The following is an 84,201-nucleotide window of genomic DNA, read 5'->3' on the forward strand; positions in this document are numbered from 1 at the left end:
TCTGGTGTGATTTCTCGTATCTCGTAATTGACAAGCTACACAATACATTTTACAGATTTCAGTATACTGCTTACTGGTATCGAGGTTGTCACAATTCTGTCATTTCGAAGTATGAGAAATCACATCCAATATTCCGTACAGTGCGTGCTCTGCTTGTGTGATTTCTCGACTTCGCTCGAAATGACAATATTGAGGAACATGGGGATAAAAAGAGTCGATAAAATGTAATGTTACATTCTTTGAATTCGTTCTTTTTAAAGCACACAATCATTGATAATCAAGCAATTAAATACTTAAATTTCTCGAATCAACTAATAATCTAACAATCAAACCGTTATTTTAACGTACCTTTGCACAAAATTTAATGTAAATGAGCACTTTCGAACAATTCAATCTTCCAAAATCACTTCAAAAAGCAATAGACGAATTAGGTTTTGTTAAACCTACTCCTATTCAGGAAAAAACTTTTTCTGTGATTATGTCAGGTCGCGATATGATGGGAATTGCCCAAACTGGTACGGGTAAAACATTTGCCTATTTGTTGCCACTTTTAAAATTATACAAATTTACACCAACCAATACACCTAAAATTGTAGTGCTGGTTCCAACACGTGAATTAGTTGTTCAGGTGGTAGAAGAAATCGAGAAATTAACCAAATACATGTCGGTTAAAACTCTTGGAATCTTTGGTGGTGTAAACATCAATACACAGAAAAAAGCTGTTTACGAAGGAATCGACATTTTAGTCGGGACTCCGGGAAGAACCATGGATTTAGCTTTGGACGCGGTGGTTCGTTTTGATGAAACTCAGAAATTAGTTATCGATGAGTTTGATGAAATGCTGAACTTAGGGTTCCGTACGCAATTGACGGCTCTTTTGGCAATGATGAAAACCAAACGTCAAAACATTTTATTCTCTGCAACAATGACCGATGAAGTTGATGCTGTTTTGAATGACTTTTTTGATTTTCCGGAAGAGGTTACACTTGCCGCTTCAGGAACTCCGCTTGAAAAAATCACACAGATTACCTATAATGTTCCGAACTTTAACACCAAAGTTAACTTACTGAAACATTTATTAGAAACAAACGAAAGCATGGAACGTGTTTTGGTTTTTGTGAATAATAAAAAGATTTCGGATATGCTTCATACCCGAATCGAAGAGGATTTTGAAGGTCAGTTTGGGGTAATTCACTCGAACAAGTCTCAAAATTACCGTTTGAGCACAATGGCAGAATTTCAAGAAGGAAACCTACGCGGATTGATCACAACCGATATTATGGCCAGAGGTTTGGATATTTCGAACATCTCGCACGTTATCAACTTTGAGCTTCCGGAATTTCCTGAATTGTACATGCACAGAATTGGTCGTACCGGTCGTGCTGATGCAACGGGAACTGCAATTAGTTTCATCACTCCTCGTGAAGAAGAATTTAAAGTTGAAGTTGAAGTATTGATGAATCAGGAACTTGAAATCGCTGATTTCCCTGAAGAAGTTGAAATTTCCTTAAAATTAATCGAGCCGGAAAAAGACCGTCAACCCATTAAGTTCTTAACGAAAAAACCAAAACTTACCGGAGATGGTGCTTTTCATGAAAAAGATAAAAAGAATAAAAAAGTCAATCTTGGAGGTCCTTCAAAAACCAAAAAGAAAACGCATGGTTCTGTTAATAGAAATATGTTGAAGACTAGGGATAAGAAGAGGAAAGATAAGAATAAATAGATTTTTCTTTGAGTTTCTAAGTTACTGAGGTACTGAGTTTCTAAGTTTTAAGATATTAAAAAAGCTTCAAATACAAGTTTAATCATTTAAACCTGTATTTGAAGCTTTTTAAGTTCCGATTCTTAGCCACTTAGAAACTCAGCACCTCAGAAACTCAAAAAAAACTAAATCTTCGTAAAAACCAACCCAACCGGCGAGCACAATTCGATTTTCTTGCCTGTATCGGTCAGTTTTCCTGTTGTTTTATCTCTTTTAAAAATGACTATATTGTTTGTGTATTGATGCCCTACTAAAAGGTAATTTCCAGTTGGATCGATAGCAAAATCTCTTGGGCCTTTTCCTAAGGTACTTACCTGCTCTACTTTTTCAAGACCTCCGTTTTTAAGGATTTTATATACGGAAATGGCGTTAACATCTACACGATCGGACACGTATAAAAACTTTCCGTCAGGCGAAATTTTTATGGCTGCTGCTCCCGTTCCTCCTTTAAAATCTTTTTCAAGAATGCTTGTTTCTGCGATAACTTTCAGACTTCCATTTTTATCAAAAGAAAAAGTAGTTAGTGTTCCGTCTAATTCCTGAACCAAGTACACAAACTTGCCATCTTTGCTAAAAGTTAAATGTCTTGGGCCACTTCCCGCTTTCACAGCAACACTTTCTTTTAATGTCAATATTTCGTTTTTAGAATCGGGGTTGTATTTGTAGACAAAAACTTTATCTAAGCCTAAATCATTAGACAAAACATATTTTTTATCGGGAGAAAAACAAACCATATGTACGTGTGCCTTTTCCTGACGTGCAGGATTAACTCCTTTTCCTTCATGTTGAACTAATTGCTGTCCTGTTGTAATACTTCCGTCAGGATTCTTTTTGAATACAGCTATGTTTCCATCAGAGTAATTCGCAATAATTACATTTTTATCGTCATTAATCAGATGACAGGGATCGGCTCCTAGAGCATCATTTTTATTCAGAAAATTAAGTTTCCCGCTTGCTGAATCATAACCAAAAGCGCTTACTGTACTTTGAGTTCCGTTTTCGTTTACTGCATAAACAAATTTGTTATCCGCTGAAACCGACAAATAACTTGGGCTCAAAACATTTTCTGAAGAACTCTTTAACTTGAAATCTCCTGAATTTGAATCAAATTCGTAAACGTAAATTCCGTCACTTTGACAAGTATTGGTATAAGTCCCAACCAACAAATTAAATTTGCTCTGAGCCTGTGAAGCCGAAAAAGCCAACACAGAAAAAAGCAACATATAGACTCTTTTCATATTTTTTATTTTTTTGAATCTGGCTAAAATACTTAATATTCTAATTAGGGCATCTAATTTTTATTACAAATAAATTCGCAAAAGTTATATTTCTTTTTAAACCATATAAGTTATGTAAGTTCATTTTACTTTTGCGTATAGTCCCCATTTTGTCTTAATGTTTTGGAATGAACTCGCACAAGTTGTATTTCTCTTAAACCATATAAGTTATGTAAGTTCATTTTACTTTTGCGCATAGTCCTTAAAGTTGCTTATTTTATTAAACTACGTAAGCGCTAAGAATTCACTTCACTTTTGCGTACAGCTTTAATGAACTTACATAACTTATATGGTTAAAATTACATTGAAAAATAAATTAAATCCGTTTAATCCGTGTCTTCGTGATAACGAATCTGTTCAATCCGCGTGTGAAATTAAGTTTCAACATCAGTACGTGAAGATTGTGATGAATTTAGACGCAGATTATACCGATTTGCAATAGCAAAAACGCGGACAAAAACGGATTTTTTTATTGGAATGCAATTTTTAACACATAGAAACATAGTTTTAAAATGGATTGTTTTAAGTGGTTTTAAGAAAATCGTGATTTATTCGCACAGGTATCTGTGATTTATTTTAAATCAAATGACTTATTAAGATTTCTACAAGCTATGTTTCTATGTGTTAAAGAACTTTTACAGCATTACAGCCGCCACCTTAGATTAATTTAAGTTTAGCCCGCTTGATTTTCAATGCACTGTATTTACATGAACTTATATAACTTATATGGTTAAAATAAAAAAACAAATTTGTATTTTTGACCAGCATCTTCATGAAAAATCAAACGTAGTGAAGTAAATCGAAGCCAGAATGCATTTTAAACACCCTGAAATTCTATACTTTCTGTTTCTGTTGATTGTTCCAATTTTGGTACATTTATTTCAATTACGCCGCTTTAAAATCTCTTATTTTACTAATGTCCGTTTCCTGAAAGAACTTTCGATACAAACCCGAAAAAGTTCGAAAATTAAAAAACGATTGCTACTGGCAACCCGTTTATTGCTGTTGGCCTTTGCTATTATTGCCTTTGCCCAGCCTTTCTTCGAAGCAAAAGACAGTAAAAATGCCTCAAACGAAATGTATATCGTTTTGGACAATTCGTTTAGTATGCAGGCCAAAGGAAAAAAAGGCGAATTACTAAAACGTGCCGTTCAGGAATTGCTTGAAAATACGCCCGAAACAGCACAATTCTCGCTACTTACCAATACCGAAAACTTTTGGAATACGGATATCAAATCATCCAAAAGTGCTTTGCAAAATCTAAATTACAGTGCCACTCCGTTTGAACTTTCGGCTATACTGGCAAAAATAAAAGCGCATAAATCGGCTCACAAAAAAGACATCGTCATTATTACAGATGCCGTAGGTCTGGCCGAAAAAGAGTTAAAAAACATTGATTTTGAAGAAAAACCGTATTTCATAATTCCCGAGGCCGAACAAAAAAACAATGTGGCCATTGATAGCGTTTTTATCAATCAGACTTTAGAGAATTTTTACGAAATCACTGTCAATTTAGCTGCTTACGGTGAAGATTTCAAGCCTGTATCGATGGCTTTATACAATCAGGAGAAACTAATTGCCAAAACCATTATCAATTTTGACAGTAAGGAAAAGAAAATCAATTTTACAATTCCAAAAGAAGCTTTTCATGGTTACGTAACGATCGAAGATCATGGTTTGACTTACGATAACAAGCTTTATTTTAGCATTTCTAAAACTAAAAAAACGAATATAATTAGTATCGGAGAACCGGAAAAAAGCAACTTTTTATCGCGAATCTATACGCCAACCGAATTCAATTACAACAATTATTCAATCAGTAGTCTGGACTATAATAATTTAGACAAACAAAATACTATTATTTTAAATGAATTAGAAGAAGTACCACAGGCCTTGCAAACGACCTTAAAAGCATTTGTAGCAAAAGGCGGTAATCTGGTAATCATTCCATCTGAAAAAACTTCGGTTACGAATCTAAATTCTTTTTTAGGCAATTTTGGAAAAATTCAATTCAAAAACCTTCAAAATACCAGTAAACTAATTACCAAAATCAACTTTGATCATCCTTTGTTTTCGGGTGTTTTTGAAAATAAAATCACTAATTTTCAATATCCGAAAACGTCTAAGTCATTTGATATTTCGAGCCCTTATCCGGCGGTTTTATCTTATGAGGACCAAAGTGTGTTCTTGACCATGGTTCAAAATCCGGTTTCGGGAGTCTCTGTTTTTTCGGCACCTATTAATGCTGTGAATTCAAACTTTCAGCAGTCTCCGTTAATTGTTCCTCTTTTTTACAAAATGGGACAGAACAATCAAAAAACAGGAGTTAACGCTTTAACCATTGGCAATAATCAGCCTTATTTTGTTGATGTTCTTTTGACGAAAGATGCGATTTTGGAAGTAAAAGGAAATGATGATTCTTTTATTCCGATTCAGCAAATATTGAACAATAAAGTAAAATTAGTTTTCAATGATTTCCCTGAAACAGCCGGAAATTATAGTGTATTTGACAAAAAAAACTGGGTAGAAAATCTGAGTTTCAACTACAAACGAAGCGAAAGCGATTTAAGCCAGGTCAATACAAATGTGGTTTCAGATTTCAAAACTGCCGATACCGTTTCTACTATTTTTAACACCCTACAAACTGAGCGAACTGACAGCCAACTTTGGAAATGGTTTATTATCTTTGCACTGTTATTTTTAGCATTAGAAATGGCAATCATCAAATTTGTAAAGTAATTCAGTCGTCATTTCATCGAAAGAAAAAACACAAGCACTGAGAATACACTACATGGAATATTGAATGCGATTTCTCCTTCGTCAAAATGACAAATAGAATGGTTAAAAAACGATTTCAGTACAAAATAAATTTATCTACATATGAAAATAATCATCAGAAGCGCCAAAATTATCGACTCCAAAAGTCCGTTTCACAACCAGACCGTTGATCTTTTAATTGCAGATGGTATTATAGAAAAAATAGGAGCTTCACTTCCTGAATCTACAGAGGCTAAAGAAGTAAAATTTGATAACCTGCACCTTTCACAAGGCTGGTTTGACAGCAGTGTTTCTTTTGGAGAACCTGGTTACGAAGACAGAGAAACCATTGCAAACGGATTAACTGTTGCTGCCAAAAGTGGTTTTACGGGTGTAGCCTTACAACCAAACTCCTTCCCAATTATTGACAATCAATCGCAAATTAATTTTGTAAAAAGTAAAGCCCATGGTTTTGCTACAGCACTTTTTCCTATCGGTGCTTTAACCAAAGCCAGCGAAGGAAAAGATATGGCAGAATTGTTTGACATGAAAAAATCGGGTGCCGTGGCTTTTGGAGATTATAACAAAAGCTTAGACAATGCCAATTTGCTTAAAATCGCTTTACAATATGTACAGGATTTTGATGGTTTGGTAGTAGCGTATTCGCAAGATGTTAACTTAAAAGGGACTGGTGTTGTAAATGAAGGAATCATTTCTACCAAATTAGGATTGAAAGGAATTCCGAATTTAGCCGAAGAATTACAAATTTCAAGAAATCTGTTTTTACTGGAATATACCGGTGGAAAATTACATATTCCAACTGTTTCTACAGCAAAATCGGCTGCACTGATTAAAGAAGCCAAAGCTAAAGGTCTTAACGTGACTTGCAGCGCTTCTGTGCATCATTTGGTTTTAAACGATGAAAAACTGGAAGGTTTTGACACCCGTTATAAAGTTACGCCACCCTTGAGAACTGAAAGCGACAGAGCTGCTCTTGTAAATGCTGTTCTTGACGGAACTATTGACATGATTACTTCTGACCATAATCCGATTGATATTGAATTTAAGAAAATGGAGTTTGATACAGCTAAAAATGGTACTATTGGACTTGAAAGTGCTTTTGGAGCTTTGCTTACTGTTCTGCCTTTGGAAACTGTTATCGAGAAACTAACTCTTGGAAAAGCTGTTTTTGGAATCGAAAATAATTCGATTGTGGAAGGTTCTAAAGCTAATTTCACCTTCTTCTCACCTGAAGGCAACTCAACTTTCACAAAAGAAAACATCCTTTCAAAATCAAAAAATTCCGCCTTCTTAGGAACTGAAACAAAAGGTACTGTTTATGGCATTTTAAATCAAAATCAACTCGTTATCACAAAATAATTACAATGAATAATTCAATCGAAGAGGGAAAAACGGCCGCAATTACCAGCTATATTTTAATCGTTGGTGTACTAATTGCCATGTCTATGAACTCGGAAAATAAAAATAGTTTTGCTTCTTTTCATATTCGTCAGGCTTTGGGATTGTCTTTAGCTTTTATTTCGTTTGGAGCGATTATCAGCAACTTTGACAGCTTTTTCATCACTTTCCCAATGTGGATTTGTATTTCTGTTCTATGGTCTTATGGCATTTTCAGTGCTATCCAGGGACATACAAAACCAATTCCTTTGGTTGGTGAGCTTTTCCAGAAATGGTTTAAAAGCATTTCTTAAGTTTAAATTCCAAACTTTTTAAATTCCAAATTCCAATTGCAATGGTTATTGCAAAATACAACTCTTACCGGGCTCACTGAAAACTGAGACTGAAAACTTATACAAAATGAATCTATCTTTAGAATATAAAATACAAGAACCAAAAGTTATTTTAGATAAAAATCCTGTTTTACTTTTATTACATGGTTATGGCAGCAACGAAGCGGATTTATTTTCGTTTGCAACCGAATTACCGGATCACTATTACATTATTTCGGCCAGAGCACCTTATGACATACAATATGGCGCTTATGCTTGGTACGCTATAAATTTTGATGCGGATCAAAACAAATTTTCAGATAACGAACAGGCGAAAACCTCTCGTGATTTGATTGCTACTTTTGTTGATGAATTGGTAGCTACATATCCTATTGACGCTAATAATGTTACTTTAATTGGTTTCAGTCAGGGTTCGATTTTAAGTTATGCTGTGGCGCTTTCATATCCGGAAAAGATTCAGAAAGTAGTTGCGATGAGTGGTTATTTTAATGACGAAATTATTAAAGAAGGTTTTGAACAAAACGACTTTAAAAACCTTAAAATATTTGCTTCTCACGGAACCGTAGACCAGGTCATCCCAATCGATTGGGCGAGAAAAACTCCTGCCATTTTAGAAAAATTACATATTCCTGCTGTTTATAAAGAATATCCTGTTGGTCACGGTGTGGCTCCTCAGAATTTCTTTGATTTTAAGAATTGGTTGGCGGAGTAGTTTACAGTCTCGGTCGCAGTTTACAATAACAATAAAATTCTATATATGAGTAATTATAAAATTATTAATGCCAAAAATGTTTTTATAATTACTCTTATTATTATTCCTTTAACAATTATATCTGTTTGGATTATTGGGTTACAAAATCAAAGGTCAATATTTGAAAACTCATTATTATCTACAACAATTCTATCTTTAGCCTTCTTTCTTTTTATTCCAATTGGTTTGTATAATGGAAAAAAAATGAAAGACAATCTCGGTGAATTAGAACAGGATAATATTTTTTTTCAAAAAAATACCGCTCTTGACAGTAATGGAGATATTCCCGACATAGGAGAAGGAATAATGGGCATTATAGTCAGCATAATTTTATGGTTCATTATATCCATAATTGCAAGTTATCTTCTTTGGGTTTTTGAAACCATTTTCTGGATTACAATCTTAAATTTTATCGGTATATTATATTGGATTTTTTTCAGCGCATTAAAACTCGTTTTTAAAAAATCAGTAATTTGTAAAGGAAGTTATTCAAAAAGCATCTTCTATGGACTTAGCTTCACATTTCTTTATAATTTCTGGATTTACACCATTCTATTTATGACAATGTATTTGTACTAATTTATAATTGACACCACAAACAAACCCAACTGAAATTAAAACTTCAAAATATGAGTAACACAAAACTTAATAACCCGGCATTAATTTTAATTGATATTCAGAAAGGATTCAATGATATTACTTATTGGGGAGGAGACCGAAATAATGTAACTGCAGAACAAAAAGCCGGCGAACTTTTAGGAATCTGGAGAGCTAAAAACTTACCGATTTTTCACGTACAACATTGTTCCTCTAATCCAAATTCAATTTTGAATGAGACAAGTCCGGGAAATGAATTTCAGGATGTTGTAAAACCACTTGAAGGCGAAACCGTCATCAAAAAGAATGTAAACAGCGCTTTTATCGGAACTAACTTAAAAGAGTTAATCGATACTGCAAAAATAGAAAACCTTGTTATTGTAGGTCTAACAACCGATCATTGTGTTTCTACAACAACGAGAATGGCCGGAAACTTCGGTTATTCCGTTTATTTAGTTTCGGACGCAACGGCAACATTCAATAAAAAAGGTATTAACGGAGAAGATTTCTCCGCAGAAATAATTCATCAAACCGCATTAGCAAGTTTAAACGAAGAGTTTGCACAAGTGGTAACAAGTGCTTTTATCAAACAAATCGTTTAGATTTATGTGAAATGTGAAGTTTGATGCACCTAATAAAAAAGTGAGATATAATTTGGCATTCACCATCTTACATCTCACTTTTTACAAATTTGGAATTTGGAATTTCAAAAATTTGGAATTTCCAAACCTATATTCCTGTATAAATAATTTTACCTGCTTTTTTCAGAACATATCCTTTCCATGGAATTAGCTCATAATCGCCTTTTGTCCAGGAATCACCTTCTGATTTTCTTTCTAAGATAATGGTTTCGTTTTCTGTATTGTCCAGAAAAAGCTCTGCTTTATTTCCTTCAAAAATTACGTAGGCAACTGTCGAATATGTTTTTCCGTCTTCGGCGTGTGCCAGCTGTGTTCCGACTTCAAAAAGACGTACACATTCTTTCTTAACAATTGACCAGGTATAACCGGCAGAGCCTTTACATCCATGAGCGTCACTATCGCCACCAACCACTCTTGATTTTGGTTCTTCTTGTACTGGTTTGGCTTCCTGAGCAACTTTCTTATTGCAAGAAAAAGAAAGTGTGATAATAACTGCGAATAAAAATAGTTTTTTCATAATTTCATTGTTTTAAATTACTACATATCAAAGTATTATCATTCTTTATTTTTGATACAACAAAGATTGATTTACTTCAAATGTAATACTTTCGTCAGTATTAACAAAGTACTTTAATAAGACTTCTCCCCATAATTCACCATTACTGTAATCCGCGATAATCCATCTGTGGTTCAGGATTTTAATTTTATTGATGATAAACTTTTTACCTTCAATTTTATCCTGTCCGGTATATGGATTCCCATTTGGATTCGAATTCAGGTCTAATAATTTTTCAGTCACAACCGGAATCAATTTTTCATATTGAATAATTTTTCCGCCTGTAGCACTGTTATCAAAGTAGTTTTGGGCATTTTCATTACGCTCTAAAGAAAAATAATCTGATTCAGATAGTTTTGTCGAAACCAAACTGATACTGTCTCTGAGCTTTTTAGTAGTCTTCTCGTATCTTTCCTGCTCAAATTTCACTTCGCGACTATAAAACATATAAGTAAAAACATTCATTAATATCGCCAGGATAAAAAGATAAAGCATTAAGGATTTTTTCATTTTGTAATATAATTAAATTGTAATTTCTAAATTATCGTAAGCCAGAAAAACGTTTTTAGGCAGTAGTTTTTGCACTTCTTCGTGAAAACCTAAAACATGACTGATATGCGTCAAATAAGCCACTTCAGGTTTTACTAAATCAATAAAATCTAAAGCTTCCTGCAAGTTAAAATGGGTGTCATGCGGTTCAACGCGCAAAGCATTCACCACCAAAACTTTCAGATTTTTAAGTTTCTGTATTTCAACATCTTCTATCGTCTTTACATCGGTCAGATAAGCAAAATCATCGATTCGATAGCCAAAAACCTGTAAATCACCGTGCATTACATTTACCGGAATTGCCATTTTATCCCCAATAGCAAAAGGTTCATTGTTTTTTACTTCAATGGTTCTAACACTTGGAGCGCCGGGATATTTGTTTACGGTTTCAAAAACGTACTCAAAACGACGTCTTAAATTGTCTATAACACGCTGATGCGCATAAACCGGAATTTCGCCTTGCCTGAAATTAAACGGACGAATGTCGTCTAATCCCGCAGTGTGATCTGCATGTTCGTGCGTAAATAGGATTGCATCGAGTTTTCTGCACCCGCAAGTAAGCATTTGTTGCCTGAAATCAGGTCCGCAATCTACCACATACGAATGTTCGCCCCAAGTGATCCAAATGGACACTCGAAGTCTTTTATCCTTAGCATCAGTGCTTTTACAAACAGGATGATCAACCCCAATAATTGGGATGCCTTGAGAAGTGCCGGTACCTAAAAAATTGATCTTCAATTGAACTTATTTTTTTTACAAAAATAGGATTATTTCTCTTTCATTAGAAGCCTAATTTGCTAACTTTGTAACAAATCTATTTAAAATAAAATGGGTACAGAAATAAAACTCAAAGGTGACAAGGTCATCGAACAGATTCCTTCTATAAAAGACAAAGCTTTACGCATTAATTTAAACGAGAATATTTACGGGACATTTGCTGAAATCGGTGCTGGACAAGAAACCGTTAGACACTTTTTCAGATCCGGAGGTTCATCGGGAACAATTGCAAAAGCAATGTCTGCCTATGACAAAGATTTTAGTGATGCGGTTTACGGAATTGAAAGTGATGGAAGATATGTGACGGAAAACCGTCTGAAAAAAATGCTGACTTTTGAAGGGGAGCTTATTGAAGAGCGTTTGAGCCGTGAAAAACATCCAAACAAACTTTTCTTTAGTTATGCGAATACCGTTGCAACTATTGATTTTGCAAAACAATTTAAAGGTCATGGTTGGGTTGGAATCCGCTATCAAATTGAGCCGGACGAAGCTTACAACGAAATTATTCTACACATTCGTTTTAAAGAAACCGATGCCAGACTACAACAGGAAACACTTGGTATTTTAGGGGTAAACTTAATCTACGGTGCTTTTTACAAATACAATGATCCAAAACGATTACTTCGTTATTTATACGATCACTTAGACAAAGATCAATTAGAAATTGACACGATTAACTTCTCAGGACCTCGTTTTGCTGATGTTGACAATCGTTTGATGAGTTTACAATTGGTTAAAAACGGAATGACTGATGCGGTAATGTTCAATCCTGAAGGAAAAAACATCTTACCTGCTGCTATTTTATACAAAAAGAACCTTTTAGCTTTAAGAGGAAGTTTTCGTCCCGTTACAAAAGTTAACATGGACATGTATGAGAAGTCATTAAAAATGTTTCTCGAAGAAAACAAAGTTGACAAAGACAACACTTTGGTGGTTTTTGAAATCACACTTTCGAATTTACGTTCAGATGGTGAAATTGACGAACGTGACTTTATGGACAGAGCCGAATTACTTTGTTCGCTAGGTCAGACAGTTATGATTTCGAATTTTCAGGAATATTATAAGGTTGTTGAATATTTTGCGAACTATACCAAAGCACGTATGGGATTGGCAATGGGTGTTAACAATTTAGTTGATATTTTTGATGAGAAATATTACCGTCATTTAAGTGGTGGAATCCTTGAAGCTTTCGGAAAATTATTCTACCGAGATATGAAAGTATTCTTATATCCGATGTTAGATGAAAATGGAACTCTAATGAATTCAACGAACTTAAAAGTACATCCAAGAATGAAAGAATTGTACAAATTCTTTAAATTCAACGGAAAAGTGGTTGATGTCGTTGGTTACGATCCACATAATTTGGAAGTTTTCTCTCGCGAGGTTCTAAAAATGATCAATCAGGGAAAAACCGGCTGGGAACATATGTTACCTCCAGGTATCGCCGAAATCATAAAAGAACACCATCTTTTTGGTTACCATCCGGAGAAAGAGCTGAATCAGACGAATTAAAAAAAAATCCCCTTAGAAGAAATTCATTCTTTTTAAGGGGATTTTTTTTTAGTATTCAGTCGCAGTACTCAGTTTTCAGTCGCAGTTTTCAGTCTCAGTTTTATACTGAACGCTGAGACTGAGACTGAATACTGAGACTGGGTACTTATTTCAAAATCTGCGCTGCGTGTTCTTTTGTTTTTACTTTTTCGATTACCTCGTCGATGATACCGTTTTCGTCTATTACAAAAGTAGTTCTGTGAATTCCGTCATACTCTCTTCCCATGAATTTTTTAGGTCCCCAAACACCAAAAGCATTGATTACAGATTTATCTTCGTCGGCAATTAGCGGGAAAGGAAATTCATATTTATCTTTAAATTTCCCTTGTGCTTTCTGACTGTCGGCACTCACCCCTAAAAGCTCATAATTATTGGCTTTAAAACGCTCGAAATTATCTCTTAAATCACAAGCTTCTGCCGTACAACCTGGTGTACTAGCTTTGGGATAAAAGAAAACCACTAATTTCTTACCCGCATAATCCGCCAATTTATGCACTTTTCCATCCTGATCTGCTCCCGAAAATTGCGGCGCTTTATCTCCTTTTTGTAGTGTTGTCATATCTTGTTTATTGTTTACTATCGTTCTGTGAAAATGTGAAATGTCAAATATTTGATGTGAAATATGTTTGTAAGATCTGAAATTTTCAATTTTATTAATTTTAACTTCTCAGAATACGCATTTTACATTTCACTATACACATTTCACTAATAAAATTATGCTATTTTTACGGGACTAAAATTACGGAAATGAATAAAGAAGCTCGCGTACAATTTGTTATAAATACGTTAAAAGAACTCTATCCTACTATACCAATTCCTCTTGATCACAAAGATCCTTATACTTTATTGATTGCTGTTTTACTGTCAGCGCAATGTACAGATGTGCGGGTGAATCAAATTACGCCTTTACTTTTTGCAAAAGCGGATAATCCGTATGACATGATTAAAATGTCGGTGGAAGAAATCAAAGAAATCATCCGTCCTTGTGGATTATCGCCAATGAAATCGAAAGGAATTCATGGTTTATCACATATATTAATTGACAAACATGACGGAAAAGTTCCTCAAAGTTTTGAAGCACTTGAAGAATTACCGGCTGTTGGTCATAAAACAGCAAGTGTTGTCATGTCACAGGCTTTTGGAGTTCCGGCATTTCCGGTTGACACACACATACACCGATTGATGTACAGATGGAATCTTACTAATGGAAAAAATGTAGTGCAAACTGAAAAAGATGCCAAAAGATTATTTCCAAGAGAAATATGGAATGATCTGCATCTTCAGATTATTTGGTACGGACGTGAGTACTCCCCTGCACGTGGCTGGAGTTTAGAAAAAGATATTATCACCAGAACCATTGGGAAAAAGTCTATTATTGAGGAGATGAATAAAAAATTACAAGTTTAACCGCTAAGTTCGCGAGGGTTTCGCAAGGTTCGCAAAGTTTAATTATAGTATTACGACTCCTTTCTAATTTTATACCTAATTTTTTTTCACGCAGATTTAGCAGATTGCGCAGATTTTTTTCAAGAGTTAAAGAAGATCGGCCTAATCTGCTAAATCTGCGTGCAAAAGAAAATCTTTGCGAGCCTTGCATTTAATTTTTAAAGTAAAGGTTTTAAAATAAACATGGATTTTGCTGTTTGGAGTTTAATCCCTTTATAACAAATACCGATACCTATTTTAAAACCTTTGCCTTTTTGTACCTCTGAACCTTCAAACCTATTCCTCTCTACATCCCTCCTTTCAAAGAATTATACTCATTGGTCATATCAAGTGATTTATAAACTCCCAAAAGCGTTTTTGTAACGGACGTATTTTTAGGTTCAATAAGAAGTGCTTTTTTAAGATAAGGTATGGCACTTCTGGTTATATCATCTTTTTTAGCATTTAGTTTGTCATACTTTTGCATTTCAGCTGCGCTGGTACCTAAAGTCGCAATCTCGTCTGCCAATACCTTTTTCAATTCCAATTTCAAATATGCCAGATTGATATACGCATCTATATTGTTAGGATCTAACTCCAATACATTATTATAAATTACTTCAGCTTTGGCGAAATCCTTTTTTTCCAGATAGGCATAAGCCAAGTTCTTATTGACTTCTGTTTTCTTGGATGGAATAGACTCCGTTCTTGGTTTTTCGTAAAGTCCGGCCTGAATAGCTGATTCTCTTGCTTTCGGTGAAATAAAAGTATCTTCTTCTTTTGTCTTTTTGTTTGTAGCGAAATAGAGAATCCCTTTTCCTGAAAACTTAATCTTTTTTAACTGTTCGTAATATTTTATGGCTAAGTCATAATCTTCTCCGTTTATAGAAGCTGCGGCCGCATTATATAAGTTCAAAGTATCTTTTTTATCAAACAAATAAACCTCGTAACTCTTTTTTGCACTTTCTTTGAAATTACCAGTTTTAAAATCATTCATCGCGCCATTAACGAGATTAGATTTCATTTGTTTTAGTGCGGCATTCGCTTTTATACTGGATTTGTATTTACCGGATTCGTTTTCATATAACAAAACATCCTGATAGGCTTGCGAGGCCAGAGTGAAGTTATTGGCTGCATCTATATTTTTGGTCGCTAAATCCTTTAATACATTTCCTTTTAAAAAGTAAAAATCAGATTTGTCTTCATCAGATGCATTAAGAATAAGATATTCTGTTTTATTCAAAATCGTAATCGCATCTTGGGAATTACCTTTTTCAAAAATAGATTGGGCTTCTTTTATTTGTGCATTTTGTGCATACGCACCAACATTTACCAGTAGTATGGATACTATTATAAATTTTATTTTCATGGAGATTAAGTTTGATTTTTAAAATAGATTTTGGGCCTAATTTTGCGACCAATTTTTAGCAGTAAGCCAGCTTAAAAAATTACCATCAGAATATTTTAAACAAAATATCCTTTATGATTCCAGACAAAACGAAGGTTTCTCAATGTCCGGTGGCTTTCTTTTAAGCAAAATTGTGTCTTTCTTTTAATATCCTCTCGTGGATTCAAAAGTGTATCAAACTAAAAAATTAAAAAGGGTAGTTTTTTATCATACTGAGCATTTTACAGGTTAAACATATCGCATTACTTCTTTATCATAATTATAGAAAAAATATCATTTTAACAATATTTAAGCTATAAATATTTTTTAATCAATAAATTATTAAAAAGAATTTATTTTTAACTAAAATAAAATTAAAAACTGAATGCACAAATAAAATACGGGCAATTTTTTAACTAAAATATAACATTTTAGGTAAAATAAGTAATAACTTATGATTCACTACACATAAGAAAGTATTTTACTATAATAATAGTATTGAATTATATTTTTGATCCTATTTGAACATTTTGCTCTTTTTAAAAAGACAAATGGATCAAACTTTAAAATTGTGGAGTTTATGGGAGCTCTTCGGCTTTGCTCAGAGTGCTCTTCGACTTCGCTCAGAGTGACAGGCTTATTGGTTTTAACAGACTCTTAAATTTTCTTTGTGGGGAATGATAAAATTATTGAATAGAAATAATAAAACTATTCAGTCTGTGGCTTGTTTATATTTTGCCACAGATTAAAAGATTAAAATGATTAAATAATCAGTGCGAATCATTTTAATCTGTGGCAAAAAAACAATTCATGACAATTGCTGTAATTCGTAGCAAAAAGATCACCCACTAATCGGCTTATTCATTCTACAGGTAAAACTAATTCAAGTTTTGCGGTTTCCAAAAACTTGAAACCTGAAACCTTAAACTTAAAACCTGAAACAAACAGAAAAACTCACTAGCTGTACTTACATACCTATAGTGAGCTTTCAACCAAACGACCAGTTGGTTTTTCTTTTTAAAATATATCCCGTTAAAAGTACCGGGCAGTTTAATTCGCTATTATCTCAAAACTTTTGCCTTCCACTTTCACAACAGAAAGTGCTTGTGAATAGCTTAATAAAAAAGAAACAACTTCTTTTCTAGGTTTTAGGTCTTTAGAAGCTAACGCTTTTTTAGAGTAAATTTTCGCCATACTATTAAAATGATTTGTTTTATAGTATAACGAACTAATACTCAAAATAGTATTAGTTGGTTAAAATAATTTGATGTTTGTCAATTATTTTTCTCAAATTCATTAATGCATAACGCATTCTTCCTAATGCGGTATTGATACTTACCCCTGTAAGTTCTGAGATTTCTTTAAAACTCATGTCTTGATACATGCGCATTACCAAAACCTCTTTTTGATCTTCAGGAAGCTCCTCGATTATCTTTTTCAAATCTACCTCAACCTGATCAAAGATCATTTTATTTTCGATTGTCAAAGAGTTGTCCGACATTACAGAGAAGATAGAAAACTCTTCTGTTTCTCTGTACATGGGCATTTTTTTGGTTTTACGAAAATGATCTACAATTAGGTTATGCGAAATACGCATTACCCAAGGCAGAAATTTTCCTTCTTCATTATAGGAATTACTTTTAAGGGTTTTGATTACCTTAATAAAAGTATCTTGAAAAATATCATTTGAAATATCTCTATCAGCGATCTTCGAATATATAAAACCATATATCTTAGATTCGTGTCTTTTTATTAGTGTCGCCAAGGCAGTTTCGTTGCCTTCGATATAATTTTTTACTAATAGAGCGTCTGGAATATGCAGATCAACCATAATACTACTTTTTTAGTTTCTGTTTAAAATTTGGAGTAATTTTTTCTAAAAAGTAATTTTATGTAATAGGCGGATCTTTTTTTGTGAGTTATGTTAATATTCTGTTCAAATTTAACAAATTATTATTCTAAAAAGCAAATTAGAGCGACAATTAATTAATAATAAAAAGGGCACTATTGCAAATTAAAAGTAATTTTTAGGTGCAAAGTGCTTAAAATCACCAAATAACAGCGACTTCTTTAACAATTTAAAATGAAGAATAACAAGTTAAAACATTCAGTACAAACAAGTTATCCTTCATTTTTTTGTACTATTTATAGTACTTATATTACTATTGATAAACACGGATATAATCGATATAGTACTTTTGAGGCAATATACTATCATCAACCTCAGGCCCTCCAAAGTTACCTCCGATCGCTAAATTGACAATTATATAAAAGGGCTTATCAAAAGGCCAGGTATTTTCATCTTTCACCTTAGGATCAAAAGTATAAACTAAAGTAGTGTCTACAAAAAAATCAATTTTATCTTTAGACCATTCTATTGCGTATACATGGAACCCTTCTTCAATATTAGGAAATTCTGTTCTTTTGGTATTGATTGTATTCCCGTGACTGTCTTGTGTATGCAGGGTTGTATACACCATATGAGGATCTCTTCCGATGTATTCTAAAATATCAATTTCTCCCGTTTTTGGCCATTTTACCTCATCAATATTAGCGCCCAACATCCAAAATGCCGGCCATAAACCGTGACCTACAGGCAATTTTGCTCTCGCTTCTATCCTGCCATATTTAAATTCTTTTTTCCTTTTGGTTGTAATTTTAGTGGATGTATACTTATTTCCTTCTTTTCTAGCTTCAATAATCAGATTTCCATCTTTTATTTCGTGGTTTGTCTTGGTATAAATCTGTCTTTCATTATTACCATATCCACACAAATCCGGACAGCCGTCTCCCAGTTCAAAATTCCAAAAGGTCTCGTTTATTTTCTTTTTGTTAAAATTTTCTTCCCAGATGAGCTTTCTGTCTGTCTGCTGTGCAAAACAAAAGCTGCTCATTAATACCAACACGATTATTTTCTTCATACGTACGTTTTAAATTTCTACAATTAAGAAGGTCAGCCTGCAACTGACCTTCTTCTTTTATTCTTACTACTCAACTCGTTGTTGTTATTTTAAATCACATCCAACGAATTACTTTATTGCTACTCTATTGATACACTCTCACATAATCAATCTCCATAGCCGACTGTGAAAAGGCAGAATCAATCGCACCTCCGAAAGTTCCTCCCATCGCAACATTCAAAATCAGAAAGAAATCCTTATTGAATGGCAAAGTGGCATCATTCGGAACGGAGTGAATCAACTCTGTGTCAACGTAAATTTTTACCGATGCAGGTGACCAAATCGCTTTATATACATGGAACTCTGTGGATACATTAGGAATGGTTTTAGAACCTGTATTCGCATTTCCTCCGGAACGTCCCGGATAATGGAGTGTTCCGTGTATCAGGTTTTGACTGTTTCCAACATGTTCCATAATATCTATCTCACCACATGCCGGCCATGCATTAGTAGCATAATTGGCACCCAGCATCCAGATGGCGGGCCAGGTTCCTCCTCCTATTGGAAGTTTGGCGCGAACCTCAACTTTACCATACGTAAAATCAAATTTCCCTTCTGATTTTAAACGTGCAGAGGAATAATTGAATCCACCTGAGGCTTCTTTTTTAGCTGTGATTTTTAAGTTCCCTCCTTGTACTACTACATTTGATGCGGCATTGGTATAATTTTGTTTTTCGCTATTTCCCCATCCGTTATCACCATTTCCTAAGTCATAAACCCATTTGGAAGGATCCGGTGCTCCATCCGTATTAAACTCATCAAACCAAACTAAATTGGTGTAATCTGTAGTTGGATTTTGATTGGGCGGTGTTGTGGTAAAGGTATGATACCAGGCCAATGCTGTGTTGCCTCCCATTACGGCTCTAACCGTCATTCTGTTTTCGGTTATTGATAAAATCTCGTAAGAACTTTGTCCGATATAGTACCCCATAAAACCTCCATCAGAGAAATTCAGCATCGTTCCTCTGGTTTGCTCGGCATGTTTTGGGTTTTTCATCACTACTGATTCTGAAGGACCTAGTAAAACCGATTTAATTCCGCTCGCATCGTACGCCAAACAAGCATCAGAACCGGAACTTCCGCCACCGATAGCTTCAAAAGCAGCGTTAAAGAATGTAGCTCCGCCATTGTCTAACTGATATTTTAGCTGTCCATCTACTAAAGAGAAAGTCAATACGTTTTCATATAAACAGCTGCTCGTTGGCGAGCCTGCTTTTTCAAAAGGAGTGGCTTTGTAGTAATCCGGAATCCAGTTTTTATCTACATTGTCATCATTTGGACCTACACCCAAATGCCCTACTTCTGCTGCGGCCCAATACCATTTTTTAGAAGTTCCTGCTGTTAAGAACTGTACGGCTTGCTCGTCTTTAAAATCACTAAAAACCTCAACCTCCATTGTTATATTGGTTGCGACACCACCTCTTCCATAAGCAATAACAGTAACCGTGTATTTATTAATTCCGGTGGTGTTGAATCTCTTTTCAGAAATTCCATTCGGTGCATTTTCCGAGCCACCATCGCTAAATACGTATTTATACGAAATAACCTTATCTGCAGTGGCTTTAAAATTAACTTTTCCTGATCCGTCACCATAAGGCATCTCGGCCGTCTTACCTACTATCTCAGCGGTTATCTTAAGATTTGTTGGCGTGTCTATTGCCCCAAACGCATAATCTTCTTTTTGACAACTCATTGCCAGTAGTGCAAAAAGGAACACGAAGTATTTAATATATTTTTTCATTTCGATTTTTTTATAAAATGTAAATTCACTTTAAATGAATCAATAAGACTTACTTTCTATTTATGAAAATAAACGTTATCAATATAAACAGTATGACTTCCAGCAGGCTTTCCTGAATAGATCAACTGTGCAATATGTCCTCGGGTAGTTAATCCTGTAAAGTCACTGAGAGGAATATCCAGACTCACCCAGCCTCCCTGTATGGGTGCCGTAAACTTAATTTCGTGTTCAACATCATCACTTCCTGCTCCGTTATAAACGCCATTTGCTCCAAAATCGACTAGTTTTATTCTAAATTCTGTAAAATCAGAAGACCATACATCTACGTGAAAATGTGTCATTGCAGTGGCATCAATTGGTGCAACAGGTTCAACACCTACGAAATCTAAATCTGCGTATTTTTTTACTGCATTTCCACTAATGGCGGTCTCTTCCAATACAGCACTTGACCATGAAGTTCTCCAAGTACTCATTGGTATATTGGTATACGCATCACTAAACAATGAAATAACGTCTCCGGCTGCTTTTGTTGGTGTTGGAGCGGGGGTTAAACTCGTACCTTCTTTATAAAAATAAATATTATCTATAAAAACCGTTCCTTGTGCCCAAGGTGTTCCAACCAATTTCAATTGGAAAATATTGGTCACGATGAATCCATCTTGACTTGTAAAGGCCGAAATCGGAATGTCTATACTAGTCCATTGATTTGCAGTAAGATTTTTTACAACCGGTCTTTCTTTACTTGCTGTATTAATTAAAGAAGTTTCAATTTTCTCTACATCGGCTGTCCAAACATCCATGTGAATGTAATCCATACCGGAAACATCTATAGAAGTCCCCTCTGCTAATGCAATCCCTTGGTAACTCAGCTTGATATAATTCAGCATTTTATCGCCATTCAGATCAAACTCACTCCAACTACTGCCTTGGCTTGCTTGTCCCCAATCCGGGAAATAATTGACTCCGGCAAGGTTAGTATATTTAGACCCATAAATCGAAATTACATCTCCGGCTTGTCTGTTTGGAGGCGTTGGCGCTGATGCGGTCGGATTTAGAATAAGGATGGCTTCAAACTGCTGTGTTTTTTCTGTCGTCTGAATTGCAGCACTTTTTGAAACAACTCGTATCGTATAAACTCCAGCTTGCTGATAGGTATAGGAAACTGGATCTCCATTGTTTGCTGAAACGGGGTCCGGTTTTCCTGCTTCTCCAAAATAAACATCATAGAACAAAGCAAAATCGGCTGTTGCCTTAACGGTTACTTTTTTAGAGATAGCGATATCATTTGTAATAAGAACCACTAAATTTTCGGGAGCTCTGAAAGAAACCACCACTTCTTTGTCTACTGTGGTGATTTTTCCGTTAATTCCCATTGCAGTGATTTTAGCTTGATACACGCCTTCGGCATAGGTATGTACGATTCCTTCTCCGGGAGCTACATAAGCCGATTCGGCGCTACCATCCCCAAAATTGATTTTGTATTGCGTTGCACCTTCGCCTTTAGGAACAAAAGTTACTTTACCGGTATTATCCTGTGTTACGGTCGTCAAAGCCGAAATATTTGCCGGCGCGCTAACTCCATCTAAATCAATCGTACCACCGTCATCGTTTGCACAGCCTATAAGTGTGGCTAAAACGAAAAGACTTATAATAAAATGTATTTTTTTCATAATTACTTTTTTTTAATAACCCTGATTTTGAGGCCAGTTTCCATTAGCAAATTGGATTTCTTCAATCGGCAGCGGAAATAATTCGTTTTTATTTGCTTTAAAACCAGGTATGGTTCCAGCAGCTTTTCCGGTTCTTACTAAATCAAAGAAACGGTGTCCTTCTCCGAAAAGTTCTACTCTTCTTTCATTCAAAATCACATCCGTCAAAGAAGCTCCTGTAAGATTTACATCATGATTGTTGTCTCCAAAAGCGCGTCTTCTGACCTGATTCAGGTATTCTTTTGCTTTGCCATCGTCGATTGCGCCTCTGTTGTAGGCTTCTGCTGCCATTAATAAAACATCTGCATAACGAATGGCTCTGTAATTATTTGGATTTGTCAGGTTCAAATCTCCCTGAGAATTGGTACTTCTTTTTCTTGGAATGTATTTTCTGTTAAAGAAACCGGTGTCTTCATTCCCTTTTCCGAATTTAATTCCGTTGCCACCATCATAACTTGCATTTGCCAAAGCCCAGGCATTAATATCCAGAATGGCAACCTCTTTGCGTTTGTCACCTGCTGCAAATGCATTTGCACTTTCCTGTGTTGGAAGATTAAAACTAAAACCTGATGTGTAAAGCGGTCCGTCATAACCTCTTACTCCGCTAAAACCTACGGCAACGTTTCCTTCACTACATTGTAAACAGGTAAAAGCTGCTCCTTCAACATCGGTATATTGAACTTCAAAAACAGATTCATTTCCGTTTTCTTGCTCTGCTTCAAATATTTCATTGTAATTAGGCAGTAACGAATAACCTCCTGTATTGATTACAGTTTGTAAAATATTCGCAGCGGGAACAAATTTATTTTGGTACAAATACACTTTACCAAGCAATGCCTGAGCAGCACCTTTTGTAACTCTTCCTTTTTGTGAAGGTATTGGAGATAAATTAGCTGCCGCGAAAGTCAAATCCGCTTCAATAGCAGCATAAACTTCTGCTACTGATGAACGTGGTATCTTAGTTTCATCTCCAATTTTAAACCTCGCGTCGCCTTTCATCGGAATACCACCAAACCATTTCACTAATTCAAATTGGTAGTAGGCTCTAAGAAAACGGGTCTCCGCTATAAGTTGTGTTTTACCTTCAAAATCTATTTTATTTTGAAATTCAAGTATATAATTAGCTCTTTGAACACCTGCAAACATCCAGTCCCATACATCTTTAAGGTTACTGTTTGTCGGTGTATGAATCATATCATCTATTTGCTGAAAACCAATTACATCTGTTGGGCTTTCTCCTCCACAAAGTGTATTGTCTGACGCTATTTCACCCAATAAAACATTTACATATGTGGCTTGAAGTAAATCGTAAGCTCCGATCAAAGCCTGATCGTAATCGGCCTTTGAATTGAAATAATTCTCAGAATCGATGGAATATGGCGGAGTGGGATCAACAAAATCATCCGAACAGGAAATCGTTACGGCTGAAAACAGTGTTACCATTACTATTGTTGTAAAAAAATATTTTTTCATTTTAATAAAAATTAAAAATTAATGTTTAAGCCTAACAAATAGGTTCTTGGAACGGGATAGAATCCATAATCGATTCCGGCACCAATAGGAGATTGTGATACTCCGTCTCTATTTTGAGGTCCAAAAGAAGCTCCGGGATCAAAACCTTTGTACTTTGTAAAAGTGTACAGATTATTTACTCCTGCATACAGTCTTAGTTTTGTTATTCCTGCCTTGAGCGTTACTTTCGGGTCAAGTGAATATCCTATCTGTATGTTTTGAATTCTCAGATAAGAAGCATCTTCAACAAAATAATCGGAGAAAACATTGTTTGCGGTAGCTCCTGTTGTAACTCTTGGTGTCGAATTACTGGTCCCTTCTCCGGTCCAACGATCTAAAACATAATTTAAACGATTGGCGTTTGTAACGGTTCTTTCGTAGTTTCTTACCATGTCATTTCCAACAGAGGCAAAAGTAAAGAGCGCAAAATCTACGTTTTTATAATTCAGTTGTAAATTGAATCCCATTGTCGCTTCCGGAATCGGGTCTCCAATATTTGTTTTATCCTGAGTATCAATTTTTCCATCACCGTTAACATCAACAAAACGAAGATCTCCCGGCGCCGCATTGGCCCCCAACGCTAATTGAGAAGGGTGCGCTGCAACTTCTGCCTGATTCTGAAAAATCCCATCGGTTTTATAGCCATAAAAATAACCAATTGGTTTACCTACTTCCATACGGGAAGGCGCCAATTGCCCTACTCCAAAAGCTCCTCCGGGAATAAATCCGGTACCATTGTTTACTTCCAGCACTTCGTTTTTCAAAAACGTCACGTTGTATCCCACACTTAATGAAAAGGAATTAGAAAACTTTTCTTTATAATCTATTGAAAATTCAAACCCGGAATTTCTAACGGTACCTGCATTCACTGTTGGCGGACTTGCACCAGGTGCTCCGGTACCATTAATTCCTGAAACAGGAACATTGGGAATCAACAAATCTTTTCTCGTATCAATAAAGTAATCGGCAACGATCGAAACTTTGTCATTAAAGAGTTTTAAATCTAAACCTGCATCAAATTTTTTCGCCTCTTCCCATTTTAAATCAGGATTTGGCACTTGTCCTGTTGCCTGGCCACTGGCCAAAGAACCTCCAAACACATAGGTCGCTTCACCATTTAACAGAGAGATATAGCCGTAATTTGGAATCTGATCATTCCCCAGCGTACCATAACTGGCTCTGAACTTTAAAAAATTAAATGTTTCAGATTTGCCAAAGAAATTTTCGTCAGAGATCACCCACCCTGCGGTAAGAGAGGGAAAATAACCTACTTTGTTCCCAGGACCAAACTTAGTAGAGGCGTCACGTCTGATCATAGCCGAAAACAAGTATTTTCCTTTGTAGTCGTATTGCACTCTTCCAAAATAAGAAAGCCTTCTTTGATCGTACACATATCCGGCTGTATTGACCGCGACCGGCACTCCTCTTGTCAAACTAATGTCGGCATACTCCCAGGAATTGTTCGGAACATCAAAACCGGTAGCATTAAAACTGTTTCCCCATTGTTTGTAGATGGTATTACCTATTGTAGCGACAATATTATGATGCTCTGCAATTTTAGTCGTATAAGTTCCAAAAAGGTCAAATGAATAGTCATTGTCATTCGTTGCACCCTGATTAACCGAACTTCTCAATACGTCAAATACTTTATCACTAGGATTAATCCAGTACAAAAGTTTTTTCGCAAAAGTTTTTGATTCACTGTTAGAGGTATTAAAACCTATAGAAGACGATAACGTAAATCCTTTAAAAATTTTATAATCCAAGCCAAAATTTCCATTGATTTTTTTATAATTATAGTCATTATAAGTATTTTCAATTTGTGCTAGTGGATTTATAATTTCGTTTCCAAATCCGGCTATAGGTACTTTGGTAAGTTCACCATTAGCATCATAAGGAGTCATTGTTGCAGGCACGTTTAAGGCATTAAACAAAACCGATCCTAATCCATTTTCATTTAATGTTTTTCTGGTGAAATACGTATAAATAACATTGGTTCTTAATTTGAATTTTTCGCTTAAATCAGCACTAAGGGCTATCCTGGCTGTGTTTCTTAAAAAACCTGATTTATCACCGCCCACTATACCTTCCTGATCTAAGTGAGAACCACTTACCGAATACGTGATTTTTTCTGAACCTCCCGAAATAGTCAAATCGCTATTGAGAATAGGCACTCCTGTTTTAAAAACCTCATCCTGCCAATTGGTTCCTTTGCCTAAACCGCTTACGTTCGGGTAAAGAACCGGTTTTCCCCCATTGGTATAACTTTCGTTTAACAATAAAGCATATTCTGTGGCATTCAACATTTGTATTTTTCTGGATGTTTCCTGAAATCCGGTGTAACTGTTGAAAGAAACTTTGGTTTTAGAATTTTTCTTCCCCATTTTGGTCGTTACTAAAATAATTCCGTTTGCTCCAATCGTCCCGTAAATGGCGGCCTGAGCATCTTTTAAAACAGTAATAGTCTCAATATCGTTTGGGTTTAAAATTCCTAAATCGCCGACATAACCGTCAATAATTACTGTAGGTGAATTTTGTCCATTAGTGGCAATACCACGAATACGGATATCCAACGGAGCTCCCGGCGAACCTGATTGTGTGGTCACATTTACTCCCGAAATAGTTCCTTGTAAAGCTTGTTCAATTCTTGCTGGTTTTAAAATATCAAGTGTTTTGCTGTCCAGAACCGCTACTGCTCCCGTTACTTCTCTCTTTTTCTGGCTACCATAACCAATCACAACAACTTCGTCCAGTGATCTGGCATCCTCACTCAATTTCACGGTTATTTTAGGTCCCGCAACCGCTACTTCCTGCGTCCGAAAACCAATATAACTTAAAACAATTATAGTCCCTTTTGGAACACCTGAGAGCTTAAAAGATCCATCAAAGTCTGTGGTTGTACTTTGTGATGAACTTTTAACTTTTACATTCACACCAGGTAATGATAAACCTGATCCATCCAGTACTGTTCCGGTTACATCAAAAGTCTGCGAGAATGCAAAAGATGTAAACAGTAACAATACCATTAGTAATAATTTAGATTTCATAATTAGTTAGTTTTTATTGAAAGTTAAATTTATCGCATCCTTTTAACAATAACCCAAAATTAACCTCAACAAAAAACATACATCATAAAAAAATAAGACTAATTTTTAAGATATCATAAAACAAACCCTTATTTAACTGTAAATTACAAATGTTAATTTTTTTAACATTTACATCGAAAATGCACAACAAAACGTTAATGTTGTGGTGATGTATAGGTGTTTTGGGGCGCTCTTGGGTTTCCTATACAGCCAGAATGTACTCTACTAAGCCATTTTCGTGCTGTAAATCCATTTTTTTACGTAAACGATATCTTTTTATCTCCACACTCCGAACGGAGATATTAAACAAGGGAGCAATTTCTTTTGAAGAAAGATTCAATCGTAAATAAGCACAAAGGCGCAAATCGTTGGGTGTTAATAAGGGATGTAAAAGCTTAATTCGTTTTAGAAAATCTTTGTCGGCACTATCAAATGCTTCTTTAAAAACCTTCCACGAATCTTCTTCGGTAATGTTATCGTTTATAGTTCTGATTACCGATTTAATGTTTTTAGTATCGTCCTGAGCCGTTTTCTTTAAATCTTCTTTGATAAAAGCCAAAAGTTCATTTTTACTATTCAGACTCATAGTCGAAACGGCCAGCTCTCTGTTTTTAGTATCGACATCTTGCGACAGCTGTTCGTTTCTTAACTTCATGAGTTGCTGCTCGTTTTCCAGTTCTTTTATCTCCAGCAAAAGATTGTTTTCTTCGATTAACTTCTCTTCTTGCTTTCGGTAAAAATTACGATAGGTTTTGTTTACAAAGTAGGCCAGAATAAGAATTAGCAGGAAATAAATAAAGTAAGCCAGATAGGTTAAATACCAAGGTTTTAAAACCACAAAAGTATAAACCGCTGTATTTTGCAGGATCGTATTGGCGTATTTAGCTTTTAATTTGAATGTATATTTGCCCGGTGCCAGATTTTTAAAATTAACCGACGATTTTGTACTCCATTCACTCCAATCGTTTTGAAATCCTTCTAGTAAATATTGATATTCTGTGTTGATGTATTTGTTGTACTCGGGAACGGTGTAGTTTAAGGTAATGTTATTTTCATTCGATTTAAAACGTCCTTCTTCATTGAGCACAACATCCTTCAGCGTTTGATTTTGCTTATTTATTGAAATTTCTGAGATCAGGACGGTATAGTTTTTAAAACTTAAATCATCAATATCCAGCATATAATAACCATCGGTAGTTCCGATTAAATAAGTTGATTTTGAAATTTGTGTAATATTCTCGAAACCTAACATCGAATTGGTCAGAGAGGACGGAATCGGAATTATGTTTTGTTTTAACTGATTGCTAAGTTTGCTGGCAGAGAAGTAATGAATGTAGTTTTTAGAGAAAAGCCATATTCTGTTGGAATTATCTACAATTAATTTACCGGAAGTATATTCGTCTTTTTCAAAAATAGAACTTAGTACTTTCTCTTTTTCAAATTGTTTTGTGGCAGGATTTAGTTTAAAAATCCCTCCTTTGTAAGCATAATAAATCGAATTATTGAATTTTATTAAACTTGCATTTTTTCCTTTTTTCGGGGCTGAATAGGCATAGAATTCTTTTGCTTTTAAAAGGTTTTTATCCAGTTTAAATCTAAAAATCCCTTTGTATTCGTGGCTAACATAAACCTCCAGATTATTTGTTATTTCGAAATAACGGGAAGAATAATCAAATCCCTGAACCTTATTTCTAAACTGCCATTGATTCCCTACTTTTTCTAAAACCGAAATCCCATAATAATTCCCTTGTATTAACTGGTTTTTCGCATTCGGAACGGATTCAAATTTCCAGGTTCCTGAACCGGAGAAAATAGTTCTTGCTGAGGTATTCGCCACGATAAAAGTCCCGGAATCGTGCCCACAAAAAAGCGTATTATCATAAACAAACAGCGACCAAACTTGTCCTTTTGTTCCGCTTATAAACTGAAAATCTCCATTGCTTTGGTATTTTTTACAAAACAATCCCTGATTGGTTCCTACATACAACATTCCATTATAAGTAATCGATGCGTATACGGTTCCCAAAACTCCGGTGTCGTCTGTAAAATTATGTACCGGTGTTTGCAGATTGATACAATTAATTCCATTATCAAGACCCACCCATACATTTTGATCTTTATCTTCAAACAAAGACAGGGCGGTATTGTTGCTCAAACCTTTACTTTGCGAAATATGGTATCTTAATTGCCCTTCTTTTGACAGAATATAAATCCCATTTGAAACGGTCCCTAAAGCATATCCTCCATCCTGCAAACGCTGACTGCTGTACACAAAACTTGATTTTAAATCTGCATCTACAGCGGTTTTAAATGGTGTTAATGCAGTTCCGGTTAACTTATAAAATCCGTCTAATTGGGTTTGAACTAATAAACCATCGTCAAGTGTAAAAACATTAACAATAGTATATTTTTTAAAAACGGGATGATCTGAAATTAGTTTTCCTTTTCCGGCTTCAATTTCAAAAAGACCTTCGTTTGCGGTTTGATAATAAATCGAATTTTTGGTACTAAACGATTTTATAACCCCTTTTTCGGGCGAAATGATTTTGAAGTTTTTTGTTTTTGTATCATAAATATAAATTCTATTTAAAGACTGAAACAAAATCCATTGATCGTATTTTAGAATGTTCCAAAACTGTTCGTCGTCCAGAATTTTTGATTTAATGGTATCACTTAGCGATGTATACGTCAATTTTCCGTTTGGCTGTCTTGTCCAATAGCCAAAATTCATATAACAACCTGTGTAGATCTTATTGTCGATTACTTTTACCGAACGCATTATGGTTTCGTTTGGCGTCGGATATAATTTCCAATTGGTACCATTAAACTCCAGAAGCCCCTCGTTGTTGGCAAAATACAGGTAATTTTGCTCGTTCTGAGAGATCATCCAACTTTGATTTCCGGCACCATAAACGATGGGCGGATATTTTACAATTGGCGGCAGCTCTTGCGAAAACACCGTAAAGCTGACCAAAACAAATAGCAGATGTAATTTTGATTTCAAACTGGAATGGTATTAATTTACTATAAAAACTGCTCTAAAATAGCTTATTTTATACTGATACAATAACTTTTTAATAAAAAAACCAATATTAAAAAATGAGAAACCAAGCTGTAAATTGTTAAGATTTGGATCAATCTCATTAACTAAACTCAAGTCAAAATTGATTACTTTTGTAGAAATTGACTTTTTTTATGCAAATCGACCTTTCTACACTCGACCCAAAACATAATATTATCATTAAAGGCGCACAAGTACATAACTTAAAAAATGTAGATGTAGCTATTCCCAGAAACAAACTCGTGGTTATTACAGGACTTTCAGGTTCCGGAAAATCGAGTTTAGCCTTTGATACCTTGTATGCCGAAGGGCAGCGTCGTTATGTGGAGAGTTTGTCTTCTTATGCACGTCAGTTTTTAGGTCGTTTAGACAAACCAAAAGTTGAATATATCAAAGGGATTGCTCCGGCAATTGCGATTGAGCAAAAGGTAAATACTACCAATGCCCGATCTACTGTAGGAACATCGACTGAGATTTACGATTATATGAAACTGCTGTATGCCCGAATTGGTCGTACGTACTCTCCGGTTTCAGGTCAGGAAGTAAAGAAAAATACCGTTACCGATGTTGTTTCAGATGTAAAAACATTGGAATTAGACAGCAAATGGCTTTTATTGGCTCCGATCCATCTGGAAGAAGGAAGACAATTGGAAGACAAACTAAAAGTACTGCTTCAACAAGGTTTTGCCCGTATTCTTGTGAATAATGAAATGGTTCGTCTGGATGAATTTGCTGAGGCAGAGTTACATCAATTTGACAATAAAGACATACTGCTTATTATCGACCGAATCGTTGTAAAAGAAGAAGAAGAATTCTATAATCGTTTGGCAGATGCGATACAGACTGCTTTTTTTGAAGGAAAAGGGATTTGTTATCTACAGGAATTAAACTCCGAACGAAGATTTTCTTATTCTAATAATTTTGAATTGGATGGCATTACGTTTTTAGAACCAAATGTTCATTTATTCAGTTTCAATAACCCCTACGGTGCTTGTCCGGTTTGTGAAGGTTATGGAAACATTATCGGAATAGATGCCGATCTGGTGGTTCCGAATACTTCTTTATCTATTTTCGAAAGCGCCATCTATCCCTGGAGAGGTGATAGCATGAGCTGGTACAAAGATGAATTGGTTAAACATGCTTATAAATTTGATCTTCCTATTCATAAACCCTATTTTGAACTGTCAGAAGAACAAAAAGAGCTGATCTGGAGTGGAAATCAATATTTTCAAGGGCTAAATGATTTCTTCAAAGAATTAGAAGAAAAAAATTATAAAATCCAAAACAGGGTAATGTTATCCCGTTACCGTGGAAAAACAAAATGCCATGTGTGTCGTGGTAAGCGCCTACGCGAAGAAGCGTCCTATGTAAAAATCAATGGAAAAACGGTTTCTGACTTAGTCGATTTACCGATTAAACATCTGGTTACTTTTTTCAAAAATATAGAACTAAACGTTTACGAACATCAAATCGCAAAACGTCTGATGATCGAAATCAATAATCGTTTGTCATTCCTAACCGAAGTAGGTTTAGACTACCTTACTTTAAACAGAAACTCAGCAACGCTTTCAGGAGGAGAATCACAACGAATTAATCTGGCTACCTCTCTCGGGAGTAGTTTGGTTGGGTCTATGTATATTTTAGATGAGCCAAGTATTGGTTTGCATCCAAAAGATTCAGAACGTTTAATAAAAGTTTTACTCTCTCTGCGTGATTTAGGCAATACCGTTATTGTTGTAGAGCACGACGAAGATATCATGAAGGCAGCCGATATGATTATCGATATTGGTCCAGAAGCCGGTACTTTTGGTGGACATCTAGTGGCGCAAGGTACTTATCCTGAAATCCTGCAATCAGAATCTCTGACTGCAAAGTACTTAAATGGAGATCTGGAAATTACGGTTCCGAAAAAAAGACGAAAATTCAAAAATCATATTGACATCGTTGGCGCCAGAGAAAACAACTTAAAAAATATCAATGTTACTTTTCCGCTGGACGTTTTAACAGTCGTTACCGGTGTATCGGGAAGTGGAAAAAGTACCCTTATAAAGAAAATTTTATTTCCGGCCATGCAAAAAATGCTGGAAAGTGCCTCTGAAAAAGCGGGGCAGTTTAGTGAAATAAAAGGCTCTTTTTCGCAAATAAAACATATTGAGTATGTCGATCAGAATCCGATTGGAAGAAGTTCGAGATCTAATCCTGTTACATATATCAAAGCCTATGATGATATTCGTGATTTGTACTCCAAAGAAAAACTATCAAAAATAAGAGGGTATCAGGCGAAACATTTTTCTTTTAATGTTGATGGAGGCCGATGTGAAACCTGCAAAGGAGAAGGTTCTATTAATGTTGAAATGGTCTTCATGGCCGATGTACAGCTACCTTGCGAAACTTGTGGAGGCAAACGCTTTAAAAAAGAAGTCTTAGAAATTACTTTCGATGATAAAAACATCAACGATATTCTTACGATGACGATCGATGATGCCATTGCTTTCTTCGAAAAAAACAAACAAACTAAGATCACTCAAAAACTACAACCACTTCAGGATGTAGGTTTAGGCTATGTACAATTAGGACAATCTTCTTCTACTCTTTCAGGTGGTGAAGCGCAACGTATTAAACTGGCTTCCTTCTTGGTAAAAGGAGCTACAAAAGACAAAGCTTTGTTTGTATTTGATGAACCTACTACCGGTTTGCATTTTCACGATATCAAAAAATTACTTGCTTCGTTTGAAGCGTTAATAGATAAAGGTCATTCAATAATTGTTATTGAACACAATCTGGATCTCATCAAATGTGCCGACTGGATTATTGATTTAGGCCCGGAAGGTGGAGAAAACGGAGGTCATTTACTAGCGGTAGGAACTCCGGAAGACATTGTAAAAGTAAAAGAGTCCGTAACCGGAGTATATTTAAAAGACAAACTGTAGGTTTTGCACAAAGCTTTACGAATACTATTTCGTTTAGTCAGTGCAAGAATGACAAAATAGTAAAAAGAGAAATCAAAAACCTTAGATCAAATCCTTTTAATTAGTGTAATTCGTGGCCAGCTTTTCTTTGTATTGCTATCACTCTGAACCAGCGTACTTATTTTTGTACCACAGATTTCGAGAAAGTACATTTTTGGGATAGGAAATACAAAAGTAGAATAGCACGCAGATTTTGCAGATTTAACAGATTTTTTCAAAAAACAATGAAAAAAAATCTGCAAAATCTGCGTGAAAAAAAATAAATAAATTGCGTTTAATACATAACTAAATAACTCAAAAAATAAAACGGCCAGAAATCCTATTTCTGGCCGTTTTACTTACTGTTAGCTGTTACTTTTAAGCTACTAAACATTTCTCTTCAAAAGGAAACCCGTCTTCATCTATTGCGACTAATATTTTTTTCTGTTTAGACGCTTCCAGAGTAAGATAAAGCCATGCAAATGACCATAACCCCAAAGTCAGACAAAAAATTGTAAAATTCAAACTGTGATTGACCACTTTTCCCCCTTTTGAAAGAACTGCAAAAAGCAATTCATCATTTCTCTCTTCCAGTGTAAATCCATTATGAACTTTATTCGATATCATATTAGAAAATACTTGTAAGCTTTGTTCCTGACTAAGTTGATTGTGCTTCATAATTACCAAATTAAATTAATCCCAATACTTCCACTCTCATTGTTAATTTTTCTTAATTACTATCAATTATTTCAATCTACTAAAACACCATTACTTTATATTTATTGCATTTTATTAGATTTTTTTAATCATACTAATTAAACTGCTATTAAATTCTCACCTAAAGTTAGTTTTTATTAAGCGAACAACAAAATAAAAAACTGTTAAAATTTCAATACTTATATCTGCCTATCAGCGACTTAACTCTTGTTCTTTACATTAAAAGTTGGTGCTTCATAGTCTGTTTTTAAATAATTTTCAGGAATTGTTGTTGTGTTTCCGTCCCTTAACGCTTTATAGTGTGGAGACATGATCTCGATACCGGCAGCATTAAAAGAGTCCTGAATATTTTGATGCAACGAAGAATAAATCCTCGGTTGTTTTGTAGGTTCTTTAGTATAAACATTTACCTGATAAGAAACGTAAAAATCATCCAGGCTCGTTTGCAATACAAAAGGAGCCGGAGTTTGTTCTATCATGTCTGTTTTTAGTGCTGCTTCAATCAAAGCTTTATGAATATCTTTCCACGGAACATCGTATCCAATTGTCACCGTAGTGTGGATTAACAAGCCATTTGAGGCATTTTTTGTATTCGCCGAGAAGTTCGTCGATGTACTAGATAATACGGTCGCATTTGGAATCGTAATGTCTTCAAACTTCGGAGTTCTTACCCGGGTTACTAAAGCTGTTTTTTCGATCACTTCCCCGCTTACATCACCAATCTTTATAAAATCACCAATCTTAAAAGGACGCATATAAGTAATAACTAATCCCGCCACCATATTGGCAATGGCATTTGAAGAACCCAATGAAAACAAAACCCCCACAAATACGGAAACTCCTTTGAAAATCGGAGAATCGGAACCTGGCAGATACGGGAAAATAATAACCAGCATAAAGGCCATCATTAAAAATCGAATAATATTAAAGGTCGGCATTGCCCAATCGCTGTAAAAACCATCGATTTTTATGTTCTCCTTTTTTATCTCATCAAAAAAGAATTTGATAATTTTCAGTGCGTATTTGAATATTACAATGATGACTATAATAGCAAATAAACTTGGCAGAAAACCAACAAATCCTAAAAAAGCAAGTTTTGCCGGAGAAAGTACCCAGCGAAGTAATGTTGTGGTGTAATCTTCTGTAGCCGGAAAAATACTAAACAATAAAGGCAAAGAGAAATAAACGATCAAAATCAGCGCAATAATCTTGATGAATCCGTATAAACGCATCACGACAAATTGCTGTCTTTGCGGCGAAAGCATTGTAATATTATTATAAACAAACCCTTTAAAGTGTTTGTCGCTGTTCTTTAAAATGTAAAGTTTAACTCTATTAAAAATCTTGCCGACAAAAAACAGTATAAAACCAACAATCAGAATAAGCAGAACCGTATAACCCAATCTTTTTGGAAGCTGGGAATGATTTTCGTTCTGATTAACAATTGCTTTCTTAATCAGGTTTAAATTGCGTTTTGCAAGATAAGCTGCGGACTGTTTTTCGACCTTGGCATCAATCTCTAAAATTGACATAATGACAAAATCGCCTTTGTACATGATATCCTGAGTAATATCTGAAGGAACAATTCGGATTGAATCGGCATCAAAAAAAGCTTCTTCGTATAGTTTTTTGATTTTTTCTGTAATAGCATTCGCCCTATTCTCGGCAGAAAAAGAGCCTACTTTATTATAAACGTAAAAAAGTGTGTCTTTAAAAGGGCTTACAGGATAACCTTTTAACTTAACTGAATCTATAGCTTTTGCTGGCTCTTGCGGCTCTTTTTTCTGAGCAAAACTGACAGAAGAAGACAGTGCAATAAAGAGCACTAAAAAACAAACTAATCTTTTTTTCATAAGCTATTAGAAATAAATTAATTATCCTTTCTAACAAATATAAAAACAATTAAGTTTCCTTTTAACATTTCTTTTTATTTTCTGTAAAATCTTATTAAATGCTAATTCCGATTCTTTTTAAAAGATTCTTAATAACCTGATTGATTTCGGGTGAGATATTGAACTTATAATTGAAATAAACATAAAAAACAGTTACTATAGCGGATTTTAATGCAATGCTAATCAATTGATAAAAAGGAAATTCCCAAAAATAAAACACTAAAAACAAAGCAGCTGTTATTAAAATCGAATGTACCGTCTGTTTTGTAAACGGATACAGATGCAGTCTCTTAACCACAAATTGCAATTTAGCTAAACTGTATAAAGTAATAGACAATAAAGTCGCAAATGCAGAACCGAATATTCCCCAATACGGAATAAAGATCATGTTTAAAACAAAAGTTAAAAACACCAGCAGTAATCCTAAATACAGCACCATTCGGTAGTATTTGGTATTAAAAATAATGGCATTATTATTTCCTAAAATCAAATCGAAGTACTTCGACAATCCAATCATAAACACTACAGGAATCCCCCCGCTGTATTCTTTAGGAACCAATTCGTACAACTGGTTGATGTTTACAAAAATACACAGCATCACAAAACCACCCACGAATTGGAGGTTTATTGAGGTTTTTTTATACAAAACATTCAGTTCATCATGTTTATTTTCGTGCATCAATTTTGCTGTAATTGGATATACAATCTGATGCATCGCCCGACTTGGAACCGAAATTACCAACGCAATATAGGTCGCAACAGAGTAATAGGCAATATTCTCAATTTTCATGTATTGATTCAGCATCAGTTTATCTCCGTCCAAAAGTAAATTTGCTACACTTCCTGATAGAATAATAAAGAAAGTATATTCCATTACACTTTTTACATTCGCCGGAATTGTAATCTGAAAATTGGGTCTTTTTATGTAAAAGGCATAAAACATGGTTACCAGAAAGCCAATAAAATAAATTACTGCCGTCACGTAAACAAATTGCACCAAAGTGATCCAATGAAAATACAAACCAACTAATGCAAACGAAGAAAACAATCTCAATCCTACTTCTTTAATGAAATTTCCAAAAACCGAATGCATATGTACTCTTGCCCAAGCATAAAAAATTTCAAAATAAGCCATACAAATTCCGATAAAAGGAATCAGAAGCATAAATTCCTTTACAACAGGATTTTCTTTAGAGACAAAGGCCGTAATATCGTCAAAGAATAGCAAACCAATAATCCCTAACGGAATACACATTATAATAGGAAACAATGCCGTAAACGACAGAAACTGCTCTCTTTCTTTTTCTGTTTTATACTGGGAATAAAATTTAACCAGTGTGTTTTGCATTCCGATGGCAAACAATGGCATGATTACATTGGCCGCAGAAAGAACATAATTGGTTAAAGCATAATAGGTAGCACCTAAAAAAACCGGATACAAATAAAGGGTATTGATGGCTCCGATTCCGAAGCCTATATAAGTAATTATGGTATTTTTGAAAGACTGATTTAAGACAATGCCCATTTGTAATTTTAGATTGTAGTGTTCTGATCGTTTATTCGCTAATCAACTGTGCTAACTGTTTGGTTAAGTTTTTTCTCGAATATTGTTGTAAACCAACGCCATTCGCTTGTAATTTCCCTTCCAAATATTGATTATAAAAGTCCAAAATTACACTTTTTAGTTTCGCTTTTTCAGAATAATCAAAAAATACACCTGTATTTGTTTCCTTTATAATATCCGCGAAATCAGAACCTTGTGGTCCAATTGCAATTATAGGTCTGTTTGACACCATATATTCAAACAATTTACCCGGAATAATACTTCTGGTATCTTCTGAATTAATTTCGATCAGCAGCAAAACCTGTGATTTTTTCTGATGCGCAATAGCTTCATGATGCGAAACATAACCCAATAGATTTAAATACTCCTCCAGATTAAACTCCTTGATAGCATCTAATACTTCCTGACTTACGGCACCAATTAATTTTATTTCTAAATGCGTCTTAAAATCCGGAACTTCCTGAAGTAATTCGATCAGACTTTCCCATAAAAAACGCGGGTTGCGATCTGAAAGAAAGGATCCGATATGAGCCAAAGTAAACTTGGCATCTAAAGTTTGTTTTTCAACATTTTCAATATCATAACCGTTTGTAATTACCGAAATTGGTTTACTGGTGATCGCCTGAAACTCCGTTTTCGTCGTTTTACTGGTTACAATAATCGCATCTGCCGAATTAAGCACTTTATGTTCTAATTTTTTATGTTTTTTCGCAGCGTAAGCAGATAAACGCAATGCTTTATGATAGCCAATTGTAGTCCACGGATCGCGGAAATCAGCAAACCATTTTACATTTAGTTTCTCTTTTAATTCTAATCCGATTAAATGCAAACTGTGCGGTGGACCGGAAGTTACAATCGTATCTATATTGTTTTCTTTGATGTATTTTTCCAGATAAGAAACAGAAGGTTTTACCCATAAAACACGGGCATCCGGAATAAAAAGATTCCCTCTGACCCAAAGAAAAAGTTTATCCAGAAACGTTTGCTTTTTCTTTTGTGGAAAGATTCCCGAACTGATTTTCTTTGTTTTATTTTTAGAAAAAAGAGCCGCCAGTTGGTAAGGCTCCATAATTTTATTTTTAAGAACAATTACCTGATCTGATACTTCGTTAACCAAAGCTTCATCAACGATTGGATAAGTTGGGTTTTCAGGAACATAAACGATAGGCTGAACATTAAAGTCAGGTAAGTACTTTACAAATTTCAACCAACGTTGTACACCAGGCCCTCCGGCAGGTGGGAAATAATAGGTAATGATTAAGAGCTTTTTTTGTTCCAAGAAAAATTGGTTTAAAGTTTTAAAAATGCAAATTTAAAAGTTATTAGAATCATTTATGCCTTTTTAAAATCAATTTCTTATATAAATTAAATAAAAAACACAATAACAGAATACCGTTTAAGATAAGCCAGAAATTACTAAAGACATAAACTACTTTATATTTCATTTCCATGCTTGAAAAACTAAAATACTCTCCTTGACTTTCATCATAAAAATCATCGTATCCCATCATAAAAAGACCACAGAAAATATAAACTGAAAGATCTAAAATCAGCAGACCAATAATTGAAAAAACGTTCAAAAATAACTTACTCAAAATCAACCATTTCTAATTAAACTAGCTTTTATATATATCTTTAAAAGTGTACTTTTTTGCCTTTCTCAACATATAAGACAACTCTATCAGAGCCATTAATTTTTCTAATCTTTCCACATAAGAAAGCGCTTTTTAGATTCTGCTTTCCATTTATTTTTTATTCAATTTATTCAATTCTTCAATATCCAACTGATCTTTTAATCTATTAGTCGCTTTTTTTGCAATCATTAAATTATCGTAATCAATAAAATAGACTGGTGTTTTTTGTAAATAAACAATAGTAGCTTTTTGATGTAATTCATCAAATTTCACATTCTCTAGACCTTTAATCGAAGTCATTACATCTAATCTCAAATCATAAGATATAGTAAAATCAGTATATCCTGCTACAAATTGCATCGTTTCAATTTGTGGAAAATCACCTAATCCTATTTTTTTAAAAGCAGCCCGAAGGTTTAATCTATTTTCAACAGAATCCTCAATCAATATATCAATATCTCCTGTATTTCTTACATACCCATAGATATTAACAGCCAAACCTCCAATAGTAATGTAACGAACATTCTCTTCATTAAAAATTTTCCAAATATTTAGAATTTCCAGAAGCATTATTTACTCTGAATAATTTTAGGAGAATGTTTTAAGGCATATGAAAGTTCCACTAAAGCCATAAAACGCTCTATCCTTTCAACGTATAACTGCTGCAATTCCGAATTAACGGAAGTATCATTCACTTGAGGTTTCTGATTTTTTTTTGCAGTAGTAGTTTTCATGAAAATTTACTCTTTATGTAAAATTACTCTTTTCCTTTCAAAATAAATCCCACCAATCAACAATAATAACATTCCGATTGAACTTATCAAGGTAATCGTACTTCCGGTTTTTACAACCTGAGGTTCAAATTTAAACTCAATAGTGTGTTGACCACCCGGAATCTCCATCGCTCTTAAGACATAATCTACAGGGAAATGATCTGTCAATTGTCCATCGATATAGGCATTCCAACCATTTTTATAATACATTTCAGAGAAAACCGCTAAACCGTCTTTCTTATTGTCTGATTCGTATTTAATATAATTTGGTTTGTATACTACCGTTTTGATTGTTCCGGTTGTATCCCATTGTTTTTTCAAACGCGCATTTCTGAATTTGCCTTCGTGTTCACGCACATTAAAAACAGCGACCCTTTTAGTATCGATATTGTCTAATGCTTTCATCACATCATCCGGTTTGTTTACCAGTCTAACCGAACTTACAAACCAGGCATTACCATTGGTATTCGGGTTTACGGTCGGGAATTCTTTTCCTTCTTTATCGGTCTGGATAATATATTTTACATTCAACATGTCCAACACTTCCATATTGTTTTTTGCAATTTGGTAATCAAACAACTGTTGAATTCTTCTTGGTTTTGCTGCGTGGTATCCTCCCAATGAATGATGAAAATAAGAAGCACGCGCACTCGACATATTTCCGTTTACTTCAAAAACTCTGTAATGTGTGGTATCTTTTAAAATCTGAGCATCGGATGGCGTTTCCTGAAATGGAGCTGCAATTTGCACCGGACTAACGAAATCTTTGGCTGAAACGTATTTTTTATCTACAAAGAACAAATCAAAAATCATTAAAACACCAACAATGACTAAAGTTGTACTTTGCGAAAATTTGTTTTTAATGAACAACCACAGAATTCCAAAAGTCACTACAATAAAAAAGCCTGATCGCAATAAATCTGCCGAATACAAACTCATTCTGTCTTCTTTTAAAGCGTCAACAAAATCAGGTCCGTAACTTTCTAAGTAATAACTATCGCTGCTTCCTGAAAAATGAAACATGCTTTTGGTAATTACTAAAATCAATAAAATTCCAAGACCAAAAACTCCGGTTTGCACCAATGCTTTCTGTTGTAATTTTGGTTCTTCTTTCGCTTTAAAAAACGATTGTAAGCCCATAACAGCCAAAACAGGGAAACACAATTCAAGTATCACCTGAATAGAGGAAACAGCTCTGAATTTATCGTACATTGGTACGTAATCGATAAAAAAGTCTGTTAACAGAGAGAAGTTTTTCCCCCATGAGAGTATAAGTGAAACTAATGCTCCCGAAAGAAAAACGTATTTTATTTTTCTATCATCAATAAACAATGCCAAAACAGCTAAAAAGAAAACTACAACCCCAATATAAGCCGGAGCCGCAACAATAGGCTGGTCTCCCCAATAAGTAGGCATCCCGGATACAAAATCTTGTGCTTGTTCTGATGGAACTCCTTTTTCGATCATGAAAGAATACATGCGACTGTCTGTGCCTACATTTTCATGATTTGAACCTCCAAAAAGTCTTGGCGCAATTAGATTCAAACTCTCTGCAATTCCATAACTGTATTCTGTGATATATTCACGGCTTAGCGCATTCTCGTTTGTCTTTTTTGTTCCGTCCGGATTAAAAGTCAATTCGCTATTGCTTCGTGTACTAAATTTAGCATATTCGCTGGTGGCCAATAAATTAGTTGCATTGGCTCCAATCGCCAAAATTCCTGCGGCTACCAAAACACCAAACGAAATTAAAAGTGGCTTGTATTCTTTATCTTTAATGAAATTGAAAGCATAATAACCCGAAAGTATCAGCAGAAAAATCAATAAATAATAGGTCATCTGGAAGTGGTTGGCATTAACCTCTAAAGCCACCGCAAACATGGTGAGCAAACCTCCCCAAATGTATTTTTTCTGAAAAACCAGTATAAATCCGGCAATAACCAATGGCATATAAGCAATCGCATGTGCTTTTGCATTGTGCCCTACTCCCAAGATAATAATTAAGTAGGTTGAAAAACCAAATGCCAATGCGCCAATAAAAGCTTTTAAAGGATCTGTTTTTAAAACCAATAATAAACCGTAGAAACCTAAAAAGTATAAAAATAAGTAATCAGCCGGGCGAGGTAAAAAACGCAATGCATCGTCTAATTTCCCAACATAATCGTTAGGGTAATTGGCACCAAGCTGGTATGTCGGCATCCCTCCAAAAGCAGAATTTGTCCAATAAGGCTCGGCATGTTCTGTAGCTCTAAAATCATTTTGTTCCTTTGCCATTCCGGTATATTGAGCAATATCAGACTGGAAAATTTGTTTTCCCTGCAAAACCGGGTAAAAATAAATTAGGGAAACGAGAATAAAGCCCAAAACTACTAGGGCGTGCGGATAGAACTTATTTACTATTTTCAATTTAGGCAAGTTTGGTTAAATGATGAATCCTGTTTTTTCAGGACACAAACTTAATCTATTTCTTCGTAATCAACATAATCTCCCACTTTTTTGGTTTCACGGGGATTTTTCGCATTCGCAGTATCGATAATTATCTCATCTTTATTACGTTGCGTATTTTGCCATGAGTTACCCTGGCTATATTGTTGTTGTCTCTGAAAATTCTCTCCTGCTTTTTCTACAGCCTTTTTAACCAACACAGGCAAAAAGATTCTAGCTAAAAATTTAAAAATATAATAAAAAGCCAAGATGTAAAAAATAGCTTTTATTAAACCTGAAAAAGATGCTTCTTGCATAATTGTATATTTTTTTTTCAAAATTAAGAAATCTGTTGTTTAAAATTAAAATATCAATCTTAAATAAATAATAAAATATGTACATTTGAAATGCGTTATTACTTTTTAATCAAAAATTACGTTTATGTTAAAAGTTAAAAACTTATTTATTGCTACTCTCTTTTTTACACCACAATTCTTTTTCGCACAATACACTGATATCATTAATTCTAACCGTCCGGGGGAGACAATGTCTGCCTTTGCTGTTGGAAAAACTGTTATTCAGGCCGAAATTGGTATCTATGGAATAAAGGAAAAACATGATTTATTAAATTATGATGCGAATGGTTTTGGTACCGATTTAACATTCCGTTATGGTGCATTTTTAGAAAAACTTGAATTTGTACTTGATTTGCAATATCAAATGGAAGCTTTTAATACACCCTACAACAATTCTAAGAGAAATAATTTCAGACAAACCGTTTTGGGAGCGAAATATTTAATCTACGATCCTTTTAAAAACTACGAAAAAACAAAAAACATATACAGTTACAAAGCCAATCATAGTTTTGACTGGCATCAGTTAATACCTGCTGTATCTCTTTTTGCAGGAGCCAATTTTGTTGGCGCAGACAATCCGTACTCTTTTTCTCCGAAGTCCAGTATTTCGCCAAAAGTAGTATTGATTACACAAAATCAGTTTGGTGGCGGGAAATGGGTATTTGTAACTAATATTATTGCCGATTATATCACAACAGATTACCCAAGTTATGGTTATGTATTAACTTTAACGCACGGTTTCAACAACAAATGGTCCGGTTTTGTTGAAAATCAGGGTTATAAAAGTGATTTTTACAGCGATGGCATCGTGCGCGGTGGAGCAGCCTATCTGATTAACCCAAACTTACAAGTTGATGCTTCCATAAGCACCAATTTTAAAAACACACCGTCTATATTATACGGAGGAGTTGGAGTTTCATGGCGTTATGACGGAAAATACAAAGAAAAACAAATAGAATCCAAAAGGCAGTCCCGAAAAGACAAAAACAATCCTAAAGATGCTAAATCTAAGAAGGAAACAGATTATCAGGCACAGGAGAGAAAACGTAAATCTAAATACGAATAAAAATTTAATAACCTAAATCTCAAAACAAAGAGATATTTCACAATACGATCTTAATGATTACAATTAAAGAAGCCAAAAGCAAAAAAGAATTAACAGATTATATCAAATTCCCGTTTTCACTATACAAAGACAACCCGTATTGGGTTCCGCCTATAATTGCTGACGAACTGGAGTCTTTTGATAAAACCAAAAACCCTGCTTTTGAGAACGCCGAAGCTTATTTTTATCTGGCTTACAAAAATGATGAAATTGTTGGTAGAATAACGGCCATCATCAACTGGTCGGAAGTAAACAATCAGCACAAAAAGAAAGTTCGTTTTGGCTGGTTTGATGTTATTGATGATATTGAAGTGACCAAAGCTTTATTAGAAAAAGTATACGAATTAGGAAAACAAAACAATCTGGAACATGTTGAAGGTCCAATGGGCTTCTCTAATTTGGATAAAGTTGGAGTACTTACAGAAGGATACGATCAGATGGGGACTATGATTACCTGGTACAACAATCCTTATTATGTAACCCATTTTGAACAATTAGGTTTTCAAGTTGAGAAAGAATATCTCGAAAGCATTTTCCCATTTTCTAACGTAAAACCTGAATTTTTCCTGAAAGCACAGGAATTAATCAAAAAAAGATACGGTTTAAGATCGCTTACCTTTACCAAAACAAAAGACATTATGCCGCACGTGGATAAAATGTTTGATTTGTTTAATGATTCTTATGCAAACCTGGCTTCCTTTGTTGCCATTTCTGATGTGCAGAAAGAATATTTCAAAAAGAAATACATCAGTTTTATCAATCCGGAATACATCAAATTTGTAGTTGACAAGGAGGATAATTTAGTAGCGTTTAGTATTGTAATGCCTAGTTTCTCTGAAGCTTTACAAAAAGCAAAAGGAAAACTTTTCCCATTTGGTTTTTACCATCTGTTAAAAGCCAGAAAACACAGTAAAGATGTTGTTTTCTATTTAATTGGCGTACATCCCGACTATCAAAACAAAGGAGTTACAGCGATTATCTTTGACGAATATTTTAAAACTTTTTCTGAAAAAGGAATCGTAAACTGCATTAGAACTCCCGAATTAGCCGAAAATACGGCCATTCATTTACTTTGGAAAAATTTCGACCCAAAAGTACACTGCCGAAGAAAAACGTATAAAAAGGATCTTTAAAACAAACTAAACCCGACAGGTTTCAAAAACCTGTCGGGTTTGATTTTATTCTACCTTACAATCAACCTTAGTCAACGCATTTTTCTGATCAAACTTCAGTTTTGTTTTATCCTTAAAGGTTGCTTTATCATTTACCTCGACAATATCTCCATATCCTTCAATAAATGCACCGTCTTTTTGAAGAAAAACAACTTCTCTGACAGACGAAAGTCCTTCCGACATAAAGGTATAATCTGCAATCAGCGTATCTCCCTTCATATTTCCGATAATCGTTCCGTCATTCTTATCCTTTCCCGATAAAGCATAACTCAATTTCCCGTTAACTTCCTGATGTGAGTTTACATTAAAACTAAGTTGCACAATACTGTTATTCGCAATCGAAGCATAACATTGATCTCCGGAAGGCTCTACAATCTCTGCCTCTTTTGGCGGATTTGGCGCAATCTCTACCGGCTCAGGTGCTTTTTTACAGGATGTTAAAACAGCCAAAGTGACTATCGTTAGTGCGAGTATTTTTTTCATAATAATATTTTTTATGTTTTACTATTATAAATTTAGCTGAAATAAAAAAAAATCCATTCTTATGCAGAATGGATTTTTTTACATAATTCCCACTATTTGAGGAATCTATCATTTTTAGCAATTAAGCATCTAAATCAACCTTTGTTTTACTTGCTATTTCTTTGTAGGTACCGTTTTCTAATTTCTCACGAATTGCTTCAAAAGCAACTAACGTTTCATCGATATCAGCTAAAGTATGTGAAGTTGTTGGAATCATTCTCAACAAAATAATTCCTTTTGGAATTACCGGATAGATTACAATAGACAAGAAAATACCGTAGTTTTCTCTTAAATCATTCACCATAACCATTGCTTCAGGAACACTTCCTTCTAAATAAACCGGTGTTACACAAGTATTAGTATCTCCAATATTGAAATTTTTTGAACGTAATCCGTTTTGTAATGCATTTACGTTTTCCCAAAGTTTATCCTTCAATTCCGGGTGGTTACGCAACAATTCCAAACGTTTCAAAGATCCAATAGTCTGAATCATTGGTAACGCCTTAGCGAACATCTGAGAACGTAAATTGTATTTTAAATAATCGATAATATCTTTATCTGCAGCTAAAAAAGCTCCAATATTAGCCATTGATTTTGCAAAAGTAGAAAAGTAAACATCGATACCGTCCTGAACTCCTTGCTCCTCACCTGCTCCGGCTCCTGTTTTACCAAGAGTTCCAAAACCGTGTGCATCATCAACTAATAATCTGAAGTTGTATTGCTCTTTAAGTGCAACAATTTCTTTCAATTTTCCTTGTTGGCCACGCATTCCAAAAACACCTTCTGTAATAAGTAAGATTCCACCACCAGTCTCTAATGCCATTTTAGTAGCACGCTGCAGGTTTTTCTCTATACTTTCAAGATCATTGTGTTTGTAAGTAAAACGTTTCCCCATGTGCAAACGAACTCCGTCAATGATACAAGCATGAGAATCTACATCATACACAATAATATCATTTTTAGTAACCAAAGCATCAATAGTAGATACCATTCCCTGATAACCAAAGTTCAATAAATAAGCCGATTCTTTCATTACGAAAGCAGCCAATTCATTTTCTAATTGTTCGTGGTATTTAGTGTGACCAGACATCATACGTGCTCCCATAGGATAAGCAGCACCATATTCTGCAGCAGCATCAATATCTGCCTGACGTACTTCAGGATGATTTGCCAAACCTAAATAGTCGTTTATACTCCAGTTCAAAATATTTTTCCCACCAAATTGCATTCTTGGACCAAGTTCTCCTTCTAATTTAGGGAATACAAAATACCCTTCAGCTTGTGAAGCCCATTTTCCTAACGGCCCTTTATTGTTTTGAATTCTTTCGAATAAATCTTTTACCATAATATAATGAAGTAATATTTTTAATTTTAAACGCGAGCAAAAATAAATATTTATTCTATGTTATCATAATAATTTAAAAATGAATCGGATTCAAGGCAATACTTTAATATACTTTAAGAGTAAAAACCTTTTTATTTGTAGTGTTTTTCCTTTAAAAAAATACAACCAACACTAAAAACCGTAATTTATACCTGTTATAAATTCCGCATAAACGAACGAATTTGTTTTATTTTTTATTAATTTTAAAAGCATTTTACAAAATGAACATTATAAATTCTAATATCTAAATAATGGCTTTAAGCACCTCAAAAGATTTAAAACTAGCCGTTCTTATTGATGCCGACAACGTTCCTTATAGTAATGTAAAGGGTATGATGGAAGAGATAACAAAATTTGGAACACCAACCACAAAACGTATTTATGCCGACTGGACCAAACCAAACGCTAACGGATGGAAAGGGGTTTTACTCGAGCATGCCATCACTCCCATACAACAATACAGTTATACGGTCGGTAAAAACTCCTCCGATTCAGCACTTATAATCGATGCCATGGACTTGCTCTACTCCGGTAAATTGGATGGTTTTTGCATTGTTTCCAGCGATAGCGATTTCACACGTTTAGCAATTCGTCTGCGGGAATCCGGCATGAAAGTGATTGGTATTGGGGAAAAGAAAACACCAAACTCTTTTATTGTCGCCTGTGATCGATTTATTTATATTGAAGTTTTAGACGGCGCCATTCAGAAAAAGAAAACAAAAACCGCCGTAGCCGATATTAAAAAACCAGTCGAAAAACCCGCCGAAAAAGCCCTTCACAAAATCGACAAGCAAACTATCGAACTTATCGAAGCCACAATTGAAGACATCGAAGACGATGACGGCTGGGCATTCCTTGGTGATGTCGGAAATCTGATTGTAAAGAAAAAACCCGAATTTGACCCTAGAAACTACGGTTTCTCAAAACTTACGCCCATGTTGAAATCCTTAACTGATATTCTTGAAATTGACGAAAGAGAATCAGACAAAAAAGGCATTAAACACGTTTACGTTCGTTTACGCTTCAACTAATTACCAAACTATTCCATTTTAATTTCAAAAAAACATGAGAAAAAAATTCTTTATTTACGGATTCTTATTGTTTCTAATTGTTGCTGCAATCTATTATTATACAGATCGTGGTTTTTTACTCGTTATCATTCTGCCGATTCTATTGGTTGTCGGAATCTATAACGCTGTTCAAACCAAACATGCCATTCTGAGAAACTTTCCGGTTTTAGGCTATTTCAGGTATTTATTTGAAATGATCGCTCCGGAAATTCAACAATATTTTATCGAAAGATCTACAGACGGAAAACCTTTTTCCAGAAATCAACGCTCTTTAGTCTATCAAAGAGCCAAAAATATTGATTCAAATACTCCTTTCGGAACACAACTCAATTTAAATCAGGACAGCTACGAAGGAATCAAACATTCTATTTTCCCTGCAAAAGTAAATGACGAACTACCACGTGTATTAGTTGGAGGAAAAGACTGCAAACAACCTTATTCTGCCTCTCTCTTTAATGTTTCAGCCATGAGTTTTGGTTCTCTAAGCGAAAATGCTGTTCGCGCATTAAACATTGGCGCACAAAAAGGAAAATTTTATCAAAATACCGGTGAAGGAGGATTAACAGAATTTCACCTTGCCGGCGGCGGAGATATTACCTGGCAAATTGGAACCGGTTATTTTGGCTGTCGTGATGCTGAAGGAAATTTTAGTTCGGAAAACTTTAAAGAAAAAGCCAATCATCCAAATGTAAAAATGATTGAGATTAAACTTTCGCAGGGTGCAAAACCAGGTCATGGTGGTGTTCTTCCGGCAGCAAAAAACACCGTTCAAATTGCAAAAATAAGAGGAGTTGTTCCACATACACTGATCCTCTCCCCTCCCAGCCACAGTGCTTTTTCTGATGCAAAAGGCTTAGTTCATTTTATAGCACACTTACGTGAATTGTCGAACGGAAAACCAATCGGTTTTAAATTATGTATCGGAAACACTGCCGAATTCGAAGCCATTTGCCACGAAATGATCGCAGAAAACATCTTCCCTGATTTCATTACAGTAGACGGAGCAGAAGGTGGTACCGGAGCAGCACCTCTGGAGTTTTCTGATGGTGTCGGAATGCCTTTTGAACCTGCTTTGATCTTTGTAAACAAAACATTGGTAGGTTTAAATATTCGTGACAAAATACGCATTATTGGCAGCGGAAAAATTATTTCGGGTTACTCTATCCTACATGCCGTTGCTTTGGGCGCCGACATGTGCAATAGTGCCCGTGGATTTATGTTTTCTCTAGGTTGTATCCAGGCATTACGTTGTCACAATAACGAATGTCCTACCGGAGTAGCAACTCAAAACAAAATGCTTATGAAAGGTTTGGTAGTAACCGATAAATCAGATCGTGTCTATCATTTTCATAAAAACACTTTACATGCCGCAAATGAACTTCTAGCCGCAGCCGGCAAAAAAAGCTTCGCCGATGTAGACATTAATATATTCATGCGTGGTGATGAATTCAGCAATTTATCAGACAGTTATTTCCCTGACAACCTAACGAATGTCACCAAACATTAAAACAACAAAAGCTACTTTGCGGTTATATTCAACCGAAAAGTAGCTTTTATTTTTAGTTTTCAGTCTCAGTTTACAGTCTCAGTCACAACTTGAAACCTGAAACTTGAAACAGTCTCAGTTTACAGTCTCAGTCCCAACCTGAAACTTGAAACCTAAAACAGTCTCAGTTTACAGTCTCAATCTCAACTTGAAACCTGAAACCTGAAACTAAAAAAAACTTCTCACCCCTCTAGCCTCCTTTGATAAAATTATTTTTTCAACAAAACAGCAACAACTTCCTTATCCAGAATTTCTTTTACCAGAACCGTATTATCATTGGCCAAAAAATATACATCAAATCGCACTCCTTCTTCGATTAGCTCTTTGGGAATTTGATTTTTATGGATCATTTCTTTCAATAATTTAGGAAACGATTCAGTGGCAGCCACTTTATTAGGTTCGTTTTGTTCTAAGTTGGTCTCAAATCGCAGTTCAATCTTATCATCGTTTATATATCCTCTTGCGGTAGTTAATGTTACGTTTTCTGCTTTAAAACTTTTAGCCGTATTGTTATATTCAACCACATACTCCTGAAGTTTTTGTTTAGTGTTTTTACAACTTACCAATAGCACTATGATACTAACTGCAAATAAAATCCGACTTATTTTCTTCCTCATAATTTTTAGAATTTTTACATTAATCGCTTTACTCTTAAAAGTGTCTCAAGATAATAATAATCCGTCTAATATATAAAGACAAAAAAGAAACCTAGTCTGTTGCCTTTTTTTTAAACACACTAAAATCACACTACTTTACGCCCCTTTTTATATCTTTGTTTAACTAAAAGACTACCAAGACCTAAATTAATACAGAAATTGAAAAAATCAAAAATCTACTATACTCTCGTATTTCTTTTGGTAATCTGTCTTGGAATACTCTCCAGAAAAATCACACTAATTCCGCTATGTTTTGGAGATGTATTATACGCCATAATGATGTATACTTTAGTTAGAATTGTATTCATTAATAAAAAAGCATACTTTATTATACTAATTTCTTTATTGATTTGTTATAGTATTGAAATTTTTCAACTCTGTCAGCAAGAATGGATTATCGCTCTGAGAAAAACGCTCTTCGGAAGGTATGTTTTAGGACAGGGATTTTTATGGAGTGATCTCCTAGCTTATACTTTTGGAATTGCAATTGCCTATACAATAGAAAAACTTACCTTAAACTATACTACTTATGAATCTCGTTTTCGCTTCAAACAACAAAAATAAAATCAAAGAAATACAAAGCATCCTTCCGGATTCTATCAAAATATTAAGTCTTGAAGAAATTGGCTGTCACGAAGACATTGCCGAAACTGCCGATACCATAGAAGGAAATGCAATTTTAAAAGCCGATTATGTAACTAAAAACTATGGTTACGATTGTTTTGCAGATGATACAGGTCTTGAAATTACTGCTTTGAATGGCGTTCCAGGTGTATATTCTGCCCGTTATGCAGGCGAACACCGCGACGCTAACGATAACATGGACAAACTTTTAGGTGCACTATCGGATCAATCAGATCGCAGCGCCCAGTTCAAGACCGTTATAACATTAAACTTAAAAGGAGAACAACATCTTTTTACGGGAATCGTAAAAGGAACTATCACACTTACCAAAGCAGGAAATGAGGGTTTTGGATACGATCCGATTTTTCAACCCGAAAACTATACGGAAACTTTTGCGCAACTGCCTTTAGAGATCAAAAATAAAATCGGTCATCGCGGAAAAGCAACACAGCAACTAATTGATTTTCTGAATTCAGCAAAATAATCGTTTAAAATACAACATTTTAAACTCAAAAAATTATATTTCACGACGTATTTTTTTTCTTTTTTAACGATTTCTTACTCAAAATGATTTTACAATATTTATAACTTTTTGATAATCAAATCATAACAAATCCATAATTCTTAAATAAGCATTAGTTTATCTGAATAATTAACAGTAATTTTGCACCCTATTTTAAAAATACATATGAATAAATTTGAACAATTAGGATTGAATGAATCGTTACTGAAGGCGATTTTAGATCTAGGATTTGAAAATCCGTCAGAGGTACAGGAAAAGGCGATTCCCCTATTATTGGAAAAAGACACAGATATGGTTGCGTTGGCTCAGACAGGGACAGGGAAAACGGCAGCTTTCGGTTTTCCGCTAATTCAAAAAATTGATGCTGACAACAGAAATACACAAGCATTAGTTTTATCGCCAACACGAGAACTTTGTTTACAGATTACCAACGAACTTAAAAACTACTCAAAATACGAAAAAGGTATTAATGTGGTAGCAGTTTACGGCGGGGCTAGTATTACAGAGCAAGCCAGAGAAATTAAAAGAGGAGCTCAGATCATTGTAGCTACTCCGGGGAGAATGCAAGACATGATCAACAGAGGTTTAGTTAACATTAAAAATATAGATTACTGTATTCTTGATGAGGCTGACGAAATGTTGAACATGGGATTTTATGAAGATATCGTATCTATTTTATCCGATACTCCAGACGAAAAAAGTACATGGTTGTTCTCTGCAACTATGCCACAAGAGGTAGCCAGAATTGCAAAACAATTCATGAGCGAGCCTGTAGAAATTACAGTAGGTGCTAAGAACTCAGGTTCTGCAACTGTTTCTCACGAATTTTACTTAGTAAATGCACGTGACCGTTACGAAGCTTTAAAACGTATCGCCGATGCTAATCCGGACATTTTCTCAGTAGTTTTCTGTAGAACAAAACGTGATACACAAGCGGTAGCTGAAAAATTAATCGAAGATGGATACAGCGCTGCTGCATTGCACGGAGATTTATCTCAAGCGCAACGTGATGGTGTAATGAAATCTTTCCGTGGAAGACAAATTCAGATGCTTGTTGCTACTGACGTTGCTGCACGTGGAATTGACGTTGATAATATTACTCACGTAGTAAACTATCAATTACCTGACGAGATTGAAACTTACAATCACCGTTCAGGACGTACAGGTAGAGCTGGAAGATTAGGAACTTCTATCGTAATTGTTACTAAAAGTGAATTGCGTAAGATTTCTTCTATCGAAAGAATTATCAAACAAAAATTCGAAGAGAAAGTTATTCCATCCGGAATCGAAATCTGCGAAATTCAATTATTACACTTAGCTAATAAAATTAAAGATACTGAGGTAGATCACGAAATTGACAACTACCTACCGGCTATCAACAACGTTCTTGAAGAGTTATCTAAAGAAGAGTTGATCAAAAAAATGGTATCTGTAGAATTTAATCGTTTTATCGCTTACTACAAAAAGAACAGAGATATTTCATCTCAAGCTGGAGAAAGACGCGAAAGAAGTGATTCTGAACCAAGAGAATTCAACAATAACGGAGCAGTTCGTTATTTCGTAAACATCGGTTCAAGAGACAACTTCGATTGGATGTCACTTAAAGATTATTTGAAAGAAACATTAGACTTAGGTCGTGATGACGTTTTCAAAGTAGATGTAAAAGAAGGTTTCTCTTTCTTCAACACTGATCCTGAGCACACAGAAAAAGTAATGGAAGTATTAAACAACGTACAATTAGAAGGACGTCGTATTAATGTTGAAATTTCTAAAAATGACGGTGGCGGAAGACGTGATCACAACGGACGTTCTGGTGGCGGAAGAAGCTCTGGAGGACCAAGAAGAGAAGGAAGTTTTGCTCCAAGACGTGAAGGTTCTGGTGGTGGTGGATTCAGAAGCGATAGAAACTCTGCTCCTAGAGAAGGTGGTTTCAGAAGCGACAGAAATTCATCTGCTCCAAAAAGAGAAGGTGGTTTCAGAAGTTCAACTCCAAGAACTGAAGGTGGTTCTGACAGAGCCCCAAGACGTTCTGAAAGCTTTGGTGATTCGCCAAGACCAAGAAGACCAAGAAGAGATTAATTCTCTTTGTTAATTTTCTGATAATTATATTTGGATACTGCGAAATATTTAATCTTGATTCACTACTTTTAGTGCTTTAAATCAGGATATGAAATATTTCGCAGTTTTCTTTTTTACATTACTATCTACTATTGCTTTTGCACAAGACACCCCGTCTACAATACCACAAAGAGTTTCGGGCTACATTATTAATGACAACAGCAAACAACCTCTTTCAGGAGTTAACATCATCAACACCAACAAGGTTAGAGGTGCAAAATCTGATGAAAAAGGATATTTCGAAATCGACGTACAAGTCAATGATACCCTTCATTTTTCGATTTTAGGATTTCAATCGCTGCGTATCAGAGTAACCAATGACTGGATAAAAAATAAAGTAACCAGAATTCAGCTTACTGAAAAAGCAATTGCGCTTGAAGAAGTTATTATTGCTCCCTTTAGCTTAACGGGTTACCTTGAAGTTGATTCTAAATTAATTCCGACTAAAGAAAACTATCGTTATAGCATTTCAGGCCTTACACAAGGGTACGAAGCCGGTGAATATTCTCCAAATGCCTTTGGAAAAGTATTAGGTTCGATCTTTAATCCTGCAGATATGCTTTATAATTTCTTCGGAAAAAATGGTAAAGAACTCAAGAAACTTAAAGAGATGAAGAAAGACGATACGGTTCGAAATCTTTTAGAGTCCAAATACGACCGCGAAACAGTTTCTGTATTATTAGGTATCAGTAAAGATGAAATTCCGGAGATTATGCACCGTTGTAACTATTCTGATTCTTTTATTCAGACTGCAAACGATCTGCAAATCATGGATGCCATAAGCGCTTGTTATGAACAATATAAAGTATTAAAACGAAATTAATTGCTACATTATAAAAATCAATCCTCAATTGTCTAATTGGGGATTTTTTTATTTACGGCATTATTCTTTCAAAATAATGGTATTTCAACAAATAATTGATTAAATTAGTCATTATACATCTCTTAAAATCGTCATCGATTTTAAAAATCAATTTAAAATGATAAACATAACCGATAAGATTCTAAATTTTATAGATCTGCATAAAGGGGAAGAAGACAAAAAAACAGTAATACAAAACATTAGCAGCACGGTATCTTTTAGAGGATCAAATCTCTGGATCTTAGTATGCGCTATCATCATTGCATCTGTAGGACTAAATGTCAACTCTACTGCTGTGATAATTGGCGCCATGCTTATCTCTCCTTTAATGGGGCCAATCGTTGGCGCAGGATTTGGCTTAGGAATGTATGATTTTGAATTACTAAAAAAATCCATTAAGAATCTATTAATTGCAACAATCGCAAGTTTAGCAACTTCTACCATTTACTTTTACATTAGCCCTTTTAAAGAAGCACAATCTGAATTACTAGCCAGAACGTCTCCAAATATCTACGACATCTTAATTGCCTTTTTTGGAGGTTTGGTTGGTGTGATAGCCGTAACCAGAGTCGAAAAAGGAAATCCAATTCCGGGTGTTGCTATTGCAACGGCTTTAATGCCTCCTTTATGTACCGCGGGTTATGGCCTTGCTTTAGGTAATTTTAAGTTTTTCTTAGGTGCCATGTACTTATATACCATCAATTGCGTTTTTATCTGTATCGCTACTTTTGTAATTGTCAACTACCTGAAATACCCTATAACCAGACAACTTGATACTGTACATCAAAAACGTGTTAAATACATTATTACGATTCTGATTTTATTTTTAATAGTTCCCAGCATCTATTTTGCTTACCAATTATTCATTCAAAAAAATTATACCTTTAAAACAGAAACTTTTATCCGAAAAGAATTTCTGGATAACGATTATCCTATTATCTACAAAAACATCGAATACAATACTAATCCAAAAAGAATAGAACTTGCATTTTTAACAAAGAAATTTAACGATGCCGAGATTATCAATTTAAATAAAAAATTAACGGAATACGATCTGAAAAATACCCGATTGATTATTAAACAAGATACTTTTAATCTGTCAAAAGACATCATGAATAAAATCAACAGCAGCAAAAACTTAGTCGATCAAAAAGATGTCCTGATTAACGATTTAAGAAATCAATTGTCACAATATCAATTCAAAAACCTTCAGATTGGAAGCGAAGCCAAAATTCTGTTTCCATTTGTAACCTCACTGTCTATTGGAAATTATTCATCTGAACACAAAGACAGTAAAACCAAAATTATCCCGATAATCCTTTTTCAAAGTAAAAAAGACATCACTTCAGAAACCAAAGAAAAACTAAAGTCCTGGCTAAAAGTGAGACTTCAAAAAGACTCTATAGAAGTATATAGACAAAGTGTACCCGAAATAAAAACCCTAAAAAAATAAATATTATGTCAAAAAGTCAAGATGCAAAAAAAACGGTAAAAAAAGAACCGTTAAAAACGGCTAAAGAAAAGAAAGAAGAAAAGAGAGAGAAGAAAAACAATCCTAAACGAGATTGATAGTAGTATTCAGTCGCAGTCGCAGTTTTCAGTTATTACCGAAAACTGTGACTGCAAACTGAGACTAATTACTTATTTAACCGGAATATTTGATAGAATTTCTAATACAAATTTCCAATATTTCTTAGCAGAAGAGATACTTGCTCTTTCGTCCGGAGAGTGTGCTCCGTGAATGGTTGGTCCAAAAGAAATCATATCCATATCCGGATAATTTGTTCCTAAAATTCCACATTCCAAACCAGCATGACAAGCCACTACTTTTGGTTTCTCGTTATTTTGTTTTTCGTAAATCTCTTTTAATACTTCTAGTATTTCTGAGTTTACATTTGGTGTCCAACCTGGGTAAGAACCTGAAAGTTCTACTTCGCAACCTACTAATTCAAAAGCAGAACGCAATGCATTTGCCAAATCAAATTTTGAAGTTTCTACAGAAGAACGTGTCAAACATCCAATTGTGATTTCACCGTCCTTTACTATTACTCTGGCAATATTATTTGAGGTTTCCACTAAATCCTCCATATCAGCACTCATTCTGTAAACACCATTATGAGCTGCATAAATAGCACGAATAATACCTTCCTGAACACCTAAATCCATTACTTTTTCCGGTAAATCACATTTCACGATTTCAATAGAAAGATTAGGTTCAGTCGTTTTATACTCCGCTTTAATATCGTTGATAATTTCCTGCATATCAAAAATGTAAGCTTCATCAAACATTTCAGAAATGATTACTTTAGCAACACTTTCTCTTGGAATTGCATTTCGTAAACTTCCTCCGTTTATTTCAACCACTTGTAAACCAAAGTTTTCAAAGGCATCAAATAACAAACGGTTCATAATTTTATTAGCATTCCCTAGACCTTTATGGATATCCATTCCTGAATGACCTCCCTTAAGCCCTTTTACGGTAATAATATGTCCAACAGAACCTTCTGGAACTTCTTCTTCATGATAGCTTCTTGTAGCCGTTACATCAATTCCTCCGGCACAACCGATATCAATTTCATCATCTTCTTCAGTATCTAAATTTAATAAAATCTGCCCCTGAAGAATTCCTCCTTTTAGGTTTAAAGCTCCTGTCATTCCGGTTTCCTCATCAATTGTAAACAAAGCTTCAATCGCAGGATGCGGAATATCTTTACTTTCTAAAATAGCCATAATAGTAGCTACCCCTAACCCGTTATCTGCACCAAGTGTAGTACCACGCGCACGAACCCAGTCACCATCAACATACATATCAATTCCCTGCGTATCGAAATCAAAAACAGTGTCTGCATTTTTTTGGTGCACCATATCAAGATGCCCTTGCATTACAATCGCCTTACGATTTTCCATTCCAGCAGTTGCCGGTTTTCTAATTATAACGTTGCGGATATCGTCTTCAAAAGTTTCTAAACCTAAGCTATTTCCAAAGTTCTTCATGAACTCGATCACTCGTTCTTCTTTCTTCGACGGACGTGGAACGGCATTCAGATCAGCGAATTTGTTCCATAGCGCCTTAGGTTCCAGATTTCTTATTTCCTGACTCATTATTTTGTGTTTGAAGTTTAACAATTAAGAGCATCAAAGTTAAGAAAGTATTACCTCTTAAAAAAAAGTATCTACCATTCAATCAACAAATAAAATGAATCGTTGGATATTACTTCCAATTAACAAATAAGGAAGGTTATAAAAAGTAAAAATTTATTTAAAATTATAAAATTTTTCTTACTTTTAGTTATTGTTTTAATTTTTAAACTAAAAATCATTTTATGGAATCTCTCCTTTCAGAATTTACAGTTTCCACTCTATTCTTCAATATTATTTGCAGCTTCTTTGCTTCGTTCTTTTTTATCTTTACTCTTTTGATTTTTTTCAAACCCAAATTTGAAATAGTACCCTTAATAGCAAAAAACAATAGTCCATTTGATAATATTGACCAAATTTGTTATTCGTTCAAAATTATAAACAAATCACTCTTTGGTGCTTATAACATTGAAGCCAGAACCAATTATTATTACATCATACAAGGCGAAAATGGCATTATTAATAAGATCTTTTCCAGAATTGAACTTAAAACAGATACAATCAATTACATACCCGGTTATATTCCTTTCAAAAAGAATTACGGTCATAACTGTATTCAGTTTTTCACTTATGAAGATTTACCTAAAAAAATGCAATATTCCCCTACACACATACAATTTCAAATTACCGCCCGCCATAGCTTAACAGGGCTAAACAACATATTTACTCATGAATTTGTCAATAAAGCCGCAATCCGTGAAGGAAAATTTAAAGAAGGAAACTTCAAAGAAATCTTACAATGTTAATTAACTTTTTATATCAATAATAAATACATACATTTACAATATTAAACTTAAAACAAAACAGTTATGAAAAATGATATCATTGCAATGTAAGCTCATCAAAAAAAATAACACTTAAAAAATACAACCAAAAACCGAAGTCTCTTCGGTTTTTCTGTTTTTAAATACTTCGTATCGTCATAAATACATCTCTCCCATTTACGATCTGCCAGAATATCAAGAATGTCTTATAAAAAATTAATAATTGTATTTATATTTACGTAACCAAAATTTACATTGTGAAACGAAAATACATTCTACCTTTATTACTTCTCCTGCAGATTATTCTTTTAAAGGTTCTTCCCTTTTTTCCGGAATTCATCGAACGCTTTTATAGCAATGGAATCTATTTGAAAATCTCTCATTTCTCGAGAATTATTCTAGGCTGGATTCCGTTTTCGATAGGCGATTGTGTATACTCGGTTTTAATACTCCTTTTAATTCGTTGGTTTTGGAAAAACCGTAAGACCTGGAAATCAAATTGGAAAGACCATCTTTTAAGAACACTAAGCGTAATTTCTATATTTTACTTTTTCTTTCATCTGCTTTGGGCTCTTAATTATTATCGTGAACCTCTTTTTGAAAAAATGAAGATTAAAAGAGAATACACGGATGCCGAACTATTGGTTTTTACTAAAAAACTAATAGCAAAAACGAATGAAATTCAATTTCAAATAACAAAAAAAGACAGTTCAAAAGTCGTTTTCCCGTATTCGCAAGAGCAAGCTTTTCAGATGAATTTAAACGGGTATCAAAATCTTGCAAAAGAACATTCCTATTTTGCTTATCAAAATCTAAGCATCAAAAAATCGCTATTCAGCCTGCCATTAACTTATATGGGATTTGGAGGTTACCTGAATCCGTTTACCAATGAAGCGCAAGTAAATGACTTATTGCCTATGTATAATTTTCCTGCAACGAGTTGTCACGAAATGGCACATCAGATCGGGTTTGCTAGCGAAAGTGAATGTAATTTTATTGGCGTTTTGGCAACCGTTAAAAACGATAATTTATATTACCAATATTCCGGTTATAGTTTTGCTTTGCGTTATTGTCTTGGCATTTGGCAGGCAAAAAACGAACCCCTTTTTAATCAATTAAAGAAAACGGTTCATGTTGGGATTTTAAAAAACTATCAGGAAAGCCAGGACTTTTGGAAACAGTATGAAACCCCGATCGAAACCGGTTTTCATATTTTTTATGATAATTTCTTAAAAATAAACCAGCAAAAAGACGGCATGGAGAGTTACAGCAAATTTGTCGATTTGATGGTGAATTATTATAAAGGAAAAGAATTTTAATTGAAGTGTAACAAAAATTAAAACAGTACTACTAATAGATTATGAGCGAAAATTTAGAACAGTCATTTGTTGTGCAATTGCAGGCAAATCAGAATATAATCCACAAGATTTGTAGATTATATACTGCTGGCGAAGACGCTCATAAAGACTTGTTTCAGGAAATTACTATTCAATTATGGAAAGCTTATCCTAAATTTAGAGGCGACAGTAAATTTTCGACCTGGACGTATCGCGTTGCTTTAAATACCGCCATTACCTTATATCGAAAAACCAAAAGAACCATATCTACTGTAGATTATGAAAGTCATCAGCATTTTGTAAAAGACGTTGATTACAACTATGAAGAGGAGGAACAAATTAAACTGATGTACAAAGCCGTTTATCAGCTTAATGACATCGAAAAAGCATTAGTTTTTATGTATTTAGAAGACAAAGATTATCAAGAAATAGCAGAGACCTTAGGAATCAGCGAAGTGAATGCACGTGTGAAAATGAACAGAATAAAAGGGAAACTTAAAAAAATATTAAATCCTTAAAAATTATTATGAAAGAACTGGATTTATTAAAAAAAGACTGGAAAAAGAATGCCGATTCTTTTGAGCAAATTTCAGAAAATGAAATCTACAAAATGATACACAAAAAATCTTCTTCGATCGTGAAGTGGATTTTGATTATCAGTATTTTGGAAATTTTATTCTGGACCGTTTCAAATTTATTTTTCAGTACTGATGAAATGTTAATTAAGATAAAACATCCTGAAATGATTTTTTATCTTGCTGTTTTAACCTACTTCAACTATGTAGTTGTGCTTATTTTTGTCTATTTTTTCTATAAAAATTACAAAACAATATCGACTACAGGGTCAACTAAACTACTAATGAGTAGTATTTTGAAAACCCGAAGAACTGTTCAATATTATGTGTGGTATAATTTGGGAATGGCCGTAATCAGTTCGATAATAAGTTTCTTTATTGCCTTTGTATACAATCCGGACATGAGCTTTTTAAGAGATAAATTAGCCACAAACGGTAAAGCAATGTTTGTTACCGGTGGGATTTTACTTTTGGTTACATTAGCTTTCTTAGGGATATTCTGGTGCTTTTACAGATTGTTGTACGGAACACTTTTACGCAGATTGTACGCTAACTATAAGGAGTTGAAGAAGATTGATCTGTAGTTTTAAAAAAGGTTCTGAGGTGCTGAGTTGCTAAGCTTCTGAGTTTTTTTCTTAGGCGCAAAGGTTTAGAGTTGCAAAGGTTTCTTTGAGTTACAATGCCTATTGTGGTACTAAATCTAAACAATAGACCAACAAACTTTAGAATACCGGGTCTGCTGTCCGCAAACCAAAAAAACTTAAAAATTTTCAATCAAAAATCTACACTCCAAAATCTAAAATCAAAAATCTAAAATCAAAAATTTACACTCTAAAATCAGAAATCTAAAATTCTAATACCCCCATCTTCTCATTTGGTTCAGTTCTTCCTGCACTTTTAATTCTTCTGCGGGAATAACTTTTAAGAATGACGGGTGTTGTTCGATTGCGTATTCTACCTTTTCTACGATTTCGTCGATCGTATCGTTTTCATAATCAATATCAAGAGGTTCTTTGATTATAAAGGACTGTAGAATCCCTTTCTTTTTCATTCGCAATCCTTTTTTATCAAATGAACGACGAAAACCGTCAATTACAATTGGAATTACAACAGGTTTATGCTGTTTTATAATATGAGCAGTTCCTTTTCGAACGGGTTTAAACGATTTTGTAGTTCCTTGCGGGAATGTGATTACCCAGCCGTCTTCCAGCGCTATTCTAATATTTTCGGTATCATTAGGATTCACGTCTCTTTTTTCGGTAACATCAACCCCTTTTGCACGCCAGGTTCTTTCTACTGTAATTGCACCAACGTAAGCCAAAATTCTTGGCAACAGACCGGCTTGCATCGTTTCTTTGGCAGCAACATAATACAGGTTCATTTTAGGCTGCCACAGATAACCAATATTCTTGATCGTATCTTGACGACCTGATAAACTTGCATTAAAAACATGAAACATAGCTACAACGTCAGCAAAATAAGTCTGGTGATTGGATATAAACAAAACATTAGTATCCGGTAAGTTTTTTATGATTTCAGATCCTTCAATCTGTAATTCATTAAAACCTCTATATCTTCGGTGCGTCATGGCACCCAAAACACGGATTAACCATTTCTTGATGAATAATATATGTCCGAAAGGATTTCGTTTAAACAATCCCATAGCTGTGTATTGTATTTTTTAGTTAAGTTCGCAAACATACAAAAATTATTCTTTTACCTATAGTATTAAGCAATTTCTAAGACAAATGCTTATCGTAATGAATATCAAATTGTTAATTTATTGTTTTTACGAATTTTCTGCAAAAGTCAATTTTAGCACATCTCTTAATTCACTTAATATCATCGCAGTTGCTCCCCAAACGATATGATTTTGAATATTAAATGCCGGAACCAGAATATTTGATCCGTAAGAAGTTGACAATGTGGCCTCGATTATAATTTCGTCATTCAAAAAAACAGAAAGAGGTAATTCTATAATGTCCGCAACTTCTCTGACATCCGGATAAAAAGAAAGCTCTTCTGAAGAAACTCCCAAAAAAGGATGCACCATAAAATTACTCGGCGGTATAAACATGGGCGTAAATTCCTTAATTACCTTTATTTTCTCCGGTAAAATCCCTACTTCTTCATGTGTCTCTCTTAAAGCGGTTGCTGCAAATCCGGCATCAGTCGTTTCGTATTTTCCGCCCGGAAAAGCAATTTGCGAAGAATGAACTCCATTATAGGCATTTCGGACTATTAAAACCAAATGTGTTTTTCCCTTTTTAGGATAAAACAACATCATAACAGCTGCTATTCTGGGATTTATCGCTTCTGCATTTAAGTTCTTTAATGCCTCTGCCCGCTCTTTTGGAGCCATTTTCAAATGAGCCAGTATAGCCGGCAACTCTACCGGAATTATATTAGGAACATAATGCAAGAAATCTTTAAAATCCATATTATAGGTTGCGAATACTTTTAAATAATATCTAAAGATAGTTTAGAATTCATCGCCCCACAAATTTTAATGCAAACTACTTCTGAAAATCTTAATGCGTAAATAAAAAGTGTACTTTTATAAAAGGCAATTTTTTAAACGAATAATAAAGTCACAAAAAACTAATTTATGATTAAGAAAACCTTACTCCTCTTTTCTTTTCTGTTTATTTTACTTATTTCCAGCCAAAGGATTAACGCTCAAAATCAAATCGTTAAAGACACTTTGATTTTAAAAAACAGGCTCACCTCAAAAGGCAATATGTACAGTGGGATAACTTTTAATTTCTCAACAAAAGATACCGATGTCAAGCAAGGCTTGCTTGTAGACGTCAGTGATCAATCACGAAATCAGTTTAAAATGAGTGTTGATGCGGGTTATTTTATCAAAGATAATTTTGCTTTAGGAGCCTTAATTAGTTTCGAAAATGATCGTCATAATCAAACCGAAACGGATCAACAAGGCACAAAAACAGCAGTGCAATATGCCAAGGATTCTTATGGAATTTATGGCGGAATGAAAAATTTCATTCCACTTGATTCAAAAAGACGCTTTTATTTGTACAATTTGGTTCTTTTGGGAACCAGTTTTAAACATATAATTGAAGAACGAACTACAAACGATTTGCTAAAAAGAAGTTATACCAAAGATGTCGCTCTTGAATTGCAGATTAATCCGGGAATTATGGTCAATGTTGTAAAGGGGTTTTCTATTGAAGTAGGCGCTCAAATTGCCGGTTTTAGCTCAACTTGGTCAAAGACTACACTCAATAATGAAGTTACAGAGAAATCACATGCAACCGATGCCGATTTCAGTATCAATTTATTACGGTTGAATATTGGTTTTTATTATTATTTCCCCATTAAAAAACACTCAAAATGAAAAATATAATCTTTAAAATTTTCAGCTTTTGTTTGTTTCTGCTTACCGCTGCTTGCGTAAACGATACTTATTTTGGTAAATCCGACAAAAACGCTATTCGCTATTTTACAGTCGCAGGACAGTCGGGTTTTTCTACCATCAACATCGCAACAAAAACGATTCAGATCACGGTGAATTCTGAAGCTGATATCACAAAACTAACAATCGATTCACTTGCTTTATCAACTTTTGCTACAATTTCACCAGTTAAAGAAACGATACGAGATTTTACCACTCCTCAGACTTATATAGTAACCGCCGAAAATGGAGATCAGGCAGCCTACCTTGTTACTATTACGCAAGAAGATGCTAACCCGCAATTAGACAACAGCACTTTTGATGCCTGGTATCAACCTTCGGGAAAATCATACAAACAACCCGGAATCAATGATAATACCATTTGGGCTACCGCCAATGACGGAACCACCACTACCAGCAGCGCCAATGTAACCACTTATCCTTATCTGAATACGGGAACTGATTATGTAGCTCAAATTATTACCAAAGATTTGGGCAGTGTCTCCGGAATTGTGGGGCAACGTATGGGATCTGGTACTTTATTTACCGGGAAATTTGTTTTGAATGTTGCAAATCCGCCTGCTTCGGCGCAATTTGGAATTCCGTTTACCGCCAAACCCAAAAGTTTTTCTGCCGAAATTAAGTACACAGCCGGAACACCTTATCAGGATGGCAAAGGCAGTGCTTTAGATAAAACCGACCAAGCTGATATTTATGTTATTCTTGAAAACAGAGAGGATCCTAATGCGATCAAACGTATTGCAACCGGTTGGTACAGAACCGGGACAACAACAGGTGTGAATCTTCAAAATATTAATGTAGCTTTGACCTACGGAACGTTAAACGCAACATTCCCTGATTATCAGAAGCCTGGCAACGGAATTTATGGAAACTCTAATGATAAACCAACACACATCATCGTTGTTTTTGCCTCCAGTGCCGACGGAATCTTGTATGAGGGAGGTGTAAACAGTACGTTATTCGTAAATAATTTTGAACTTAAATATTAAAATAGTTCCGACTATACCAATTTTTAAAAATGTACAGTAAAGAAGAATCACAGCGAATAAAAAGAGAATTTTGGGTGGCTTTCGCCGAAAAATACCCGCGTAAATGGGTACTTTATGACACCAAAATTAAAGACTTCTCTTTTAAGTTTTATGTAGACAACAAAAAAGCACAGGTTTTAATTGATATCGAGCAACGAAACGATGAGAAACGAATTGCTTATTTTGAAAAACTGGAAGCGCTAAAAAACATTCTGGAAGAAGAATTCATCAAAGATTTGGTTTTCGAAAAGGAATATACCCTTGAAAGCGGCAAAACCATAAGCCGAATCTGGGTAGAAATAACAGGTGTTGGTTTTAGCAATCGTACTAATTGGGGTGCTATTTTTGATTTTTTCAACGAAAAAATGCACGCTCTTGAAATGTTCTATCTTGAGTATGATGAATTTATTAAGGATATTGAGTAGGTTTTTTTTAAGATTCTAAGGCTCTGAGTTTATAAGTCGCTAAGTTTTTTAGCCTTTTTAGATGCAAAGTTGCAAAGTAACAAAGTTGCAAAGGTTTAAAAAAATAAACCCGATAGGTTTTAGAAACCTGTTGGGTTTATTTTTTTGTCTTATACCGTAACAATATTATAAACAATAATCTGGTTATCGTAATTAATATAAAGCTGCTTGCGATAGTCTTGTTTTTTCCGTGTAATTATAGAAAGTTTACAATCGTTTCCATTATTATCTTTACATAAAAATGAATACACTATGTCGGTGTCGTTTTCTTCGCGTTCGATATAATTGGTGATCGTGTACAACTGAATTTCCTGAGAATACACCACGATTCGGTGTTTATCAGTATCCAGAATTACAGAAAGATTGACCAGATCAAGCGTGGACCACTCTCCCCATTTTCCTCTTTCATTTTTTTCTAACACACTAAATCCGGATGTTTTAAAACGATAAGACTGACTATAGGACTGCTGCAAACCAAGTCCAAGGAAAAGGAATAATATGTAGGTACGTAAAGTATTCATGATGTAATTTAGGGCTATTAAAACTCAAATTTAGCTTTTTCCTTGCTTGCAATTTCAAAATCGGCCATCATTTGTTGAATAATTTTTTCTACAGGCAAAATTTCATGAATAATTCCGGCAATTTGACCTATTTCAAGTTCTCCTTCTTCTAAATCTCCCTCAAACATTCCTTTTTTAGCTCGTGCTCTGCCTAAAAGCTGTACCAATTCTTCTTTTGACGGACATCTTTCATATAAGTCCTGAACATCCTGGTAGAATTTATTTTTAATCAATCGTACCGGTGCCAATTCTTTTAATGTTAGTTGGGTATCCCCTTCTTTCACATTCAAAATAGTCTGTTTGAAATTATCATGAGAAGAAGATTCTACAGAAGCTGCAAAACGGCTTCCAACCTGAACACCATCGGCACCTAAAACCATAGCGGCCAGCATTCCTCTTCCGGTTGCAATACCTCCGGCAGCGATAAGCGGAATCTGAACTTTTTCTTTCACCATAGGAATCAACGTCAGCGTTGTGGTTTCATCTCTCCCGTTGTGTCCACCGGCTTCAAAACCTTCCGCCACAATAGCATCTACACCTGCTTGTTCCGCTTTTAAGGCAAAAACACTACTACTGACCACATGCACTACTGTAATACCTTTTTCTTTCAAAAAAGAAGCCCATGTTTTAGGATTTCCTGCTGAAGTAAAAACGATCTTCACGCCTTCTTCTACAACAATATTCATAATTTCTTCAATGTTGGGATACAACATTGGTATATTGACTCCAAAAGGTTTGTCCGTAGCTTTTTTACATTTCTGAATGTGTTCGCGTAATACTTCCGGATACATAGAGCCGGCACCAATAAGTCCTAAACCTCCCGCATTACTAACTGCACTTGCTAATTTATATCCGCTGTTCCAAATCATTCCTCCTTGAATTATTGGATATTTTATTTTAAAAAGTTGTGTGATTTTATTCATTCAAAAATGCTGTTATTGTTTGATAATCTTTCCTGTTTTATGTAAACCTTCGGCATCAAAAGTATAAAAATAGAGACCGCTTTTTAAGGTTTGTAAAGAAAGAGTTGAATTTTCATTTGTAATTTGTTTCTCCAAAACTTTTTGTCCCAAAACAGAATAAATCGTTATGGAAGCTGTGTTTTGATCTGAAAGGGCAAATGTAACTGTGGCCTGAGTCGGATTTGGATATACCGAAAAAGAAGAGATCTGAAAATCATCAACACCTAAAGTCGACCCGAAATTAGGGATTCCGTAACCGTAATCATTATTTGGAACGGTATATCGATCTGAAGATTTCAGAATCATTTGTCTAATTTCCTGATTCGTTTTGGAAGGGAAAGCCTGCCACAAACAAGCGACCATTCCCGCCATAATAGGACACGAAAATGAAGTCCCATCAATCGTAGTAATAGTACCGGCAGGACTTGAAACAACTGCTGAACTTCCCTGTGCCATAACTTCGGGCTTAATTCGACTATCAAAACTTGGCCCTATTGAACTAAAACTTGATCTAACCTTTGAAGCGGTAACGGAACCCACTGCTATAACGGAAACAGCATCTGCCGGCCCACCAATATGTCGTTCTGTTGTATTTCCTTCATTTCCTGCTGAAGCAAGCACCACAATACCTTTGCTAAACGCCATTTCGGCACCACGGGAAATAAAATTCGTCGTTCCATTCATATCACTATAGGTATGACTGTAATTCGCATTATCAAAACCAAAATATCCCAATGAAGTCGTAATGATATCAACTCCAAACTCATCTGCTTTTTCTGCCGCTTCAACCCAAAGTGATTCTTCCACCGGATTTTCTGTAGCATCAATTTCTGTAATGAACAAATAATAAGAAGCATCCGGAGCTGTTCCTACTAAAGAATTCTCTTTGTAACCACCCATTGTTGAAAGCACCATCGTACCATGCTCGTCTCCGGCATAAAAATTGGCATTACGGGTTGTAAAATCATAACCGCCTAAAATTTGGTTATTATTTATCAGTCTTTGAAAAGGTTGTGCCACGTCTACTCCCGGAAAACCGGCATCTAAAACAGCAATTATTTTTCCCGATCCGGTATAGTTCTGCTGGTGCAAAACCTGACCATTCAACATCTGAATTTGATTTGCGGAAGCTCCGTAAGCATAGTTAACGGTAGCTTTAAACTTATCCTTTGTTTTCGCTATTTTATTCTCCGTATCCTTTTTTGAAGTCGTATTTAAAATCTTATTGGCAAAAACTACTTTATCAACGAAAGTAAAGTTTTTTAAAGCATTAATATCGGCCTGACTCCCCCTGATATGAAGTGCGTTTAACCACTTGGATTGTGCCATTACCGTAATTCCGGTGCTTTGTTTTACTTGGGTAACAAAGGTAGTTTCTACAGGAACGTCAGTACTGCTTAAGGCAATATTCTGATTGGTTCGTCGATCTAATGCTCGTTGTGAAAGCATTTGCAGTGGGTTATCCAGATAGAACTGTGCATTGGGCTTTGCATTAAAATACACCCACGCATCTTCTTGCGCAAACAGGGCAGAAGAAAATAACAATAGAAAAAATAGGTAGTTGTTTTTCATAGTATACTTTTTTAAAGGCAAAACCTTCTTAAAAAGTATAAAGCTAAGAAATTACTCCCGAACCAACTAATTCATTCTCAAAATACCAAGCTGTAAATTGACCTTCTGTTATAGCAGATTGAGGTTCTTCAAAAGAAACATACATCCCCTCTTCAAATTGATGTAAAGTTGCTTTTTGTAAAGGTTGACGGTAACGAATTCTAGCCATTACTTCCATCGTTTCTCCGACTTTTAAAGCCAAATCAGTACGAATCCAATGTACCTCAGACTTTTCGATAAACAAAGCTTTCTTAAACAATCCCGGATGCTGACTTGTTAATCCTGTATAAATAGTATTGGTTTCAACATTCGTAGCAATAATAAATAACGGATCAGTTGTTCCGCCTACATTAAGGCCTTTTCTTTGTCCGATTGTAAAATAATGTGCGCCTTGATGTTTACCCACTACTTTCCCCATTGTAGGAAGGTAATTTCGTTTCTGAGACTCTAATTTTAATTCTTCTTCTATAGATAAACCAGTTGGTTTTTCGATTGTATAAATCGGATCGTTTTTATCAATCTTTACAATTTTACCCTCTTTTGGTTGTAGTTTTTGTTGTAAAAACTCCGGTAAACGCACTTTTCCGATAAAACATAATCCTTGGGAATCTTTTTTCTCTGCTGTTATCAAATCCATTTCGGCAGCAATTTCGCGAACCTCCGGTTTGGTTAAAGCCCCAATTGGAAACAATGATTTAGCTAATTGCTCTTGTGACAACTGGCATAAAAAGTAAGATTGGTCTTTGTTCGTATCTGCACCTGCTATTAATTGATACACCGGTTTTCCATCTACTTCAATTTCACTTTTTTGACAGTAATGTCCTGTGGCCACAAAATCAGCCCCAAGACTTAAAGCAATTTTCATAAAAACATCAAATTTGATCTCACGGTTACAAAGTACATCCGGATTTGGTGTTCTTCCTTTTTCGTATTCGTTGAACATATAGTCAACGATTTTTTCTTTGTACTCTTCGCTTAAATCCACAGTTTGAAACGGTATTCCAAGTTTTTCGGCTACCAATAAAGCATCATTACTATCTTCCAACCAAGGACATTCGTTAGAAATAGTAACCGAATCATCGTGCCAGTTTTTCATAAAAAGGCCAATAACTTCGTACCCTTGTTTTTGCAACAAATAAGCCGCAACACTAGAATCAACACCACCGGAAAGTCCAACAACTACACGTTTCATTTTAACTCGTTTATATTTTTACAAGGGTGCAAAGGTAAGCCAAATTATAGATAATTGTAATTCTTTTGATTACTTTATATAATGCTGTGGTAGATAAAACTTATTGTATTTTTTGTTTGCCTGCAAAAATCACCAAAGTCAATGCAAGGCACCTATTTTTTTTCTTAAAGAATGTGAAGTTCTTTCTATTTCTTCAGGAATTTCTCTAAGTCGTTTTTTGGATAAAACTTAAATACGCTCACCACTATTCAAACTTTACTACTAAAGATGAAATTATACTTTTTATTTTTCTGTCTAAAAAATTTTGGGATGTATTTTTTTCTGAATCAAAATCATTACACCTGATTTTACCAAACCATTCAGGTCTTACTACAGGCAAAAATCAGGTATAATGACAGACAAAAAGATATTTTCTAAATACTAGTTTTTCACAAATTTATGAGTGATTAATTTTCCTTCCCTTATTTCACAAATAAAATAAATACCATTAGCTAAATTTTCGACATTTACTATTTTATCTACCTCTGCGACTACTTTAAATGTTTTAATGATTCCTCCCAATGAGTTAATAAGATTTAAATCCGCATCATGGTCTGACTTGATCGTTATAATTTTATTACTTGGGTTTGGATGTAACATAAACTTTACAGCTTTATCGAACGATACTGTACTAAGATTGTTAAAGTTTATACAATCGGAAGAAACAGTACAACCATTTAAAGTCATTACAACTTTATAGGAGCCATCTATCTTTGGTTCAAAGAATTGACCTGTTTCTCCATCGATTGATGATATAGGACATTCGTACCATTGGTAAGTCGCACCGGATTGATCTGCAATTAAAACTTCAGTTCCAACCGTTACATTTGAATTTAAAGCCGGAGGTTCTGTTATATTAAAGGTTCTCGTTTTACTTCCCCCTTTATCATCCTTAACTATTAGACTATAAATACCTGCTTTTAAATCGGATGCGGTGGCAGTTGTCCCTCCGAAAGGCGTCCAAGCATAAGTGTAATTACCGGATCCTCCCACAACGCTTGCACGAACAACTCCGTCAGCTTCCCCATAACAACTTACGTTTGTTTGTACTCCGGAAATAAAGATATCCGAAACAGGGGTGTCCGAGATCGAAATAAACCCTGAAATAGAATACCCCCCAACCGAACCGTATGCAGAATAACCGCCATATAAAATATCGCCAGCTCCAATTCCACTCACGCTGATAAAATATTTACCTGCCGGCAGGTCTATACTCATTGACGCATTGAGCGAATAAGGGTTCGGATTCCAAAATTTTTCTATTTCAGCACCAGTCGAATTATGCAACGTAATTGCAACATGGAGATTCCCTTTACCAGATCCGTTTATTGCATTAGCGTTGATTATTACATTTCCTCCTTTGGTGGTAAATGCAAAGAAATCACGATCACTTTCTTTTTCGATTACGCCCTCTTTTTTAATAATCAATCCTGTATCATCGTGAGTTAAACTAAGTGCTGAAGATACATCATTACCATAATCATCCATTCTGTACCCCACTCCATATTCCCGTCCGGAAATAACATCAACATCACTCTCTTTATTATTTGCGCTATTGTATTCTCCCTTGCTCCATTGCGTAACTGGTCTGTAATAACTAAACCCCATAATTGGTGCCCAGGAAGTATTGTCTAATCCGTAAAAATATTCTTCCGTCGGCAAAGTACGTCCATCATGTTCTAACCCAAAAGTATGCCCTATTTCATGAGAACAGGTATCTCCAGCATCCTTACCATTATTAAGATTAAAACACCAGGCCGGAACATCATTATCCCAGCCAAAGGACCCCATATAAGCTACTCCACCCGCTTTTGGACTTGCAGTTTTTGTTGTGGTCAGCACTATACGCATCCTTTTCGATTTAGGATACTTATTAAAAACGGCTTCATTTGTTGTTATATTCAGATTAAATGGTCTGAAATCTTCTGCAACAATTTCAAAAAGTTCCATTATATAAGCGCTTCTCAATCCAGCCGGAGCTGCATTAATTGCTTTCCCTTCATTCCAATAATTTCCAGCAAGCATATTGTAACCGTCAAAATCCAACAGTACACAACCTTTTCCGCCTGGCAAGCTTTCTAAACTAAATATGTTAGCACTCAACTCTGCAACATTATACTTTGTAGTTGTGGTCTTTTTTTGTGGCAGTTTACTATATTCCACACAAATCAAAGAATTTATGTCTACTTTTGAAACATAAGCATTTCCATGAGCATCAGAAGAATACTTATATGCTTCTTTTGTTTTTCTTAAAATAATATGCCCTTCCAATGACTGCCCAATTACTTTAATATAAAAAGAAGACTCTGAAATATCTTTAATTTCTCCAATCAAAAATTCACTCGAAGGAGTTGATTCCTTGTAATTTATTTTTCCATTAAACTTTTTTGAATCGACAGTCTGAAGTAAAACACTTTTCACGTCCCTTTTTCCCTTTGAAACAATAAACTCCTTCTTTAAGCTATTCATAAAGCTTGTACATGTCCCTAGAGAAGTTTGAGAGATAGCGACATTATTAAAAAAAAACATTACTAATAAAATCAATAAAAAATGGTAGTTTTTCCTCATATATATTCCTTTTTTTTCATACAAAAAGAAGTCTAATAAAACACTTCTTTAATTAAAATGCAAAATTGCGATTAAGCGGCGAATATAGATATTTACTTACCAAAAAAGAACATCACTCCATTTTTTTATTAAAAATTAAAAAAAATACTATCAAAAAAACTCCACATATAAACAACTCAATCTAGACAAAACAGAATATAAAGTAATTTTCATTGAGTCGAGCTATAATCCGAAATCACAGTTACAAATTACCAACCAAAAAATCCTTAGCATCTATTTTATTTTAGTCCGAAATAGAAGCCTAAAAATTTTGGCATAAAAAAAGCCTCAAATTTGAACTGCCACCAAAAAGTTCTATTCCATTTTAGGTTTTGAGTCGGACTGATAATTACTTTTCGGGTCACTCATATTCACTTCTTTCGTTAGTTTTCCTTTTAAGTAAAACTTCCACATTCCGGCTTTTTTTCCTTTCAAAAATTTTCCTTCAGAAGCCACTACTCCATCAGAATCATAGAAAACAGCATCTCCGTTATATTCGTCATTCTTATAAGTACTTTTCTCCAGAATAATTCCGTTCTGTCCGTACTTTTCGTAGATCCCTTCTTTCTGACCATTCACATAAGTCATTTTTTCTGCGACTTTAGCATTTGGATAAAAAACGGTCCTTGCACCTTCCAATTTCCCATTTTTATAATTTTCGGTGGTCATTACTATAGCTGAAGCTTTATGGTAGTACGTCCATTGCCCTTCATAATTTTTACCGATCACTTTTCCTTCACTTACTTTATTCTTTTTCTGATCATAAAAGATATTATAAGCACTTCCATCATTGGCACTAAAATCACGTGTTGCAACAACATCTCCTTTTTTGGTGTCATCAAAAAACTTAAATACTCCGGTTTCTTTTCCGTGGCTGAAAGTCCCTTCGTATCTCGGACGTTTGGAAACTTCATAAGTTCCTTTCCACAAACCTTCTTTTTTTCCGTTTGCGTCTAACTTATTAAAGTCTGTTTGAGCATTTATTACTATAACATTCAGTAAGGCAAAGCCAAGTAGTATTCTTCTTAAAATCATCTTTTAATTCCTTTTAAACTTTAACGAAATTACACTTTATAAAGTATATCTGTCGTAAAAAAAAATCCCGATAAATCGAGATTTTTTTTAGTACTTATTTCTTTTTATTCTGACCTTTTGCGGCCTCTTGTTGCTCCATTACTTCCTGAAGACGTTGTTGAAATTTACTTTGCTTTTTAGGCTCTTTCAACTTGTTCTCCTGAATCTGAGCATGAATTTTATCTGTATCCACAATGTAGTTTTTAATTACAAACATAATTCCGATTGTAATTAAGTTAGAGATAAAGTTATACAAACTCAATCCTGCACCATAACTATTGAAGAAAATTAACATCATTAATGGTGAAACGTAAATCATGATTTTCATCATTTTCGCCATATCCGGCATACCTTCTTGTTGAGGAGCTGCCATTTGTTGGTCACCTGAAGTCATTTTCATATAGAAGAAAATCGCAATTGCTGCCAAAATTGGAAACAAACTGATATGATCTCCGTATAAAGGAATGTGGAATGGTAAGTTTACAACCGCATCAAAAGATGATAAATCGTCTGCCCAAAGGAAACTTTTTTGTCTTAACTCAAAAGCAGATGGGAAGAACTGGAATGACGCATACATAAACGGAAGCTGAATCAATGCCGGAATACATCCTGCCATTGGGTTCACCCCTGCTTTATTGTACAATTTCATCGTTTCCTGTTGTTTCTTCATTGGGTCTTTTTTGAATTTTTCTCCCAACTCTGTAATCTCCGGACGTAACACTTTCATCTTAGCCTGAGACAAAAATGACTTATAGGTAATTGGCGACATTGCCAATTTGATGATAATTGTAAAAATGATAATCGCAATTCCATAAGCAATATAAGAGCTTAAGAATCCGAATAATGGAATGAAAATCCATTGATTAATCCATCCGAAAATCCCCCATCCTAGTGGAATAATTTTTTCGAAGTTTTTATCATATGCTTTTAAAACCTTATAATCAGCTGGTCCAAAATACCAACTCATTTTATAATCCACTTCTCCATTAGAAAAAGCTAAAGGAACTGTTGCTTTAAATTGTTTGATAAAAGTAGTATCTATTTTTTCATCTTTTACTAAAGCATCAGATTGTAATTTAGATTTCTCAAATGGTTTATCAGTCGCCAAAATAGCCGTGAAAAAGTGTTGTTTAAAAGCTACATAACTCACTTTTTCAGGAGTATCTTCTTTTGCTGTACCGTCGCTTACCGAACTGTATTTTTCATCTTCATATTCGTATTCAAGTTGTGCATAACGCTTCTCGATAGAAATACTTTTCTCGTTTCTGTATGATTTTAAATCCCAAACTAAATCTAATGGCTTAGACGAATTTAAAATTTTATTCAAACCTTGAGAGCGAACATCAAAACCAACTAAATATTCGTTTGGTTTTAAAATGTATTTGTATTCTAAAAATTCGTTCGCTCCAGCTTTCAAACGCATTGTTAAAATCTGATCTGCTCCAACTTTAGTTAGTGTTGGCTCAAAAAACAAATCTTTCGAATTTAAAGTTCTGTTATCTGTTGTTTGTAACTGAATGTTTAAATTAGAATTATTGTCTTTGATTAATTCAACTAATTGTTTTGAACCTTTTTGAAATTTTTCAAATTCTTTAAGAGTAGCTTCAACAATATAACCTCCTTTATTAGCGACTTTTAGTTTAATCTTCTCATTTTCGATTGTTGTAAAAGACTCCTTTGCAGAAGGAAGTGTCGCTGAGTAAGCAAAACCACCTAAGGTTTTTTGCAATTGTGCTAATTGAACTGTATCGCCTGGAGTTGTTGCTACAACTGGCAAAACTGCCGTTTTAGTTTTATCCGATTTAGCTTGAGCTTCTTGTTTCGCAACTAATTCTTTCTTGGCTTTTTCAGCAGCAATTTCCTTATCAGAAGGTTGATTTTGGTACATAATCCAAATCAAAATTCCAAATATCAATACAAAACCAATGATTGAATTAAGGTCAAATTTTTTTTCTTCCATTATAGTTTAAAAAAGGTTATTCGTTAAAGGCTATTTGTCTTGAGTTTAATCCAAACGTTACAACCTTACAGAATATTAATTATTGTTTTTTATGTGAATTTACAGCAGCAGCTACAAAGTTTACAAAAATCGGATGTGGATTGGCAACCGTACTTTTGTATTCCGGATGGTATTGTACACCTATAAAAAACGGGTGGTTTTCAAGTTCCACAATCTCCACTAAACCGGTATCCGGATTAACTCCTGAAGCCAATAAACCTGCTTTTTGTAATTCTTCAGCATATTTATTGTTGTACTCATAACGGTGACGGTGACGCTCTGAAATCGTTTTTTCTCCGTAAATTTTATGTGCAAGCGTATTGGGCTTAATATCACATTTCCAAGCTCCCAAACGCATTGTTCCACCTTTATCTGTAATTGTTTTTTGCTCTTCCATTAAATCTACAACAGGATGTGACGTTTTATCGTTCATCTCTGTAGAATTCGCATCTTTGTATCCTAAAATATTTCTTGAATATTCGATTACTGACATTTGCATACCTAAACAAATTCCAAAAAACGGAATATTATTTTCACGTACATAACGAACGGCTTCGATTTTTCCTTCTATACCTCTTTCTCCAAAACCAGGAGCAACTAAAACACCATCAAGATCTTTTAGTTTTTCTACGATATTGTCCGCATTAATGTGTTCTGAATGAATAGAAATTACATTTACTTTGGTTTCATTAGCAGCACCGGCATGAATGAACGCCTCTAAGATCGATTTGTAACAATCTTGCATTTCTACATATTTCCCAACCAAACCGATGTTTACGGTATGCTTTGGATTTTTTAATCTGCGTAAAAAAGTATTCCAGTTTTTAAGGTCCGGCAGTGCTTTTTTAGGTAAATCTAATTTTTTCAAAGCCACTACATCTAATCCTTCTTCAAGCATTAAATTAGGTACTTCGTATATCGTTGAAGCATCAATAGACTGAATAACCGCTTCTTTTTTCACATTACAAAACAATGCCAATTTTTGACGTAGTTCCTGAGACAATTCGTGCTCGGTTCTACAAACCAGGATATCGGCTTTGATACCGCTCTCCATTAACGTTTTTACCGAGTGTTGTGTAGGTTTTGTCTTTAACTCCCCTGCAGCAGCTAAAAATGGAACTAATGTTAAATGAATCACGATTCCGTTATTTTCACCTAATTCCCAAACCAACTGACGAACAGACTCTATATAAGGTAGTGATTCAATATCACCAACTGTTCCACCAATTTCAGTAATAACAATATCATAATCACCGGATTTACCCAGCAATTGCATTCTGTCTTTGATTTCGTTGGTAATATGAGGAACAACCTGAACTGTTTTTCCTAAAAACTCTCCTCTTCTTTCTTTTTCAATAACCGAAAGATAGACTCTTCCTGTTGTAACATTATTCGCCTGAGAAGTAGGAACATTAAGAAAACGCTCATAATGACCTAAATCTAAATCGGTTTCAGCACCATCATCAGTCACATAACATTCCCCATGCTCATATGGATTTAACGTACCCGGATCCACATTAATATATGGATCAAATTTCTGAATAGTTGTACGATACCCTCTTCCTTGTAACAATTTTGCCAAAGATGCCGCGATAATTCCTTTTCCTAAAGATGAAGTCACACCACCTGTAACAAAAATATATTTTGTCTGATTCATTCTGTTGTTGTTTGTATTGTAGTTGTGTAAAAAACTTGGCAAAAGTACAAATTTAATTGGACATTTTGGCAAATAGCGAATGAGATAATTTGCAAATTTATAAACAGATCGTTTACTTGTTTCCGTAATCCCTAATTTTAGATGTTATAGCGACTTATTTTTGAATAATTTATTGGTCTCACTTAAATCCTTCTTTGCTATAAATCTAAAATACGGAATAAGTAACCCTTATTTTTATTTAAAGTTAAAAACATTGCTCCTAACTATTCGGAAGAAATTCTATTTTAATTTATATCTCAAATTATCAAAGAAACGTTCGATCAGTCTCCTGTCTTCTGTTATGATCTCGGCTGTCCCTTTAGCTTCAGCATGAAAGTTTAATACAACATCATAATTCGTTTTTAATCCGTAGGGCAGATTTACATCAACCAGATAGGAACTCATTTTCTTTTGATTATCAGAAAGAACCTGCTGATTTGTTACAAGTGATATTCTTACCACCTTACCTTTTATCGAGCCATATTCATTATAAGGATAATTATTCAGTTTAATTATAACATTTTGTCCAATTTTCACTTTCCCTGAGCCATTTTCAGGCAGATTAACCTGTCCTATTATTTGGTTATTATCCGGTACTATCTTAAATAATTCTTCTCCGGACTGAATATAATCGTTGTCTTTAAGAAAATTCAAAAAATCTACTTTTCCTTTTATCGGGGAAAGAAAAACATACGTCCGTTCCCATTTTTTTATGGCATCAATTAAGTCATAATAACTGTTAAATAACCCAATAATCAATTCTCTTTCTTTAGCTGTTTTTTCAATTGCAATTACTTGTGATTTATTATGAGCTTCATTGATTTGATAATTTGTATTATTAATCTCTTTATCAATTGCTTTATAATCCAGCTCACTATTTGCTTTTGCTATAATAGAACGTTCTATATCTGCTTTGGAAGTGACATTTTTACTATATAGTGTCGAATCTTTATGAAAAAGACTCTGTGAAACTTCGTGTTTTATTTTTTGGCTCTTAAAATCATTTTTTAACTGCTCAAATTTCTTTGTCTGCAGCTCGAGTAATTTTTTATTAATTTGTTTTTGAACCTCATAAGGCTGTAGATTCGTATAATCTAAATATTGATACAGCGCATTTAAAAAGTTATAGTATTTATTATTTATATCTCCTAAAGATAAATTTTCAGGAAATAAATGACGGTGTTTTCGAAAATCGACTTCATGAATATTTATATCACCAAGTGTTTTTTTCAACAGTTTGACATCGTCTAAATTGGCTTCATTTTTTATATAGGCAATGTATTCTCCAGCATGTACATTAGCACCGGAAGCATGCTCCAACAATATAATATTCCCTTGAGCCGATGCAACTAATTTGACAGGTGCCTGCCTTGTATTTATCACAATTTGCCCCATTAATACTTCCGAATATTTTATAAGCCAGCCAAAAAGCAACAACAGCAATACCAAACCTATAACAACTGAGCTGATTAAAATTCCGAATTTAGTCGGCATTTTTTCAATAATCCAAGCTACCTCTTCGGTTCGATTTGAGTTTAGTGTTTTATGAAATCCTTTATTATCCATTTACAGTATCTCCTGTCTGCGTTTTAACCAATTCATAATAATGCCCACCTTCTTTTGTCATCAACATATCGTGATTTCCAATTTCACTAATAAATCCATTTTTAAGTACTATAATCTGATCTGCTTTACGAATCGTACTCAATCGATGTGCCACCACGATTACTGTTTTATTTTTAAAAATCTCTTCTAATGCTGTCACAATTTTTTGCTCATTTATAACATCCAGTGAATTTGTTGCCTCATCAAAAAACAAATAGTCGGGATCTTTGTACAAAGCTCTTGCTATCAGAACACGTTGTTTCTGCCCTCCGCTTAAACCTCTGCCGTTTTCTCCCATCATCGTTTGATATCCTTTGGGCATAGCTTCTATTTCTGCAGCTATATTGGCTACCATTACCGCTTTTTTCAACCTTGCATAATCAATATTCTCATCGTCCAAGACAATGTTATTTTGAATCGTATCGCTAAAAATTTTGCCGTCCTGCATCACCGCTCCGCAACTTGCTCTCCATTGTTTTAGATTAACGTTCTGAATATTAAGATTCCCCATAGAAAGTTCACCATGGGTCGGTTTATACAATCTTAAAATAAGTTTTAACAAAGTGGTCTTACCGCTACCGCTATCTCCTACAATGGCAGTTACTTTTCCCTCCGGAATCAATATTGAAATATTCGTTAAGATATAAGGACTATTTCTACTGTACTGAAAACTAACATTTCGCAATAGCAAGCTTTTATCTTCCGGAAGCTTGATGCTGTTATTGGTTTCGTTTTCTTCTTCTTCCTCTAATTCGTGTATTTCGTTAAGCCTTAAAAAACTAATTTTTGCATATTGAGCAGATTGAACAAAAGAAATGAACTGCATAATCGGACCATTAAGCATCCCTATTATAAATTGTGTCGAAATCATTACACCAAATGTAATATCACCTTTTATCACTGCTTTTGCACAATAAAACGTAATCATTAAATTGGTCAATTGATTAATGAATTGCGCTCCCAGATTTTGCGCATTGGTAATTCGCAGTATTTTTTGGTCAATCTTAAATAACTGAACCTGCAAAGCCTCCCATTTCCATCTTTTTTGCTTTTCGTAATTATTGATTTTTATATCCTGAATACTTCCAATAGTCTCCACCCAGTAACTCTGATTCTTTGTATGGACATCAAAATACTCCCAATCCAGTTTTTTCCTGAATCTTAAAAAAAAGACCACCCAACCGATAAATAAAGTACTACCGATCAAATAAATCAAACACAAGACCGGACTGTAAACAAACAGAATGATCCCGAATATAAAAAAGGTGAGAATAGAGAAGATAAAATTAAGCGAATTGTTCATTATAAAATCCCGAATACGCTCATGATCTTGGGCTCGCTGTAAAATATCTCCAATCAACTTATTCTCAAAAAAAGTAATAGGCAGTTTCATTAATTTTATCAGATAATCTGATATCAAAGAGATGTTTATTCGCGAAGTAAGATGCAGCAAAATCCAATCGCGAATCATGTTGCTCAATAAGATACTCACTATAATGGTAATATTGGCGATTAAAACAAGATCAATAAAATCTAAATCATTGGTCTGAATTCCAACATCGATAACCGATTTTGAAATAAAGGGCAAAAAGGCCTGTAACAATGTTACTATAAGCATCACCACAAACAGGTTTACAAAACTTTTTTTGTAAGGTGTAAAGTACCCCAGAAAATTCTCTAACGTTTTTCTTCGTTCTAATTTATCATTTATAGAGCGTTGTTTAAAATCCGCCATGGGCTCTATAGCTAAAACAGCACCCACTTTTGATTCTTTTAACCAGTCTTCCTGAAAACTCTCGTACGAATATTTACACAACCCTTTTGCGGGATCTGAAACACATACTTGTTTCTGTGTTATTTTATAAACCACAATAAAGTGACTCTCCTTCCAATGTACAATGCAAGGCAATGGAATTGTCTGCAAAACACTAAAATCTACTTTAACACTTTTAGTACGCAAACTAATTGCTTCACAAGCATCGCTAAGATCTAAAAAACTGACCCCTTCGCGCGTGATACCACATAAATCACGTAAAAAAGGCAGGCTATAAAACCTGCCATAATATTTTCCAATAATTTTTATACAGGCAGGACCACAATCTTTAGCATCGAGCTGAAACTCGTGGGGGAAATTAATCATAAGTGGTCTATTTTTTTAGCAGCTCGAATATCTCACCTTCACCTGTATCGTAACGTATTAAACCTTCTCTTTTATCCCAGTAAAAAGATTTTAGATAGTTATTACCAAAGTTTCTTGCATTGATACCGTCTTCAAAAACATAAACATGTGTATACTTTTTTAAAGATGTTCTCAGGACAACCCAACTTTCTGTCGGTATAGGTTTTACTTGAACATCCGGATAAAATAGACCAAAAACATTAAAAGTAGGAAAAGACTTTTTATTTATTTCGTCTTTACTAATTGATACTCCGCTAACACAATAGGAATCATTGTGGCAAATTTTAGACTTAAAGTCAATATGCATCATATTGTATTGTAAATTACCTACTTCGTAACAATTACATTCTTTATTATCATATGTTTCATATTTATCCGCTACAAAAAGCGTGTCCAATTTCCCCAGATTGCTTTTAAAAATTATTTGCTGCCCTTTTTTGTAAGCCGAAAACCACTCTTTTTCGTCTTTAGATAAATGAGTTTTAGTACACTTGCAATTGCATGAACTTAGTATAAACGCGACAATAACAAATAACATAATTATATTTTTCATCTCACTTTGATTTTATACCCAGTTCTATTGCCATTTCATTTACACCGTGTCCCCCTGATGTTCTGGTTGGTGTAATAAAGTGTTTTTGCCCTCCCGCTGTTGTTAGTCCCGGCATCACCATTTGCGCTATATTTAAAGGATCATTTGTCATAATATAAGAATGCGTATCTGACACGAACCCTATTCCTAAAAGTAAAGCTGTTGAATAACTCAATCCTGCCGCATTAATTGTGACAGCACTTCCTCCCGTAGCGCGGGCATTGGCTTCCGCCATACCTCCGCCTAAAGAATGCCCTGAAAAAGATAATGCATCACCAAACAGAGCCTTTAATGCCTTAGCATTATCCACAGATTCTTTATATTGCAGAGAAATCCCCGCTGTTTGTAAGACGTCCGCAGCATAATCTCCTATCTCAGGTTCTGTACCAGCAGTTACATAACAATATTCTTTTTTGCCAGCTGTAATTCTTTCATATAATTGCGATTTAAAACCTGAGGAAGGATCATTATACTTAATACCTTTTACTTCATTGGAAACTTTCCATCCGAAAAGCTTATCAGGCCCAACCGTGTCCTTACCACCATAAACTGATTTCGATAGTAATGCCGCTTCTAAAGGTGAAGGTTTTGAAGAACTGCCATGTATAGGCATTACATACCAAGACGCATTTGAATTTGTCGTATTGGTTGTACTTGTGCTTCTTGGACCATTGGAAACATTAATTTGCAATGTCATATTATCAATTACAGTACCTTGTTTTATTGTACTTGGTCCTTTGTAATAATTCACTACAGTAACATTATCTAATCGTGTACCCGGCAATTGAATATTATACTGAATAAAATTTTGCTGCTGTCCGCTTGCCGTTTTTTCGTTATTTACGAAGGCATTTATTTGGTTCGCATTTACAATCCCATTATTTGCGCGAATAAATTGAAAATAACGATCTATAGCAATTGCACTTGTAGTACTTAGATTGCCTTGAGCATTGACAAACCAATCATTATTATAATTGGTATTAGAAGTAGAAGAATTTAAATTATTTGTTCCTGAACCAGAATTTGCACCAGCCCCTGAATTAGAGTAATTCCCACCAAAGGAAGTATTACCATAACTGCCTAATTGAGAAAAATTATTAGCACTCCCGCTAACAAAACCACCTTGACCAAAACCTGTCAAGCCAAAACCACCGTTTCCTCCAATATTATCCGCTTCACCAGGGGCTTCTTGGTCGTTAGTATACTTTATAGGTCCTCCTCCCAAAATTCCCTTTGCTTCATCTGCCTCTAACATTCCTGTAATGTCAGAAAATTTCATTTTTTTAAGATTTTTCATAATAGAGATATTTCAATATTTATTCAAATGTATAAAATATTTCTTACAAATAATAAAATTTATTTAAAAATTTTGTAGTCTTTATATTTCAAAATAAACACATCTCCTATACGTCAGAAAATCACTTTTAAAACCTTGATAATCTTCCTCCTTCAAATTATAATAAAGTTTTTACGAATAAGATTGTTACCAAAAAGAAACAATTGTGCTATTATTTTTCTATAATAGCCTGTTTTATTTATTTTTCACAACGCTACCGCTACAAAGCAAAATCAAGGCATAAATTAACCGCTTCGCGTAAGCAAAATCGTGGTATATTAATTCCGTTAAAAAAACTTCGATAATTGAAAAACAAACACAAGTATAGCTCTAACAGCTAACCCAGAAACTACTTCAAAGGCTTAGGATACTGCTTTTTGATATTACGGATCAACTCTTCTAATCCGTTTAGTTTTAGTTCATAGATCAGTTGTAGTTGTTGCCCCAGTTCTCCTTTCGGGAAACCTTTATTTTGATACCAAACAACATAATACTCGGGCAAGTCTATTAAGTAACGTCCTTCGTATTTCCCGAAAGGCATTTTGGTATGGGCTAATTTTATGAGAAGTTTACTGTCTTGTTGCATTTTTTTTAGAAAAAAGAAGCAAGAAAAAAAGAATAGACTCATTCTCTTTTCTTGCTTCTAATTATGCAAAGTTACTTTTATTTTTTATTTTTTTTACCACAGATTTAAAGGATTAGGATGATTTTTTTTGCGACTAATTACACGAATTTTCGCTAATTTCTTTGTGTGCCGGATAATTAAATCATCTTACCTCCTTAATTTTTTATCCAACTTTTTTTAAGTCACAGTAAAAAAGTAATTTTTATCTCCTATTTTTTAGTTAGCCACAGATTTAAAGGATTAAAAGGATTTTTTTAATCTGCGAGAATCCTTTAAATCTGTGGCAAAAAAAAAAGCCACGAATCACACCAATTATCCCGAAAATAAATTCGCGAAAATTCGTGTAATTCGTGGCCAAAACTTTTTTTAACTCAGAACCTTAGCAGCTCAGAATCTTAGCACCTTCTACCTAGTAATGCCATCTCACAAACGCTTCCATCGCCGCATAAGTCGCTAGACCTAATTGCTGATACAAAGCTGCTGTTTCGTGGTTTCTGTCTTCAGCTCTTTGCCAAAATTCTCTGGCATCGGTTCCCTGAAAAACAACACCGTCTTTTTGTGATTGGTGTTTGAAGATTCCATGACGTTTTGCCAAAACCTGATCCGGGCTCATAGGTACCGCCATTTCTACTTCGTCAATACCCCATTCCTGCCAAGCACCACGGTACAACCATAACCAACAGTCATCCATAAATGATTTTGGTTTTAAGGCTTTAACGGCTTCAAAAATAGCATCTAAACATACTTTGTGTGTTCCGTGTGGATCTGCTAAATCTCCTGCAGCATAGATTTGATGTGGTTTAATTTTTTCAATTAAATCCATCGTCAATTGAATGTCTTCTTGTCCGATTGGTTTTTTCTCGATAGTACCCGTTTCATAAAATGGAAGCTCCATAAAATGAATCTGATCGTCGGTCAAACCAACGAAATGACTTGTTGCTCTTGCTTCTCCTTTTCTGATTAGTCCTTTGATATAACGTACTTCAGGGATGTCAATTTCGCTGTTCTTTTTATTTTTTAGGAAGTTAACTGCTTTTTCATAAATCGCATCAGCTTCCGGACTTTTGATTCCGAATTTCTCATTGTAATCAATAACGAAACTTGCAAAACGCAAGGCTTCATCATCGGCAACGGCAATATTTCCTGAAGTCTGGTAGGCTACGTGCACTTCATGACCTTGCTCTTGCAAACGCATAAACGTTCCTCCCATACTGATAATATCATCATCCGGGTGTGGGCTGAAAAGCAATACACGTTTTCTGGCTGGCTCCGCTCTTTCAGGACGGTTAGCATCATCCGCATTTGGTTTTCCACCTGGCCAACCTGTAATTGTGTTTTGTAATTTGTTAAAAATCTTAATGTTAATATCATAAGCAGGACCTGAATCGGCCAATAAATCACTCATCCCGTTTTCGATATAATCGGCATCGGTAAGCATTAAAATTGGTTTTTTAAGATCAAGCGCTAATCCTAAAACGGCTTTTCGGATTAATTTATCACTCCAGGTTACTTTTTCTACCAACCAAGGTCTGTTGATTCGCGTTAGTTTTGAAGACGCTTCTTTGTCTAAAACAAAAACAGCATTATTGTGTTCCTGTAAAAACGAAGCCGGAATCTGATTGGTCACCTCATCTTCAAC

At 34.7% G+C, this 84,201-nt stretch carries 68 protein-coding genes; 26 read left to right on the forward strand and 42 right to left on the reverse strand.

The window, feature by feature from the left end; translation table 11 throughout:
• The first annotated feature begins 370 nt into the window (after positions 1-370).
• On the forward strand, positions 371-1,723 hold the full coding sequence (locus AB674_RS18425) for a DEAD/DEAH box helicase (protein ID WP_047778752.1): 1,353 nt from the start codon (positions 371-373) through the stop codon (positions 1,721-1,723).
• A 164-nt stretch (positions 1,724-1,887) separates the two neighbouring features.
• Here AB674_RS18425 and AB674_RS18430 read toward each other — a convergent pair whose 3' ends face one another.
• Positions 1,888-3,000, reverse strand: coding sequence for a lactonase family protein (locus AB674_RS18430; RefSeq protein ID WP_047778753.1), 1,113 nt, complete (start codon positions 2,998-3,000; stop codon positions 1,888-1,890).
• 849 nt (positions 3,001-3,849) lie between these two features.
• Here AB674_RS18430 and AB674_RS18435 point away from each other — a divergent pair.
• From AB674_RS18435 to AB674_RS18460, 6 genes are all read left to right on the forward strand, one after another.
• Positions 3,850-5,778, forward strand: coding sequence for a vWA domain-containing protein (locus AB674_RS18435; RefSeq protein ID WP_047778754.1), 1,929 nt, complete (start codon positions 3,850-3,852; stop codon positions 5,776-5,778).
• 141 nt (positions 5,779-5,919) lie between these two features.
• On the forward strand, positions 5,920-7,176 hold the full coding sequence (locus AB674_RS18440) for a dihydroorotase (RefSeq protein WP_047778755.1): 1,257 nt from the start codon (positions 5,920-5,922) through the stop codon (positions 7,174-7,176).
• A 5-nt stretch (positions 7,177-7,181) separates the two neighbouring features.
• Complete coding sequence (locus AB674_RS18445; protein ID WP_047778756.1) at positions 7,182-7,508, forward strand: hypothetical protein; 327 nt, start codon at positions 7,182-7,184, stop codon at positions 7,506-7,508.
• A 106-nt stretch (positions 7,509-7,614) separates the two neighbouring features.
• Entirely contained in the window at positions 7,615-8,259 is a 645-nt protein-coding gene (locus AB674_RS18450; protein WP_047778757.1) for an alpha/beta hydrolase, read from the forward strand.
• Between the two features lie 45 nt (positions 8,260-8,304).
• The gene (locus AB674_RS18455) at positions 8,305-8,877 is read left to right on the forward strand and encodes a hypothetical protein (protein ID WP_047778758.1); all 573 of its coding nucleotides are present in this window, start codon (positions 8,305-8,307) and stop codon (positions 8,875-8,877) included.
• A gap of 50 nt (positions 8,878-8,927) precedes the next feature.
• Positions 8,928-9,497 carry a cysteine hydrolase family protein gene (locus AB674_RS18460; RefSeq protein ID WP_047778759.1) on the forward strand — a complete coding sequence of 190 codons (570 nt, stop codon included), beginning with the start codon at positions 8,928-8,930 and terminating at the stop codon, positions 9,495-9,497.
• Positions 9,498-9,624: 127 nt separating this feature from the next.
• Here the strand turns inward: AB674_RS18460 and AB674_RS18465 are convergent, their stop codons facing one another.
• From AB674_RS18465 to AB674_RS18475, 3 genes are read right to left on the reverse strand one after another with little or no spacing between them, the layout of a single operon-like run.
• On the reverse strand, positions 9,625-10,053 hold the full coding sequence (locus tag AB674_RS18465) for a hypothetical protein (RefSeq protein ID WP_047778760.1): 429 nt from the start codon (positions 10,051-10,053) through the stop codon (positions 9,625-9,627).
• Positions 10,054-10,098: 45 nt separating this feature from the next.
• The gene (locus tag AB674_RS18470; RefSeq protein ID WP_047778761.1) at positions 10,099-10,602 is read right to left on the reverse strand and encodes a hypothetical protein; all 504 of its coding nucleotides are present in this window, start codon (positions 10,600-10,602) and stop codon (positions 10,099-10,101) included.
• Between the two features lie 12 nt (positions 10,603-10,614).
• Positions 10,615-11,379, reverse strand: a complete 765-nt coding sequence (locus AB674_RS18475; protein WP_047778762.1) for an MBL fold metallo-hydrolase — start codon at positions 11,377-11,379, stop codon at positions 10,615-10,617.
• Between the two features lie 90 nt (positions 11,380-11,469).
• Here AB674_RS18475 and AB674_RS18480 point away from each other — a divergent pair, with 90 nt between their 5' ends.
• Positions 11,470-12,930, forward strand: a complete 1,461-nt coding sequence (locus AB674_RS18480; RefSeq protein ID WP_047778763.1) for a TonB-dependent receptor — start codon at positions 11,470-11,472, stop codon at positions 12,928-12,930.
• A gap of 145 nt (positions 12,931-13,075) precedes the next feature.
• On the opposite strand, the gene bcp is transcribed toward AB674_RS18480, so the two are convergent.
• The gene (gene bcp, locus AB674_RS18485) at positions 13,076-13,528 is read right to left on the reverse strand and encodes a thioredoxin-dependent thiol peroxidase (protein WP_047778764.1); all 453 of its coding nucleotides are present in this window, start codon (positions 13,526-13,528) and stop codon (positions 13,076-13,078) included.
• 188 nt (positions 13,529-13,716) lie between these two features.
• On the opposite strand from bcp, the gene AB674_RS18490 reads away from it, so the two are divergent.
• On the forward strand, positions 13,717-14,376 hold the full coding sequence (locus AB674_RS18490) for an endonuclease III domain-containing protein (protein WP_047778765.1): 660 nt from the start codon (positions 13,717-13,719) through the stop codon (positions 14,374-14,376).
• Positions 14,377-14,701: 325 nt separating this feature from the next.
• Here the strand turns inward: AB674_RS18490 and AB674_RS18500 are convergent, their stop codons facing one another.
• The 9 genes from AB674_RS18500 to AB674_RS18535 form a co-directional block, all read right to left on the reverse strand.
• Complete coding sequence (locus AB674_RS18500) at positions 14,702-15,763, reverse strand: tetratricopeptide repeat protein (RefSeq protein ID WP_047778767.1); 1,062 nt, start codon at positions 15,761-15,763, stop codon at positions 14,702-14,704.
• Positions 15,764-16,831: 1,068 nt separating this feature from the next.
• Positions 16,832-16,975, reverse strand: a complete 144-nt coding sequence (locus AB674_RS22890; RefSeq protein ID WP_165579396.1) for a hypothetical protein — start codon at positions 16,973-16,975, stop codon at positions 16,832-16,834.
• Positions 16,976-17,027: 52 nt separating this feature from the next.
• A complete protein-coding gene (locus AB674_RS18505) occupies positions 17,028-17,612 on the reverse strand; it encodes an RNA polymerase sigma factor (protein WP_047778768.1) in 585 nt (194 codons plus the stop codon).
• A 331-nt stretch (positions 17,613-17,943) separates the two neighbouring features.
• The gene (locus tag AB674_RS18510) at positions 17,944-18,702 is read right to left on the reverse strand and encodes a family 16 glycosylhydrolase (protein WP_047778769.1); all 759 of its coding nucleotides are present in this window, start codon (positions 18,700-18,702) and stop codon (positions 17,944-17,946) included.
• A 124-nt stretch (positions 18,703-18,826) separates the two neighbouring features.
• Positions 18,827-20,482: a family 16 glycosylhydrolase gene (locus AB674_RS18515; RefSeq protein ID WP_047778770.1), complete on the reverse strand. Its 1,656-nt coding sequence runs from the start codon at positions 20,480-20,482 to the stop codon at positions 18,827-18,829.
• Between the two features lie 56 nt (positions 20,483-20,538).
• Positions 20,539-22,152, reverse strand: a complete 1,614-nt coding sequence (locus tag AB674_RS18520) for a PKD domain-containing protein (RefSeq protein WP_047778771.1) — start codon at positions 22,150-22,152, stop codon at positions 20,539-20,541.
• 12 nt (positions 22,153-22,164) lie between these two features.
• Entirely contained in the window at positions 22,165-23,664 is a 1,500-nt protein-coding gene (locus AB674_RS18525; RefSeq protein WP_047778772.1) for a RagB/SusD family nutrient uptake outer membrane protein, read from the reverse strand.
• An 11-nt stretch (positions 23,665-23,675) separates the two neighbouring features.
• A complete protein-coding gene (locus tag AB674_RS18530; protein WP_047778773.1) occupies positions 23,676-26,750 on the reverse strand; it encodes a SusC/RagA family TonB-linked outer membrane protein in 3,075 nt (1,024 codons plus the stop codon).
• Between the two features lie 241 nt (positions 26,751-26,991).
• Positions 26,992-29,793 carry a triple tyrosine motif-containing protein gene (locus AB674_RS18535; RefSeq protein WP_047778774.1) on the reverse strand — a complete coding sequence of 934 codons (2,802 nt, stop codon included), beginning with the start codon at positions 29,791-29,793 and terminating at the stop codon, positions 26,992-26,994.
• Positions 29,794-29,984: 191 nt separating this feature from the next.
• Here AB674_RS18535 and uvrA point away from each other — a divergent pair, with 191 nt between their 5' ends.
• The gene (uvrA, locus tag AB674_RS18540; protein WP_047778775.1) at positions 29,985-32,780 is read left to right on the forward strand and encodes an excinuclease ABC subunit UvrA; all 2,796 of its coding nucleotides are present in this window, start codon (positions 29,985-29,987) and stop codon (positions 32,778-32,780) included.
• A 396-nt stretch (positions 32,781-33,176) separates the two neighbouring features.
• On the opposite strand, the gene AB674_RS18545 is transcribed toward uvrA, so the two are convergent.
• The 8 genes from AB674_RS18545 to AB674_RS18580 form a co-directional block, all read right to left on the reverse strand.
• A complete protein-coding gene (locus AB674_RS18545) occupies positions 33,177-33,476 on the reverse strand; it encodes a hypothetical protein (RefSeq protein ID WP_047778776.1) in 300 nt (99 codons plus the stop codon).
• A gap of 239 nt (positions 33,477-33,715) precedes the next feature.
• Positions 33,716-35,368 (reverse strand): mechanosensitive ion channel family protein, encoded by a 1,653-nt coding sequence (locus tag AB674_RS18550; protein WP_047778777.1) that lies wholly within the window; start codon positions 35,366-35,368, stop codon positions 33,716-33,718.
• A gap of 94 nt (positions 35,369-35,462) precedes the next feature.
• A complete protein-coding gene (locus AB674_RS18555) occupies positions 35,463-36,932 on the reverse strand; it encodes a polysaccharide biosynthesis C-terminal domain-containing protein (RefSeq protein ID WP_047778778.1) in 1,470 nt (489 codons plus the stop codon).
• A gap of 31 nt (positions 36,933-36,963) precedes the next feature.
• Positions 36,964-38,250, reverse strand: a complete 1,287-nt coding sequence (locus AB674_RS18560) for a glycosyltransferase family 4 protein (protein WP_047778779.1) — start codon at positions 38,248-38,250, stop codon at positions 36,964-36,966.
• Between the two features lie 466 nt (positions 38,251-38,716).
• On the reverse strand, positions 38,717-39,175 hold the full coding sequence (locus AB674_RS18570; protein WP_047778781.1) for a hypothetical protein: 459 nt from the start codon (positions 39,173-39,175) through the stop codon (positions 38,717-38,719).
• Positions 39,175-39,339, reverse strand: coding sequence for a hypothetical protein (locus tag AB674_RS22895; RefSeq protein WP_165579397.1), 165 nt, complete (start codon positions 39,337-39,339; stop codon positions 39,175-39,177). The genes AB674_RS18570 and AB674_RS22895 overlap by 1 nt, the downstream gene beginning before the upstream one ends.
• Positions 39,340-39,345: 6 nt before the next feature.
• On the reverse strand, positions 39,346-41,784 hold the full coding sequence (locus AB674_RS18575) for a YfhO family protein (protein WP_047778815.1): 2,439 nt from the start codon (positions 41,782-41,784) through the stop codon (positions 39,346-39,348).
• Positions 41,785-41,834: 50 nt separating this feature from the next.
• On the reverse strand, positions 41,835-42,119 hold the full coding sequence (locus AB674_RS18580) for a DUF4834 family protein (RefSeq protein ID WP_047778782.1): 285 nt from the start codon (positions 42,117-42,119) through the stop codon (positions 41,835-41,837).
• Positions 42,120-42,243: 124 nt separating this feature from the next.
• Between AB674_RS18580 and AB674_RS18585 the strand changes: the two genes are divergently transcribed.
• Both AB674_RS18585 and AB674_RS18590 read left to right on the forward strand, forming a co-directional pair.
• On the forward strand, positions 42,244-43,224 hold the full coding sequence (locus AB674_RS18585; RefSeq protein WP_047778783.1) for a transporter: 981 nt from the start codon (positions 42,244-42,246) through the stop codon (positions 43,222-43,224).
• A gap of 53 nt (positions 43,225-43,277) precedes the next feature.
• Complete coding sequence (locus AB674_RS18590) at positions 43,278-44,396, forward strand: hypothetical protein (protein ID WP_047778784.1); 1,119 nt, start codon at positions 43,278-43,280, stop codon at positions 44,394-44,396.
• A 45-nt stretch (positions 44,397-44,441) separates the two neighbouring features.
• On the opposite strand, the gene AB674_RS18595 is transcribed toward AB674_RS18590, so the two are convergent.
• Complete coding sequence (locus AB674_RS18595; RefSeq protein ID WP_047778785.1) at positions 44,442-44,918, reverse strand: hypothetical protein; 477 nt, start codon at positions 44,916-44,918, stop codon at positions 44,442-44,444.
• A gap of 121 nt (positions 44,919-45,039) precedes the next feature.
• Entirely contained in the window at positions 45,040-46,302 is a 1,263-nt protein-coding gene (locus tag AB674_RS18600; protein WP_047778786.1) for an aminotransferase class I/II-fold pyridoxal phosphate-dependent enzyme, read from the reverse strand.
• Positions 46,303-46,592: 290 nt separating this feature from the next.
• On the opposite strand from AB674_RS18600, the gene AB674_RS18605 reads away from it, so the two are divergent.
• Complete coding sequence (locus AB674_RS18605; protein WP_047778787.1) at positions 46,593-47,372, forward strand: NYN domain-containing protein; 780 nt, start codon at positions 46,593-46,595, stop codon at positions 47,370-47,372.
• A gap of 34 nt (positions 47,373-47,406) precedes the next feature.
• Complete coding sequence (locus AB674_RS18610; protein ID WP_047778788.1) at positions 47,407-48,918, forward strand: FMN-binding glutamate synthase family protein; 1,512 nt, start codon at positions 47,407-47,409, stop codon at positions 48,916-48,918.
• A 248-nt stretch (positions 48,919-49,166) separates the two neighbouring features.
• Here AB674_RS18610 and AB674_RS18615 read toward each other — a convergent pair whose 3' ends face one another.
• Positions 49,167-49,574: a hypothetical protein gene (locus tag AB674_RS18615; RefSeq protein ID WP_047778789.1), complete on the reverse strand. Its 408-nt coding sequence runs from the start codon at positions 49,572-49,574 to the stop codon at positions 49,167-49,169.
• A 198-nt stretch (positions 49,575-49,772) separates the two neighbouring features.
• Here AB674_RS18615 and AB674_RS18620 point away from each other — a divergent pair, with 198 nt between their 5' ends.
• The 5 genes from AB674_RS18620 to AB674_RS18640 all read left to right on the forward strand — a co-directional run bounded on the left by AB674_RS18620 (position 49,773) and on the right by AB674_RS18640 (position 55,193).
• Positions 49,773-50,177, forward strand: coding sequence for a DUF2809 domain-containing protein (locus AB674_RS18620; protein WP_047778790.1), 405 nt, complete (start codon positions 49,773-49,775; stop codon positions 50,175-50,177).
• Complete coding sequence (locus AB674_RS18625) at positions 50,143-50,721, forward strand: non-canonical purine NTP diphosphatase (protein ID WP_047778791.1); 579 nt, start codon at positions 50,143-50,145, stop codon at positions 50,719-50,721. The genes AB674_RS18620 and AB674_RS18625 overlap by 35 nt, the downstream gene beginning before the upstream one ends.
• A 204-nt stretch (positions 50,722-50,925) precedes the next feature.
• A complete protein-coding gene (locus AB674_RS18630; protein ID WP_047778792.1) occupies positions 50,926-52,839 on the forward strand; it encodes a DEAD/DEAH box helicase in 1,914 nt (637 codons plus the stop codon).
• A gap of 88 nt (positions 52,840-52,927) precedes the next feature.
• The gene (locus AB674_RS18635; RefSeq protein ID WP_047778793.1) at positions 52,928-53,701 is read left to right on the forward strand and encodes a carboxypeptidase-like regulatory domain-containing protein; all 774 of its coding nucleotides are present in this window, start codon (positions 52,928-52,930) and stop codon (positions 53,699-53,701) included.
• A 157-nt stretch (positions 53,702-53,858) separates the two neighbouring features.
• Positions 53,859-55,193, forward strand: coding sequence for a DUF389 domain-containing protein (locus tag AB674_RS18640; RefSeq protein ID WP_082210676.1), 1,335 nt, complete (start codon positions 53,859-53,861; stop codon positions 55,191-55,193).
• A gap of 188 nt (positions 55,194-55,381) precedes the next feature.
• On the opposite strand, the gene AB674_RS18645 is transcribed toward AB674_RS18640, so the two are convergent.
• Positions 55,382-56,842 carry an aminoacyl-histidine dipeptidase gene (locus AB674_RS18645; RefSeq protein WP_047778794.1) on the reverse strand — a complete coding sequence of 487 codons (1,461 nt, stop codon included), beginning with the start codon at positions 56,840-56,842 and terminating at the stop codon, positions 55,382-55,384.
• A gap of 221 nt (positions 56,843-57,063) precedes the next feature.
• On the opposite strand from AB674_RS18645, the gene AB674_RS18650 reads away from it, so the two are divergent.
• The 4 genes from AB674_RS18650 (at position 57,064) to AB674_RS18665 (ending at position 60,138) form a co-directional block, all read left to right on the forward strand.
• Positions 57,064-57,624, forward strand: coding sequence for a hypothetical protein (locus AB674_RS18650; RefSeq protein ID WP_131701561.1), 561 nt, complete (start codon positions 57,064-57,066; stop codon positions 57,622-57,624).
• Between the two features lie 275 nt (positions 57,625-57,899).
• Positions 57,900-58,961, forward strand: coding sequence for a DUF3810 domain-containing protein (locus AB674_RS18655; protein ID WP_047778796.1), 1,062 nt, complete (start codon positions 57,900-57,902; stop codon positions 58,959-58,961).
• Positions 58,962-59,002: 41 nt separating this feature from the next.
• Positions 59,003-59,497 carry an RNA polymerase sigma factor gene (locus AB674_RS18660; protein WP_047778797.1) on the forward strand — a complete coding sequence of 165 codons (495 nt, stop codon included), beginning with the start codon at positions 59,003-59,005 and terminating at the stop codon, positions 59,495-59,497.
• 8 nt (positions 59,498-59,505) lie between these two features.
• On the forward strand, positions 59,506-60,138 hold the full coding sequence (locus AB674_RS18665) for a hypothetical protein (protein ID WP_047778798.1): 633 nt from the start codon (positions 59,506-59,508) through the stop codon (positions 60,136-60,138).
• Between the two features lie 269 nt (positions 60,139-60,407).
• On the opposite strand, the gene AB674_RS18670 is transcribed toward AB674_RS18665, so the two are convergent.
• Both AB674_RS18670 and AB674_RS18675 read right to left on the reverse strand, forming a co-directional pair.
• Positions 60,408-61,217, reverse strand: coding sequence for a lysophospholipid acyltransferase family protein (locus tag AB674_RS18670; RefSeq protein WP_047778799.1), 810 nt, complete (start codon positions 61,215-61,217; stop codon positions 60,408-60,410).
• 126 nt (positions 61,218-61,343) lie between these two features.
• Positions 61,344-61,994 carry an NUDIX hydrolase gene (locus AB674_RS18675; RefSeq protein WP_047778800.1) on the reverse strand — a complete coding sequence of 217 codons (651 nt, stop codon included), beginning with the start codon at positions 61,992-61,994 and terminating at the stop codon, positions 61,344-61,346.
• 168 nt (positions 61,995-62,162) lie between these two features.
• On the opposite strand from AB674_RS18675, the gene AB674_RS18680 reads away from it, so the two are divergent.
• Genes AB674_RS18680 through AB674_RS18690 form a run of 3 tightly spaced genes read left to right on the forward strand, consistent with a single transcriptional unit; the run spans position 62,163 to position 64,446 of the window.
• Entirely contained in the window at positions 62,163-62,915 is a 753-nt protein-coding gene (locus AB674_RS18680; RefSeq protein WP_047778801.1) for a hypothetical protein, read from the forward strand.
• Positions 62,912-63,982 carry a PCMD domain-containing protein gene (locus AB674_RS18685; protein ID WP_047778802.1) on the forward strand — a complete coding sequence of 357 codons (1,071 nt, stop codon included), beginning with the start codon at positions 62,912-62,914 and terminating at the stop codon, positions 63,980-63,982. The genes AB674_RS18680 and AB674_RS18685 overlap by 4 nt, the downstream gene beginning before the upstream one ends.
• 29 nt (positions 63,983-64,011) lie before the next feature.
• On the forward strand, positions 64,012-64,446 hold the full coding sequence (locus tag AB674_RS18690) for a DUF4268 domain-containing protein (protein WP_047778803.1): 435 nt from the start codon (positions 64,012-64,014) through the stop codon (positions 64,444-64,446).
• A gap of 149 nt (positions 64,447-64,595) precedes the next feature.
• Here the strand turns inward: AB674_RS18690 and AB674_RS18695 are convergent, their stop codons facing one another.
• The 14 genes from AB674_RS18695 to AB674_RS18760 form a co-directional block, all read right to left on the reverse strand.
• Positions 64,596-65,006: a hypothetical protein gene (locus AB674_RS18695; protein WP_047778804.1), complete on the reverse strand. Its 411-nt coding sequence runs from the start codon at positions 65,004-65,006 to the stop codon at positions 64,596-64,598.
• Positions 65,007-65,023: 17 nt separating this feature from the next.
• Positions 65,024-65,968 (reverse strand): NAD(P)H-dependent flavin oxidoreductase, encoded by a 945-nt coding sequence (locus AB674_RS18700; RefSeq protein WP_047778805.1) that lies wholly within the window; start codon positions 65,966-65,968, stop codon positions 65,024-65,026.
• A gap of 12 nt (positions 65,969-65,980) precedes the next feature.
• A complete protein-coding gene (locus AB674_RS18705) occupies positions 65,981-67,579 on the reverse strand; it encodes a S8 family serine peptidase (protein WP_047778806.1) in 1,599 nt (532 codons plus the stop codon).
• A 43-nt stretch (positions 67,580-67,622) separates the two neighbouring features.
• On the reverse strand, positions 67,623-68,810 hold the full coding sequence (mnmA, locus tag AB674_RS18710; protein WP_047778807.1) for a tRNA 2-thiouridine(34) synthase MnmA: 1,188 nt from the start codon (positions 68,808-68,810) through the stop codon (positions 67,623-67,625).
• A gap of 420 nt (positions 68,811-69,230) precedes the next feature.
• Positions 69,231-71,417, reverse strand: a complete 2,187-nt coding sequence (locus AB674_RS18715; protein ID WP_047778808.1) for a T9SS type A sorting domain-containing protein — start codon at positions 71,415-71,417, stop codon at positions 69,231-69,233.
• Positions 71,418-71,771: 354 nt separating this feature from the next.
• On the reverse strand, positions 71,772-72,491 hold the full coding sequence (locus tag AB674_RS18720) for a toxin-antitoxin system YwqK family antitoxin (RefSeq protein ID WP_047778809.1): 720 nt from the start codon (positions 72,489-72,491) through the stop codon (positions 71,772-71,774).
• 94 nt (positions 72,492-72,585) lie between these two features.
• Positions 72,586-74,490 (reverse strand): membrane protein insertase YidC, encoded by a 1,905-nt coding sequence (yidC, locus tag AB674_RS18725; protein ID WP_047778810.1) that lies wholly within the window; start codon positions 74,488-74,490, stop codon positions 72,586-72,588.
• Between the two features lie 79 nt (positions 74,491-74,569).
• Entirely contained in the window at positions 74,570-76,186 is a 1,617-nt protein-coding gene (locus AB674_RS18730) for a CTP synthase (RefSeq protein WP_047778817.1), read from the reverse strand.
• Positions 76,187-76,465: 279 nt separating this feature from the next.
• On the reverse strand, positions 76,466-77,791 hold the full coding sequence (locus tag AB674_RS18735; RefSeq protein ID WP_047778811.1) for an HlyD family efflux transporter periplasmic adaptor subunit: 1,326 nt from the start codon (positions 77,789-77,791) through the stop codon (positions 76,466-76,468).
• Complete coding sequence (locus AB674_RS18740; protein WP_047778812.1) at positions 77,784-79,970, reverse strand: peptidase domain-containing ABC transporter; 2,187 nt, start codon at positions 79,968-79,970, stop codon at positions 77,784-77,786. The genes AB674_RS18735 and AB674_RS18740 overlap by 8 nt, the downstream gene beginning before the upstream one ends.
• 7 nt (positions 79,971-79,977) lie before the next feature.
• Positions 79,978-80,562 (reverse strand): hypothetical protein, encoded by a 585-nt coding sequence (locus AB674_RS18745; protein WP_047778813.1) that lies wholly within the window; start codon positions 80,560-80,562, stop codon positions 79,978-79,980.
• Between the two features lies 1 nt (position 80,563).
• Positions 80,564-81,898 (reverse strand): hypothetical protein, encoded by a 1,335-nt coding sequence (locus tag AB674_RS22045; RefSeq protein WP_053004332.1) that lies wholly within the window; start codon positions 81,896-81,898, stop codon positions 80,564-80,566.
• A gap of 388 nt (positions 81,899-82,286) precedes the next feature.
• Entirely contained in the window at positions 82,287-82,523 is a 237-nt protein-coding gene (locus AB674_RS18755; RefSeq protein WP_047778819.1) for a DUF3820 family protein, read from the reverse strand.
• A gap of 448 nt (positions 82,524-82,971) precedes the next feature.
• A partial coding sequence (locus tag AB674_RS18760) for a PIG-L family deacetylase (protein ID WP_047778814.1) occupies positions 82,972-84,201 on the reverse strand: 1,230 nt, incomplete at its 5' end.

Origin of the sequence: Flavobacterium sp. ABG (assembly GCF_001027725.1) — a bacterium.
GTDB classification, from domain to species: Bacteria; Bacteroidota; Bacteroidia; order Flavobacteriales; family Flavobacteriaceae; genus Flavobacterium; species Flavobacterium cupriresistens.

Excerpts from the sequence above, each read along its gene's own strand:
- AB674_RS18425 (WP_047778752.1), top strand. The coding sequence starts at position 371 with ATGAGCACTTTCGAACAATTCAATCTTCCAAAATCACTTCAAAAAGCA.
- AB674_RS18430 (WP_047778753.1), bottom strand. The coding sequence starts at position 3,000 with ATGAAAAGAGTCTATATGTTGCTTTTTTCTGTGTTGGCTTTTTCGGCT.
- AB674_RS18435 (WP_047778754.1), top strand. The coding sequence starts at position 3,850 with ATGCATTTTAAACACCCTGAAATTCTATACTTTCTGTTTCTGTTGATT.
- AB674_RS18440 (WP_047778755.1), top strand. The coding sequence starts at position 5,920 with ATGAAAATAATCATCAGAAGCGCCAAAATTATCGACTCCAAAAGTCCG.
- AB674_RS18445 (WP_047778756.1), top strand. The coding sequence starts at position 7,182 with ATGAATAATTCAATCGAAGAGGGAAAAACGGCCGCAATTACCAGCTAT.
- AB674_RS18450 (WP_047778757.1), top strand. The coding sequence starts at position 7,615 with ATGAATCTATCTTTAGAATATAAAATACAAGAACCAAAAGTTATTTTA.
- AB674_RS18455 (WP_047778758.1), top strand. The coding sequence starts at position 8,305 with ATGAGTAATTATAAAATTATTAATGCCAAAAATGTTTTTATAATTACT.
- AB674_RS18460 (WP_047778759.1), top strand. The coding sequence starts at position 8,928 with ATGAGTAACACAAAACTTAATAACCCGGCATTAATTTTAATTGATATT.
- AB674_RS18465 (WP_047778760.1), bottom strand. The coding sequence starts at position 10,053 with ATGAAAAAACTATTTTTATTCGCAGTTATTATCACACTTTCTTTTTCT.
- AB674_RS18470 (WP_047778761.1), bottom strand. The coding sequence starts at position 10,602 with ATGAAAAAATCCTTAATGCTTTATCTTTTTATCCTGGCGATATTAATG.
- AB674_RS18480 (WP_047778763.1), top strand. The coding sequence starts at position 11,470 with ATGGGTACAGAAATAAAACTCAAAGGTGACAAGGTCATCGAACAGATT.
- bcp (WP_047778764.1), bottom strand. The coding sequence starts at position 13,528 with ATGACAACACTACAAAAAGGAGATAAAGCGCCGCAATTTTCGGGAGCA.
- AB674_RS18490 (WP_047778765.1), top strand. The coding sequence starts at position 13,717 with ATGAATAAAGAAGCTCGCGTACAATTTGTTATAAATACGTTAAAAGAA.
- AB674_RS18500 (WP_047778767.1), bottom strand. The coding sequence starts at position 15,763 with ATGAAAATAAAATTTATAATAGTATCCATACTACTGGTAAATGTTGGT.
- AB674_RS22890 (WP_165579396.1), bottom strand. The coding sequence starts at position 16,975 with ATGGCGAAAATTTACTCTAAAAAAGCGTTAGCTTCTAAAGACCTAAAA.
- AB674_RS18505 (WP_047778768.1), bottom strand. The coding sequence starts at position 17,612 with ATGGTTGATCTGCATATTCCAGACGCTCTATTAGTAAAAAATTATATC.
- AB674_RS18510 (WP_047778769.1), bottom strand. The coding sequence starts at position 18,702 with ATGAAGAAAATAATCGTGTTGGTATTAATGAGCAGCTTTTGTTTTGCA.
- AB674_RS18515 (WP_047778770.1), bottom strand. The coding sequence starts at position 20,482 with ATGAAAAAATATATTAAATACTTCGTGTTCCTTTTTGCACTACTGGCA.
- AB674_RS18520 (WP_047778771.1), bottom strand. The coding sequence starts at position 22,152 with ATGAAAAAAATACATTTTATTATAAGTCTTTTCGTTTTAGCCACACTT.
- AB674_RS18525 (WP_047778772.1), bottom strand. The coding sequence starts at position 23,664 with ATGAAAAAATATTTTTTTACAACAATAGTAATGGTAACACTGTTTTCA.
- AB674_RS18530 (WP_047778773.1), bottom strand. The coding sequence starts at position 26,750 with ATGAAATCTAAATTATTACTAATGGTATTGTTACTGTTTACATCTTTT.
- uvrA (WP_047778775.1), top strand. The coding sequence starts at position 29,985 with ATGCAAATCGACCTTTCTACACTCGACCCAAAACATAATATTATCATT.
- AB674_RS18545 (WP_047778776.1), bottom strand. The coding sequence starts at position 33,476 with ATGAAGCACAATCAACTTAGTCAGGAACAAAGCTTACAAGTATTTTCT.
- AB674_RS18550 (WP_047778777.1), bottom strand. The coding sequence starts at position 35,368 with ATGAAAAAAAGATTAGTTTGTTTTTTAGTGCTCTTTATTGCACTGTCT.
- AB674_RS18555 (WP_047778778.1), bottom strand. The coding sequence starts at position 36,932 with ATGGGCATTGTCTTAAATCAGTCTTTCAAAAATACCATAATTACTTAT.
- AB674_RS18570 (WP_047778781.1), bottom strand. The coding sequence starts at position 39,175 with ATGCTTCTGGAAATTCTAAATATTTGGAAAATTTTTAATGAAGAGAAT.
- AB674_RS22895 (WP_165579397.1), bottom strand. The coding sequence starts at position 39,339 with ATGAAAACTACTACTGCAAAAAAAAATCAGAAACCTCAAGTGAATGAT.
- AB674_RS18580 (WP_047778782.1), bottom strand. The coding sequence starts at position 42,119 with ATGCAAGAAGCATCTTTTTCAGGTTTAATAAAAGCTATTTTTTACATC.
- AB674_RS18585 (WP_047778783.1), top strand. The coding sequence starts at position 42,244 with ATGTTAAAAGTTAAAAACTTATTTATTGCTACTCTCTTTTTTACACCA.
- AB674_RS18590 (WP_047778784.1), top strand. The coding sequence starts at position 43,278 with ATGATTACAATTAAAGAAGCCAAAAGCAAAAAAGAATTAACAGATTAT.
- AB674_RS18595 (WP_047778785.1), bottom strand. The coding sequence starts at position 44,918 with ATGAAAAAAATACTCGCACTAACGATAGTCACTTTGGCTGTTTTAACA.
- AB674_RS18600 (WP_047778786.1), bottom strand. The coding sequence starts at position 46,302 with ATGGTAAAAGATTTATTCGAAAGAATTCAAAACAATAAAGGGCCGTTA.
- AB674_RS18605 (WP_047778787.1), top strand. The coding sequence starts at position 46,593 with ATGGCTTTAAGCACCTCAAAAGATTTAAAACTAGCCGTTCTTATTGAT.
- AB674_RS18610 (WP_047778788.1), top strand. The coding sequence starts at position 47,407 with ATGAGAAAAAAATTCTTTATTTACGGATTCTTATTGTTTCTAATTGTT.
- AB674_RS18615 (WP_047778789.1), bottom strand. The coding sequence starts at position 49,574 with ATGAGGAAGAAAATAAGTCGGATTTTATTTGCAGTTAGTATCATAGTG.
- AB674_RS18625 (WP_047778791.1), top strand. The coding sequence starts at position 50,143 with ATGAATCTCGTTTTCGCTTCAAACAACAAAAATAAAATCAAAGAAATA.
- AB674_RS18630 (WP_047778792.1), top strand. The coding sequence starts at position 50,926 with ATGAATAAATTTGAACAATTAGGATTGAATGAATCGTTACTGAAGGCG.
- AB674_RS18635 (WP_047778793.1), top strand. The coding sequence starts at position 52,928 with ATGAAATATTTCGCAGTTTTCTTTTTTACATTACTATCTACTATTGCT.
- AB674_RS18640 (WP_082210676.1), top strand. The coding sequence starts at position 53,859 with ATGATAAACATAACCGATAAGATTCTAAATTTTATAGATCTGCATAAA.
- AB674_RS18645 (WP_047778794.1), bottom strand. The coding sequence starts at position 56,842 with ATGAGTCAGGAAATAAGAAATCTGGAACCTAAGGCGCTATGGAACAAA.
- AB674_RS18650 (WP_131701561.1), top strand. The coding sequence starts at position 57,064 with ATGGAATCTCTCCTTTCAGAATTTACAGTTTCCACTCTATTCTTCAAT.
- AB674_RS18660 (WP_047778797.1), top strand. The coding sequence starts at position 59,003 with ATGAGCGAAAATTTAGAACAGTCATTTGTTGTGCAATTGCAGGCAAAT.
- AB674_RS18665 (WP_047778798.1), top strand. The coding sequence starts at position 59,506 with ATGAAAGAACTGGATTTATTAAAAAAAGACTGGAAAAAGAATGCCGAT.
- AB674_RS18670 (WP_047778799.1), bottom strand. The coding sequence starts at position 61,217 with ATGGGATTGTTTAAACGAAATCCTTTCGGACATATATTATTCATCAAG.
- AB674_RS18675 (WP_047778800.1), bottom strand. The coding sequence starts at position 61,994 with ATGGATTTTAAAGATTTCTTGCATTATGTTCCTAATATAATTCCGGTA.
- AB674_RS18680 (WP_047778801.1), top strand. The coding sequence starts at position 62,163 with ATGATTAAGAAAACCTTACTCCTCTTTTCTTTTCTGTTTATTTTACTT.
- AB674_RS18685 (WP_047778802.1), top strand. The coding sequence starts at position 62,912 with ATGAAAAATATAATCTTTAAAATTTTCAGCTTTTGTTTGTTTCTGCTT.
- AB674_RS18690 (WP_047778803.1), top strand. The coding sequence starts at position 64,012 with ATGTACAGTAAAGAAGAATCACAGCGAATAAAAAGAGAATTTTGGGTG.
- AB674_RS18695 (WP_047778804.1), bottom strand. The coding sequence starts at position 65,006 with ATGAATACTTTACGTACCTACATATTATTCCTTTTCCTTGGACTTGGT.
- AB674_RS18700 (WP_047778805.1), bottom strand. The coding sequence starts at position 65,968 with ATGAATAAAATCACACAACTTTTTAAAATAAAATATCCAATAATTCAA.
- AB674_RS18705 (WP_047778806.1), bottom strand. The coding sequence starts at position 67,579 with ATGAAAAACAACTACCTATTTTTTCTATTGTTATTTTCTTCTGCCCTG.
- mnmA (WP_047778807.1), bottom strand. The coding sequence starts at position 68,810 with ATGAAACGTGTAGTTGTTGGACTTTCCGGTGGTGTTGATTCTAGTGTT.
- AB674_RS18715 (WP_047778808.1), bottom strand. The coding sequence starts at position 71,417 with ATGAGGAAAAACTACCATTTTTTATTGATTTTATTAGTAATGTTTTTT.
- AB674_RS18720 (WP_047778809.1), bottom strand. The coding sequence starts at position 72,491 with ATGATTTTAAGAAGAATACTACTTGGCTTTGCCTTACTGAATGTTATA.
- yidC (WP_047778810.1), bottom strand. The coding sequence starts at position 74,490 with ATGGAAGAAAAAAAATTTGACCTTAATTCAATCATTGGTTTTGTATTG.
- AB674_RS18730 (WP_047778817.1), bottom strand. The coding sequence starts at position 76,186 with ATGAATCAGACAAAATATATTTTTGTTACAGGTGGTGTGACTTCATCT.
- AB674_RS18735 (WP_047778811.1), bottom strand. The coding sequence starts at position 77,791 with ATGGATAATAAAGGATTTCATAAAACACTAAACTCAAATCGAACCGAA.
- AB674_RS18740 (WP_047778812.1), bottom strand. The coding sequence starts at position 79,970 with ATGATTAATTTCCCCCACGAGTTTCAGCTCGATGCTAAAGATTGTGGT.
- AB674_RS18745 (WP_047778813.1), bottom strand. The coding sequence starts at position 80,562 with ATGAAAAATATAATTATGTTATTTGTTATTGTCGCGTTTATACTAAGT.
- AB674_RS22045 (WP_053004332.1), bottom strand. The coding sequence starts at position 81,898 with ATGAAAAATCTTAAAAAAATGAAATTTTCTGACATTACAGGAATGTTA.
- AB674_RS18755 (WP_047778819.1), bottom strand. The coding sequence starts at position 82,523 with ATGCAACAAGACAGTAAACTTCTCATAAAATTAGCCCATACCAAAATG.